This is a genomic window from Bacillus cereus (assembly GCF_015071065.1).
Lineage (GTDB): Bacteria > Bacillota > Bacilli > Bacillales > Bacillaceae_G > Bacillus_A > Bacillus_A cereus_BA.
In genome coordinates this window covers 461369-576711 of the sequence record NZ_VOVA01000002.1, presented here as the reverse complement: position 1 = coordinate 576711, position 115343 = coordinate 461369, and the positions used below count along the sequence as shown (strand labels likewise).

The window sequence follows — 115343 nt, the reverse complement described above, 5'->3', positions numbered from 1 at the left end:
TTTAAAAGTTCTTCTAAATTACGAAACTCTACAATACATCTTTCATAAATAAAAATTGTATTTTTAATCGGATTACTCGTCATAATATCATTTTGCATATAACGTTGCCATGCTTGCATACAATCACTTCCTTAACTTTCATTAATCATCACTTTTTTGTTTTGTCATTGCTTTAATAGTTTTCAATTGGCTATCAAGCTCCGCTAGTGTGCTTTCTAGTTTTTGATACTTCTTCACAATTTCATCTTGTTTTTGCAGATTTTGTGTTTCAATATCTTTAATCTTTTTATCTAAATCACTTACACGTGAATCAATGTTTTTTACACGCTCTCCGACTACACCTTTATCACCAAATAGTTTATCAAGTGGTTCTTCCATCATCTTCCCTAAACCGTTAGAACCAAAGAAAAATTGCTTCGCTGCATCCGGCTTGTCTTTTAACGCTTGTGTTAATTGTTCATCATTAACTTCCATCGTCCCATCTTGCTTTAATTGAATTCCAAATGAAAACAAATAATTACCATCTTGAGAAAATGTTACGACATTATTCATCGCTTGACGTACACTTTGCATAATAGCTTGACCTTGGAAAGCTCCACCTTTTCCAGCAAAAATATCTATTGTAGAAACAGCTTTATTATAATCAGCCACCATTTTTTTAATAATATTTGATGCATCTGTCACGTTGGAATCACTTACCGTAAATTTCAATTCTACACCTTTTGCTTTTGAATCTGTTGTTGTACCTGCATCTGGTGCTCCTTCTACTTTCGGCTCAGTTACTTTTAACAATTCAATTTTCACGCCCGGAAGAGCTTCAATTGTATTGGTAAAACTTTCAGCTTCAATACCATTAATACTATATTTGGCATTTTGCGCTTCATTAATTGTATTGACTGCTGTGCCATCCGCCTTAGCTAAACCAATATCTTGAAACAGTGTAGAAGTGTTCTCCGAAAAATCAATTTTCCCATCTGTTCCTTCTTTTTTCGAGGACATAAAAATTTTATCTCCAAGTGTATAAGCCGATACGCCATAATCTCCATCATTAATTTTATTTATTAAATCTTTATATGTCATATCAGTTGTTACTTTTAGATCTTTACCGCCTAGTTTTAATGTTTCATCTTTAGGAAGTTTTGCATTTATATCAGTAATAGGATTAGAAGCTATTTGATGACGCTGCGCAAGCTGTGTAATCGTCATATTAAAAGTTCCTGCAATCGCTCCACCATCAGCTTTTACATTAATATAACCGTCTTGTGTTGTTGTAACTTTTTTCTCATTCCCTTTAAAAGCCGCTAAGTTTTTAAAAGTTTGTGTGAAAGAACTAAATTCTGATTTTAAGCTTGTATATAATAGTTTATCTTGTGAAAGTTGGTTTTTTTCATTAGTATATGGTGTTTTTCTCATATCTAACGCTTGCATTTCTAATTCTACAAAGTTAGAAGTATCGATCATATTATTTCCGAGGTTCCAAATCTGTTGTCTACCGCCAATACCTGTTAACGTCCCTGCCATATTTCTCACTCCTTATTGTTTACATGTAATCTAAAATGCTCGTTTTACTCATCGTACTAACTGCTTTAAGCGTTGCTTCATAAGTTGCATTAATATACGCTAGGTCAGAAATTGCTACCGCTAAATCAACATCTTCAATTTCTTTACGGTTTTCTTGAAGTGCTAAATTTTGCTCGCTTAAAATCGTTTTAAACGTCTCCATTGTGTTCATTGTTGAACCAACTTCAGTTGTGCGGTTAATGATGCTATCTAAGTTTTTCTTATTTTCTCCTAATAATGGTTGCAAAGCTTTTTGATCACCGTTATTCAGCGCTTCACTCATCTGTTTTAACGTTTTTATAACTGGTGATAATAATTCTTCTCCGTTACGAAATGCTTTTAATTCATAGCCATCATTTAGTTGCCAGTTCACATCATTTTTTCCACCTTGATACGTACCATCTTCTGTGAATGGAACTTGTTCAGCGCTATCACCACCGAAAATATAACGGCCTTGCTCTTTCGTATTCGCTAAATATACAACTTGTTTTAAAATTTGATCAATCTCTGCACCGATTGCCTTCAATTCTTTTTCACTATTCGTCCCATTTAGCGCTTGTACTGTTAATTGATCCGCTCTTGTTAAAGATTTAAAAACACCTTGTAAAGTATTTTCAGTTTGTGTTAGTACATTTTTCGAATCCGCTAAATCTTTTTGCATTTGTTCAATATTTGCTAGCGAATGTTGAATCGCAAATGATTTACTTGCCGCAAGTGGGTCTTCGCTCATAAGAAGATTTTTCTTCCCAGAAGTTACTTGATTTCGATGATATTGCTGTTGCACATTCAAATCCATCATCTGATTCTTTGCCCAATTTGCATTTTGAAATGTAGATACTCTCATCTCTATCTTCTCCTTTATCTATATTTGAATTGGCGCGAAGAAGAAACCGCAACTATGTACGGCTATTCCCTTCCACCATCTCATATCTCTGGTCTTACACGGCTTGGTCCACTTAAAGGCTTGGTCCGCTTCTACCCTTCGGCGGATACTCTCTTCCATCATAAAAGAAAGAGCTTTTCCTTTTCTATTACGTGTTATCTAATAATCGAAAACAAACTATCAAACACTTCATTCATCGTCGTAATAGCTTTAGAGTTTGCGACAAAATATTTTTGGAAGGCCATTAAATTAACCATTTCCTCTTCCATATTAACGCCTTCTATACTCATCTTTTCTTCCTGAATACCTTCTAATAAATCTTTATGAATGTTTTGATAAGCATTCACTGCACTTTTATCAGAAGCTACACCAACTATAAATTGGTCTAATGCTTGTTTATAAGAAAGACCTTCTTTATAATCTCCCTCTGTAATTCCTGCTAGTTTATTTGCTGTTTCAGCAGAGATTTTCATTTTCGAAACATCTTTTGCGAATTCAGGGTTTAACTGAATATCTTTCGCATGATCTCCAACGAAGAAATCTTTTCCCATCACTGTATTCACTTGACCTTTTACAGAACTCATTAATTCTTCAAGGTTTTTCTTATAACTAGCAATCTTCGCTTTCGTATCTATCGCTGATTGAATTGCTCCACCATTTAAAGGAATATCCGATCCATAAATCGCAACAGACATTGGTTCTTTTTCTTTATTTAATTGAAGTGGATATGTATCTTGTCCATTTACTGTTAAAACACCATTCATTCTAACACTCGCGATATTAGGATTCATAGATTCATAAGATACTTCAATATTGGCATACTTAGACATCTCTGTAACGATGCGATCACGTTCGTCTAATAGTTGATTAGGTACTTGTGTCCCTGCTTGTCCAATTTTTTTATTCGCCTCTGCTAAACTAGCACCAAGACGATTAAATTCATTCACATGTGCTTCAATATCTTCTGTCGTCTGTGCTTCTGCTGTATCTAAGTTTTTCGCAAGACGATTTATCTGACTTGTGAACTTCCCAGTTTCAGAAACTAATGTATCGTAGTAGTTTGGTTGTTCTGGATTTTTTGCAACTTCACGAAAAGCATTGAAGAATCCATCCATTAAACTAGATAATGAATTTTTCCCTGTCGTTCCTACCATAGACTCTACTCGTGATAAAGTAGAATTCATATATGCGTAGTAAGAGAACTGTGACAACTGATCATTAAATTGCTTCGTTTTCACTTCATCTGTAATACGGTCAACTCCTAATGTTTGTACACCATAACCGATTCTCTGTTCAGGCGTATGACCGTTACTTGCTCCAACAGATCCGTAATTTACCATTTGACGAACATAACCCGGCGTATGAATGTTAGATAAGTTTTGTTTTGTCGTTTGTAATCCCATTTGGGCCGCTAGCATACCAGATAACGGCGTATTATAATCAGATAATCTCATAATGCTTCACTTCTCCTTTACAATAGTTCATTCATAAAGATTTGCGAATTATTGTTTTTCTCCAAATTGTATTCAGAAACGGAATCCACAATACTTTCTGTAGTTTTTAATAGTACGTTTAAGTAATATTGATTTTTCAAAAGAATCATTTTTACATTTCCTTCTAATTCACTTAAATTTTTTTGTAATTCTTCCATTTTTTCAATTTCTTCCTGAGAAAAATACAAAAATAGTGAACGCATACGCAAAGGTTCGATTTTCTTTTCCTTACAAAGCTGAACAACCATTTCCTCAAAAGAGCGAGATAATCCTTTTACACCTTCTATGTATTGCAATTGCTCTACTTGCAGCTTTTGAACTGCATTTACATTTTTATGTTTTAAATTCTCATATATTTGTTCGCCAAGCGTTTGAATATTTTCATATGCCTTTTGAATAATAACGAGCTTTTCATATAATTGTATGTACATATAGCTTCCTTCCTTCTTACAAGACTAAATTTACAATCAAACCATGAATTTCTCCAATTTGATTTAACATTTCTAAATGCCCTGTTTTCGTATTAATTAAATTCATAACATCTTCTAACTCAGTTAATCCCATTTCAGCTTGTTTTACAATCGTCATTTTCTGCGAATATCCGTAACGCGGATGACGAGACATAACATCTTTATACTGCAATACATTATCAACGTAAAAATTCAAAAATGATTTTACAGTATTTTTGTATTCCATAACATTATCGAGCGTTAACTCTAATTCGATTTTCTCTTTAATTTCTCCAATGTTATCAACAAGTGCTTCCATTTTTTCTAACAATTTATCTTTTTTCGGATCTGCATGCAAATTATCCGAAAAAGCAAGTCCTGTCCTGACATTTGCTTCTTTCGGCATTTGAGTAGCAGGCGGTATATGCGATAAAATTGGATTATGCGAGATAGAACGCAGCATATATATCACCTATTTATTTTTTTATTTCCTTCCAAACTTAATCGTAAAATCCAGTTATTTATAATTATACTCTGTACAATGATATTTTGCAGTTATTTTTTATAGAAGATATGTTACAATTTAGCATGAGGTGGCACAAATCTATGAATATTTTTCTTTGTGGTTCAAATCAATTAACAGCATTAGATCAGGAAGAAATAAAAAAATTTTTAATTGACTATGCTCACAAACATAAAATTTACATATTATGTTATAAATCTATTGAAAATGAAGTTCTTCGTTTTTTCATTGAAAATGAAAGGCTCGCTCAAAATTTATGCCTTTACACACTGCAACCGTTACATGTATTAACAGACGAATTTCAAGAAGTCGTTGATTATTTAAAAAAACACGGAGCAGAGTATGTTGCTTTTGATCATCCTTCCGACTCCATTTATCGATCAGATTATATGTTTTTTGTAAAGCAAATTATCGAAGATACCGATTTAGTTCTCTGTTTTTATAACGGAGATAAACATACGTCTGTCATTCCCGTTGACATTGCAAAAGAAGCAGGAATTGATGCTGTTATTTATGATTTACCAGGCTTACATGAAAAGCAGATGAAAAAAAGCTTTGAACAAAAAATTCGTATGATGTAAAGGGGGAGGCACAATATCGTTATTGTGCCTATTGTAAATATGAAAACTGAACAAGATTATGATTATTTTATCACGAGTTTTAAACAACAATTTAATATGGATCTTGCTTCCTATAAGCAAGATAGAATGCGCCGAAGAATCGACGCTTTCATTTCGAGAAAAGGTTTTGAAAATTACACAAACTTTTCAAATCATTTACGTACTGATCAAACGTTATTTTTAAGTTTTATTGACTATATTACAATTAACGTATCAGAATTTTTCAGAAATAAAGATCGCTGGCAAACGTTAGAGACGAAAGCTCTACCAAAGCTACTTGAACAAAATAATGGTAAATTAAAAGTGTGGAGTGCCGCTTGTGCTGCTGGTGAAGAGCCGTATACACTTTCTTTAATCTTATCGAAGCATCTAGCTCCATTTCGCTTTGAAATCCAAGCAACAGATCTCGATTACCATATTTTAGAAACTGCAAAACGCGGTCAATATACAGAACGCTCTTTAAAAGAATTACCTAATGATTTGAAACAGCGTCATTTCACAAAAGAAGATGATACATATATATTGCACCAAAACATTAAACAACAAGTCACATTCAAACAACATGATTTATTAATGCAGTCATTCGATACAAATTACGATTTAATCATTTGTCGTAATGTAATGATTTACTTTACAGAAGAAGCAAGAGTAAAGCTCTATGAAAAGTTTAGTCGTTCATTACGAAAGGGCGGCGTACTATTCGTTGGTAGCACTGAACAAATTTTAACACCTGAACGCTACAATCTTCAGCGCTTTGATACATTCTTTTACGAAAAAGTATAAAAAAAGGTCGTCATAATTGAAATGACGACCTTTTTTTATTATATAATACGAATCAATATGATACCTATAACCCATATGAAGAGAAATAGAGCCGTAACAGACCATTTATGCTCTTGAATCGTATGTTCCAACGCATGAGATAATTGCGTCATATTCATTTCTGCAAGTGCTCTCCACACGCTCACATCACGTTCTTTAGAAATACGATCTGTACCGCTAATTAAAATTGTTTCATTAGACAATTTCGTCATGTAAGCTGTAATAACCGTTATCATTAAATTTATATTTCCTTCTGAAGAATCACTTTCCACTCTAGAAATAAGAGCACTTACGTCAAGTAAAGGAATATGTACTTTTCGCCCGAATGAAAGCTGTACTTCAGCGAAATCATACGTCCCATCGAGTAACGGAATATCTTTTATATACGCTTGCTTAATAATCCCTTGTAAACTTCTAACAATTTGTTCATATATTTTTTCCGATTGCTTTCCTTCCTCGGACAACATATGTAACTTTGAAAACAACTGCAACACCGTATCCATTTCCTTAGAAAGCATTTCTTTTACAATCTTTCCATCACCTAAACTTGCAAGCAAAATCCCTATTTCATTGTTTTTCGAAATGATTTTGGGCTGCCCAGTAAACACAAGGTTACTCCGCTTTCGTTCTTTCTGAATTTCATGTTCTGAAATAGCTGCAGGCTGTTTTAATGGGTGTAGCGTCTTATTTTCAATTGTCGTACGTTTAATTTCCATTTAAGCGCCTCCACTACTATCAAATTATTAGCCCCATTCTTTATTACTCTTTAAAACTAAAAACAGTACAAATAATCCTGACATAACAGCAAACACATTAGAAGCTTGTACTCCCTGCTCACTTTTTTCCTCTTTCTTTTCTTGTTGTTCTTCTATTTTCTCTTTCTTTTTAGAAACGACTTGATTGTCATTTTCGCTTTTTTTCTCTTTATGAACCTTCACATTATTTACTTCCTTGTTGTCTGTTAACGACTCTTTTATAACGTAGTTGATTTCCTCTTTTTCTTTCAACGGCTCTTTTATATAAGAGTTCACTTTCTCTTCTTGCTTTGGAATTTGAACAACTGGAAGTTTTTCTTCTGGAAGCGAAATCTCTATTTTCGGATCTTCCTGCTTCTCAATTTCTTTCTTATCTTCTACTTCAATTTGATTCTCTTGCTCTTCTATCTTTTCATCATCTTTCACTTTTTGTTCGATGATAGAAACGATATATTCACTCTCTGTCACAAGCTTGTTACCTGCCGCATCTGTTACTTCCACAATAAGTTGGTGCGGACCAATAGGTAACGCTTCTGTTATTTCAATTATTTTCTGCCAATCCATGTCGTGTTTATTATAGTCTAATAAAAAAGTAATATCGTTACCGTCTTCTTTTCTTTTTAATATAACGCGCACTTCTTTAACAACCGATTCTATATCTACCGTTTGTACTCGTATATGAACGGATTCTCCCTTTTTCCGTTCAATTAAGTTCCCTTTTGCCTCATCAATACTAACTTTCTCTAACTTTGGCAATTCTTTATCTATAGTTGGTGCTTCATTGTTTATACGAATGAGCAGGACATTTAATTCGTTCTCTATTACTTCTTCCTTCTCATCTTCTTTATAGCTTTCAACGAGCCTAAGGTTCCAATCACCTTGTAAATCATATATTCCGGCCTTATAATTAGCGATCCATCGCTTCGTTTCTTCTTCATACTCAAAAGATATTATTCTCTCTTGTCTGTACTGCTCACCATTTTTTTGTAATTGTAATATGCCTTTTACACTTTGAATGTTTTTTTCATTTGGTTCTACAGCAATCCACACTTCTTCGCCAACCTTTAGCTCCTGCTTATTAACTGTAATAACCCCTCGGTCTGTTTCTATCGTTCTTTCTTCTTTTTGTTCTTTCCCTTGCTCATTTTCTACTGCTTTTTTTTCATCTTCAACCGAGGGCATTTCCACTTGTTCCGGCTGTTCCTGAACTTCTTTATTTTTTCCCTCTTGGTCATTCACTTCGCTTATATTTTGATCTTGTACACTTTTTTCTTCTGCCTGCCCTTGTGATGGTAAAGATATACATATATGTAAGAATAGCCAACTAACTAGAAAAAACTTTACGTTTTTCATCTATTTGTTCAAACTCCTATTTTGACGCCTTATAGCGATTTCGTCACTTTTACTCCGAAAAATCCATCTACATTTACAAGTTCTCCATACGCCACTAATACATCGTTCACATAAATTTGAATCGGTTCATCAATATCTTCATCAAGTACGACCGCTTCATTTTCTTGTAGACTTAAAATATCTTGAATTGTTCTCACTGTACTTCCAAATACAAATTTAACATTCATTTCTACATTTTGTAGAATAGATGCATCCATATATACTGGCTCAACTTGCTTGACTTCTTTATATTCAATTGGCTGTACGACTGGTGCAGGAATTTCTTCCTCTTCAACAACTACCTCAACTATTTCTTCTTGCTCTTCCACCATCGGATATAGAAGTCTTCTAACCATTTCTTTCGCTTCTGATATCGGTAGTATTTGATACATCTTTGATTGAAGGAGATCACCAATTTCAAGATTAAAAGTAATTTGAACGAGTTCGTCAACTTCCATCGACTCTCCCAAATATTCCATTTCTTCTTTTAAAGAAACAAATTTAACGTCTGGTGGTGTCATATCCATTTTTTCTTTAAACATTTCTGACATTGCTGTTGCAGCATGCCCCATCATTTGGTTCATAATTTCTTTAATGCCACTTAACTCTAATTCACTTAGCTCTTTCTCCGGATCAATTTCACCCGTTCCCATCATCATTAAATCTACCATTGTTAAAGCAACATCTTTCGTAAATACGAATACATTCTCATTTTTTAGTCCTTCAACAAAATCGACATTTAAAATAACAAACGGAACCGGTACTCCTTCATAATGACGAACATTAATCGCCTCTACATTTGGTGTACTAATAGTGACAGGCTGATTTAAAAGCGTCGATAGTACTGTTGAAGCCGAACCGATTGAAATATTCGCAATTTCACCAAGCACATCTTTCTCTTCTTGTGTTAATTGCTCTTTTTCTACATGCTCTTCTACAATCTCAGTTTCCTGCACTTCCGCCTGCTCATCTATTTCTTCTTCCACACCACCAGATAATTGTAACAATTTATTTATCATTCGCTTCGCATGTTCAACTGAAACAATTTGTACAAGTTTAGAGTTTATAAGATTATCTATTTTTAATTCAAACGATACTTTAACAATTATGTTACTCCCATTAATACTAGAGATTTTCTCCATCTCTTCCTTAAGTTTCACAATTTTAATTGTAGGTGGGGACATATCCACTGTATCCTGGAAGAATTCCGACATAGACGTTGCTGCAAATCCCATCATTTGATTCATAGCTTCTTGTACTGCACTTAGCTCTAATTCACCAAGCTCTTTTCCCTCTTCAACTTCACCTGTTCCCATCATCATTAAATCAGCAATAGATAAAGCAACATCTTGTTGAAGAACAAGAAGATTTTCCATATCTAATCCTTTTGTGAAATGGATATTTAATACAACATGTGGAATTTCAACATCACTTGTATCATATAAATCTACCAATTCTACTTGAGGAGCAGTAATACTTACTTGCCTATTTAAAATTGTTGATAATACAGTCGAAGCTGAACCAAATGATATATTAGCAATCTCACCAAGAATATCGCATTCTTGAGGCGTTAAATGTTCATTTTCTTTTTCTAGCACAATTGTGCCAGTATCCCCTTTTGTGTGTTGCTCAGGCATTTTTCCTGCCTCCTCATTTTTGTTTTTCTATCAAATGATTTAAACTCTCTATTACACTCGTTATATTTTACCAAACTTATCATCCGAATTGTGAACATGTATTTATTTCCACAATATGTGTAAACGACGGTTTTCATATACTTATATTATTAGTTCTACCCAAAAAGCTCCCCAATTGTATACAAGTGGGGAGCTTCCTTCATTCCTATTATAAACCTTCTGGGTTTAAAATGAGGACCACTCGTCCATCACCGAGAATTGTCGCACCAGAGAAATAGTTAGAGCTCTCTGCAAAGAAATCACCTAATGACTTTAAAACTATTTCTCTTTGACCGATAATTGTGTTTACAATAAGTCCATAGCTACGATGTGTATTACGAACAATTAACACAGGAACCATTTGACTATCATATGATGCGAACGCCTCATCTACTGTTTTTTCACCAAATACAGTACTTAAATGTTTCACTTCAATAATTTGATTGCGATAGTTTAAAACGTCTTTCCCTTGTAACGATTGTATGTCTTCTTTCTTAATTCGAATGGCTTCAACAATATTGCCAAGAGGCAAGGCATAACGCTTATCATTTGTTTGAACAAGCATTGATTGAATAATAGACAATGTTAAAGGAAGTTCAATTCTGAATGTACTTCCTTTTCCTTCTTCAGAATCAATAATTAAATGCCCACCTAAACTATGAATCGTATGTTTAACAACATCTAATCCAACCCCACGTCCAGAAAGGTCAGATACAACTTCCGCTGTACTAAATCCCGGTTGGAAGATAAGATCAAACACTTCACGATCCGTTAATTTATTTGCCTCTGATTCCGTTACAACACCATTTTTTATCGCTTTTTCTAATACTTTTCCTTTATGAATACCATTTCCATCATCAGTAATTTGAATTACGACATGATTTCCACTATGAAACGCCTCTAATTTAATAGTACCTGTCTCATTTTTCCCGGCATCACGTCGGTTTTCGACAGTTTCAATACCATGATCAATTGCATTACGAATTAAATGAACGAGTGGATCACCAATTTCGTCAATAACAATTTTATCAACTTCAGTATCTTCACCTTTAATTTGTAAATCGATTTTTTTACCTAAATCTTTCGCTAACATACGTACCATACGCGGAAAACGATTGAAGACCGTTTCAATCGGTACCATACGCATATTTAACAATACATTTTGGATATCTTTTGAAATATCCCCTAATCGATTTAAATGCTCGATTAACTCTTTATTTTGAATCGTTTCTGCTAATTCATCAATTCGTCCACGCTCAATTACACTTTCTTCAAACATATTCATTAATCTTTCGATTTTTTCTAACTGAACACGAATAGAACGATTCTCTACTTTAGCATTTTTCGTTTTTGTAGTACTTTTAGCCGGTGTAGTACTAGCTGTTGGAGTTCGTGCCTCTAGAGATGGATCCAGCTGCGTTGCTGCAATAGATTGTACGATTCCTTCTTCAGCTATATTTCCTTGCTTCACTTCTACTTTCTCAATTTCAGAAACGTGAAGCACCACCTGTTTCAATTCTTCAACACTACGATCAGTATCCATATATACTGTAAACTCAAATCCAAAAGCATCCGCTTCGATTTCTTCAATGCTTGGAACCGTTTTTTGTATATCCCCTACATTTTGTAATGCTTCAATACACATAATGGCACGTACTGCTTTTAAAATGGCTTGTTGTTCGACGGTTATATATACTTCATGTGAAACTGTATCATCATTGTTTATACTACTTTGCTCTACTTGTTCCATAGAAGCTTCTACATTCCCATTTAATAACGCTTCTAATTTATGCTTTGTAGATACAACATCAATATTACCCATTCCGCCCTGCTGCACATCTGCTACCATCTTTTCTAAATTATCAATGCACTCAAAAATGACATCAATAATATTAGCATTCACCATCATATTTCCATGACGGATTTCGTCTAAAACATTTTCCATCTTATGAGTTAAATCTGCCATTTCCGCAAATTCCATACTCGCAGACATACCTTTAAATGTATGAGCTGAGCGGAATATTTCCCCTACAACACCCATATCGGCAGGATTCTGTTCTAAATTTAGCACATTTTCATTTAGCGACTGTAAATGTTCTTCTGCTTCTTCAAAAAATATATTTAATAGATCTGTTTGCATTTTAATCCCCTACCTGTCTAACAAACATTTCATTTATGTATAACAATTTAGTGTTTTATAACGAGAAAAAAGGGGGCCACACGTCTATCCGCTATCATTGATTTGATTCTTTGTGGCACCCCTTCTATATTAGCTATTTGCTACTTTTGTTAAAGCTTCGATAACACGATCGGCTTGGAATGGCTTTACAATAAAGTCTTTTGCCCCGCCTTTAATTGCATCTAATACCATACCTTGTTGTCCCATTGCAGAACAAATAACAACCTTTGCACTCGAATCAATTTTCATAATTTCTTTTAATGCTTCAAGTCCGTCCATTTCTGGCATAGTAATATCTAGTGTTACAATATCAGGTTGAAGTTCTTTATACTTTTGAATCGCTTCTACCCCATTCTCTGCTTCACCGATAACTTCAAATTCAGAATTACTTTTTAATAAGTTTTTAATCATTGTTCGCATAAACATCGCATCGTCTACAACTAAAATTTTATGTGCCATTCTTTTCGGTTCTCTCCTTTTATGTATAAATATATCTTAATATTTCACCTTATCATTCTCACTCATTATACAAAATAAAACGAGAAAATTTAATATTTTTTTAAAAGAATTTCTGTATTTTTATTATTTTATTAATAAAATAGAAATATATTATTCTTTAATATATATTACAACGCGCCGGTTTTTCTCCCAATTTTGCGGTGAATCATTTGATGCCACTGGTTTTGTGTCCGCATACCCTACCGCTGCTAATCGTTTATCATCTACATTATACACTTCAATTAAGTGGTGAATCATATTAGCTGCTCGCGCTGAAGATAATTCCCAGTTGGAAGGAAATTTTTCATTATGAATCGGTCTACTATCTGTATGTCCTTCTACAACAATTGGGTTTGGTACCGATTGAAAGAACCCTACTAATTGACTCATTACTTCTTTTGCTTCCGGCTTAACATTCGCATCACCTGTATCGAATATTAAGTTATCTACTATAACGATGCTAACACCTGTATCTTCTCGATATACATTCACTTGACTAACACCATTATTATCTACATATGCTTTTAACTTTTTATACAATTCATCCATTCGTTTTTTTGAAACTGCTTTTTCATCATTTTTTTCATGTGAAATATCTGGTATTGTACCTTCCATTACTTTCGCATCCACTTGTTCTGCATCACTAAACTTTTCAAGCATCTTCGATAATTTTACTGTATCTTGCTTTGAAGTCGCAACTAGTAATACAAAGAAAGTTAGCAATAACATCGTTAAATCAGTAAAAGTCGTCATCCAACGAGGCGATCCTTTTTGCGGTCGCTTGCTCATCATACCACCCCTTGAAATATTAGGCTGCTCGTTTTTCTTTTTTTATCTTCGTTTCATATACGTATGTATCAAGTTTTAACTTTAATTTAGAAGGAATTTGTCCTCGGTACAGCTCTGAAATTGCTTCTATTACAAACTTCTTCTCTGTATACAAATCCTCAATGCCACGATACACTTTTTCAGATAGCGGTATTGCAATCATGTTTGCAATAATAGATCCATATAATGTCGTCAACATTGCAATGGCCATCCCTGTACCAATTTGCGATGTATCTTGCAGGTTTTGCAACATAATAATAAGACCTATTAACGTTCCTATCATGCCCCATGCTGGAGCAAAATCACCAATCTTATCTAATAATGTCGCTCCTTTTCTTAACTCATACACCTCTGTTTCAACATCTTTCATTAACACTTCTTTTAATTCATCTTCATCATAGCCACTTAGCATTAAACGAATCCCCTTTTGAATAAAAGGATTGTCTACTTGCTCTCCATCAACTTCTAATGAAAGTAAACCATGTTTTTTAGATTTTTTCGAAAAATCAACGAATAAATCCGTTAACTGTTCTAAATCTTCCTCTCTTCTATGTAAAACAGTAAAAATACTTTTCGTATATTTTTTTATTTCTCCAAATCTATATGCCACAATTATTGTCGCTGTTGTTCCCCCTATAACAATTAAAAGAGATGAAACATCTAAAAAATTTTTAAAAGCTTTTATTCCACCACCGCCAAGCATGATCGCCGCTATTACAATGGCGAAACCTACTATAATGCCCACTGGGCTAGAAATATCAAACTTCCTTCTTTTTCTTTCTGGTCTAGCAAATACTTGATTTTCGTCTCCCATATTCCTGCCCTGCCCTTCCCTTTTCATTTTTATAAAACATTTTTTTATTTTAATAATGCGTTTTCACATATAATGCTCATTATACGCTTATCATCTATTTATCGCAATATACTCATAAAATTGACACATTTCATTTCCATATTAGAATTATAGTATAGAAATATGAGGAGGATCACGATGGAACATAACATTTTGCAAGTCATTGCATTAGCAGAAAAACTAAAATATGAAATGCGACATAGTTGGCTTTCTAACGGACGTCAAGAAAGTGTTGCTGAACATACGTGGCGTATGTCCCTAATGGCTATCTTAGTTGAGCCTTATTTGGATCAAAAAGTAAATATAGAAAAATTACTTAAAATGGTTATTATTCATGATCTTGTCGAAGCAGAAGCTGGTGATATTCCTGCCTTTGATACAATGAATAGCCGTGAATTACAATTACAAAAACAAAAAAATGAGCAAAAGGCTATTTCAAATATTAAACATACACTAGAAGGTTCTCTTGGTGAAGAATTATACGATTTATGGATGGAGTTCGAAGCGAAAGAAACGTATGAAGCAAAAGTTGCTAACGCACTTGATAAACTTGAAGTGAAAATTCAGCATAACGAAGCTGACATTGATACGTGGCTACCAATTGAGCATAAAATGACTTTCCAAGTTGGTAAACATACAGATTTTGACTCTTTCTTATCTAAATTACAAAAAATCATTGAACAAGACGGAGAAAAAAAGTTACTCGCTGCTGGCATTGACGTTGAAGCATGCAAACAGTAACGATTTAATTATGAAATAAGACACTCATTTTGAGTGTCTTATTTCATAATTGTTGATATTGCCTGCTTATAAATAAGTTGTTGTTTTCCATCTACTAACATTAATACTGTAAATCTATCTACTCCAACTACTTCCCCCACTATTCTTACTCCGCTCTTTAAGAATATAGTAACTGCACCTTTTTCTTCTTTTATTTGTTTATACAACTCTTCTTGTAAGTGTTCCATAACTGTTCTCTCCTTCACAAATAAATAATCCTAATATTAAAAAATAAAGATTATTCACTTATATACTTTGTCTTTTATATTCATAAACTTATTAATTAGTATATCTAAATCTCGACTAAATAACAAAACTTTATCATGATCTAATCCATGCCTAGCAACAAGTTGAATTAACTCTTTCTTTTTATGTTCTATTTTATTGTGTAGTTGTCCCATCTCCATCTCTATACTAAAACTCCCTTTTCCCATAATATTACTTGTAAAATTATAGTACATTTTCACTCATAAAAAAATAAAAAAATGGTTTTTTTTACAAATTTTAATGCAATTGTAAGTTACATACCCCTTTCATTTACAATACATTCACCTATTACTTACATATTTTTTTACCATTTTCAAAAAAGCACTCTGAAACAAAGTGAATATCATATCTAAATCAGATCACAGGCTCTTGTCTAATTAAAAGTAAGACTTGCTCCTTTTCTAAATAAAAACATATCTTATAAAGTAATCCATTGGTTATATAGATTAATTTACTAAAAAGGAGGAAAAAACATGAGCTTTGGTGGTAGTTGCGCTGGTTTCGGCGGTGGATTTGCTTTACTCATCGTGCTATTCATCCTTCTAATCATTATCGGATGTAGCTGTTGGGGTGGAGGCGGAGGGTTTTAAATATAATACGTATCCTTTTCGCTAAACCCTAAATGAATAAAATATGTTAACTAAAAACTATACGAAAAACAGCTCATCTTTGAGCTGTTTTTTCATACTTTCGTATGAATTTATATCCTTCTTTTTAGTGATTTCAATAAACAAAACATCGTTTACCATGGAATAAGCAACATTTTTATTAAGGAGGATTATAATGATTACAGGTCTTTATGAAGCACATTTACCTGTCTATAATTTAGAAATTTCGATACCTTTTTATGAATCACTGGGACTAAAATTATATAAAAGAGACAAAGATATCGCCTTCTTTTGGATTGTAGAAAATGAAAGTTGGATTGGCCTTTGGGAAGGAAACGAATACAAAGTTACTTATCATCCAGCCTTACGACATATCGCTTTCCAAGTAAGCTTACACGATTTAGAAAACGCGATACACTGGCTCAAACAGAAAGGAATTCCAGCACGAAAAGACTTTGGAATGGAGCCAATTGAGCCAATCGTTTTTCCAGAATTAGCACACGCCTCCGTATATTTTAACGATCCTGATGGAAATAGTTTAGAATTCATTGCACAATTACCTGTTGGACTACCTAAAGCAGAGAAAATGTATTTAAGTGAATGGAAAAAACAAGTACAGGCATCACTTATAGATAAGGTTTAATTTTTCATGTCAATTTCTTATTACAGGCTTCTTAAAACAAATAAAAACTTCAAAAGACTATTTTATGGTCAAACGTTAAGTGTACTTGGAGATTGGTTTCATACTGTAGCTTTATTAACATTCGTCTATAGCATAACAGAATCTCCGTTTATGATAGCGCTCACTTTTATGAGTAAAGGATTACCTCAACTCCTTCTCAGCCCTTTCATAGGCGGAATTGTAGACCGTTTTTCGAAAAAAAAGATTATGGTTTTTACCGATATTTTACGAGGAATTATCGTCCTCACTTATTTATTAGCGATCTATAAAATTGAAATTATTTTCATTTCTAATATATGTTTATCAGTACTTTCTTGCTTATTTGAGCCCGCTAAGCAATCAACTCTAAAGAATATCGTAAACCAAAATCATTTAGTAACCGCTAACTCTCTTTCTAGTACAATTAATGGTTTTATGTCTATTATGGGGGCTTCTTTAGGTGGGATTATTACACAATCTTTAAGTATTGAGATCGCTTTTTTAATGAACAGCCTATCATACTTTATTTCAGCCTTTATTATTCATAAAATTAATGTCCCTTCTCGTAGTACTTTTAACATGAAAAAAGCATTTATTACTGATATAAAAGATGGTTATACATACATATTACAAAGAAAAATTATTTTAACATTAATTCTTGTCGGAATTTCATGGGGCATTATTGGAGGCGCTTATCAGCTACTTCTAACAATCTATGCCGAAAGAATTTTCCACACTAACATCGGAATTTTATATACAGTTCAAGGGGCTGGACTTATGATTGGCAGTCTCCTCGTTAACTTATATATATCTAAAAATGAAGAAAAAATGAAAAGAGCATTTGGTTGGGCTTATTTACTACAAGGGATTTTCTTTCTCGGATTCATTCTATCCGATCAACTTATTATCGGTATCATTACATTACTCTGTATGCGTATAGCAGGAGGAATCATCATTCCACTAGATACAACACTACTCCAAACTTATACGCACGAAAATATGATTGGTAAAGTTTTCTCTTTTCATTACTCTATTTATGGTTCGCTTATACAATTGTCCATGTTCTTTACAGGCTGGCTTTTAGAAATATTTTCTCCTCAAATTATTGGTAGCCTGTTAGCTATATGCTGTATTTTCGTTAGTTTCATATGGCTTTTCTTATTTTATCACGGGAAACTTAGTGAAGAATCTACTATCACTTAATAGCATGTTTATGTACATGCTATTTTTATTTTTGTCGAAATTCAGAGGAAAAAGGCGATTTATTTCTCTTACGTTCTAATTTTTTAGAATGTACAATAAATTTAGATTATAAGAAAGGAGCTAACATAATGTTTGACGATCGACTTACCATTTCAGCAGAACAACAAAAATTAATTTCCAATGCAACTCGCATTCAAATTCTTCACCTTTTAAAAGACGAAACACTCACTGCAAAACAAGTATCTACTAAACTAAATAAATCTGCTGGTAGCGTTCACTATCACATCCAAATTTTATTTGACGGAGGCTTACTTGAATTAGTGGATACAAAGGAAAAACGGGGGATTATTGAAAAGTACTATAAAGCAAAATCTGCTCACTTCTATATTGAAGAAGCGGGCACTGAAGGAACAAATACAGGGAGCCATATTGTATCTCATTTATTTTTAACTCCAGAGGAATTACAACAACTCACTTGGGAGATCTCACAAGTGTTATTACGCTGGGAAAACAAAACCGCTCGTCAATCAGCCTCAGAAGAGGAATACGCTATTTCCTGCCGGATAAAGTGAAACTTTAATTAGTGGGGGTTTTTTCCATCCCCACTGATTATTAGCCTTCACCAATCGGGCTTTTACGGGCAGTCCGACTCACACCTAACTTCCTCGTATTCACCGAATTTCGAGGTGGGAGTCTTACTGCCCGTTAATGCGGGATAAAAAAACAATGAAAGAAAGGTCCATATACCCATGAAAAATAAACTATTATTATTGTCGGGCACAGGCATTTCTCGTTTAGGTGATTTTATGTACCTCATAGCTCTAAACTTAATGGTGTTAAATAGCACAAACTCTCCCGCTGCTGTAGCAGGCATATGGATTGTCGGGCCAATTGCCACCGTTGTTACAAAAATATGGTCTGGTAGTATAGTAGATCGATTAAATAAACGGTCAATGATGCTCATCACAGATATTATTCGAGCTGTTCTCATCGGCTGTATTCCACTATTTGATTCTATTTGGGCAATTTATATTTTTATCTTTTTGACTCGTATTGCTACATCATTTTTCGATCCAGCTTCATTCACTTATAAAACAATGCTCATACCAGCTGAAGAGCGTGCTCAATTTAATGCTTGGAATAGCCTATGTACAAATGGGGCTTTTATTATCGGTCCGGCTCTTGCTGGAATACTTCTCACTACATACTCGGCCGATTTTGTTATTTACTGCAACTCAATTTCCTTTCTACTTTCTACCATTCTCATTTACTTCTTGCCAAACATCACATTACAAACAAAGCAAAACGAAGAGGTTGCAAATACTTTCGTACAAACGTTACGAAGTGATTGGAAACAAGTTTTTTCATTCGCACGTACTGAAACTTACATTATTCTCGTATTCGTTTTATTTCAAGCTACAATGCTTGTCTCAATGGCATTGGATTCACAAGAAGTTGTTTTTGCAAGACAAGTACTATTTTTATCCGATGTAGAATATAGCATGCTTGTTAGTATAACCGGAGCAGCTTACGTTTGTGGTTCATTTCTTGTCTCTCTCTTTACAAAACGATTACCAATTCAATATTGTATCGGCTTAGGTATGATTTTTACAGCAATAGGCTATGTGATTTTCGCCTTTTCAAATTCATTTACGGTCGCAGCAAGTGGTTTCATTTTACTTGGGATCGCTTCATCATTTGCTGGTACTGGATTTATAACATTTTATCAAAATAACATCCCAGTACATATGATAGGACGTATCGATAGCGTATTTGATTCAATAAAAAATTTCATCCAAATCTTTTTCATTTTAGCAGTTGGAGCATCCGCACAATTTATTTCAATTCAAATTGCTGTAATAAGCAGTTCATTATTAATTCTTGCCCTTTCCTGTTTATTAGCAATCCGGGTAATGACTCCTTCACGAGAAAAGTATTTTAAAACTACAGGCTCATCATTAGAGTATTAACTAAACGATAAAAAGCGGCTACTACGCCGCTTTTTCACATTAAATATTTTATAAATAAAAGACCTGATGTTACTATAACGAAAATATTAAAAAATAGTAAAAGTCCTTTTTCAAAATCCTTATATTTCTCTTCTTTTACTCCACGTTGTTTTAACTTCATAATAATCTTAGTGAGTTCTTGTTCGTACTCTACACTTCCGAATTGTATATAGTTATTATTATATTTAATACCATATACATTTTTCATTTTTTTGTGTTGCGAGATTGCTTGAATATCTTCTATTAACACACTGTATTCATTTACCTTTTTAAAGTAACAATCTAACCCTTTAATCAATAATCTTTTATTTGTTAAAACGATATAATAGTAAAAAGTTGCACCTACAGTATAAATATTCGGTATTACTTTTGTATTTACCATACATCCCTCTTCTACTAACAGTTCATTCTCAATTTCTTCATTTTCTTGTAACTCTTCGCGAATTGACTCTTCAAGCATTTGTAAAGTTAATTTTTTTAGCAGTTCACCATTTCTCACATAGTACTTATCTATATTTATAGAAGCATCCGCTTCTTGCTCTAAACGTTTAATTTCTTCATCTGAATATTGGAGTTCGTTTAACATCGATAATAGTCTTTTATCCATATTACACACTCTCCTTCCACAGTTTTTGAAGTTTTTTCTTCCCTCGAGAAATTCGATTGTATATATAATCCGCCGTTACTTTTAATTCTTTTGCAATATCGTCAATAGAATACCTATCAATATACCTCTTTAAAAAGATATATCGATCCTTCTTATTTAAATCTTGCACTATTTCCATAATCTCTTCTTCTTGTTCTATTTCATAACTATCATGGATACCTTTATCTACTTCTACGTCTTTATCCATTTTGTTCTCTTTATATACTTTCTTTTTATATTCCAATGTCTTTAATTTAGTAATACCAATCATCCAAGATTTTAAGTTTCCCTTTTCTATATCAAATTGGTCGATATTAAACCAAATGACAGTAAATACATCGTTATAACAATCATCCACATATTGTTTCTCAATAGGGGTACTTAATGATTTATGAATAATGTACAAAATTAATTTTCCATATTGATCAATCACTTCTTTCAAAGCATCTTGATCACGTTTTTTCATAGCTATAATTAAATCCTCTTCAGAATCGAAAATCATATGCATCTTCCTTCCTCAGTTCCCCTTTAGCAGCTGCTTTTACTTACTATTGGCATTTCATTCTCATTTTCTATCACTTTTGTAAAAATTTATTAATTTTTATTTTCATTTTATATAATAACAAATAAAAAACCGAAGTCGAGAAAGCGGGGCCCACTTTCTTAGCTTCGGTTTTGCAAGTGATGTTATAACTTAAACTAACGTCTCAGGTTTGTCCTTTTTACCTATTTCTTATTTAATCCTTTCTCACTTAAAAACTCTTTCATATGCATTCTCTTCTCTTTGGACATAAATGTGCTCATTGATTCTGTCCATGTTACGTTTTTTTGATTTGACGATCTTTCTTTGTAATACGCGCTCATCGTTTCATCGTATTCGTTTAACAATTCATCATATTTCTTTTCATCATACCCGTTTTCATGAAGAATGGCTGCTACTGGTAAACGTGGTTTAACCCCATGATCTTCACTTGGCACGCCAACCGTCATTCCAAACACAGGATATACTTTATCCGGTAAATGAAGCAATTCACTCACTTCTTTCGGGTTATTACGAATTCCGCCAATATAACAAATGCCGTATCCTAAAGATTCAGCTGCAAGTGCTAAGTTTTGCGCAAAAAGTGACGCATCTACCGTCGCCACGATAAAGTCTTCCACTCCTTCATGTTTTATCTCTGTACCATGTTTTTCACATGCTATTTCAAGTCGCTTTAAGTCTGCACAACAAACAAAGAGTGCTGCGCAGTCTTTCACGTGACGATTCCCGGATAATTCTGCTAGTTTAGCCTTTAGTTCCTGATCTGTTACATATATAACAGAATACGCCTGCACAAAATGTGAGGAAGCCGCATGTTGTGCAGCTTGCACCATTCTTTCTACTATCTCTTTTGAAATTGGTTCTTCTTTATATTTACGAACTGAAACGTGTTGCTCCATTTTATGTATCATCTCATTCATAAAAACCACTCCTTTTTTCTCTTCATAATGAAAAATTAACATATCTTTTTCAAGATTCACAACTTATAAGTACAAAAATGAACAATTCTTTGTGAATTGCTCATTTTTTACTCTCTATTAATACGGTATATGAAATTATATTAACGGTAATTTAAATATATCGACTTACCGATAAATAACGGCACATTCACATTCCATTCTTGCCCGTTATGCAATTTTTCTTACGCCGTTTTCAAAACCTTAACACCTTTTACGATATTCCAAATGAAGTAGTAAATCCCTACAAGAATAAACACTGCATACGTTATAACCATCCCAATTCCAACGCTCTCAGACTGATTGAAACTTAAACCGTATACTCCTGATAGTGCTAATCCTCCAAATAAAATTGCGTATGGGAAAATATGTGACCAAAATGCTTTTTTTGCATGATATTTCACTTCATCTTCCGCAATAAAGTAAACGATAATTGGCAGTAAAAATGGTGCAAAAAAGATACTAAAGTAACAAAGCGAAGATAATATATTATTCCCTTTCATACGATTCACCTCTAAAGTTTTTTGTTACCTTCATTATGTCAGGAAACCACTTTAGAAACTATCGCTTTACCTTTCATTAAGATGACATATTTGTAAGATTTACCTTAATGGAAATCCCACCTGAAATTTCAGGTGGGATTTAAGTTGATTATATTCGATTTAATAACCAATATTGTGTAATCGCTAAATATTCTCGAACGTTCGATTGAATAATAATTGGCTTCGGTGTTTTCGCCGGAAGACCTTCTAATGTCAATCCTTGTTTTTCTGCAATCTTTTTTGCTCGGAACATATGAAAATCGTTCGTTACGATCATCCCTTTTTTCATATGTTCAGGGATAAGAGGCTTTGAAAATTTAATATTTTCATCTGTGCTCGTCGAACGATCTTCCATTATAATGCGGTCTTCTGCAATATTTTGTTTCATTAATCCTTGTTTCATCGCTAATGCTTCTGTAATATCTTCACCTTTTCCTTGGCCTCCAGATACAATAGCAATTGTTTTATCATGTGATTTTAAATACTCAGCTGCTTTATCAATACGATATTGCAATGAATAAGACGGTTTCGTTCCATTTACTTTCGATCCGAGTACAATAATGTAATCAGCATCATCAGGCGCTTTCATATGTCCATACTTATAAATATTATATTGTAAAAAACCTGCATAAACAGCACCAATCATCAAGATTACTAAACTATACTTTATAATTTTTTTCTTTAACATTCATATATACTCCTATTTTTTCTATTTATTTATCATAATATCCACTGATTCATTTGTATACAGATAAATTCCAATTCAGCATAAATTCTCCTCTAAAGTAATATTAATCATATCTTTGGGAATAGTAAGTACAACTTCGCACGAAGGAGTGTACATATTGCTTGTTTTTTTATGTAATGTATCGTTCTTTTTTATTTTATTTTTAATGTCGCTTAAGTTATTAGGGAAATCCGCGCTAGCACAACTAACTCCTCATGATTTTGGCGCTATTATCTTTTTATCTTATTTAGCCTTTCAAGCCATACCAGTCGCTGGTGCTTTGCAAGCCTTTTTCGGTATGGTCGTTATTACTTGTTTGCATTTACTTCTTACAAAATTAAGCTTACTAAACAAACTAAATCGTTTCATTCTTGGACACCCCATTATTTTAATTAAACATGGGGATATTATTTTTGAGAACTTAAAGAAAAGTAGATACCCGATTGCCGAATTACTCTCAAACCTCCGAGTAGCAGGATATCCAAGTGTTCATGAAATTGAATATGCAATTTTAGAATCAAATGGATCTATAAGTATTTTGCCAAAGAGAGAACTCGTACCATTGACTCCAAAAGATATGAATATAGATGTTAAGTATGCAGGGTTACCAATTGCTCTTATCGTCGATTCACAAATTCAATACGATAACTTAAAGTTAATCCATAAAAACGAAAAGTGGTTACATGCAGAGTTAAAGGAGAAAGGCGTTACAAATATTAAAAACGTTGCTTTCGCTTCTGTGCAGGAGACAGATGGATCTTTTGCGATTAGTTTAAAAGAATGAAAAAATCCCCTTACTTGTAAGGGGATTTTCTTCACTATATTGCTTCTTTCTTTCCCGCCACCATGTTTAACGGAACAGGATGTTTCATACGATTCATCGTAAATACAATGATTGCTGTCAATATTTCCGCTACTGGCATAACGAGCCAGATTCCATTTATACCAAATACTTTTGGCATAATCCATAGCAATGGAATAATAAATAGTAAACCACGGCTCAAAATAATAAGAACTGATTTTGTCGTTTGTCGCACTGATTGGAAATACTCTCCATACACAATGTTATAGCCTAAAAATACATATTGGATAAAGAATAAACTAATACCTGTTAACGTTAACTCCAATAGTTCTGGGGATTGAACATCAAACAAACCAATTATATATTTCCCGAAGAATAAACCGACAACAATTGCTACGCCTCCGAGTACAACTGCAATTTTTACAGCTAACCGTAATCCTTCACGCAGTCTTTCTGGTAAATTTGCACCATAATGGAAACTAGCAATAGGTTGTAATGCTGCTCCAACACCGAAGAATAATAGTAATGTCATTGCATGAATACTATTGACCATCGCATAAGAAGCGACACCTACTTCTCCTGCATATTGAACAAAAGCTATATTAAAACCAACCGTTACAATCGCTACTGTAATCTCAGTTGTAAAACTTGGGAAACCAATCACCATAATTTGTTTAACCGTATCCCATTCAAAATGGAATTTCGTCCACTTTAAAACACTACTTTTTCTAAAGAAGTGAGTTAATAACACTAGGAAACCAATTGCTGCTGAAAGAATAGTTGCTGACGCAGCACCTGTTACGCCCCATCCAAAGATGAAAATAAAGATATAATCAAAGATAATGTTCAATACAGCTGTTACGACAAGACCTGCCATTGCTAAATTAGGATTTCCATCGTTACGTATAAATGTACTTAAAATATTTTCTAAAACATATATCATTCCAAATGTTAATAACACGTGTAAATAATCTAACGCATATGGTAAAATCACTTCATTTGCACCGAACAGATATGCTAAATCTTCTATTCTCCATAAGCAAATAGCCGCTAAAACACCTACGATAATAACTGCCACTGTCATAGATTGAGTAAAAATAGATCTTGCTCTTTCTAATTTATTTTCACCTAGTGCAATAGAATATAGCGTTGCTCCGCCCATTCCAATCCATAATGAAATGGAGAAGAAAATTGAAAACGCTGGAACAGCCACGTTTACTCCTGCTAAACCGTTCGCTCCAACTCCTCTACTAATCATGACCGCATCAATCATAATATTCACTGACATTAATACCATCCCAAGAACTGCTGGTATTAAATACGAAATAAATAAACTTTTTATCGGTTTCTCTCTTAACTTTTCTGTTGTTTCCATCATTATAAATGCTCCTTTTTCAATGCTCTGTTCACAGTTTAAACCTTCAAGTTACTTGAAGGTCAATAGAGAATCGAAAAATATATAAGCCTATTTTTTATTTATTTTTTTAACAACAGGTATTTGAATTTCCGTTACTTGCTCCTTCGGATTTTCTGTTACAGACCAATCAATTAACGCAAGCTCAAGCGCATCTCCGCACACTTCGTATCCTTCGTTATCAATGTGCTTTAATAATTTCGTATACGTTTCATCTGTTTCTTCATATGGTCCATGGTGATAAGAACAAGCAAATATCCCTTCTTTTATTTCATCTGAAGTATGCACTTGAAAAGGCATGTAATCCAATAAAATAAACACACTATTATATGCTTGAAACTCATTTTGAAATAATGCTTTTTTAGAAACTGTTACACCGATATCTCCTGAAAATAAACTATTATCAATTTGCTTCATATTTTTTTGTAGCGCATGGATATAATATTCAAACATATCATCCGTTGTATTAGGTGCAACTGCAATTGCTGTTATTTTTCGCTTCGGTATCTTTTTATAAATAATTTGATTCGCTTCTGATTTCGTCGCTTTCTTCATTAAATGGATTTTATGTTCCATTTTTGCCAAAGCATACTCGATTTCTCTTTGCTTTTTCAGCATCATTTCTTGTTGTTTTTCAAGTAAATTCAGCGCATAAGACGGATTTCGTTCATCAATATATTTCTTTATTTCCTTTAACGGGATATTCAATTGGCGTAAAAATTTAATCGTGTCTAATAGTGAAAACTGATCAATTGTGTAATAGCGATAATTCGTTTTCGGGTCCACAATGGACGGATGAAAAATTCCTTTTTCATCATAGTAGCGTAATGTAGATTCCGCTATATTATGCATTTTTGCCATTTCTCCAATTGTAAAACGTTTATTTAATAACATATGCCCTTCTCCACTTCATTAAAAATGTAGCCTTATTTCTTCTTATTATATAGTGATTCCCTCCATCCCTAAATCGAATCCTATCATGAAAATCTGCTATTTTTTCATTGATTTTTAGTGAATTTTATTATATATTAATTACAGGTTCAAATTACGAGTTCAAAAGAACTTGTAATCAGACCCTTTGTTTAATGGGTTTTTACATATTTTCATTAGGCAAATTCCGAGAAATCGTATGATAAAACTAAAAATGATGAGGAGAGGATCAGATGGAATTCGAATTTTTCTTTCAAATTGCACTTATTTTATTAAGTACAAAGCTCGCTGGTGACCTTAGTGTTAGATTAGGTCAACCTTCTGTACTCGGTAAATTAATTGTCGGTATCGTTATCGGTCCAGCTGTATTTGGTTGGATTGAGAATTCAGAACTTCTAACGCAATTAAGTAATGTCGGGGTTATTCTTTTAATGTTTATGGCTGGACTTGAAACAGACTTAGAGGAGCTAAATGCAAATCGTAATTCTTCTTTAGCAGTCGCACTCGGAGGTATCATTCTTCCATTCGTAGGTGGTTACGTTTCTGGACTTGTTATGGGAATGGAACAAGGGAACGCTGTATTCTTAGGATTACTTCTATGTGCGACAAGTGTTAGTATTTCCGTTCAAACACTTCGTGATTTAGGTAAAATGAAAACACGTGAAAGTACGACGATGCTTGGAGCCGCTGTATTTGATGACATTCTTGTTGTTATTTTATTAGCATTCGCAATGAGCTTCTTAGGTACAGATGATGTTAATCTAACAATGGTTATCTTAAAGAAAGTAGTATTCTTTGCTTCTATTATTTTAATCGGATGGAAAGGTGTTCCAGCAATTATGCGTTGGTTATCACCACTACGCGTATCTGAGTCTATCGTTAGCGCAGCACTTATCATCTGTTTCTCATTCGCATATTTCGGCGAACTATTAGGAATTGCTGGTATTATCGGTGCTTTCGCAGCTGGTATCGCTATTTCTCAAACGAACTACAAACATGAAGTAGAAAAGAAAGTAGAACCAATCGCTTATGCTATGTTCGTGCCAGTATTCTTCGTTAGCATCGGTATGAATATTACATTTGACGGTATTGGCGATCAAATTTGGTTCATCTTAGCATTAACAGTAATCGCTGTCTTCACAAAACTAATCGGTTGTGGATTCGGTGCACGAATGACTGGATTTGATGCAAAGTCTTCTGCAATTATCGGTGCTGGTATGGTTTCTCGTGGTGAAGTTGCACTTATCATCGCAGGAACAGGACTTTCTTCTGGCCTATTAGCACAAGATTACTTTACAGCAATCGTTATTGTCGTTATTTTAACTACGATGATTACACCACCAATGTTAAAATACACTTTTGGTGCAAAGGATAAAGCACTTAAAGCAAGTAAATAAGTTTCATATAAAAACGAGATTATTATCTTATAAGATAGTAATCTCGTTTTTCGTTTCATCTTTAAATAATTATCATATTTCATCTAATAAACAAAAGCGAGCTTTCTTCAGTAGCTCGCTTTTGTTCTTTTTTTTATTAAATACGTTCCATCGCTGTCTTCAACGTTCCAACAATAAAGGCAATTTCTTCACTTGAAATAATAAGCGGTGGTGCTAATGTTAAAACGTTATTATAACCTGCTGTTGTCATACCATTACGCCCAATAATAAGCCCTTTTTCTTTACAAGCATTTATAACACTTGCAATTTTATCGTTATCAATTGGTTCTTTCGTCGCTTTATCATTTACTAGTTCGATTCCAACTAATAACCCTTTCCCTCTAATATTTCCAACAAGCGGATGTTCCCCAATTTCTTCTTTTAATTGCTTTAATAAAAGTGAACCCATTTGTGCAGAGCGCTCAATTAAATTTTCATTTTCCATAATCTCTAAGTTTTTAAGCGCTAATGCACAAGCCGCTGGATTTCCACCAAATGTATTAATATGGCGGAAGAATTCATATTCTCCTGTTCCTTTAAATGCCTCATAAATTTCTTTTTTCACAGCTGTTGCAGATAATGGTAAGTATGCGCTCGTAATACCTTTTGCCATTGTAATAATATCGGGTTTTACATCATAATTCATAAATCCAAATGCTTTTCCTGTACGCCCAAAACCGCAAATCACTTCATCGCTAATGAGTAGTGCCCCGTGTTTTTGACATGTTTCGTGAACAGCTTTCATATAGTCTTGTGGCGGCATTAAAATACCTCCACCTGTAATGATTGGCTCCATAATAAATGCTGCTATCGTTTCACTTAATTCCCATGTCATAACACGATCGACTTCTTTTACACACTCTACATCATAAATATTTTGTGATTCCATTTCTGGCATACGGTAACAATCTGGAGGCGTTACGTGTAAAAATCCTGAAGCAAACGGCTCATATTGATATCTACGCTGCGCTTGTCCTGTCGCTGCCATTGTCGCCATTGTGTTTCCGTGATAACCACGATAACGTGACATAAATTTATAACGATGCGGTTCACCTTTTTGAGCATAATATTGTCTTGCTATTTTAAAAGCTGTTTCATTCGCTTCTGATCCACTATTAGAGAAGAATATAACATACTCTCCACCAAGCCACTCGTTTAACTTTTCAGCAAGCTTTATAGCTGGCTCATGTGATTGTGACATCGGAAAGTACGATAATGTTTGCAATTGCTTATAAGCTGCCTCTGCGAGCTCTTTTCTTCCGTATCCACTATTCACACACCAAAGACCACTCATACCGTCTAAATATCTTTTCCCTTGTATATCTTCAACCCAGCACCCTTCTGCTTTTGCCCCTACCATTGTACTACTTGGACTAAAGGGACGCATTCCATGCCAAACATATTGCTCGTCTTTTGCTAATAATTCGTCAGTTTGCTTCGTTTTCATCATTTCTTCCACCTTCCATAACAACTTATTTTTCACAAAAGCTGCGCTGGTGCCATGATGATTTAAATTTCTCCCTGCTTATTTTCATTCCACAAAATTAAGATAAATCCTACTTACAAAGCAGTAATATTTACAAGAAAATGACAAAAGAAAAAGGAGCTTTTCTTATATTTCGAAAAGCCCCTCTTTTTTAATGTGAAGAAGCATCACTAATACCGTGACCAGTATTAGATTTCACAAGAATTTCATCAAACTTCGCTGCATCTTCTTTCTTACTAGAGAAAACAGTTCCTAAATATGCTGCAAGGAATCCAAGCGGAATAGAAACAATTCCAGGTGTCGTATATGGGAATATCGCCTCTCCAACAAATATAGCTTTCCCTGCTACAGGATTCCAAACATTAGGACTTAATACTACAAGAACAATTGCTGATACAAGACCAACGATCATTCCACAAATTGCACCCGTTGTATTAAAGCGCTTCCAATATATTGTAAATAATATAACGGGTAAATTTGCACTCGCTGCAACTGCAAATGCTAGTGATACTAAAAATGCTACGTTTAATGTTTGCGCAAATAAAGCAAGTATAATAGATACTATCGCTACTCCAATAGACGCATAACGAGCCATTGAAACTTGTTCTTTTTCCGTTGATTTTCCTTTTCGAATAATCTCGTTATAAAAATCATGAGCAAATGCGGAAGCCGCTGTTAATACAAGACCTGCTACTACAGCTAAAATTGTTGCAAAAGCAATCGCCGATACGAATGCGAATAAGAAATCGCCACCTAACGCTTTAGCTAATAAAGGTGCTGCCATATTACCAGCAGGATTTGCTTTAATAATTGCCTCATTCCCTACAAACGCCGCCGCACCAAATCCTAAGAAAATCGTCATAATATAAAATGCTCCAATTAACCACGTAGCGTACACTACTGATTGACGTGCAGTTTTTGCATCACGTACTGTGAAAAAGCGGACAAGAATATGCGGTAATCCTGCCGTACCAAGAACTAGTCCTAAATTTAAAGAAAGTGTATCAAGACCATCTTTATACTTTACTCCTGGATTTAAAAACGATTCCTTCAATGGAGTAGCTGTTTTCATTTGAGCGAACATTTCTGTCACACTAAAATTAAATTTTGCGAAAACGATAACAGAAATAATAAATGTACCTGCCATAAGTAATACAGCCTTTACAATTTGTACCCAACTTGTAGCAGTCATACCTCCAAAAATAACGTAAACTGTCATAAGTGTACCAACGATTAAAACGGATGTCGTATATTCAATTCCTAATAATAATTTAATAAGTGCACCCGCACCAACCAATTGTGCAATCATATAAAAAATCGAAATCGTCATCGTATTAAGCGCTGCAATACCGCGAACCTTTTTCGCATCAAAACGCGCCGCGATCATGTCCGCTAACGTATACTTCCCTAAATTTCTAAGCGGTTCTGCAACTAGGTATAATACAACTAAGTAAGCAACTAAGAAACCTATACTATAAAAGAACCCATCAAACCCTGTTAAAGCTATCGCTCCGGCGATGCCAAGAAATGACGCAGCAGACATGTAATCCCCGGCAATAGCCAGACCATTTTGCCAACCAGTTAATCCCCCTCCAGCCGTATAAAATTCACTCGCATTTTTCGTTTTTTTCGATGCGAAATAAGTTATAACAAGTGTACCGAGTACGATAATTAAAAATAGTGCAAAAGCGGTTGTATTCAAATTCAGCCCCTCCCTTTTTGCATATCTTGCAGAATTTTTTGCGAGATTTCATCAAAGGATTTTGCTTTTTTGCTATAAATCATACATAATGCCCATGTCATTATAAATTGCGCAAAAGCAAATACCCACGCCCATGTAACATCACCAAATACCGGTGTATTGAGCACCTTTGAATACGATGTTAAAATAGGTAATGTAATAAAAAAACTTAAAAAGAAAATACTCATCGGAATGATAAACTTCTTTTTCGTATTTAATAACAATTGAAACTCTTCAGACTGAACAACTTCTGTATAATTCACCTCATTTTGTAACTTACGTGCTGACGTATCATCTCGTTTCATTCTCTGGTCCCCTCTCTTACTTAAACTACAATTCCCCCTTGCATACCTAAAGACTTAATTTTGTAAATATTCAGAAACTTATTTCCATTTTAGACAATCCATACATTCCTGCAAAGATTTTTCGATAGACATTTTTCGTCATTTTCCCCTAATTTTGTAATATACTTTTTCAAAATAAAGTGAAGCCCCAAAATTCTTTTCCTCATTAAGACAGAAGTAGTGCTTATCGCACCACTTCTGTCTTTTTCTCTTTTTCTAAATTACGAGCTGTTTCACTTAATTCAACGTCTTTTCCATCTTTAAGCGTTCCAAATATAAAATCGAATACTGGATTTGAAACTCCGAACCAAAACTTTTCATTTTTATAATGGTGTAATATGTGCTGTTTTTTTAACCATCTTCCAAACTTAGTGAAGGGGCGAATCGGTTTATGTGCAATATAATGTTTCCATTCATAAACGAGGAGCATGATAATCATTCCGACTCCAAATGAAAGTGTAACAGTAACACTTTTTGTAATACCATACGATATAAGTAAATATATAGTAAAGCTAGGTATACTAAACCATGCAGGCAAAAATAAAAGTTTTAAATCATCTGGATATACGTGATGATCATAATGTAATCTTCTTAACATTTTTAATACAAGTGCGTTTTTAGGCGGCTTTAAATGGAATAAAAAACGGTGTGTCATATATTCGTTAAACGTATAAAAAACAATCCCAAACACACACGCTAACATACCGATCCATGTAAAAAATTGCATTTTTAAAATAATAATAAAAATTAATAGAACACTATACATAATAACAATATCATGTTGCAAAAAGAACTCCTTTACCACTCTCTTCATCTTTCTTCCCCCTTTTCCAAAAAAACAGCCGTAACATATCGTTACGACTATTTCTTTTCTATTTTATTCTTATTCTATTCACTTTACAAATTTGCCTGCTGTTCTATTGTCGAGAAAAAAGTGTTCGGACCAAATATATTTTGCTTCGGAATAATGTGTTCTACTGCAAACACTGTTACTTCTCCTCTTTGTACTTCTCCAATAATGAGACCAAATACTTCATGATTTACCGCAAACGTTGGTTGTTTCGTTTGCAGTAACCTTGCTGCATTTTTAAATACCGCTTCATATAGTGGATTCCTATCAGTAATTTCTTTTCGGATTTTTGGTGCTAAAGTGATGATAATTTCTTTTCCGTCAATAGTGGTTCGATACATAAAAATCTCCCCTTCAATCTTATATGAACAACTGTAAAGCTTTGTATGCAAAATGGATAGAATATCCTACTAAAATAATACCTGCTCCGGCTGTAATATAGCCAAGTGCTTTTTTCTTTAATAAAGTTCTTCCAAAATGTACAGAAAAAGCAATATTTAAATTCCACAAAATAATGCCAACAATAATGCAAAGACTGTACAAAAAAGCTTCTTGTTTCGTTACCTTTGTAAGCAACGAGCTAAGTGTACTTCCATATATACCAAACCAAAAAACGAGATTTAATGGATTGGATATCGCAATTAGAAATCCTGCCATAAAAGATTGTTTAAGTCCACCTATCTCTTCTTGTTTATATTCCATATTAGAGTGAGAAATTCCTTGTTTTACACTTTGAAACCCTAAATAAAACAACAAGAAAAACCCAGCGCAATACATAAAAGCTTGTACATATGTATACATAAACACAGAAGATAAACCGAAATAAATAAGAAGCATAAACAAAATATCAGCAGTCATTCCTCCGATTCCAACAATCCACGCATGCCAAAATCCACGTTCAATTCCCCGTTTTAACATTTCAATATTAATCGGACCTACAGGCGCAGCTAATGAAATACCTAATACTATTTGTTGTATGATTGCTCCAAACATCGCTCGATCCTTTCTACTTCTTTTACTATTAAGTAATGATGCAAATATAGAAAATAGACTAGCTTTCATAAAAATTATTCACTAATACAATACCCTTTTTTATCCAAAATATGCAAAAGAGCCATCCAGTTGATGGCTCTTATTTCTCTACTCTATGATGAAAAGGACATTTACCTTTAATCGGCTCAATATCATCCCCTATGAAATATTGTTTCCATTCACGATGATTAGGATCGCCGTAGTGACTAATGTTAGGGTGCTTCGGCAACTGATCCCACTTTTCAACTCGTTCACGGACCATTTGTCTTGAATACGATCCTTTAGGACGATCCCCTTCTAATCCATCGAAAATAGTTCGTGGCTGGAATCCAATAACGAGAGAATTTCCTAAATGCCTAGTCTTTCGCTGTTTATAAGCTGGCGCATTCCCAAATGCAAATATTGGTTCACCACCAAATGAAAATTCCCATAAATGATGGTCAGGGTCTGCTGGAATTCGCTTCGGCCATGTTTAGTTATCATTTTCATGTAAATACTGTAGTACTTTCCAAAAGTAATCACGGTAATATTCCAATGATTGTTCTTCACATTCTGGTTCCACAAAAAGAAAAAAGCCCCTTCTTACAATCGGCCGCTCTTTCATTAGCTCCAAAAAAGTTAACATTGTATTGGGTAAATGACTCCAATCATTATGAGAGAGAAATGAATAACGAAGTTCATTCTTCTTCAAAGCTGTTAAACCGAAATAACACGGGAAGGTTGGTTCTAACACGACACTCGAAAAATCATGAAATTCTTTTGCAACCCAATTCGGTATGTCGACTCTATTTTTCATCCCTTCATTATCTAATAAATAAGACTCATCCATTCTTTCACCTCATTATGTACAGCATTCACTTAAGAATATTACATACTCGGCTTGTCCTATACCTTTTTAAAATTCGAGAAAAAATTAATTCAAAATACAAAATTTTCAAAACTCTCACTTGACTAAATTCTACCAATTCATGTATATTTAAATTAATCATTTGGCAGAATATTCGAGAATATAGCATTTTTTATTTATATTATTTTTTAATGAATTTCACTAAATGAAAAAAGGAATCGTTTTTAGGAGGAATTGTGACATGCAAGGAAAAGTAAAATGGTTTAACAATGAAAAAGGTTTTGGATTTATCGAAATGGAAGGCTCTGAAGATGTATTCGTACATTTCTCTGCTATTCAAAGCGACGGCTACAAAGCTTTAGAGGAAGGTCAAGAAGTATCTTTCGACATTACTGAAGGAAATCGTGGACCTCAAGCTGCTAACGTAGCAAAACTTTAATCCCGCATATGACAGGAGGTTACCTTACTTGGTAACCTCCTTTGTTATTCCTTTGTATATTTCCGTTTTACAGAGCAAAAACTATGTGAAATGCGCAAAATACAAAGGAGGCAATAACAATGGGATCACATGTAAATGATTTTGAAGAAGTAAAATTCCGTGTAGAAACTGCACAAAAAATGGTAGGTTCTGCAACGATTTCAATGGATCCAGACACATTAGAGCATGCCACTACTGCAGTAGAATCGGCTCGTTCTCAGCTTGAAATCATGAAATCCGTTGCAACGGATTTAGATGAGCCATTTCTAATGAATGAAGAAAAAAAATTAAGTAAATGTGAGCATCAATTACACGAAGCGAAGCACTAAAAAACATCCAGAGAATTTTCTCTGGATGTTTTTTTATGACAATTGCTCCCCATACTTTTTCAACTTCTCTCCAACCGTACATTGCCGTATACAAAAAGAATGGGCATAGTATTTACTATGGTTTTTCCGATTATGTTCCTGCAAGAAACACCCTTCGCAATACGTTTCTAATAAGTCATTTACCTCTGTAATGAGTTGCTTCTTCTTCACCTGTGCACCTCTCTATTCGGTTATTTCTTTATGACTATCAATTGCCGTCCCTTCTAATGCTTGCGTTGCTAATTGATGTGCCTCTTTATTTTGTTTTCTAGATATCGGTTCACAAACAAGCTTTAATTTCATTTGCTTCGCTTTTTGTTCTATTTGATCTAAGTAATGATTTAAATGTTCATCATAGCAAGGCCATTCACCAGCTAATTGCTGCAGTACAACTTGAGAATCTCCACGAAGTGTAACTGCTTCATATTTAATTCCTAATTCTTCGAGTGTATTCATCCCGTATAATAATGCGGCATACTCCGCTTCGTTATTATCATATATGCCTTCTATGTATGCATTGCGACGAATTCGATAATTTGTATTTCCTTTTTTATAGTATACACATATGCCAGCACCCGCTTCTTTCGTCTGTACATCATAACCACCATCAAAATAAACTTGAATTTCTTGAGGATCTTCCTCCACTTGCTTACTCAGTTTTTTCATTTCTTTTAATGACCATTCAGCGTCCATTTCATCGTAAAATAAAAGTTCTTTCATCCTACCTGTTTTCTCAAAATCCTCCGCAAATTGAAGCACTTCTTCTATGTTCATATAATCTGTTGTTAATTCAGTTTGTAAACCACGCTTCGTTTTATACAACCAATGTATTTTATATTTCATACTAGATTCCCCTTTTATAAGACTTCTTATATTTATTTTATTATATTTTATCAAGAGTCACAGCATTATATTCAATATAATCACATACAAAAAGAGCCATCCTATATAAGGACGGCTCTTTCATCTATTACATAAATCTTTCAAACTGTACTCGCTTATTAATCCAGTACATTACAGGCATACCAATCGCCATTACAATAAATTCACCAACTGCACATGTTAGCCATGTCAATAAAAATGGCAGATCAAATGCAAGATGAAGTTCAATTGCTATCATAAACATTGTAATTGTAAAAATAACTGTATTAAAAATCATACGAGCCCAAACACCTTTAATGAAGCGCATAGAAATAATAGTTGCAAGTAGTGCAAGAATTGATTGCCCTACTCCAAATACTAAATCATAAGCGATCATGGGTGAGAAAAAGAGATTCGTTAAAAATACACCTAATACAATCCCGTAAATTGCTTTCTTATTGAATACAACGAGATGATTAAACATCTCTGAAATACGAAACTGTACACTCGTAAAGCCAAATGGCTGAATAAGCATAGAAACAGCAATATATAATGCCGCTAAAATACCATTACCGACTAATGTTCTTATATTCATGACAAAATCTCCTTAGTTTTTTTTACGTGGGATGGTTTCGAACCACGTTATTCGTTTTTAAGCAACAAGATTATATTTTACGCAATAGGTGCTCTTTCGTCAATAGATTCCTATCATTATCTACCCTTTTTCTTATAGAAGACGTATAATATAACATATGAAAGATTTAGGAGGTTTCACTTCATGACAGCAACAATTCAAAATGAAAAAGTGATCGTTTCCATTTCTGACAAAGGTGCAGAATTGCAAAGCGTTCGCTTAAAAGAAGACAACACAGAATATTTATGGCAAGGTGATTCTACTTATTGGGGACGTCGTGCACCAATTTTGTTCCCAATCGTCGGTCGACTAGTAGAAAATACATACTACGTAGAAGGTAAACCTTATTCATTAACACAACACGGTTTTGCTCGCGATCTTTCGTTCTCTGTAAAAGAACAAAGTGAAACGAAAATTACTTATATCGTTACTAGTAATGAAGAGACGTTACAAAAATATCCATACGAATTTGAATTACTCGTTTCTTATGAAGTAGACGAACAAAATATACATATTACATATGAAGTAAACAACCCTTCTTCAAAAGAGATGTTCTTTTCAATCGGGGCACACCCTGGATTCAACTGTCCTTTATTAGAAGGTGAATCATTTGCAGATTATCATCTATCATTTAACGGATCTGAACGTTTAGAAACTAGCATATTAGAAGGTCCTTTCCTTTCAAATGAAAAAAAACTAATCGCTGAAAATACGAAAGAATTGCCACTTACATATGATTTGTTCAAAAATGACGCGCTTATTTTTGAACATATGAATACGAATGAAATTTCTATTCGCTCACATAAACATAATAAATTTGTAAAAGTAGCATTTGATGGGTTCCCATTTGTCGGCGTATGGACACCAGGAGATAACGCACCTTTCTTATGTATTGAACCTTGGTACGGAATTGCTGATGAAGTAAGTCAAGCAAAAGATTTTAAAGAAAAAAAAGGAATTCAATCTTTACAAGCGAATGAAACATTTACATGTCGTTATAGCATTACAATTGGATAAAGTGAAACTTTAATCAGTGGGGTGTTTATCCCCCACTGATTATTAGCCCACACCAATCGGGCGTTTACGGGCAGCCCGACTCCCACCTAACTTCTTTGCTTCAGCCGAATTTTGAGGTGGGAGTCTTACTGCCCGGCAAATAGCGGGATAAGTACTCTATCCCCTACTTCTAAAAAAATTTTCAAGTAGGGGATAACCTTATAAATGGAGGTTTCTCATTTTGATTGAAGTATATATCGATGGTGCATCAAAAGGAAATCCTGGACCTTCTGGTGCCGGGATTTTTATTAAAGGGGTACAGCCACCCGTACAATTGTCATTACCACTTGGGACAATGTCCAACCATGAAGCAGAATACCACGCTTTACTTGCGGCATTAAAGTATTGCGCAGCGCATAATTATAGCATTGTATCTTTTCGTACAGATTCCCAACTTGTTGAGCGGGCTGTTGAAAAAGAATACGCAAAAAATAAAATGTTTGCACCGCTTCTAGAAGAAGCACTGCAGTACATAAAAAATTTCGATCTCTTTTTTATTAAGTGGATTCCAAGTAGTCAAAATAAAGTCGCTGATGAATTAGCTAGAAAAGCTATTTCACAAAATTAACGGGGGTATGAGTGTGAAAAAAGGGTGGATTGCTCCTCTCGCATTATTATTCGTCTCTTTTATTTGGGGAGCTACGTTTGTTGTCGTTCAAAATGCTATGTCTTTTGTTGGACCATTTACTTTTAATGCTATTCGCTTTTTATTCGCTGGAATTATTTTATTATTCGTTCAAATGATTTTCTCACAAAAAACTTCAAAACAAGATATAAAACAGAGTAGTCTCGCTGGATTGATTGTTGGATTCTTTTTATGTGTTGGCTATTTATTACAAACATTCGGTTTACTTTATACAACCTCTTCAAAAGCTGGTTTCTTAACAGGGCTTAGTATCATTATGGTCCCAATCTTGTCTTTTATCTTTTTAAAACAGCGAGCTACAATTTTCATTGCACTTGGTATTACTGTAGCAACAGCAGGTTTATATTTATTAACGGCTGGTGATTCTTTTCAATTAAACATTGGAGATATACTCGTTCTCGGCTGCGCTGTCGCTTTCGCTGCCCATATTCTTGTTAACGGTTTCTTTTCTAAGAAAATACCACCTTTATTACTTAGCACCTCTCAAATATTAGCTGTCGGTATATTTTCTTCTATTTGCGCTTTTTTGTTTGAAGATTGGGAAAAATTATTCTCAGTATCACTATGGACGAACCATTCCTTTTTATTCGCTCTCTTTCTAACTTCTCTGTTTGCGACATCCATTGCTTTTTTCATTCAAACATCTGCACAAAAACACACTTCTCCAACGAGAGTAGCCATTATTTTCGCAATGGAGCCCGTTTTTGCAGCATTAACAGGCGTTCTAGTTGCAAATGAACAGCTTTCTATTTCTGCTGTTATTGGGTGTCTATGTATTTTCCTAGGTATGATTTTTGTTGAATTACCTTCAAAAACAAAAAAAGAAGCGCAGGCTGCGTGAAGTTACGCTTGTAACTTCCGCATAAAAGCCTTAGCGCTTTTTTTATCTTTAATATCTTCTTCTTTCAATCGCTCTAACAAAGCAACAAAATAACTACCATCAAACTGTAATTGATGTTTAATCGTCGCTTCTATTGCTGCATTCACAATTCCATCAGATGCGCCAGTATACCCTTGTCCAAACATAATAAACCCTTGCGCTTCCTCTGATAACTTAAATCCTTTCGTATGTAAGAATGAAAGGTACTCTTGTACTGTTTGCATGATATTCCCACCTACTCAAAAATTATCCACTTCCTATCATACATGTTTTTACACGCTATGAGAATGAAATTTCTTTGACAACTTTGTAAATCGCTCGTCTACTTCACTAACGATAGAGGATTCTCACACACTATTACGGAATATATAAAGTGAAAATTATTCTGTATTAAAGGGGAGAAACAATGAAACAAGCTCTATTAATTATTGATGCTCAACAAGAACTAATTGATGGAAATGAACAAGAAAATGAAGTGTTCCGTAAAACCGAACTATTGGCTACACTAAATACAGCTGTACAGAAAGCAATTGATTCAAATGCCCTTATTGTTTTCGTACGAGATACTGATGTTGCTTCTGGTAGCGGCGTGGGCTTTGAAGTACATAATCAAATTAAAGTACCTCAGTCTGCAATCCTTATTAATAAAGCAGCAACAAATTCATTCTATGGCACTTCTTTACTTGAACTTTTAAAAGAAGAGAAGATTAATCATCTCGTTATAGGTGGATGTAAAACAGAACATTGCATTGACACAGCTGTTAGGACAGCAACTGTACAAGGATTCGATGTTACATTAATTAAAAATGGCCATTCAACAACTGATTCTAACGTATTGTCTGCAGAGCAAATTATCGAGCATCATAATAAAACTCTACACGGTCATTATAATGTTGATCATTTTTCTATAGTGAGAGATATCGAGGAAAACCTCTTTCAACCAGCTCATGACCAATATCGTGAATAGTACAATATACGAAAAAGAATCCTTGATGAACAAGGATTCTTTTTTATCCAAAAATTTGAGCTGCAATGCTATATAGCTCACTATTCCTTTTTAATAATTGATCGCGATTTTTCATCATTATTGGCGGTTTATTAACCTTTTGAAAACCAGTAATCTCTAATTCTTTCATGAAATCTTTTTTTCCTTCTGGTACATCCATTCTTAATTTCCCATTATGCCCTTTTGCTAAAGAATGAACAATTTCCATTGCCATTGTGTCATTTTTAGCAACGATTGGTCCTATTATTTTATTTTCTGGCGTTTGTATACTCGTTCCATATCCTAGTACATTTTGTTCTTTATCCTTCACAACGATACACTGTTCACTTTGCACAATTCTTTTCTTTAAAAACTCTTTTCTATTTGCTCCAAATGCGGCTTTATCTATTTTTATAATCTCAATTGAATCCTTTTCTTCATAATTGAAAATATACTCTTTGTCCTCTTCATCCTTACAGGCTGAATTATACTCAATACATATGTATTTAGAAACATGACTCACAACTTGAAATCCTAATTTCTCATATAAAGGCTTTCCTTCTTCCGTAGCAATAAGCATAATAGGTGTCTTTTCTGAAACACTTCCTATACACGCCTCCGTTATCATTTTGCCAATTCCTCTCCCTTTATACTTAGGATGAACAATAACCATACCAATAGATGCTAATGTCTCCCCATATAATATACTTGCCGCGCTAGCAATAACTTCTCCTTTTTCATTCCGCACGCCATATATAATACCTGAATTTAATATAGTTTCAATTTCTTCTAAACTATAATCCCATCCTATCACTTCAGATAGGCCAATAAGACATGGTATATCGTTTGCTCCAAGCCTCTCCACTACATTCATATAACAGCCCCCTTTTTTAAAATCCTAATCTTTCAATTACAATATAACACCCCTCACAACTTGGAGGGGTGTTACAACTCACTCTTCATTCAATTACTAGATCCACTATACGACACATGACGTTTCTCAATCCGTTCTTCTATTTCTTTCATATTTTCTTTATTACTTAATAGTGATTGTTTATTTTCTATTAATAATTGTTTAAAAGATTTTCTCACTTTTTTTCGCATTTTCAGTTTCCTCCTTAACGATTACAAGTAACTTATCAAAGGATGGTTTATTTAAAAGATAAGTAATAATCTGTGTAGACTTATAATAATTGATTGTTGTGAAATCCATTTGAACTTCGTATGAAAACTTAGTTTATTTTCTGACAACTTTGTGAACAAAAAAGAAAGACCGATTAAATCTACCTTTAATCAGTCTTTCTACTTCTTACAACATGTTTATTAATATTTCAGGTCTTCCCCAATTCATTTCGTCGCAAACGAATCGTAGTTTTTCTTCGTTCATTGTGTGTAACCCTTCTTCAAGCAAACATGAAATCGGAACTTCACAATGAATTTGCGCTAATTGTAAAGAGATATTTAAGTTCTCTAAATCACTTTCAATTTTTGTACGCTGCGCTTTCGTTAATGACTCTATATTTTCTAGTACTGCTGATACTGTTCCGTGCTCTTGAATAAGCTTATATGCTGTTTTTTCACCAATACCTTTTACACCTGGATAATTATCGCTTGTATCTCCCATGAAAGCTTTCGCATGAACAATTTGCCATGGTTCTACACCTTTCTCTTCCATGATTTTTTCCGGTGTGTAATACTCGTAATTTCCAATTCCTTTACGAAGAAGCATAACTGTAACATTCGTATCAACAAGTTGAAGTAAATCTGTATCACCTGTCAAAATATAAACTTCCGCTTCATTGCAATATTGTTTTGCAAGCGTACCGATACAATCATCCGCTTCATAACCTTTCATACCGATTACAGGCATAGATAATTTCGCAGTCATTTCTTGTACTAAATCAAATTGTGGAATTAATTCTTCCGGCGGTGCTGCACGATTTGCTTTATAATTCGAGAAAGATTCCGTTCTAAATGTCGTACTTCCCATATCCCAGCACGTTACAATGTGCGTTGGTTCGATTGCTTGTGTTGCTGTTAATAAATGCTTCATATAACCATGAATCCCATTCGTCGGGGTACCATCTTGTCGTTTCATAAATTGTCCATGTACACTTGTTGCGTAAAAAGCACGAAATAATAGTGCCATACCATCAACTAATAATACTTTTTTCATAATTCCTCTCCTACTAACAAAAAATAATAACCTCACGTTATCACGTAAGGTTATATATAGATTACCATTCTACGTTTTTGTTCAACTTTGTCTATTATACATTGTTTTTGTATATTTAGCATCATTAACACATTAAGACATTCTACCGCAACAAGTATGAAGTATTCCTGAATACGTATTTTTACCTGTCGAAACAACTACAGCCTTTGCATTTCCGCCAACAATATACGTACCTTTGAAACATACATTTTCAAGTTCAAGTGGATTATAGTCTTTCATCCGTTTTAATGGAATAAATCGTTTACGTTCAAGATGATAGCAACTTTCAAATTTCTCAATACTAGCATCGTTTCCTGTCAGCATAGATTCATTTACTAATAAATCATTTGCATAAATAATACGTACATCTGCTGGTACTGTATCACCTTCTGCAAGAAAGATCATATCTCCAGGTACAAGCTCTTGTACTGGTAGCTTCATCATTTTCAATTCATTGTTTAGCCCAGTTACGCTAGAGGCTTCTACTCTAGAAACAGTAACTGTTTCACATTTTAATTCATCACGTACATTTTGTTTTGAAAGACCTGGAATCATTCCACTTAGCTTTATCATCACTTCTGCAATACGCACTCTTTTTGAAATTAATTCATTTCGGCCGTATACTTGAATACGTTTTTGTGCTTCTTTCACAGATAGTCCGTCTCTTGTTGTTTTAAAATACGCAAATACAGATTTTACATCTCTCGTTGCAATTTCAATTAATAAATCTTTATTTTTTTGGAGCATTGTTTGTTCTTTTATTGATTTTTTACTTAGTTTATATGACGTGTTACCCACAGTTTTGTTTGCATATAACATATTATCGTCTCCTCCTTTATAACATAGGAAGAAACGCTTTGTTTCTCGATTTATCCACTTTACCGTGAAAGTGTCTAGCGCTCTAATACTCGAATGAACGCTACATTATGATAAATATAGAGGGAGGAACAAGTCGTTTCCTGCCTACATCATATATTTTTGATTTGAAGCATATGGGTAACGGAACCGAGTCAGAATTTGACATGCTCCTCACCTCCTCGTTTATTTTTTAGTTATAATCTATACTATGAAATTACTCATAGCTTTGTAACAAAAAAGACCCTTACTCATAAGAGAGCAAAGGTCATTGCATACACAAATAAGCGATCCCTAATATAATACAATTAGAAATCTACGGACCTCTCCCTCGTCGAGTTTTAGCACTGTATAGCATAGGTTCATTACCAGCTACGTTAAGAAAAACCTTAATTCGATCATTCCTGTTGACCCATTGGCGTCTCTCGACATTTTTGGGCAGTAGCATTTCTCTATACAGGAGCCTCACCTAACAGAGACTTATTTTAATTACATAGAAAATGTTACTCTTATTTAAAATAGATGTCAACACTTTGTATGGAAACTTTTCCTTATTACAACAACTACCTCTAGTGTAGTACAGTAATATACATCCCGTTCATCCTTCGATTATTTAAATTAATCGAACATATTTTTCAAGAATTAGCGAAAAATAAAAGCATTACGTTTAAAACGTAATGCTTTTAATATGTTACACAACCGGCAATTACAATTCCGATTGAAAGTGATAAAAACATAAGGAAAAGACCAACTGCCTGATTATCTTCTTCCAGACTCTTACTAATATTAAAACGTGGTGTAAGCCATTCTGCTAAATAATAGACAACAATTTGTGCTAAAATCCCAACTGCTCCCCATGACACCATATCAAAAAGCGAAATAGAATTAGCAGCCGTTGAATATAAAACGATAGCAAGACCAAGTAGTCTTCCTCCAAGTACATAGCTTACCGCTTTATTCCCTTGAGCCATTAACTTAAATTCCTTAACTTTCGTTGTCACTTCCATAAGAAAAAGACCGATACACAAAAGCGCAAGTGATACTGCTAAATATAGTAAAAAATTAATCATTTATTTTCCTCCTTCTTAATACCTACCGGTAAATAATACGATTCATTTCCCGTAATTTGTTCTCCGGCACGTATACCGATGCTGCTCGCTTTTCCAGCAATTAAAAACGCCCCAAACACGTACGACAGCTTCTCAATTCCTTTTTCAGTTTCTAAAAATACAACTGGAAGCTCTGTATATTTCTGAAATATAGGAAGTGACGTTTTATACGTTTCATGTGCATTTCGAATCATAATGTTTGTATCCTTATCACGAATCGTAATCGTATCACCTTCTCTACCGAACGAAGGTTTTTGAACGAAAGGACTTTTCCTCAAAAATAAATCTGGTTCTAAATATGTAGGAAGCATATATTCTTTAATCCACTTTTGTTCCTCACGTGTGTAAAAAGCAGCTTCTTCTGCTAATCCCCAAATAAGACATTGAATTGATTTTGGCTGAAGTAAAAAGGACGACAAAGGATTTATAATAAAAAGCTTTCCTTCTTTTACAAGTTGCAAGAGTTCCACTCCCACCAAATCCCCCGTTTCGGGATCTTGATCTTCAATCAAGTCTTCAATTGGATATGTTTGGCGATACAAAATATCAATTGGTACACCATCTCTATCTACTAAAGCATCGGCTGTAATTCTAAGTTCTGTCATTGGCATCACTTTATTTTCAACATGACATATCCCACTCAAATACATAGTCGTATTCCAATCTTCTATATGTTCATGATGAGCTGTGAAAACAACATTTGGATCTTCCATTCCTTTTGCAAACTCCATTACGGCTTTGGTAATACCAGAAGAAAGTAAGCGCTCTTGATTTGCATTTGGATCATCATAGTCAAGTTCTTCACAAACTTTTCCATTCATTTGAAAGCATTCCACAATAAAAGTTGGCGTGTCACTATTAAACTCAAGCATTTTAATACGATTATCATCTGTTAAAGCGAAATCAAATCGTGAAATAACAGATTCAGGATACATTCCTTTCAGTCTAATAAAAGGCAAACTTGCAGTTGGAAAACCGAGTTCAAGAAGCTGTTCATTAGATAAATCCCGAAGAAGTCTAGCAGTCTTAAAAAATATTTTCCCCATTCGTTCAGTTGCTAATTGCAATTGTTTCATCATTTGCTCTGTTATTGGGAAAACATGAAATAAACTATACTCACATTCATATAAATCCGACCAAAAATGCGGATAATTCGAATAAAATTCTTTTCGTTTCTTTATGTATTGCGACATATTTTAACCTCCAAATCCACCTTTTGAACCGCTTCCAATCCCACCTTTAAATTCGGCCGAAGATTGGTAAGTTTTAAACTCTGATGAATTTTTGAAGGTGGATTTATTTTGATAGTATTTACCACCATAAAAGTAATGTCCACGATAACCTGAACTACTATCATCACACTGCCAAACACCAAGTTCATCATCCCAATCCCAATCAGAACAACTAGTATCATTCGGTTCGGGGGGAATATCTTGCGCGCAGCCAAATAAAGTGCCCGTCATTAAAGATGTCAGGACACCACCTACTAGCCATTTCGTTTTTGTCACCTTTGCACTCCCCTTTTTAATTATATTTCTATTATATAAGATGTCATGATAAAGTAGAAGAAAAAGGAAGAAGAGGGATAAAATGCGATTGGAATATCGGTTCAATGATGAAACTAACGGGTATCCGGCTTTATGGAACTACGCAAATATTTCTAATTCTGAAATTGTCGCGCGCATGACTTGTGAATATTTTATAAAAGATGGAAATACATATGTCGTTACTGCAACTTCAGTAGATCCAGACGGGACAGTAGTGTTATATATACAAAAAGAAGTTTTTTTCAACGACCCTTCAGACCCTACATACTCGCACATAGGTTTTGAAATTAGAGAACTCAAGGAAGCAAGCTCAATTATGATAGAAAGTAAAGATGTGTGGAATTACGAGGACATCTTACCCTCTCTCCATTCAGATATTATATATATTCAACGGGATGGATTACATTTGGAATTCACCCTAGATTCAAGAGAAATTGATGAAGACCGCAAGTGCTATATTTATTATGGGAACTTTACAGGTAAATCGAGATAACATGAGCATATTTATTCAACAAAAAAACCTTACGTATAAAACGTAAGGTTTTTTATATAATCCCACATATGCCGTTATCTATAGATGTCCATAAACCTGCTCTCACAGGTGGATGTTCTCACAAATGTTTGTAACTTCCTTCTTAAAAAGATGGCCTGCTATCTACATTTAAATATTGAACTTCCATATTATACTTATTGGTTTAAGACATACACAAGCTACGTACACCGTCGGAATTTTATATACTGTTAGTTGAAATAAGACCCCCGCAAGTGCCGTCCCTCGTAAATGTCCAAAAACCCGCTACTCGCAGGTGGATGCCCTCACAGTTACCGTATATCTTCCTCCACAAGGAAGGCTTGATAATGGTCACTAAATATTGAGCTTCCGTAAAACTAACATCGGTTTTAGACATAAATAAGTTACGCACACCGCAGGATGTATTATTTACTTGTCGTTATATTATCACATTGTTTCCAATGTGTAAAATATAATATTTTTGAAGCAATCTCTTGCTTGTGACCTTATTTTAATACAAATTATTTTTGCATGCAAGTGATTATTCTTCTTCTTTTGCAATTTGGTTTTCTGGATAGGAAATCCAATCACTCCAGCTACCTGTATACAATTTAACATTTTGAAAACCAGCTAATTTTAATGCAACTATGTTCGGACACGCTGTAACACCAGAACCACAATATACGATTGTTTCCTTCTCTTTATCAAGATTTTGGAAACGCCCTTGCTGTTCCACTTCGTTTTTAAAGTGTCCCGATTCTAAAATTCCATCTTTCCAAAAATAGTTTACTGCCGTCGGAATATGCCCTGCCTTCGAATCAACGAGCTCTTCCGTACCAGCATAACGTTTTGGTTCCCTAGAATCAATTAATGTCATATTTGCATCTTCACGAATTTTCCCTCTCACATCTTCCATCGTTACAAGCATAGTTTCTTGTATTTCCGGTATAAAAGGTTTTCGTGCAATAACTGGGATATTCGACGTTGTGTGTGATCCATTCTCTTTCCAAGCTGGAAATCCACCGTCTAATATATACACTTTCTCATGTCCTACATAGTTTAATAACCACCATAAACGAGAAGCCATTGCACCAGCTTGACTGTCATACGCAATCACTGTCGTATGTTCATCAATTCCAGCTTGTGAAAGCGTGTCTGCAAACTGCTCTATACTTGGTAATGGATGGCGACCACCATGCTCTATTACAGAACTTGATAAATCTAAATTTAAATCAAAATATAACGCATGAGGAATATGTTCTTCCTCATACTTCTCTTTACCCCAATTTGGATTCGCTAAATCAAAACGACAATCGACTATACGGACATGTTCATCTTCTAAATGCTCACGCAACCATTCGACTGTAACAATCATCCTTAACGCCCTTCTTTCTCGTGCACACGACCTACATACTCCATAACCATATCTGTTGTAACAAGTTTACGCTGCGGTGCAACGCCGCGTTTTGCAAGGTCATTAATTTGCTTTGTTACCATATTAATTGCATCAACTGAGAAATGTTTTCCATTCGATGCAAGTGCTATCGCAGCCTCAATTGCTGCTTCACGCTGCGCATCTAATTGCAGAAATATTTTTACAATTTCATGTTGTTTACGAGAATGTGCTGTAATTGCTTTATGTACTTCCATCTTCTCTTCCCCCTAAATAATTTATACTTATTTGTTTAATTTCATTGCAAGCCGAATCATATCACGACATACAATTCCATTTTCAATAATCTCTTCTTCATAATGCTTCGAAAAGTAATCAAAATCAATAGAAAAAATACGAAATCCACATTTTTGATATAAGGCAAGTTGTGAAACGCTAGAATTACCTGTACCAATTTCAAGCTTGTACATATCATACTCTTTGGCTGTTTCTATCGCATGCAACAATAACCTCTTTCCAATACCTTTTCCTTGCATATGCTCTACAACCGCAATATTCATAATTTCCATTGTCTTTGGTCTTGTTTCCAAAAGCACATATACACCGATAATTCTTTCTTCTTGTTTAGCTATATACGTAAACCCACTCTGTACATATGCAGCAATTTGGCGTTCACTTGGATCAGCAAGGAGCAATAAAGATTTCGGTATAGCTTCTTTCGAAATACGCTCTATTACAACAGACATAAAAATTCCCCCTTCTCTATTGTTCTAAACCCCCCTTGTCTACCATAGATAATAGAAAGGAGGGATTCACCATGGACAACAATGAGAAAAAATGCAACGTCATCTCTATTGATGGAAAGAAAAAGAAGAGCGACACATATTCCTATCCAAAATTAGTAGTAGAAAACAAAACGTATGAGTTTTCTTCATTCGTCTTATGCGGTGAAACACCAGACGGCAGACGCTTAGTTCTTACCCATATGATTTCTACTGATGAGTTTGCAGGGTTTGTAAAATCTTTAGATACTGTACTACAAAAGAAAATTGAACGGATCTTTTTTTCATAACAGCTATTTAATATAAATTTCTTTTTCAATTTCTACTAACTGCTTTTGTAGCTCTTCTTTACTCTGTTCGTATAGTGATACATCAATTGTTTCAGCTAAAGCGAATAATATACTTTCATAATAATTCTCAACATCTTGCTGCATCACTTTTTGGAATAGGTTCCATTTTGCATCCCACTCTTGCTTATAATGATGAACGAATAAATCTTCTTCATCAACTACATAGTTTGATACGAAAGGTTCTAACACTCCTTTAGCGTCTTCTTGCATAAAAGCTTTATCATTTTTTTCAAAAAAGCTTTTCTCATTTTTAAAATGTGCTAGTGCCTTTTTAAAATCTTTTATTTCTACCGAAGGAAACGGCTCTTTATGTGTAATAACTTTATATTCATAATCCACTGTTCCACCCATAGAAATCGATTCATTTTCCACTTTGCAATTCACAACAATTTCATCCTTTGCACACTTCATCGCTTCATCTATCCATTTTTCAAGACGTAATGATGTCGCACGCATTTCTTGTAATAAATCATGTTGAATAAATGAAACTAATTCCATTACACATTGTTGCAACTGCATTTTCACATTTCCATCTGTTCGTAACGAAGCCGGATTAATAAATTCAGTAAACACATCGTTATAGCGTAAAAATAGACGTTGGTGTACATAATAAAGCAATTCTTTCACTTCATTTTGCATTGCTTGCTCTTCAGCAAGTACACTATATGATGAAATAATATGAAGTAGCTGATCACGCTCTGCTTCATATTTTTTTGTTTGCTTCTCTTTCTCATCATTTCCCTGCTTCGCGCCATTTATCATATTTACAAGAAGCTGATTCGCCCCTTGCAATGCACCATATAAAGCATGCACAGATACAAGCATTAAATCCCTCATCATAAAGGACGTAAATGATTCTTCAAACTTAGCAATCCCAGAGTTTTGTAAAATACCATACTTTTCTTTATCAATACTTTTCCCTTGCTTTTCTTCAAGCGCACATAAACTTGAAATGGCAAATAAACGTGGATTTCTAATACCGTATTGCAAGAGCTGATCCGCAATATAACCTTTTACCATTTCAAGTTCTTCTTCGGATTGTGCTAAATCGGCAGCATTTATTAAGAAGAACATTTTATCAAGTGCAAATGTATCCTTTACACGACCGAGCTGAATTAAAAACTCACGATCTGCACGAGAGAAAACATGATTATAGTATGTTACGAATAAAATAGCATCTGCGTTTTTAATATACTGGAATGCAACATCCGTATGGCGCGCGTTAATAGAATCCGCCCCTGGTGTATCTACAAGAGCTACTCCTTGCCTTGTTAGAGCACAATCATAATAAAGCTCCATATACTCAACAAAGCATGATTTTTCTTCATTAGCTACATAACCAGAGAACTCCTCTAACGTAACTTGTACTTGTTCACCTAAATGAGCAGCAACTGCCTCATATCCTTTTTGTACCGCTCGTAAAAAGCTAAATGTTGTTTTTTGCTTCCCGCTTGGTGAAGGATATTTCATAATTTTATCAATTTGCGTTAACGCTTCTTCCAACGTAGCAATTTCATAGTGAAACATTTTATAAACGGCTTTCATATCTTCAAATAGTGCTTGCTCTGACTTAAACTGAACAATTACCGTTCCATGTGGTTTCTCTTCTGTAACTGGTAAAATTTGATTTATTGTTGCTGTCGTTGGGTTTGGCGATACAGGAAGTACCTTTTCACCGAGCAATGCGTTAGCAAATGATGATTTCCCTGCACTAAAAGCCCCAAATAATGCCACTGTAAATTGCTTTGTTTCCACGCGCTGTCTTTTACTAACTACTTCTTGCTGTAAATGTTTAAGTGTAGGCAATGGATCTAATATTGTTTCAGCTTTCTTCACTTTTTCTAATATACGCTGAATATTTAATATTGCCGTTCCTTTAACATCTTCCTCACTAGCCATTACGTTATCACTTACGATTTCTTGCTCTTGTAGTGTGAATTTCTCACTAACAACTTGTTTTTCACTTTGTAATATTTCGTCTATTCGTAATCCATCTGGCGTAGAAACACGATCATACCAAACATCTTGTAAATAGCCCTCATATTCCTCATACGTCTTAATGTATTGTAATTTCGTTTCTTTCGCTGTTTGTAACATCGTATATTTTTCAATTTCTTCTTCAATACGTGCAATCTCTATCTTTACTTTCTTCTGCAATATACCCGTACTTTTTTCAAAAATTTGCTGAGATTTCATAAAGTATCTTTTCTTCAACTCATTTGCAACATCAGCAGTATACAGAAGTAAGTAATCACCGGTAAATCCAGCCCCTTGTTTAATTGTTTCAGCCAACAACTCCGGTCCGAAAGCAATCTCTAACGCATATATGTCCTTTCCGATTTCCTCTGTAAATAACCCCTCTTCTTTTAAGAAGGCTACAATGAATTCTTTTACATGAAAATCAAGTTGCGTTTCAACAGTCTTTTGAAGAGTAGAATAAAAAGCATCTACACGTCTTTGCTTTTCTTGCTCCGTCTTTCCTTTCGCGAATAACAAACCAACTTTAAACTTCGTTAATTTCGTTTCTAAATATTTATTTGCCAATTCTCTCATTTCAAATGGCATTAAATACGCGTTATCTAATATGGCTTGCAAACCTTTTATAAACTCATTTCTCACATCGGATTCTTTACTAGCCACGCGATTTTTATTTTCAGTTAACTCTTCCTTTTTTTCAACTATCTCTGAAAATGACAGTGGTGATGTTAATTCTTCTTCATATTTCATGAGATGTTTTTCATTTTCAGAAAGAATAAACGAACAATGTTCTTGCAGTAAATATTCTGTTTCTCGCTCCATTCCCTTTCTTACATACTGCTCTTTTTCTTTCATGATAGAAAAGATTAATGCTTCTAAACTTTGAATTTCATTGTATGGATGATTCATCATTCGCAATGATGTATAAAAAATACCATCTACTTCAATATCCCAGTTAGAAAAAGACTGTTTTACACTATCTCTATACTCTTCAAACGATAGTTCATTTTCTTTATGTTTATCTATTTGGTTTACAACGAGGTAAACCGTTTTATTACGTTGTTTCAATTCTTTAACAAATTGTAAGTTAACCTCCGATTGGACATGGTTATAATCCATCATATAGAAAATAACATCTGCAAGATGGAGTGTTGATTCTGTTGCTAATTGGTGAGCATCATCCGTAGAATCAATTCCTGGCGTATCAACTAACATAACTCCGTCAGGAATTGGTGCATCATTTCGATAAATATGAACACCAATTACTTCATCACCGTCTTTACATATTTGTTTTAATTCTTCTGCAGAATATGCGCCGTCATATTCATACTGTTCTCCAGACTTAATCGTTACAACAACGCGATCAGATCCTCTTTCAATTTTAACAACGTTAGCACTCGTTGGAATCGGACTTGTCGGTAATAATTGCGCTTTATATAGGTGATTCATCATTGTCGATTTCCCCGCAGAAAAATGACCACAAAAAGTTAGCATAAGCTGCTCTTGTTTATATTTTTGAATCACTTCAAACAACTTCAAACTATTCTCTGCATCGCCGTGTTTTTGCCACTCTTCATAAAAACAAACAAGTTTTTTCATACCGTTTGTCTGTACTATGTTTGTCATCCCCTTGTTCCCCTTTATCCCAGATGTATATGCTTTATCCCGCAAAAGCCCAATTGGTGCGGGATAATAATCAGTGGGGGATGCCCCCCACTGATTAAAGTTTCACTTTATTATCATACTAAATTTTCAGCATATTCACATCAAAAATAAAAAATCCCCTTCATTCTTTTTACAAATGAAAGGGATTTTATGTCATATCGTTCATTTTGTTGTTCCTACTCCATTTAATACATACTTTGTAACACCAAAATATATAGCAATCGTTCCAGCAACAAGTGCATACACCATATTCACACACCAACCTTTTTGATAATGATTATCACTTTTAAGTATATTTTATCATTAAAGAGAATCATTATCAACAAATTTCTAAAAAAGAAAGCTCCTTCGGGAAAAGGAGCTTTACTGCCTGTTTTAAAGAAGTTTAAAACTTGTTGTGCACTCTTATTATATCTCATAACACACATCTTAACAGTTTTAAAAATTGGAAATAACCTATATACCCTTCCCTTTACATTTTGTATAATAAAAGGGAATTACTTAACAAGGAGGAAAATAATGACACAAAATATTTCACAAGGCGAGAGGATACACTCCATCGATATTATTAGAGGAATAGCTGTACTTGGTATTTTTCTTGTTAACTGGCCCGTTATCGCCGGGGTTGACTCACGTGACATTTCAGGAATTTACGAAGGGATAGACAGCTACATCCGCCTATTTTACGATATGTTTATTCAAACGAAATTTTATACAATTTTTTCGTTTTTATTCGGATTAGGTTTTTATATTTTTATGAATCGTGCTGAGGCGAAAACAGATCGTCCAAAAACTTTGTTTGTTCGCCGTCTTCTCATTTTATTATTATTCGGTTTCTTGCATTACGTCCTTTTATGGGACGGGGATATTTTACATACTTATGCAATCACTGGGTTTTTTTTATTTCTATTTTATAAGAGAGAGCCACGTACTATTTTAATATGGGCAATTGTACTATTAAGTTTCATGCAATTGTTCACATTATTAGGTTCTCTTCTAATGGCACTAGTGCCGTTAAATGAATTAGACCTTTCCTCAGCAATTATACCGTTAGAAAACTGGGGCTTACAAATCGAAGACAGATTCCATTCTTTCTATTCTGAAGCAATAGGAAACAGTTTCATTATGCTTCCTGAAACACTAGGATTGTTTTTACTCGGATTATACGCTGGTAAAAAAGATATTTTCCGTCGCGCAAAAGAATTAGATCCAAAACTAAAAAAATGGCAAATTATTATGTTCATTTTAACATTGCCGATGTGGTTTATTATGATTCACTTCTTTATTAACAACCAACCTTATATACCATTTACCCTTATGGGCATTACGATGATAAGCGGAAAAACATTATTCATCTTCTACATTTTCACACTGATGCGTTTATTACAAAAAGAAAGATGGCAAAAATTATTACGACCATTCCAATATGTCGGACGAATGGCGTTAACAAATTACATCACGCATACGATTATTACGTTACTTGTATTCGGTCTATTTTTCAAAAATTATTATCCCGCTCCATTATGGGTCGGGCCACTATTTTGCATCGGTTTCTATACGTTACAAATCTTTATTAGTCGCTGGTGGCTTTCTCGCTATCAATACGGGCCACTTGAATATATTTGGCGCCTTGGTACGTACGGAAAGATGATGCCACTTAAAAAGAAAAGCAAGGTCTCTTGATGAGACCTTGCTTTTCTATGCTTCTCTTACTGCACTTTGCATCGGAACTGGCTCTTCTTTTACTTTACGCTGCGGCACCATATTAAATACAATATTTAAAAGTACTGCTGATGCACTTCCAAGTACAATTCCGTTATCTGTTAAAATACGAATATTTTCCGGAAGTTGTGAGAATAACGTTGGAACGACTGTAACACCAAGTCCAATTCCGACAGAACATGCAACAATTAATAAATTTTCTTGTTTTCCAAAATCAACACTGCTTAACATTTTAATGCCATACGCCATTACCATGCCGAACATTGCTAACATCGCACCGCCAAGTACTGATTTCGGAATAATTGTTGTAATGGCTGCAATTTTAGGAATAAACCCAAGAGCAATTAACATACCACCACAAGTATAGATAATAACGCGATTTCTTACTCCAGTTAATTGAACAAGGCCTACGTTTTGAGAATATGTTGTGTATGGAAATGCGTTAAAAATACCACCTAGAACCATTGCTAATCCTTCTGCGCGATAACCTTTTGTTAATTCTTTTTCACCGATCTTTTTATTGCAAATATCAGATAATGCAAAATATACACCTGTTGCTTCCACAATTCCTACGCAAGCAACGAGAATCATCGTAATAATTGGCGTTAGTTCAAATGTTGGTGTACCGAAGTAAAAAGGCTGAATACCGTGGAACCAATCTGCCTCTCCAACCGCTTGCAAGCTTACTTTCCCCATAAATGCTGCAACGATTGTACCGAACAAAAGACCAAGTAATATAGAGATTGAACGGATAAATCCGTCAAAGAAACGATACATAATAATGATAAATAATAAAACACCAAATGCTAAAGCTAAATTTTCTAAACTTCCAAAATCTTTGCTTCCAACTCCTCCAGCCATATCATTAATAGCTGCCGGAACAAGTGTAACCCCAATGACTGTAACGACAGATCCTGTTACAACAGGAGGAAACAGTTTTACAAGTTTCCCAAATAATTTCGCGAAAATAACAACAAATAATCCCGCTGCAATAATTGCTCCATATATAGAGGACACGCCGTATTGTTTACCAATTGCAATCATCGGTCCCACCGCTGTAAATGTACAACCAAGTACAACCGGAAGCCCAATACCGAAAAAGCGATTTGATAATGCTTGTAAAATCGTTGCTACGCCGCACATTAATAAGTCAATCGATACTAAATACGTTAATTCTTGTTGATTTAAACCAAGTCCCCCGCCAACAATAAGCGGAACAATAATTGCGCCAGCATACATGGCAAGCATGTGCTGAATGCCAAGCGATGCAATTTTAAATGGGTGCTGCTTCATCGTTAGTTCACCTCCGCAGTTTCTTGCTGTACAAATGTAACGGTGCCGTTATCAAGTGATGCAATTTCTGCTAGTGATTCAACACGAACTCCCTGTTCACGCAGTTTCTTTCCTCCATCTTGAAATGCTTTTTCAATAACAATGCCAATTCCCGCAATACTTGCCTCGGCTTGCTCTACTAAACTCATTAAACCTAAAGCAGCCTGACCATTTGCTAAAAAGTCATCAATAATTAATACATGATCATTTTCATCAATATGATTTCGAGATAATGAAATCTCGTTCGTTTCTTGTTTTGTAAATGAGTATACTTTCGCAACATACATATTATCTTGTAACGTTAACGATTTACGCTTTCTTGCAAAAACTACTTTTACACCAAGCTCTAAAGCAGCCATAACCGCTGGCGCAATGCCTGAAGATTCAATCGTCACGATTTTTGTAATGTTCTCTTCTTTAAAACGCTTAGCAAATTCTTTTCCGATTTCTTGCATAAGTACTGGATCAATTTGATGATTTAAAAATGCATCTACCTTTAATACATCACCAGATAAAACCTTTCCTTCGTTCAAAATCTTTTCTTGTAATACTTTCATGTTAGTTCCTCCTCTTATGCAAATAAAAAACTCCAAAAGCCGCCACCACTCGTTACAAGTGAGAGACGTGCTTTTGGAGTTTCGCAAAAAAGAATGCTAAACAAGCAAATATATTCGTCCTCACTCATAGTCAAAGTATTTACGGTACTTCGGTAGAAACTTGCAGGCCATATCCCCGCGATTATATGAGTGTAGCTAACTTATTTATTTATTTATAGAAGGATTATAACGCACTTTTTTCACTTTGAAAAGCATTTATCGTAAAAACACGTACAAATTTTATAAAAACACCATTTTCGTTCGAGTTTTCCGAACTCTTCCCTATCATATTACAACGTCGTTAATATGATAGGCCCATCCTTCGTAATCGCAATTGTATGCTCATATTGTGCAGATAATTTCCCATCCATCGTCCGTGCAGTCCATCCGTTTAAATCTACTTTAGAATATCGCATACCGGCATTTACAATAGGTTCAATTGTAATTACCATTCCTTCTTGTAATTCCGGTCCTTGCCTTGGCTTACCAAAATGAAAAATTGCTGGTTCCTCATGAATTTCTTTACCAATTCCGTGTCCAGTAAAGTCTCTTGCAACAGAAAACCCTTCAGAGGCTACATAACTTTCAATTGCGTATCCAATATCTCCAACATGGTTACCACTTATTGCTTGCTCAATCCCTTTATATAAAGCACTCTCTGCTACTAACAATAACCTTTTTGCTTCATCAGAAATATCTCCAACTATATACGTCCATGCAGAATCCGAAAGCGCACCATTTAAGTTTACTACCATGTCAATTGTCACAATATCTCCTTCACTTAAAGGAACATCTGTTGGAAACCCATGACACATTTCATTGTTCACAGATGCACATATTGCGTATGGATAATCGTTATACCCTTTCTGTTCGGATCTGGCACCATGCTCTTCTAAATATGCTTCAACAAACGTATCAATTTCTTGTGTAGTGATACCTGGTTTCATCATTTTTGCGATTTCTCTATGACAAGAAGCTAGTAACTTCCCCGATTCATGCATCAAATCTATTTCATTTTTCGTTTTAATTGTAATCATACTACCTCTACCTCTCCTTACTAAACTTGCTATTTGCTACTAAACTTCAATCATACACATCCTCTTCCAAAATTTCAAAACTTCTAACTACATCAAAATAAAAAAACAGAAGCCCCCTTCTGTTTCTTAATCATTTTTACATATATAGTTCATTTTCAAAAACTCAAAACAACTGCCATTCGTTTTTTGAATAAATGTCCCAACTGCTTCGAATCCTGCTTTTTTATATACTTTGATTGCCCTTTCATTAAATACCGCTACCGATAATGTTATATAGTCACAGTTATATTTTTCTTTACTAAAATCTAATCCAGCTTTTACGAACTGTAAACCTAATCCATTGCCTGTTATATCAGGTCTCATTCCAAGTCCTATATCAATCGTTTGATTATTTGTTTTACAAAAGCTAAAGAACCCAATGAGAGTACCACGCTCCTTCACAGCAAATGTATCGGCCCCTCTACTCTCATCATTTAAAAACTCATCTAAATCTTCTTGATCTGCCTCTATATCATAAAAAGAATACTTCCCTTCATAATGCCAGTTGTATGCAATTTCCTCTGCTTCTTCTTGCGTCATTACTGTATATGTATAATCCATTCTCCCATCCCCTTTAAAAAAAGAGCTGCAATTAAGCAGCTCCTGTTTTATAACTCATAAATCTCTTTATATTTAGCTTCTAAATAATCAGCTAAGTAGTTTGCATTTAAACCTTCGCCTGTCACATCTTTTAAAATTTCAAGTGGCTTTTTCATTTTGCCGTATTGGTGAATATTCTCTGTTAACCATTCACGAATTGGCGTCACGTTTCCTTCTTCTAATAATGCATCAAAGTTTGGAATATCTTTTAGCATCCTATGTTTAAATTGCGCTGCATACATATACCCAAGCGCATAAGATGGAAAGTATCCAAATGAACCGCCAGCCCAGTGAACGTCTTGTAATACACCTTGCGCATCATTCTCTGGACGAATACCTAAATACGTTTCCATCTTATCATTCCATGCCGCTGGTAAGTCCTTTACTTGCAGTGTGCCATCGAATAATTCTTTCTCTAGCTCATAACGAACCATAACATGAAGCGGATATGTAAGCTCATCTGCTTCTATACGGATAAAGGATGGTTTTGACTCATTAATCGCATCATAAAACTCGTCTACTGATACGCCGTCAAATTGACCGTCGCTATATCGCTTTAACAAATCATAGTTTTTCTTCCAGAACGACTTATTACGGCCAATGAAGTTTTCAAAGAATAACGATTGTGACTCATGAATCCCCATTGATGTTCCACTGCAAAGCGGTGTTCCTTCTAGTTCCTCTGCAACATTTTGCTCATATACAGCATGACCACATTCATGAATCGTGCCGAAAACAGCCATACGGAAGTCTTTCTCATCGTAACGAGTCGTAATACGAACATCCCCTCTATTTAATGTAATTTCAAAAGGATGTACCGTTTCATCAAGACGACCCGCTTCAAAGCTATAGTTCAATTGCTTTAATAACTCTAAAGTAAAATTCTTTTGTTTTTCTTTTGAAAAATGTTCGGATAAAGCATTTGTTTTTAATTCTTTTTTAGACTCAGAAATTTCTTTTACAAGCGGAACGATACGTTCACGTAGTTGACCAAATACATGATCTAACACTTCTACTGTGATTCCCGGCTCATACATATCTAATAGCGTGTTATATTTGTACGTTTCGTAACCCCAATATGTAATAAACTTCTTTTTGAATTCAACAATTTTTTCTAAATACGGACGGAACATTTCGAAGTCAGATTTTTCGCGAGCTTCTTCCCATACACTTTCCGCTTTCGCTTCTAATTTCACATACGCTTCATATTCCGCTTGTGGAATTTTCTTATTTCTATCATATTCTTTGCGACACTCTTCAACCATTTTCTTTGTCGTTTCAGAAAGTTTATTTTCAACAATTAAAGATTCTAGTTCAGTTAAATAGTTCCCCATCTCATCTGAAGTCGACATCGCAAACACTTCGGATGAAAGCATTCCAATTACTTCTGAACGCTGGTCTACTCCTTGCTTTGGTGCACCTGTTCTTAAATCCCAAAACATTAAGCTTAATGCTTCTCCATAATTTTCTATCTTTTTCACATATGCTAAAAATTGTTTTTCTACTTCATATGTAGCAACTGTCATAGTATAAAAAACCTCCTTTTTCTACCTCAACCTTATTTCGACATTAACACATAAATTCCTTTTCTAATAGAAAAAAAGCTTGGCAAATGCCAAACTTTTCCCTACAACATTTTTCGCTTAAAGTACTTTTCCTTCTACCGGAAGCACTTTCTTCACTGCTTCTATCACTTTTTCATCTTCATTATCTGATAAGAATAATGATATAGCACCTTTATCTTCACTTGTACGAATTAAACGTCCAATTCCTTGGCGAAGACGTAAAATCATATAAGGCACATCTACGTCCCAGAATGGATCATTCACATGTTTACGCTTCGCCTCAAACACAGGATCGTTTGGAGGGAATGGTAATGACCAAATAATAACATGTGATAATGATGAACCTGGAATGTCTAAACCTTCCCATAAATGAACGGCACAAAGTACAGTCTCTTCTTCATTTTGGAAACGAGAAACGAGCTGACTAATTTCTTGATCTCCTTCATATAGGAACGGAACTGACATTTGCTCTTTACTTACATATTCTTTAAACGCTGCAAGTTCTTGCGTTGTACGGAATAATACGAGTGTACGTCCATTTGTTTTTTGTATATTTTCAAGTGTATATTGACACTTTCTTTCCCATTCATTTTCTTTCGTATACGGAAGTAAGTTAACTGTCATTTGCTCTTCATAATCAAACGGCGAAGCAACTGAGAATGATAAGTAATCTTTTACCCCTAGACTATTTGCAGTAAATGCAAACGAATCATTGTCAGATAATGTCGCAGAAGAGAAAATATACGGAATTTTCTTCGAGAATACTTTTTCTTGTAACACTTCTTCAACTGCACGCGGCATAATAACTAACGTGAAGGCACCATCACCTTCTTCACCCCACGTAATTACATTTTTTTCGTGCATGAAAAGACGAAGTGAATGCTCTAACACATCTAAATGCTCATCAACGATATTTAAATCGTATGTGTTTACTGTATACATTTCGCTTTCAAATACTAATGCGTCACCAACTTCACCGATTTTTGCGTAAAGTCTATTCGCTTCAGCAGTTACCTTTTCTGTTACAGTAATTTTTAAACGATCAGAACCTTCAATTTCCTTTTTATTTTCTTGTAGTACCTCAAAGAATCGTTCAGTTTGCCAAATTGTTTCTTCTACTAAATGTGCAAACTCTTCACGAATATCGTTTTGTAACAATCTCGTTAAAAGTTGTTCCATCATCGTTTGCTTTAAACGATATGTTAAAGCTTTTTGCGCTGCATACTCTACAAGATGCCCTTCATCAAATACAACACAGCTACTTTCAGGTAACAATGGAATTTGCCCTTCACGTTTACGTGCATCATATGTCCAAATATGATCCATATAGAAGTCTTGAGAACAAATAATTAAATCTGCAGCTTTACGATAATGTTCACGAGAAAGTGTTTGACCACAACGATGACGAGAATCACAAGTGAAGCAATCTTGGAAGTAATCCCAGTTTACCTTTGACCATTCCTCGTCATTTAACAGTGGAAATTCTTTTCGATCACCATAGTGAGTAAAGTTCTGCATCGTACCATGATCGAATACGAACTGAGGTAATTCGTAATATACATCTTCAATTACTTCTGGAGCTCGTCCACTCATAACATCTTCAAGTTTACGCAAACATAAATAATTATCCATTGATTTCGCAAGTCTAACATCAACAGATAGCCCTAATGCTTCAGATAACTTAGCAATGTCTCCTTCTTCTTTCACAAGCTGCTCAATTAACGTTTCATCTGCACAAGCGATAATAGCGGGCTTCCCTGTATAACGTGCATAACAAATTGCATATAGAAGATATACAATTGTTTTCCCTGTTCCTACACCTGCTTCTGCAAACATAACTTTCTTCTCTTGGAAAGCGCGCTCTAACTGAAACGCCATAAAAATCTGTTCATCACGCTCTTCAAAGCCTTTTTCCGGAAGAATGTCGTAAAACACATCTCCAATCCACTCATTCAACTTATCATAAAAATTATCTTGTTTTCCTACTTCAAATGGTAACCTATTCTCAGTAAACATCCTTAGCCTCCAACCAAACAGTTTTTCTATAAAAAGATATAGCAACTGCTACTCACATGTGTGCAGCCACTTTCCCCTGTTGCAATACATAGAAATACACGAAAAAAAAATTCCCTTTCGAAAAAGGAAAATTTTTTTCTATATTAATGACCTTAAATAACGTTTATCAATTGCTGTTTCATGCGAAAGAGCTGACAAATATTCTTCCTGCGCTTTTTGTATTTCATCTACAATCGCACCTTGACTATCCACTTCTTTTCCGAGCTCATCATACGTACGGTGAATAGCTTTTTGAATCATTGATAATTGGAAACTATCCATATCACTTCCTCCTTTACGCATTACATAATAGCCAGTATATGCGCGCTGGAGGAGTTTTATACTATGAATTACGCGGTGGACGTTTTCCGAAGTATTGATAGTAATCTGTACGGATAAAGCCGTTAAACAACTTACGCTTCTTCGATGCATCTTTTCCGTAACACTTCTCAAATGCTTCATAACTTGTTAATAAATACATTGACCATGTATCTAATGGGCGGAATACCTCTCCCGTTTCTTTATATAATTTTTCAACAAGCGCTCTTTCACTTAAACGTTCTCCGTATGGAGGATTCGTTACAACATAGCCATATTCCTCTTTTGTCGTGAAATCTTTTACTTGCATTTGTTTAAATGATATAAGATCCCCTAATCCAACTTCTTCTGCGTTATCTTGGGCAACTCTTATCATACGGTGATCGATATCTGATCCAATGATTTGCAGTGGTTGATTATAATTTGCTAAATCTTCAGCTTCTTGACGAGCTTCGCGCCAATTTTGTTTACCAACCCAGCCCCATCCATCCGATGCAAAGCCTCGGTTAAATCCTGGTGCGATATTTTGTCCAATTAATGCAGCTTCAATTGGAATGGTACCAGATCCACAGAAAGGGTCAACGAAAGGACGATCCGGCTTCCAGTTTGTTAACTTAATTAAAGACGCAGCTAATGTTTCTTTTAAAGGTGCTTCACCTTGCTCGAGACGGTATCCACGTTTATGAAGACCTACACCACTCGCATCGATTGTTAACGTTGCAATATCTTTCAACATTGCAATTTCAATGCGGAATAACGGACCATCTTCTTCAAACCAAGTTGTGCGTCTATACGTTGTTTTTAATTTCTCAACAACAGCCTTTTTAACAATACGTTGGCAGTCTGAAACGCTAAATAATGTTGATTTTAAAGATTTCCCAATAACAGGGAATTCTCCGTTCTCTGGAATATAATCTCCCCAGTTTAACGCTTTTGTTTTTTCAAATAACTCATCGAATGTTGTTGCTTTAAATTCGCCGACTTTAATTTTCACACGGTCTGCAGTACGTAACCATAAATTCGTACGACAAATCGCTTTTTCATCCGCTTCAAACGTTACCTTTCCGTTTTCCACTTCACATTCATAACCAAGATCGCGAACTTCTCGGGCAACTAACGCTTCAATACCCATTGCCGCTGTTGCAATTAAAGTAACTTTTCCCATTTGCATTCACCTCTTATGTATAATCAAACAATAATTAATAACATGTTGTCCTATTAATTATTACATATTACGAAGAATATTCTCATTCACCATTTTAACTCAAAATTTATAACTTCATACAAATAAAAAGCCCTCCTCTAACAAAGGAGAGCTGAGTTATTTCATAGTTGGTTCATAACGTTCTGTAAGCCATGTTCTGTTCCTTTGTACTGCAAACGGCCCACGCCTCGTACTCCGGTGGTAATCATCTATCTACAGGTTATGAAAACCTGTCCTTTCCCATCGTTCATTTCCTTGGAAAAGATTCCCCTACCATTATTTGGGTTTCTCGCTCGTGGGGTTTACCTCGTTCCACTCCTATCATTTCTTCAAGGACTTCGTCACTGTGGCACTTTAAAGGTAGTCAAACCATATCCGAAAGGACTTAGGTTTTTTCCCTGCCGTTAAACCAGCCTTACAGCCAGAATACCCTAGCTTATGACTTGGCTAGGCACGAACACTACAACCATCTCAGGCTGTGCGAGCATGGACTTTCCTCTACAACGTTGGCGTTGCAGCGATTACCCAAACGTTATGACAAACATTAGTATAGTGGAAACAAAAAGATTTTGCAATGTTTTTTTCTATGTAAAATGCTTTAACCTTTTTATCACCTTACATTATTCGTATAACTTACTTCCAAATACAGCTTTTTCTAAATTAGATAGACGTTTTAAAATATCCGTATTCGTATTGTTATATACAGGCTGTGCAACTGGTGTTTGTACCGGTTGTTGCGGAACTTGTGTTGCCGCTACTTTTTGTTCTTCTAATTCACGTTTCAAACGAGCATTTTGTTGTTTTAATTGATCAAATTCCTTATGAAAAGCTTCATAATCTTTAATAATCATATCAAGAAACTTATCTACTTCTTCTTGTTGATAACCTCTCATACCTGTTTTAAATTCTTTTTCTAAAATATCTTTCGCCGTTAATTTAATTTTATCCGAAATCATTTTCTTCACCTCAAATTTTTGCCAAACTTTCATTAACTAAATTTTTTCAGAAACAATGCCTTTTGTCAATCAAATATACGAGCAATATATTACATATCACTCTGCATTATTCCACTGTTCCTCTTCCATTATATCTTGTAAATCAGAAAAAAGAATGAAATAACTGTGATAATTTTCTATTTCTCTTTTTTTCTTAGCTGCTTCTACAATATATTTAGGGCTCCCAGGCTTTTCTTCATCATATACAGCTAAAAGTGCATCGCTTTTTTCAATAAAAAATTGATTCTTTAATTTAAATTGCTCTGGGCTTTCGTACTTCCGTTTCGTAATACTATCAATATGATCTGCTTGCGAAAGAATAAATTCGTAATATTCACGATTATCTTCCTTCCAACTTTCCTCTTGTTCTAAAAAAGGAGTAAATATCGCTAATTTTAAATTTGGATATTCTACTTGAATCTCAAAAACAACTTCAGCAGCCCATAGCTCTACTCCTAACTGGCCGCTAATAATAACCCACTCCAAACCCTCTTCTACAAAAGCAGTTAATTTACGACGCAGCGCCTTTTTTATACATTCTACTCCCGGATGATCATTTTTAAATATTCCAAGTTCAAATGGCTTATATCCTGTTACAGCAACAACTTTCATATCAACACTCCAATTACAAAAAAAGAACTAGCATTTTGCTAGTTCTAACATATCATTTACTTTTTAAACATTCCACCAACGTTTGGTCCCATATTTGGTCCAAATGGTGATATATTCGGTCCCATATTTGGTCCAAATGGTGACACATTCGGTCCTGGTCCAAATGGTGATATTTGATGCCCATGGTGATGATGTCCATGGTGATGATGTCCATGACCACATGGACCACATCCGCCGCCAAATCCACCAACAAATCCTGGATCACCAGGATCTACAACGTTTACGTTCGAGTTTGTTTGCGGGAAGAAGCTTTGATTTTTAATTTGTTGAGTGTGTACATGCGTTGTATGAGTTGGAAAAATGTGTGGCACCACCGTTGTTGAAAAAGAATGTGTTACGCATTGTTTTGTCGGATGAATGACAGGTGCTGTCGTACAAATAGGTCCTACAGGCTTATGCCCTCCAAAGCAAGGATGACAATGATGCATAGTTTTTTCTCTCCTCTCTCATTAAAAAAAATCTGACTACACTTTACAATATGAGCGAGGGGGTAAAGCCGCTTGTTATATATACCCATTTATTTCATAGAAATTTGTCTAGTATCCAATTTCATACATAATACCTATTACAGACAACCCCTACTATTATTTACCAAAAAAGCCCCCGACTTGCTTAACAATCCCTGTCACTTGATTCATCGCGTTCATCATTTGTCCAGCTGTGTTCATCATTTTATTTACATCGTAGTTACCATCTGATGATTTAAATTGTGAAACAAAACTAGAAAACTGACTTGGTTGCTGTTGCTGTTGCTTTTGTTTATTCATCGTTGGATATGGTTGTTTTGGTGGATAAAACATAGCTTGTTGATTTACATATTGAGATGGCGACATGTAGTTTTGTGAATTCATATACGCTTGCTGTGGTTGATTCGTATACATTTGCTGCGGCTGACTCATATGCGGTTGCTGCGGTTGATTCATATGCTCTTGTTGCGATTGATTCATATATGGTTGTTGCGACTGATTCACGTGCACTTGCTGCGGTTGATTCATATATGGTTGTTGCGACTGATTCACGTGCGCTTGTTGCGGTTGATTCATATATGGTTGTTGCGACTGATTCACGTGCGCTTGTTGCGGTTGATTCATATATGGTTGTTGCGACTGATTCACGTGCGCTTGTTGCGATTGATTCATATGTGCTTGCTGCGGTTGATTCCCAAACGACACTTCAAATGGCTGATAATAACTTTGATTTCCATAATGAGGCTCGAAAGGATACATATTATATCGTAAATATGTATCCTCATTATATTGGTACATATTTTGCTGTGCATATGGGTTTGCTTGCTGATATACATTAGGTTGTTGAAACATGCATTCTCTCCCCCTTTACATAAGTTTCTACATATAGAATATGTACCTATAAAACAAAATGTGTGATGGAGTATCTGTCTGTTTTTGTCGGAAGTTTAAATTTTTAAAAAAATTAGAAAGTAAACCCTTCCATGCTATGATAATAGGGAGGAAGATTCTCATAGGGGAGGAATCAACATGGTAATAGGGGATTTAAAACAAGCGTTTTCTCAAAAAAAGGGGTACTGCACAGAAAATATGAATGAATTGTTAGACTTTGCAAGGCATTGTTATCTCGAAGGAAACATATGTATATCCGATTACAGAACATTAATACGCGAATTAGAAATAAATGGGGCAAAGAAGCCTACAACCATTACAGAAGCATAAAAAAACAAGAGGGTTTTCCCTCTTGTTACTTACATTGATCTACGATATTTTGCAAAGTATATGAAATAGCTTGATATGTTTCAAAGAAACGTTTACCTTTTCCTCTATTTACAAAACATTGTAGTGCATTGGTTTGTAAATTATCGTACACTTGATCAATTTGTTGTACATGTATATACTTCGGGCTTTCTTCCTTGATCCAACTATAAGCTAATTCTTTCCACACCTCTAATTCCTCATCCACCATATCAACAAATGGCTTCATATCCTTATAAAAATCATATTCATCAATTTCTCTTTTTTTCACATTCGCTTCATCATTATACTGCATTAACTTTTCCGAGGACTGGATTAATGCTTCATACTTCATTTTATTCCCACCTTACTATGCACTCACTACGACGTTTTGAAATGTCTTTACCCAGCTCCCTTTTTCTTCGTGATGCACTAATTTATTTTCCATATGCTCGATATGCATTTCTGTTATTTCTATCTTATTACATATTTTTTCACACTTATCCTTCAACGCATGATTCATTCTAATCCCAATATTCATTTCCAGCAAATCGAGAGAACTTAACATTTGATCCATTTTTTTCATAACATCTTCCTTCTGAACCATCGCCATATATAAAACGCCCCCTTCTTTGCCTTTCCTTTGTCATGTAATTTCGCCGATTTATCTAGCACTCCTGCACACATGACAAAACTAGTTGTTATTCGTCAAAGAAATCATTTTGTATGCCATTAATAGAACTGGTAACAATACAAAAAGGAGGTGTATTACAATGACAAAAAATAAAAACGAAAAAAAGAAAAAACAAAACAAGCAACAAAACAAACCTGAGACTGGTAATCCAAAGCTAGATGGTCCAAATTTCCCTGCTACATAAAGTTAAACTTTAATCAAAGGGCTTTTACAAACAACTGATTTCCAACCTAACCTTAACCTCTTTGCTTTCGCTAATTTTTGAGGTTAAAGTCATACTACCCGCAAATGGTGGGATTAAAAAGTAATTTATTGTAGAACATATTACTTTAAATTAAGAAGTCCCGCCTTCCTATAATGAAGGCGGGACTTCTTTTTAATTATATCATGAACTCATCTATTCTTTTAACAAAACTACTTAATATAGAAAGAGTATGTATTTGCTCCCTCTTCTTTCTATACCATTCTGTTATATTAATTTCCCCCTTAGGTTTTTCAAGTAAAAATAACGAATCTGTTTCCGCACCTTCACTAAACCAATCTTTTGCAATGAATTTTTCATGAGCTACAATAGAATACACATCTCTAAGGGCCGGCGTACCTGATTTTCTAATCTCCCTTATATTACATTCATAATCCATCCTCGACCCCGTATGCCTAGTTTGCAATGCAAATTTATAAAAAGAATCCTTATACTTTGAATGAAATAATAACCAAGCTAATTTCTTCCCAAGTTCTATACGTTTTTGCAACGTTTCGAATTGATAAACTGAAAATCCATACATTCTCCCTTCCACCGTTGGAAAAATAACTGCACTAACGTGAAATATTTCTTGAACTTTAAACAGAGCGGTATCAAATACTTGTTTTTGAAAATACGTATTCTCAATGACTGGTTTTTGAATTATATTTTGTTCATTTATTATAAGGGCCGTCATAAGCCTAATTAAATCTCTTTTCTCCCAAAAATATCTCCATTCTTTTTCCATAAAAATTGATATGTTGAAAAATTGTAACAAATGAAAGAGCGGCGCACATCTCTTTTTACTTTCCTCATACAGTAATAGTTGAGGAAATGCATCTAAGAAAATGAGCCAATTGGCTTTCTCATACAAATGAAATAATCGTCTCTTAACTGTTTGAGATAAAAGATTAGAATAATATTCTCCTTCTAAATCTGTCATGTTCCATCCCCCATTCCTTGAAACCATACTTGCTAAAAAAGACCACCTAATTTCTCTATTTCTCAAATAATATTCTTGGTAAGATTGTGTACGTGAAATATTATCTACGTTAGCTACATCAGTTCTCTCCTTAATATTAAGAACTATAGCTTTTTCCTCTTCTGTACAAAAAATATCATTACGGTTCTGTTTAATTTTTTCGTAATCATTCCATCGAAACATGAGTAAGTCACCATACCTTTCTTGAAAAAGGTCACATCTTTTTTCATTTTTTGATATAATCACCTTTGTAAGTAATTCTTATCAAGTTGGGAGTGGACAAAATATGACCATTCGTTACCCAAATGGAAAAAGGTACGATCAAGCTTCACAACCTCATAAAACACCAATAAAAAAACATACTTACAGTAATAGAGGTATGTCCCTTGAAGAGGAATTGAATGACACCAATCAATATTACTTAACCCATAATATTGCATGCGTACATAAAAAACCTACACCTCTTCAAATTGTAAAAGTAGATTACCCCGCTCGAAGTGCTGCAGTGGTAAAAGAAGCGTATTTCAAACAACCTTCTACAACAGATTACAACGGTGTATACAAAGGGAAATACATCGATTTTGAAGCGAAAGAAACTAAAAATAAAACCAGTTTTCCACTTCAAAACTTCCACCTTCATCAAATTGAACATATGAAGCAAGTAGTCGCTCATAATGGAATTGCATTTGTTATTATTAAATTTACACTTTTTGATGAATTTTATTTATTAGATGCAAAACATATTATTGCATTTTGGAATCGTCAAAATACCGGTGGACGTAAATCGATTACAAAACAAGAAATAGAAGAGCATGGGGCTTTATTATCATGCGGTTATCACCCTCGAATTGATTATATCCGCGTACTAGACACGGTTTATTTTTCGTGATAGAGTCATCACTAAGGCTCTTTTTTCGACTTTTGGGGGAGAGAATGAAAGGTAGGAGAAAGTATAATGTCAGATAATTATCGTTCTCGTACAGAACGAAATCATGTAAAAAATCAAACGAAAGAAACTCATAAAGAAGAAAAGCCAAAGAAAAAAGGTTCCTTTTTCAAGAAATTCCTTATAGGTTGTCTACTTCTTGGTATCGTCGGCCTCGTAGCTGGCGTTTCGGCTTTCTTTGTTATGGTAAAGGACGCTCCGAAATTAGACAAATCAAAACTTGTCAATCCTTTATCAACAAAATTCCTTGATAAAAACGGGAATTTCTTCTATGAATACGGTGCTGAAAAACGAACCCATGTTACTTACGATCAAATTCCCAAAGTAATTGAAAGTGCATTCCTTGCGACTGAGGATGCTCGCTTCTATGAGCATGATGGAATTGATTTTAGACGTACTGGAATGGCAATTATGGAAAATGTCACTGGTGGCTTTGGCTCACAAGGTGGTAGTACGATTACACAGCAAGTAGTTAAAAACTATTTTCTAACGATGGACAAAACTGCAAAGAGAAAAGTGCAGGAATGGTACTTATCTTATAAGTTAGAGCAACAGTACTCAAAACATGAAATTTTAGAAATGTACTTAAATAAGATTAACTTAGGTAATCGCTCTTATGGTATTTCAACAGCTGCCCAAAAATATTACGGCAAAGATTTAAAAGACATACAACTACACGAAGCTGCAATGCTCGCTGGTTTACCCCAAGGTCCTAACATTTATGATCCAACAAAACCAGATAACGTTGATAGAGCAACGAAACGTCGTAATATCGTATTAACATTAATGAACCGACACGGGTATATAACGAAACAAGAAATGAATGATGCAATGCAAATCCCTGTAACACAAGGACTTCTTCCATCTTCAGAAGTAACTGAAATGAAATACCAAGCATTTTTAGATGCAGTTGTAAAAGAAGTTGAAAAAGAAATTCCTGATATAAATATCGGTTCGGACGGTTTAACGATCCAAACGACTCTTGATCTTGATGCTCAAGACTATGCTGATAAAATAATGGATGGGAATCTCATCAAGTATCCAAACGATCAATTCCAAGGATCATTCGTATTTATGGATACTCAGTCTGGAGAAGTTCGAGCAATCGGCGCTGGTCGTAAAGAAAGTAAATCTACTTTCAAAGGTCATAATATGGCAATCGATTTAAAACGCCAAGTAGGTTCAACTATGAAGCCAATTTTCGACTATGGTCCAGCAATTGAGAACCTACAATGGTCTACGTATCATCAACTGAACGATTCAGAGTATACATATTCTGAAGGTAAAAAAATACGAAATGCAACAAATAGTTATAAAGGTGACGTTTCACTTCGTGAAGCATTGAAGAAATCTTTAAACATTCCTGCTCTAAAGACAGCTCAAGCAGTTGGTCTCAATAAGTCACAAGAATTTGCTGAAAATTTAGGAATGACATTTAAAGACGGCAAGGTATATGAATCTACTGCAATCGGTAGTAATGACAGCTCGCCACTAGAATTAGCAGGTGCATATGCAACATTTGGGAATGACGGTGTTTATAATAAACCCCACTTCGTAAAAGAAGTTATCTTCCCAGATGGAAAAAAGAAAAACTTTAAACCGAAAGAAAAACGTGCGATGCACGACTATACAGCATACATGATTACTGATGTTCTTCGTGACGTAGTAAAACCTGGTACTGGTGGTACGGGTCCGACAGCGTATGTTCCAGGAGTAGACGTAGCAGGTAAAACAGGAACACAAAACTTTGATGAATCTGTTATTAAAAAATACGGTATTCCAGCAGATGCAAACAGAGATAGTTGGTTCGCTGGATATACGCCTCAATATACAATGGCTGTATGGACTGGTTATGAAAAAGATAGTGCAGAAAATTACATTGGAGATCGTTCTACTAGAATTGCTCAGCAAATGTTCCAAGTAATGATGAGCAAATTCGCTACAGATAAATCTCGTTTCGAACGCCCTTCTTCTGTACAAGAATTAAATGAAGAATTGTACGTAAAAGGTGCGAAAAAAGATGCAGTTAAACAAATTAAAGTAGATCCGCCTAGTGGCCTTAATGTTGCTTTCGATGGCGCTAGCACAGTGACACTGAACTGGTCTGGACCATCATCAAATGTTGATGCATACGCAGCAAGTTATAAAGCTACTGACGGTTCTAGTGGTAGCTTATCAGTAAGCGGCACGACAGCTACTCTTGGTGGTATTAAACCAGGTGTTACTTACAGCTTCTCTGTAGTAGCGAAAAAGGGTACTGGAACAAGTCCTGCAGTTGGTGCATCCTTCACTGCGCCTGGTGGAACTCCAGATGCGCAAAAAACTGACGAAGAGGCTAAGAAGAAGGCTGACGAAGAAGCTAAGAAAAAAGCTGACGAAGAGGCCCAGAAAAAGGCCAATGAAGATACACTAAAACAAGAAGAAACTAAGAAAAAAGCTGAAGAAGATCAGCGTAAACAACAAGAACAACAACGTAAACAGCAAGAAGAAGCTCAAAAGAAAGCTGCTGACGAAGAGGCTAAGAAGAAGGCTGACGAAGAAGCCCAGAAAAAGGCCAATGAAGATAAACTAAAACAACAAGAAGAAGCTAAGAAAAAAGCTGAAGAAGAAGCTAAGAGAAAAGCTGAAGAAGAAGCTAGAAAAAAAGCTGAAGAAGAACAGCACCAACAGAATACCGGAGGAGATACACCTCACGCAGACGGAAATGTTGTTACAACAGAGTCTTAATAAACAAAAAAGAAGTCGGTTTTTCTTAACGAGAAACCGACTTCTTTTTTGTTATCATTTTCTTTACATATAGCTTTTCTATTTCGATATACAACTGTGCTAATTGAATATATGAATGGTAATTACTCGGTTTCTTTATAATAAATGAATATCGCTCCATAAAATTAACAGGCTGTACTTCCAATTTATTCATATTTACTTGCATCTCATTCAAACTATGAACAGGCTGCTCATTTAACCAATATATAACCGATAGAAAGTGTGCTGCAAAAAGAATCATTGGACTCTCAGCTTCTTGTTTTTTTCTGTTTCGAAATAGTGTCGCAATTTCTTCATGCTTGTTTTTCCATATATTTAACACCGCTGGAATACTTGTTTCAATTTCATTCCATGGCTCATATTGTCTTTCAATATCAAATATAAAGTAAGTATTTTGTATTATTTCTTCAAAAGATTGGTCTGTGTGATACGTAATCGAATTTGCACTCTCTTTAAAAAATGGTACGCACCGAAACTCTTTCGGTATTTCTATAACTCGCTCCATCCTTTATTTCCCCTTCATTCGTTTCTTTCCTTCGCGACATATTTCTAGTAATCGGCACTCTTCACATTGTGGTCGCTGCGCCTTACAGTGATAACGTCCGAAGAAAATCATACGGTGGTGTGTAACTCCCCACTCATCCATTGGAATTTTCTTCATCAATGTCTTTTCCACTTCTAACACTGAATCTTTCCATCGACAAATTGCTAACCGTTTACTCACTCTCTCTACATGCGTATCAACAGCAATTGCTGGAATCCCAAACGCTACCGAAACAACTACATTCGCTGTCTTTCTCCCTACTCCTGGTAATTTCGTCAGCTCGTCACGGTCTTCTGGAACTTCCCCATTATAATCATCTAGCAACATCTGGCACAATTTTTGAATGTTTTTCGCCTTATTTCTAAACAATCCAATGGAACGTATATCTTGTTGTAATTCTTCTAAAGACACACTTAAATAATCTTCTGGTGTTTTATACTTTTGGAATAAGTTTTTCGTCACTTTATTCACAAGTGCATCTGTACATTGCGCAGATAATGCCACTGCGATTACAAGTTCAAATGGATTATCATGAATTAATTCACAATGTGCTTCTGGATACATATCCGCCATTGTATCTAGACAGTGACGAATTTGCGTTTTGTTCAACATATCTTTCCTCCTACATTACTGCTCCAACCAGTTATAAAAAGGCACTTTCCCAGTAAATTTCGTCTCTTGTTTTGTCGTTTGTTGTGTACGTTGTTGATTCGCTCTAAATTTCTGGCCTTGATTTTGTGCTTGATCCACCGTTTTAATCCCATTCTTTTTCCACTCAAATAAGATGCGATCAATATACCTGAAATTAAGTTTACCACTCATAACAGCTTCCCGAAGAGCCGCTTGAATTAAATTCGGATGATGTTGATCTTGATCTTCCCACATTCCCAATGTTTCACATTCAAATGGCGAAAGTGGTCTTCCAAATTCTGTTTCAAATACTGTATATAAATTTACTTGAATTTGTTTTTTTTCTTGTTGCTCTTCTTCTATAGATTCATTCATTAAAAAGTGCAATATTTTTTCCCATAGTGGTTGTAAAGAATAACTTTCACACATCATTGCTTCAGATCTTTTTCCACCTTCTAGTGCTAAAAAACCTTTTTGAATTAATGTCTGAATCACTTCCATACATTTCATTTCTGTTATCGTCATCCGCTCTGAAATCTCTGGAGGAGTCGGGAACGAATTACCTGATTCTAAAAATGTGTGTACATGAAGTACCACCATAAATTCCGTTTCATTTAACCCTAGCTTTTTATAATGCATCATAAGCAATTTAGGAATCGCTATGCTTCCCTGTTCAAACCATTGTAACATCATTTTCTTTTTCATCACCAAACACCTCGCTCTCTAGTATAACACACCTTTAGCTATTTCTTTTTGCCACAATTCGTCAAAAAACCTCCCTACATGTAGGGAGGTTTTTTATGTTTATATAAAGAATAGCTGATTAAGCCTGCACTTTACTTTTCATAAATGTATGAATTCGTTCCAATGCTTTCTCTACTTGCTCAAGAGATGTTGCATACGAAAGTCGAACGTTATTTGGTGCACCAAATCCTGTACCTGGAACAAGAGCCACTTTTTCCTCTTCTAATAATGCTTTTGCCCACTCATCAACTGTGTCATATCCAGCTAAAGCTACAGCTTCTTTTACATTTGGGAATAAGTAAAATGCACCTTGTGGTTTGATGCAAGTGAAACCAGGAATTTGAATTAATTTATCATAAATAATGTTCAATCTTTCTTCAAACGCTTGACGCATCGTTTCTACAGGTTCTTGTGAGCCTGCATATGCAGCAATTGCACCGTATTGAGCAATTGAAGTAGGGTTTGACGTACTATGACTCGCTAAGTTCGTCATCGCTTTAATAAGCTGCTTATTTCCTGCTGCATATCCAATGCGCCATCCTGTCATAGAATGCGATTTAGATACACCATTAATGATAAGCGTTTGTTCTTTTAATACATTAGAAAGCTGGGCAATTGAAGTATATTCTGCATCACCATAAATTAATTTTTCATAAATTTCATCAGAAACGATTAAGATATCATGTTCTAAACATACTTCTCCAAGCTGTTGTAATTCCTCTTTGCTGTAAATCATTCCTGTTGGATTGCTCGGTGAATTAATAATAACTGCTTTCGTTTTCTCTGTAATTGCCTCACGCAGCTGCTTTGCTGTAATTTTGTACTCATTGTCTTCTAGGCCTTCTACATAAACTGGTTTACCACCAGCAAGCTTTACTTGTTCAGGATAACTTACCCAATAAGGAGTTGGGATGATAACTTCATCTCCTTCATCAAGTAACACTTGGAATAATGTATATAATGCATGCTTGGCACCATTACATACAATAATTTCAGATGGATCATACGCTATTCCTTGATCGCGAGTAAATTTCTTAACGATTTCTAGTTTTAACGCTTGTAATCCACCTGTTGGTGTATATTTCGTATGTCCTTCTAACATCGCTTTATGTGCGGCTTCCATAATATGTTCTGGCGTATTAAAGTCAGGTTCTCCTGCGCCTAATGCAATTACATCATGACCTTCTGCTTTTAATGCTTGTGCCTTTGCTGTAATTTCTAAAGTTGCAGATGGTGTTAAAGCAGCTACTCGCTTTGCTAATTTCATTTGTAGTTCCCCCTACATCTATTTTTCAATGCTGTATCGTCGTAAAAACTGGCCATCTTCAAATGCAAGATAGTAGTAACTATAACGATTGTCATCATCAATATATGTAACTTCCCATAATGGTACATCTTTTTCAAAGCCTAATTTCACTTTCAGAATTTCTTTCGGCTTTCTTTTTGATTCCTTACTTTCATTGCCGACTTGTTCTATTGTTCTTTGTGTAGCCTCTTTTTCAGAAATACCTTCGCTCTTTTTCCTTACTACAGTATCCCCTTTTTTCTCAGGCACCCAAACGATAAGTTGTTCTCCCTTTTCATCTGTACCTTGTACGATTGTATATGTAGCTTTTCCGTTGAAATAATCAACAGATTTCACTTTTGTAAGCTTAGCTTTTTCTTTTGCAATTTCTACAGATTTTGATTCTTTTGGAATTTTATTTTCCATCGCTTTATTATAAACATACGCCCCATATATTCCACTAGCAACGATAACGATAATGATTGCAAAGATCCACTTTTTCATTGAATCACTACGTTCTGTAAATCGTAAATACAGCTATTTCTTTATCTTTTTCGTCTAATGCTAATCCGAACATGAGGTCCTGTTCTTTTAACGTACGATTCAAACTATCAACAATTTTATACAAATCAGACGAATATTTAATACGCGTCGTTGATAGGACTTCGATTTTCTTATCCATGAAAAAACTCCTCCGTTACACAAAAATTTCTAATTATAGAAGAACGCAATGCGGTTACAATAAGAGTACATTCTTTACAACCCCTGCTTCATCACCCATCTATTATAGCAGGACATGTACAGCAAAAAAAGGTTTCAAATCGAAAAGCAATATATTTTGTATACAAGAAGTAAGAAAAATAAAATTCCTCCTACCCACATTTTTTACGCCTGAAGTTTAAATGTACTTCAGGCGTATTTTTCTTCCAATTTTATTTATTTGGCCGTTCCTTTAATTGCTCTAACAATTCTTCTAACGGTCCTTCATAGAGCGGAACAGTTGGGATTGATTGTAAAAACCGTTTTCCATAGGAAGAACTTGTCAAACGACGATCTAATACGAATACCGTTCCTGTATCTGTATTTGTTCTAATAAGACGACCAAATCCTTGTTTGAAACGTAATATCGCTTGCGGGAGCGCTAACTTAGCGAATACGTCTTCTCCTTGGTTTTTTAGCCACTCTCCTTTCGCTTCCATCATCGGTTGATGAGGAGGCGTAAAGGGAAGACGAACAATGACAAGGCAACTCAGAGCATCTCCAGGTATATCTATCCCTTCCCAAAAACTACTTGTTCCTAACAAAATCGATTTGTCGAACTCTTGAAATTTACGAATGAGGCGACTTCGGCTCTTATTATTCACACTTTGTGTTAATAATAAATATCCTTCTAATGCATCATCATTTTTCAAATTCGTATACGCTTCTTTCAACATTTCATACGAAGTGAATAAAACAAGCATTCTACCTTTTGTAGTTCTCGCTATTTTTGCAATATGTTCCGATACAGATTCAATATATTCCTCATTACTTGCTTGCTTAATAAAAGGTACATCCGTTGAAACCATTAATTTCATTTGTTCGTCAAAACGGAATGGTGATGGAACCTTTAATGTATTTGGAGCAAAATCATGTAACCCTAGCTCCTCTTTTATATAGTCGAATGAATCATTAACTGTTAACGTTGCTGATGTGAAAATAACACTCTTTTTCTGTGTTAAAAATTCATCAGCAAATCTTTCACTAATATGAACAGGCTGGGCATATAACACTGTTGAATGAATCGTTCCCTTCGTCTCAGTCTCCATCCATGTCACGTATGAATTTTTTTCTAAAATGAGTAATTGTAAAGATTGTACCATCTTTCTCATCAACTCAATTAAGTGCATAAATTCACCTGTAACAACATGCATCTCCCATTCTAATTTACTTTGCAATATATCAACTTGCTTCTCAAGTGTAGTTACTAATTTTCTTACATCATATACAAAACGATTTGTTAACTCGGTAATGCTATCCCATAACTTACCTTTCTCTACTTCCGTGTTATATCGATAAATGAGCGGCATATTGCTCATCCCTTGTTCCTGCTTTGTTTGTTTAAATATGAAAGCACGTAACATTTGGAATAGTTCATCCGCATCAAATTTCAATTCCTTCAAACTATGACTCACCATACGGAAAGTCGAACGAGAGGCTTGCTCTGATTTTTTCATCATTTTATATACTTTAGAAAGCACATCATCTGTTTCTAGCGTACCAAGACGAGATAAAGCTAATTGAAAATACATACATGAGAACTGTTCACCAAATGTTCTACTCGCCGCTTCTTCGATATGATGAGCTTCATCAAAAATAATATGTTCACATGAAGCAAACAATGGTTCTTCACTTGAAAAATCTTGAAATAATAACGCATGATTTGTAATAACAATATCTGCAAACAATGCTTTATTCTTCGCTCGTTGATAAAAACAACGACTAAACCAGTTACTTTGCATCCCGCCTGGACTATATGCATCACTACAAATACGGTTCCAAAGTAACTTTCCGCCCTCAGGAATATTTAATTCATCACGATCGCCGGTTTCCGTTTGCAATAACCACACTAAAATTTTTGCCTTTGTGAGCGCCATATCATAATTTTTCTCTTCCTCTTGCAAAGCATATTCAAATTTATGTAGACACAAATAATGCTTTCTTCCTTTCAAAAGAGCTACTTCAAATGAAAATGGCATTATTTTCTTTAATAAAGGAATTTCTTTTTCTAGTATTTGTTGTTGCAATTGTACAGTTTGTGTACTTATAATGACAGGTTCTTCTTTTTTCTTTGCGAAATAAATACTTGGAAGTAAATATGCAAGCGTCTTCCCCGTACCTGTTCCTGCTTCAATCAGTGAAAACCTAGAATCTCTTAGCGCTGTATATATTTCCTTCATCATAATCTGTTGGCTTTCTCTTTTTTCAAACTTTGGCATATTCAATTCAAGTTTATCCATTGTCTTATGTAAGAAAGCATCAAATTTAGATGAGCATGTTTCACTGAGGCTTAAAGAATAATTCCGCTTTCGAAGCGCAATATTTCGATACACTTCATACTCCTCCGCCCTATCTTTACCATGCATCATTTTCTTTAAAATATTTTCAGAAAGTACATCAGCTATATCACTTTGGAAAACATCACTTAATTCATAAAGCGATTGTAATGTGACAAGTGGTAACTTTTCAATTTCACTTAAAAATTGTAAAAACAACTCCGCTGTTGCAAGAGCATCACTATCCGCACGATGTGGTTGATCGTGCTCTAGTTCATGTTGCTTAGCTAAATCACGTAATTTATAACTATCAGCTGTCGGCAAAAGAATTTGCGCCAATTCAACTGTATCAATTTTAGGACAATGTACTTCTGTATATCCAGCCTGCCTTAATTCTTCATTTAAAAAATTCCAATCAAAGTGAACGTTATGTGCAACAAAAGCCGCACCTTGTAATAGCTCAACAATCATCGGGGCTACATCTCGAAATAACGGGGCTTGTTTTACAAGATCTTCATCAATCCCAGTTAATTCTGTAATAAATAGGGGAATCTCTCTCTTCGGATTAATAAAAGATGAAAAAATCTCTAATATCTCTCCATCTTCCACTACAACAGCTGCAATTTGGGTGATTTTATCCTTCCCATCCTTCCAGGAGTTCCCTGTCGTCTCTAAATCAACAACGACATAACGCTTACTCATATATGTAACACCTCAATTTCTTACCTATCAAACACAAAAATTATATAATGTTACTATACCACGTTTTACCTCATCTTAATGAAAAGATGCACAAAAAAGCTATCTCCTTAATTAGAGATAGCCTTCCTACTTATAATATCGTGCCAGCTTTTTCAGCACCTAACATTTCAATAATTTGATTATCATCGTCTAATACTGCAATTTTCGGCTCTTGTTTATGAATATTTTCTTCTGCCACTAAACCATAACAAATAATAATAACTTTATCACCTGGTTGTACAAGCCTTGCAGCTGCGCCATTTAAACAAACAACACCGCTACCGCGCTCTCCTTTAATAACATATGTCTCTAAGCGAGCCCCATTGTTGTTATTTACAATTTGTACTTTTTCATTTTCTACAATATTTACCGCATCCATTAAATCTTCATCAATTGTAATGCTACCTACATAATTTAAATTTGCTTCTGTTACAGTTGCGCGATGTAACTTCGCTCTCATCATTGTGCGAAACATAGATGCTCCCCCTTATTTCCCCATTAATGTTATATTGTCAATTAATCGTACATTTTCAAACTTAACTGCAATCGCTAAAATAATTCTTCCTTCAATTTTATTTATTGCTTTTAATGAAGGATATGCATATAAATCAGCATAATCTACAGTGCCTTTCGTATACTTCTCAATATGCTCTTTCACAAGATTCATAATGATTTCTGGATTACGTTCGCCTGCCTCAATTCGTTCTTTCGCTATACATAGACTGCGGTATAAATGAGGAGCCTCTTCGCGTTCTTCTAGTGATAAATACACATTGCGAGAACTTTTCGCTAATCCATCTTCTTCCCTTACAATATCAACTGGTACGATCGTAACTGGAATATTAAAATCAGTTACGAATCCTTCAATTACAGCTACTTGCTGTGCATCTTTCATACCGAAATAAGCACGCGTTGGCAATGTAATATTAAATAGTTTCATTAGTACAGTCGCAACACCAGCGAAATGACCAGGTCTTTGTTTGCCACATAATACGTCGGTACGCTTCACAACTTCTACTGTCGTCGTTTGTTCTGCTGGATACATCTCTTCTACACTCGGATAAAATAAATAATCAACACCATTTTCTTTTGCTACATTTTCATCTCTATCAATATCACGTGGGTATCGATCTAAATCTTCATTTGGTCCAAATTGTAGTGGATTTACAAATACACTTAAAACTACAATTTCATTTTCTTCCCTTGCCTTACGTAGTAACGTAGCATGCCCTTCGTGTAAATACCCCATCGTTGGAACAAAACCGATACTTTTTCCACTTGTACGAAGTTCGTTTGTAATTTGCTGCATCTCTTGCACTGTAGTTATGATTTTCATTATTGTTTTCCTCCGTATAACGCTAAGCACTCTTCCTCTTTCATTGTGAATGAATGTTTTTCTTCAGGAAATTGCCCTGTCTTTACTTCAGTAACGTATTGCGAAATCCCTCGCACAATCTCCTCTTGAACAGACGTATATTGCTTCACAAATTTCGGAACACGATTTACGCCGTACGAGATAAGATCATGGTATACAAGAACTTGCCCATCTACTTTTTGTCCTGCTCCAATTCCGATTGTAGGAATTGTTAACTGCTCTGAAATAAGTTCTGCTAATTGCATTGGCACACACTCTAACACAAGTGCTATCGCACCAGCTTCCTCACATTTTTTTGCATCTTCTATTAATTTTTTTGCACTTTTAGCATCTTTCCCTTGTACTTTATACCCACCTAGCACTCCTACAGATTGAGGAGTTAAACCTAAATGCGCCACAACGGGAATTCCCGCATTCGTTAAGTAGTGAATAGTTGATATAACTTCTCCAGCACCTTCTACCTTTAATGCATGTGCCCCGCTCTCTTGAACAATGCGACGTGCATTAACCATCGTATCTTGCAATGAGACATGATAAGACATAAATGGCATATCAGTTACAATAAACGTCTCTTTCGCTCCGCGGCGTACAGCTTTCGTATGATGAATCATATCCTCTACTGTTACTGGAACTGTTGAATCATACCCAAGTACAACCATTCCTAGAGAATCACCCACTAAAATCATATCGACTTTAGCTTCTTCTGCTAATTTAGCAGATGGATAATCATACGCCGTTAACATTGTAATCGGCTCACCTTGCTCTTTCATTTTCAAAAAATCTGTTTTTGTTTTCAAAAACTACTCCTCCTTTATGCAGGAGAGAGGAGATGGCCGCAATCATATAAAAAACCCCTCTAGCCATAAAAGGGCAGAAGGGTTGTGTGTTAGTCGGCATTATTCATCCCTCTGTCCCAGTCCATTATTGGATCAAGGCAGAATCCAAATTATTTTTTTCATACTGCGTATAATAATGGTGCAGTTCGCTTTGATACTGCCCATATTCGAACTAATTATAGCAAACTCTGAAAAGGAATTGCTACATTTTTTCGAAAAAATAATTTTCTATTCCTATTACGGTATGTGAAATTTATTAGTATCTAAATGACAAAAAGAAGCTCCAAAATAGGAACTTCTTTTACTTAATTTCTATATCAGCAGAATGAATGTGGTGCACTTGTCCTTGATGATCCTCAAGTAACAATACACCATCCTCCGTAATCCCTTTTGCTAGCCCATTAATAGTTTCCTTCATCGTTCGAGCTGTAATTTCTTTTCCGATACTTACTGCGTAACTTTCCCAAAGAATTTTAATAACAGAGAAGCCATTTTTTAAATACTCTTCATACAATTTCTCTAGTTGCAAGAAAATTTGTTGCATAAGTTCCGCACGAACAATCGGCTTATCCGATTCAATTGCTAATGAAGTTGCAATTTGCTGAATTTCCTCATCAAAATGTTCTTGTTTCTGATTTGCATTAATGCCAATTCCCATAATAACAGCATTAATTTTATCTGGATCAGCTTGCATCTCCGTTAATATACCGACAGCTTTTTTACCTTGAATTAAAATATCATTTGGCCATTTAATCCCTACGTTTACACCAGTACATTTTTCAATTGCTTGCGCTACGCTAACAGCTGCTAATAAAGTAAGCTGTGGTGCATGATGAACTGGAATAGATGGACGCAAAATAATACTCATCCAAATTCCTGTTCCTTTTGGAGAATACCATTTTCTACTTAAACGTCCTCTACCTGCTGTTTGTTCTTCAGCAACGACAATTGTTCCCTCTTCTGCGCCTTCATAAGCAAGTCTCGCTGCAATATGCTGAGTAGATTCAACCGATTCTTCAAAATAAACCGTTCTACCGATACGCTCTGTTTGTAATCCTAATTGAATCTCATTAGCAGTTACTTTATCTGGTTTACTAGCAATTCGATAACCTAAGCGGCGTACAGCTTCTAGTTCATACCCTTCATTACGAAGGTCCTCCATATGCTTCCATACAGCGGTTCTCGAACAACCAAGTTTGTCACTAAGTGTTTGACCAGATACAAATGCACCATCTGCTGCAGAAAAAACTTGTAATAACTGCTTTCTTATAGTAGATTGCATCTTTGTAGCCACTCCCTTATATTCTCTTTCTTATTAACTAAATCTCCTTGTACGATTGCTTCTTCAATGTTTTGAAGCATTTCTGCAACCCACGGACCTGGCTTTTTATCTGCCCAGCTTAATAAATCATTACCAGTCACATTCATTTCTTGACGGTTTTGTATCGGCAATGCATGAAATAATGACTGTACTTGCTTAACAGACGCACTATTATAACTTTCTATTATCGCTTCGTATACTCTTTCCGCCATCTCAGCGATGTGAATTCCAGTTTTATAAAGAAGGATTGTATCCCACTCCTTCTCCCTTCTAGAACGAATTGCTAATAAAACCGCTACAATATCTTTAATCTTTTTATTCGAGAACTTCCATTGACGTAAAAAGACAGATGGATGCTCTTCTCCGATACAATATAAGAAAAATGCCCACGCCTCAACATCTGTTTCGAAAGAATCCCATTTATACTGCGTAGCTTTCAAGAGTCTTTCTTCTGACATTTGTAAATATGGCAGATGAGAAAATAACTTCGTTTCTACTAACTCTTGAAGACCATTCACACAATATGTACCGGTCAACAATTTTTCAAATTCAACTGTAATTCTTTCAATCGCTATATGTTCGAGCAAATGCCCATACGTTTCAATTGCTTGTTTCGTCTTTATTTCCAAAGAGAAACCTAACGTACTTACGAACCGAATACCACGCATCATTCGCAGTGCATCTTCTTGAAAACGGTCTGCAGCATCTCCAACCGTTGTAATTTCCTTCAAACGAATCGCTTCTTGCCCAGCAAATAAATCAACCATTTCGCCTTCCTCTGTCATTGCAATTGCATTCATCGTGAAATCACGTCGTTTTAAATCCTCTTCTAATGAACGGACAAATTGAACACTACTAGGTCTCCGAAAATCTTCATATTCGCTTTCTGTTCGAAAAGTAGTTACCTCATACGGTTCACCATTTTCTACAACAATTACAGTTCCATGCTCAAGACCAACCGGAACATGTCTTGGGAAAATAGCCATTACTTCTTCTGGTAAAGCAGATGTTGCGATATCGATATCTCCAATCGGTCTATCGATAATAAGATCGCGTACACTTCCACCAACGAAGTAAGCCTCATGTCCCTGCTGTTTTAATATCTCAATAATTGAACTAGCTTTTTTAAATCTTTCCATTCTTGTCATCCCTTAGTATGTCATAATAAATCGCCTCATACTGTGAAACGATTTTTTCCGAACGAAACTGCTCATATACAGATTTCATCGCTCGCTCTCCCATATTACGGTGAAGTTCTTCATTTTCTAATAGTTGAATTGCTTGCTTAGCTATTCCGTCTGTATCTCCAACTTCACATATATATCCTGTTTCACCATGTTGAATGACCTCTGGAATGCCCCCAACCCTCGTTCCGATACTAGGCACACCACACGCCATCGCTTCTAATATAACGAGACCAAAACTTTCCTTTTCTGATAAAAGTAGCATTAAATCACTCATCGCAAGAAGCTCTGCAACATTATCTTGCTTTCCTAGGAATAAGACACGTTCCTCAATATGTAAACTTTTCACCAATTGTAAAATAGTACAGAACTCTGGTCCATCACCAACAAGAAGCAATTTCGCATCTACTTCCTTTACAATTTTGGCAAATGACTGCACAACATCCTGTACACGCTTAACCTTTCGGAAATTTGAAATATGAATCAATACTTTTTCATTTTCTCGTATACCATATTCTTTTTTTAATTGAGACATATCACGTTTGAAATAAACACGTTCGTCTACAAAATTGTATACCGTCTCAATTTCTTTATCTGGTTTTACAAGTTCATTCGTTTCTTCAATTAACGAATGTGACACAGCTGTAACAACATCAGATTGTTCAATACCAAAGCGAATTAAATTATTTAACGAAGGATCGGAACCTAGCACAGTAATATCCGTTCCATGTAAGGTTGTAACAATTTTAATACGCTCCCCAATCATTTGTTTTGCTAAATATGCACAAATAGCATGAGGGATTGCATAATGCACATGTAAAATATCAAGGTTTTCTCTTTGAGCAACCTCTGCCATTTTACTCGCTAATGCTAAATCGTAAGGTGGATATTGAAAAACAGAATATTGATTTACTGTTACTTCGTGAAAATAAATGTTCGGGTACACTTTATTCAACCGAAATGGTACACCCGATGTAATAAAATGAATTTCATGCCCGCGCTCCGCCAATTGCTTTCCTAACTCTGTCCCAACAACCCCAGAACCACCTACAGAAGGATAACATGTAATACCTATTTTCAATTTCATTTACATCCCCCTATTAAATCAGCATGTAATAAAACCGGTTTCTTACTCATAAATCCTTCGGCATACAGCACTCCAACTTCTTTCCCAAACATCTTCTCCCGAGCGATTACAGTTTCAACGTATCCTTCGGTTAATGGCGTCTTAACACCATCACTCCCTGTTGAAAACTGACTTTCATACGCTTCTAACGCTTCCACCTTTTTAGAAAGGTATTCACTAATATCTATACAAAAATTCGGTTTATGAAAACCATTAATCATATAATTATAAAAAGACTCTACACGGTGCGGCGGAAGTTCAGGCATATATTTACGAATTCCCGCTGAAAAGATAGCCTCTTCAACAAGCTTCGCGCAATTCGCATGGTCTGGATGACGATCTTCGTAATATGGTGCAAAAATTAGCGTTGGTTTATATGTACGAATAATCTTTACAATTTCACGTATATATTCTTCTTTCATATACAAACCACGGTCTGGCATTGCTAAATTAATTCTCGTTTTTACTCCCATAATACGAGCTGCCGCCTTTGCTTCTTCTTTTCTTAGTTCTACCGTTCCATTTGAAGAAAGATCAGCTTCTGTTAAATCGCAAATGCCTACTTCATATCCTTGCTTCGTATACTTTGCAATGGTACCTGCCATGCCGATTTCCACATCATCGGCATGAGCACCAAACGCTAATATATGTAATCCACTCATAATTGTTCCCCTCATTTTCTTAACTTTCGGTAATCTAAATCTCCCCGCTCTAATGCATGCATTAACATTTCAGCACTTGCCATATTCGTTGCGAGCGGAATTGCATACACATCGCATAAACGAAGTAACGCATTGACATCCGGTTCATGCGGCTGAGCTGTTAGTGGATCACGGAAAAAAATCACCATATCCATCTCATTTTTTGCAATCATTGCACCAATTTCTTGATCGCCACCAAGAGGACCAGATTGATATCTTGTTACAACTAAACCAGTTGCCTCCATAATACGAAGTCCTGTCGTTCCTGTTGCAAAAAGTTCATGTTTTTCAAAAATTGGTTTATATGCGTACGCGAACGAAACCATATCATCTTTCTTTTTGTCATGTGCGATTAAGGCAATTTTCATCCGTTGTCTCCCCTTTAGTCGATAATATTTTCTAAACCGTACACAAGATGATTAAGGTTCATTACTGTTTCAATTGATAGTTTTACACCTGACATAAATGATGCACGGTTAAATGAATCATGACGAACTGTTAACATTTGTCCATCTCCGCCGAACATTACTTCTTGGTGTGCAATAAGCCCTGGTAGACGTACGCTATGAATGTGAATACCGTCTACATTTGCACCACGTGCCCCTTCTAATTGTTCCGTTTCATTAGGGTGTCCTTGCTCTTTTGGTACACGATTTTGACGGATTAATTCTACTGTTTTTACAGCTGTACCAGATGGTGCATCTAACTTTTGATCGTGATGCAATTCAATTACTTCAACATCTTGGAAGTACTTCGCTGCCATTTGAGAGAACTTCATCATAAGTACTGCACCGATCGCAAAGTTTGGAGCAATGATTGTTCCCACTTCTTTTTCTTTCGCAGTTTCGGTTAAATGTTTAAGCTCTTCTTCTGTAAATCCAGTCGTACCAATAACAGATCGAAGTCCACGTTCAACTGCAAGTGTCACATGTTTCTTTCCAACTTCTGGTGTTGTTAAATCTAACAATACATCTGCTTCTACTTCATCTAAACAAGTATGTAAATCCGCGTAAATAGGCGCATCTAACGCTGGCATTCCCGGTATATCAGAAATTTTTTCTCCGCCATGCTTATAATCAATTGCTGCTACTAAATTGAAATGCGCTGTTCTTTCCATAAGAAGGACTGCTTCATGTCCCATACGTCCTCTTGGTCCAGCAATAATTACTTTAATTTCTTTCATGCTTCTTTCTCTCCCTCATCAATACGTGTCCAGCGATCTTTATCACGTGTATTAAATTTATTCATTACAATGTTATGCGCTGTTTCTAAATCAATATTTAAACTATTTGCCATACAAATCATAACAAATAACACATCTCCAAGCTCTTCCTCAATACTTTGTTCTATCTCAGTCGTTTTCTTCGGTTTCTCACCATAATAATGATTAACCTCTCTTGCAAGCTCTCCCATTTCTTCAGTTAAACGGGCCATCATTGCAAGCGGACTAAAATAACCTTCTTTAAATTGGCCGATATATGCATCTACTTCCTTCTGCATATCTTTCATCGTTTTTGCTTCCATACTAGTCACCTCTATTCCTTCCTCTCTCATGTTAGCCAATTCATCGCGATTTGACAAATATTATTCTCTCATATCACTATTTACGACTCCTTTTTTGATAGACTATAATAAAGTGAAACTTTCTTTTGTTTGATTTTTGCAAAAGATTAACCTGAACCAATTAGGCCCTTATACCGCTCTCTATTTTTACTAGCAACTAGAAATAACTTATTAGTATGTTTTACCGTTTAAGCGGAGCAATTCCAATTATTACATAACTAGGGGGATTTCTATATGAAAGCAAACTTGAAGATTCGAAATATCATTTTCATTTTAATCGGTTCCGCTATTTTTTCTTTCGGTATTGTGAATATCAATATTGAAAACCATCTTGCAGAGGGTGGATTTACCGGCATTACGCTATTATTATATTTTAAATTTTCACTTGATCCTTCCTATACAAACTTAATTTTAAACGTCCCTCTATTTTTCATTGGCTGGAAATTACTCGGCCGAACAACATTTTTATACACATTAATCGGTACATTTAGCGTCTCTTTATTCCTTTGGGTGTTTCAGCGCTACGAGGTTCTCAACTTACATTTAAACTTGCAAAATGATATGACACTGGCTGCTTTATTCGCTGGGGCATTTATCGGTATAGGACTTGGAATTATATTCAAATACGGCGGGACTACTGGCGGTGTTGATATTATCGCAAGGCTAGCTCATAAATATGTTGGCTGGAGTATGGGAAAAACGATGTTTATGTTTGATGCGGTCGTTATCATTATCTCTATTCTTACATATTTATCATACCGTGAAGGCATGTATACGTTAGTTGCTGTTTTTATCGGGGCTAAGGTTATTGATTTCATGCAAGAAGGAGCTTATGCAGCAAAAGGAGCAACTATTATTTCTGATAAAAACGATGAAATTGCTGCAAAAATTTTATCCGAAATGGAGCGCGGAGCAACCTTTTTAAAAGCAGTTGGATCCTATACAAAAATAGAACGTAATGTACTATATTGTGTTGTTGCTAAAAATGAAATCGTAAAATTAAAAAATATCATTATTTCAGTAGATCCACATGCCTTTGTCGCTGTAAGTGATGTACACGATGTTGTTGGTGAAGGATTTACATTAGATGAAAATAAAAAACCGTTACATAATTAAATTCAACTAGAAAAGCTCTTTAGCTTTTCTAGTTTTTTATTATAAATCTTTTAAGTTTCTCCAAATCCTCATAAATAAGCTCCAACAAACTCCGATTATAGAAAATAGAAGCTGGATGAAAGGTCGGAAAAATATGATATTCTTTTTCTGACCAAATAAATTCTGTACTGCCGCTATCTTTCAATCGCTGCACAGGTTGCTTTAACAATTCTCCATGCACATCCGTAATTTTATTGTTTTTACCAACTAAACGCTGTAATGCAATATTACCAAGTGTGACAATAACCGGCTGCTGTATAAATTCCAGTTCATAATCTAACAAAGGTGCATGGGCAAGTATCTCACCTTGATTCGGTGTTCTATTGTACTTCTTCTGTATTATTTCGCCATTTCGTTCCCTTTTCTCTCTCCACTTATACGGTCTACTCCGAACCGCACTCGTAATATATACTTCTTCCCTTGTAACGTGAATACGTTCTAAAAACTCCATTAAATGTTTTCCAGCTTTCCCGCTAAACGGGATACCATTATGAATTTCTGTTTCACCAGGTGCTTCTCCAACAAGCATTAATTTCGGATTTCTAGGGCCCTGTCCACTTAAAAAACCTTCTAATTGGTATGTAGCACTTCGCTCCCTCACTTGTTTAACTAAATGATCTGGATATTCTATGTCTGTCACCTTCTTTCATCATTCCATACTTATCTTTTTTTAACTAGTTCTATACCCCATATTCTCTCTATTATTTCCATTTGTAACATGTTATAAGATTCAATCCACAAAACAAAAAAAGACTATCATAATTGATAGTCTTTAATCGTCGCTACGCTGCATACCAGTATAAATTAATACGAGACGTAATAATTCAAATACCGCTACAGCAGCTGCTGCTACATATGTTAATGCTGCCGCATTTAATACTTTACGAGCTTGACCGTACTCATCTGTCGATACGATACCAAGTGCTTCAATTTGTTGCATTGCACGTTTTGATGCATCAAACTCAACTGGTAATGTAACAAGTTGGAAAATAACACCTGCTGCCATTAAAATAATTCCTAGTAACAACAAACCAGACATTTGTGCAAATACACCAATTAGGACAAAAACCCATGACATGTTTGAACCAAAATTAGCAACTGGCACTAACGAATGGCGTACACGCATAAAGTTATAATCTTTCGCATCTTGAATTGCGTGTCCTACTTCATGTGCTGCTACAGCTGTACCAGCAACTGAATGACCATAATAGTTATCTGTCGATAATCTAACCGTCTTTACACGCGGGTCATAATGATCTGACAAATGACCTGGCGTTTCTTCTACGGCTACATTGTACAATCCATTTTCATCTAAAATTTTTCGAGCCACTTCCGCTCCTGTCATACCTGATGTTGAATAAACTTGTGAATACTTGCTATAGGCACTACGTACTTTTGACTGTGCATACAACGGTATGATCAAAATGATCGCGAAGTAAATTAAATAAAACATCATAAACCTCCATTGAAGTTTTAATTATAGTACTTCTCATTCTATTTTTTTCTTCCACCGTTGTCAATAAATAAACCTTACAATCCGTATCTTTATTTATGCGCATTATCTATCTTTAGAATGCAAGTTACTTCTCCGCTTCTCTCTCTCCCCTTTATACTTTCTCCATCCAACATACGTTAAAGTGAACAAAATAAGTCCTCCAGTAATTGTCATAAACCAAATGAGCGAGGGAGCAATCTCATCTTTTTTTACTGTATGAAATATTTTTTGCAAATCACCTTTAATAATCCCTAGTTGCATTTGTCCACCTTTCGTTTTTAACATAACGTTACGAAATTCATCCAAATAAGATAAATGTGCATTTACACGCTGCGCTTCGTTTTCTGGCAGAGCAATCATTAAACTAGGATAAATAATATTAAATTCATTTAAAAATGTATTTAGCGTCTGTTGGAATTGCCCATCATCGTCTTTTTCCATCGCTTTTTCTACTTGAGAAAAAGCATTCATTATCTTTCTTTCTCTTTCCATCCAAAGTGGCTGATATTTAGATACTTGCGCATCAACAGCAAGTTGTAACGCTAACACATTATCAACTTTAACTTGCCTATCTAAATCTTCCGAGAGAGATTGTTTCGCCTTATCGTATGCTAAAGAAACCACTCTAATTTGTCCCGGAATTACTTTTGAATTATTTTCATTCTCCTTTGATAGAAACTGCTCTGAGAAATGGTGCAGTACTTGTATTGCCTTCTCATCTTCTTTTTTCTTCACTAACTGTAAAGAATCATCTAGTAATCCAGTTAGTTCACTCCACTCTTCAGCATATATACGTACTGGAAACATTATAATTAGAAATGCTATCAGTCCAATTAATGTTCTCTTCATCCCGGTCCCCCCTATAACTACTAGTACAAAATATGTGGAATTGGACAAGAATAGAACAGAACAAAACCAAAAAATATATTATCTCTATGAAAACAAAAAAATTCTCTTTAAACAGAGAATTTTTTCTTTGAAACCCTTTTCTTTTTCACTAAATATTTATACACACTGTAACAAAGTATGCTACCACCTAAAATCAATAATAAAATAACACATGCAGCATGCATAAAGAATTCTTCCGGTAACATTAAAATAACCGGATCTGTTTCAATATCAAACATCCAATAATCATTGCTAAATAAAAGCTTATGAAATAATACGAAACTCTTTTCAAAATTAATAGCAATTGGTAACGTAAGAGCTATTGGAAAAATAATTGTAAGAATCGCTCCGTGAAGTAAAAACTTTTCTTTTTTCTTTTTTAATAAATACGCTCCTCCTAATACAGCAATTACAATCGTCCCGTACATTATATATTGAATCTTTACTAAAACATTTTTAACATCTACAAAATGAATGCGTCCATTTGTGGACATATCTAATGTCGGCAATTGTAATGCACCTTCATAAAACGGCGATAAATATGTAATAAGCACATCATAGTTTCTCTTAATTTCATCTTTCGTCATATCCGCTAAATCTGGAATATTTAAAAAATCAATTTCAAAATAATACAACCATTTTCCATATACAACTACCGTTGTCGCGAGAGCGAAAACAGAAAATGCTATGCTATAGGAAACTACTAAAGTGATCAATCGATCCAATATGTTTATACCACTCTTATTTTTCTTCATTTTCTCCCCCTAAATGTCCTCACCATCATAAAGAAAACTGTTTTCGGTTCTCACGTAAGCAATAATAATATGTAATACACAGTACAGCAATACTTAACCAAAACGTAAAATAACCAATTTTCTCTACAAACAAATGCATAATCCCGTATCTCGGCATTTGCCAAAATAAATAATCAATTGCATCATTATGTAATGTCCATATGCCAGCTACAGTGAAGTGCCATTTTTTTATCCGATAAAACGGAGCATATAACATTCCCTGCACTGCCATCGCAAAATGAGATAACATTAACATATATCCCATAAGGCCAATAGGACCTTTTACATAAATCGTAATTGCATTTACAACAACAGCCCAAACACCATATTTTATTAAAGTAACTATCGCTAACGCTTCTATTAACCCCCAGTTCTTCTTCATCAAAAAAGCAATTAAAACAAAGACAAAAAAGAGAGTCGCCATAGGGCTATCTGGTACAAACGGCCAAAATATAGGTGAGGTTTCTTTTAATTGATTTCCATACCATATGAATCCGTAGATTGTACCTAATATGTTAACAACCAATAAAAATAATAGTACCGAACGTTGCCTTAACATTGCATACAAGTAAACCAAGCTGTATGTCCAACACCTTTCAAACAAAGTAATTCTTTCATCGAACTCTACTCTATTATATAGCAAACTTTCCGTCATCAAAATAAAAAGCTGACTACAGATTTTGTAGTCAGCTTTTCTATTATTTTTTATTATACTTTGCAACGAATTCCGAGAGCTTTTTCAGTTCTTCATCTGTACCTTTAAATACACCTTTCGGCATTGAACCTTTTCCCTCTTTCGCAATTTTAGCGATTTCTTCAGGTTTTAAAGTTAAGTTTTGCAAAGCTGGTGCTGCCGCCCCGCCTTGTAAATTATCACCATGACATGTTAAACAAGTATTTTTTTGCATTAACTTGTAGCCGTCATCATTTTTATCAACTGGTGCTGTTTTTACAATTGCACCTTGTTTTTTTGCAGCTTCCCAGTCGTGGTGTGCTACAGATTCCCAAGTTAAAAAAATAATCGATGCAATTGCTAAAAGCATAAACCCAGTTGCTACAGGACGCTTCAATGGCGCTCTTTCTGGGCCTCGATCTAGAAACGGAGCTAATAGTAACGCTCCAAACGCAATCCCCGGCATAATAAACGCACCAATTACAGTAAATGAGCCTGAAGCATATGAATACTTTAATAACTGATACAAGAATAAGAAATACCAATCTGGAAGTGGTATATATCCTGCATCTGTAGGATCCGCCATTCTCTCAAGCGGTGACGGATGCGCCACTGTTAAACATAAATAACCGACTAAAAAAACTGCACCAACCATCCATTCTTTTAACAAGAAATTCGGCCAAAACGCTTCTGTTTTCCCTGGATATTCAGAATAATCTTTTGGAATATTTGGTTTCCGGGCTACTGGTACCCGAGAATCTCCTACAAACTTCATCCCTTTGCCGCGATGCATAATCTCCCTCCTTTTGTTCTTTCCCCTTTAATTTAGCAATCTCTTATAGCGGACCGGAAATACCTTGTTTGCGAATCATGATGAAGTGGAAGGCCATTAAACCTAGAAGTGCTGCTGGTAAGAAGAAGACGTGAATAGCAAAGAAGCGAGTTAATGTTTGAGCGCCAACAATTTCAGAATGGCCAGCAAGTAATGTTTTAATATAAGGACCAATGAGCGGCGTTTGCTCTGCGATTTGAATCCCTACTTTCGTAGCAAATAACGCTTTCATATCCCACGGTAATAAATATCCGGTAAAACCAAGACCTAACATAACAAAGAAAATAAGAACACCAACAATCCAGTTTAACTCACGAGGCTTTTTATACGCACCTTGGAAGAAAACTCTGAGTGTATGTAAAAACATCATTACAATTACGAGACTGGCACCCCAGTGGTGCATACCACGAACAATTTGCCCGTAAGCTACTTCATTTTGTAAATAATAAACCGACTCCCAAGCATTTTTAATATCCGGCACATAATACATCGTCAAAAACATTCCGGACAAAATTTGAATTACAGTAACGAAAAAGGTAAGTCCTCCAAAGCAATAGACGAATGCAGAAAAGTGATGTGCCGGGTTAACATGCTCAGGTACTTCATGATCAGCGATATCACGCCATATCGGTGTAATATCTAAACGTTCGTCTACCCAATCATAAATTTTATTTAACATCTACTTTGCACCCCCTCTTGGCTTCGCTTTTCCTAAATACAGCGTTCCATCTTTCACTTTGGATTCGTATACGTCAAGCGGAGCAAGAGGCGGTGTGCCTTTAATGTTCATCCCATCTTTTGTGTAACGTCCCCCGTGACACGGGCAAAAGAATTGATTAGGATGTGCTTTGTCCGAATTCCAGTTCACTGTGCAACCTAAATGTTTACACACTGGAGAAAACGCAACAATGTCTCCGCTTTCATCTTTATGCACCCAAGCAGATTTTGGCTCTTCAGACTTGTACCATCCGTCAACCTGCTTCACCTTAAAATCGAAGCGCTTCGGCTCTGTTGTAATATCCTTTACTTGTCCAACAGCAACCATATCTGTTCCCGCTTCTTTTCTTAACACCGGATCAAGCGCAAACCGCGTCATCGGCATTAAAATACCCGCCGCCATAAAGCCTCCTACCCCTGTAAGTGTGTAATTTAAAAACTGTCTTCTTGACACACGATGTTCTTTCTCGCTCACGAAAATTTCCCCCCTCTATCAGAAATTGTCCCCTCGTGAAAAAATTATATAAAAAATAAAAACTAGGACACTATCATGATATAATACCCTCTTGTATAGGTCAATATCATACTACTCATAATAATAAGAACTTTCTGTTTATTATTGTTTTATCCATCCTTCTTCCAACATTTCCATAATATTTTTTATGTGAGCACGAATAACTTCCCTTTTTGCTTGGTCACTAAATTGTTCTAATGATAACGACGGAAACCAAAATAAATCACCCTGCAACTCTTGCATATCTTCTTTCCATGAAAAATCACTTGTCACATAGGCAATATGCTTAAAACCTTGCCTTTGCAAATGATCTGTCCATTCTTGCAAACGGTCTTTTTCATTCTTTTGGCTCTCTACCAAATACGTAAATGCGGGCAGTAAAAGCACTCTTCCTTTATACTCCCTTTCCAACTCCATACTCAAAGCCTCAATAAATTCACCTTGCTCTACAACCATTTTCATTTCTTTTGCTGCCGAAATTGACAAAAGGGGTATAATCCCTGTATCTACATATTCCCTTGCTTGCTCAAACTGTTCCACATCTTTTACAATCCATTTCATCCTTTCTCCCTCCTTCACTTTAAATAACAGAACTTTCACTTTATATATATTAAACCATACTAAAAGAGGTAAAAAAAGAAAAACTACCTAATAATAAGTAGTTTTTCTTAAAAAATCTGAAATTTGTAAAAAATAAATAATTAAAATAAATTCTATAAAGTTTTTAACTCCGCTGTTAACTTATGAAATGCTTCCTTATCTTGCTTATCCAGCGCTTCATCAATTTGTTTCAAAAGACGTTCTCTTCTAAATGAGAATACACTTTCTTCTAAAAATCGTTCTGCAAGTAAACGATCCTTTTCATTTACTTCAATATGCTTTGGTAAATATGGATTGTCTTCTAATACAGCTACATAATTTGCATTTTGGAACGAAGATTTAAAATTAAGCTGAATATAAATATCCTCATCTCGATTCAAACGAATATCATGAAACGATTTTTCAGCATCTGTTGTCATAACATTTTGTTTAAAAAAGTGAAACGGTGTGTCCTTCACGCAATTTGCTGACATTACTAAGCCACGCGGACAATATTTTGCATGCTCTACGAAGTGGACTTTATGCATTAATTGATCGTGACTCATTAAATAATTCAAAATCCATACACATTCACGCTGTTTCAGTTGGTAATTATTCAAAAACCATTTTACAAAATCCTTCTTCTCGTTTACAGAAACAGGGGTATTCATAGCGATTAAGTCCCTCCTCTGTCTTTCTCTTTTCTTTTTAGATTCAAGAAGCGGCATTCAGTTTCCTTCCAACTTATGAAAAATCCTCTAAATTATATAACAATTCTTCAATATGAATTTGTGTCGGGTCTAGTTGTATTAACTGCGTAAATACTTCTTTCGCCTCTTTTCGCATTCCTTCTTCTAATAAGAAATAACCGTACTCTTCCAAGAAATCTGGATGATTCTTAAAAGAAGTATATGCACTTTCATAGTGTTTTAATGCATCCGAATACATTTCTAATTGTTTTTTTGCAAATGCAAGATCCCAAAGTAGTTGTGTATCTGGTTCCCCACTGTCAATTGTACGCTCTATAACTGCAATTAGCTCTTCGTATTTCTCTTGTTCTTTTAAGATATACGCATATTTTAATGTCGCACCTAAATGTCCCGGATCTAGCTCCAGCGCTTTTTGCAGCACTTCTTCTGCCTCCGCTATTTTACCTAATTTCGCTGCAATATTCGCTAATTCTACATAGAAAGGAACAGAAAGCTCATCTACCTTAATTCCTTCTTGAAGTGTTTCATAGCTTTCTTGAAGCATGCCTTCTTTTTCATAGCTTTTCGCTAAATACATGTATAACGATGCATACTCAGGATCTAATTCTTTTAATTCTTGCCAAGCACCAATTGCTCTTTGATATTCTTCCCCTTGGTATAATGTGAAGGCATATCCAAATAGTGAATGAATATCTTTTTGCTCTTCTAACCCCGCTTCATAGTAAGAGATTGCCTCTTCCCAGTTTCCAATAGCACTTAAAGTTTCTGCTAGACGAAGCGCAATGACGACACCACCCATAACTTTATGTTCTGCTAGTAACGATTCATAATAAGTGATCGCCTTTTGCTCTTCACCTTTACTACTATATAATTCTGCTAACCCAAACGTAATAACAGATTCGTCTGGCATCATTTCTTTCGCCTTTAATAGTTTTTGTTCTGCTACATCATCAAAACCTTGCATTTGGAATAAATCCGCAACAAGTAATAGCGATTGAACATATAAATCATCGTTTTCTGGAATATCATGAAGCACTTCAATCGCTTCATCTTCTTTATCTAGATCAATATATAATTCTGCTAAAAATACCGTAAATTCACTTTCTTCTGGATATAGCAAGCGTAAATCATCAATAATTGCTAACGCCTCGTCCATAAACCCAAGTGTATGATAGTAACGAGCGATATCATACTTCTCTTCATCATTAGCAACTCGTAGTTGTTCTTTTAATAATTGTAATCCTTTTTCTGCTTCACCGTTTTCAATATAAGAAACAGCTTGTTCAAACTTTTGCATAAACGTCTCCTTTAATTCAAAAAATATTCTCTTCTGTTCATTTATCATAAGCAACTAGGTGTAAGAACGCAACCTTTTGAGTAAACTGCCTCTTCCTATACTTTCTCTTATAGCGCAGCTAATTGTTCAAAAAATTCCGGATACGATACAGCGACCGCATCACTATTCTCTATTTTCACTTCTCCATCTATAATACACGATGCGATTGCAAGCATCATTCCAATACGATGATCGCCGTGACTATTAACAGTATTTCCTTTTAAACTTTGTTTACCATATATAATCATACCATCTGGTGTAGCTTCAATCTTCGCACCTAATTTGCCTAATTCATCTACAACCGTATCGATACGATTTGTTTCTTTTACTTTTAACTCCTCAGCGTTTTTAATAACAGTAATTCCTTCTGCCTGCGTTGCCAATAAAGCAATTACAGGAATTTCATCAATTAATCTTGGAATAAGAGTTCCACCAATTTCTATTCCTTTTAGTTTAGATGTTTCAATCGTAATATCCCCGCACGGTTCAAACTCTTCATTTCTAATATGATCGATAGAAATAAGTGCACCCATCTTTGTTAATACATCTAAAATCCCTGTTCTCGTCGGATTTAAACCAACGTTTTCCAATACAAGCTTACTATTTTGGACAATTGCACCAGCTACTAAGAAAAATGCCGCCGAAGAAATATCTCCTGGAACTTCTATGTCTGCACCTTTAAGTTGTTGTCCACCTTGTAATGAAACGGTCCGTCCATTAACATCTACGGTACAACCGAATGCACGTAACATTCTTTCCGTATGATCACGAGATTGCATAGGCTCTGTTACCGTAGTTACACCTTCCCCTTGCAAGCCCGCAAGTAAAACTGCTGACTTCACTTGTGCACTTGCTACTGGTGAATGATAATGTATACCTTTCACTTCTCCGCCGCGAATAGATAAAGGGGTGTATTGTCCATCTTCTCTACCATCGATTTGAGCATTCATCTTCCTAAGCGGGTCTGTAACACGTTTCATAGGACGTTTTCCAATTGATGCATCACCAATTATCGTACTATGGAACGGCGTATTTGCTAAAATCCCAAGCATAAGACGAATAGTCGTCCCTGAATTCCCCACATCTAATACTTCTTTCGGTTCTTGTAAATTATGTAATCCTTTACCGTAAATCGTGACATCGTTACCACTCTGTTCAATCTGGATACCTAGTTTTTGAAAACATGCAATTGTACTTAAACAATCTTCTCCTAATAAAAAATTTGATACTTTCGTCGTCCCTTCCGCTATCGCTCCAAACATAACAGAGCGATGCGAAATAGATTTATCTCCTGGAACAACAATTTTCCCATTCAAACTATTTTTTCGTCCTACTAGTTTCAAACCGTATCCTCCTCACATTTTAAATAAGTTATATGTACAATAATTCTTCTTATACGTCTACTTCTATTGTAACGTTTTCTTTCTTGAACGTGCAAACAACTCCCCTTATTGCAGTGCAAATGAAAAAGGCTCCTGTAACAGGAGCCTTTTTCATTTCTTAAGAATACGTTTCTTCTTTCTTCACTTGTTCTTTTACAAGTTCCGTAAGCAATTCAATAATCTCATCATTTTCTTCTTTTAATCCAACAGTAATACGAATACCATCATGTATACCAAATGCTGCACCAGAACGAACGATATATCCTTTTTTCATTAATCGTTCGAAAGCTTCATTACCAGGTATACCGAGTTTCAAGAAAATGAAATTCGTTTGAGATGGATAGTAGAATACGTTATATTCCTTACAAAATGCATAATATTGATTTAATCCTTCGGCATTTTTCTTCACACACTCTTGTAAAAACTGTTGATCCTCTATTGCCGCTAATGCTACCGCTTGGGCGATCGTTGATGTGTTAAATGGTAGTCTCGCTACCTCTAGCTGCCCAATAAGCTTTGCATCCCCAATCGCATATCCAATACGAAAAGCAGCTAATCCATATGCTTTTGAGAATGTGCGTAGCACCATAAGATTTTCGTACTTTTCAAGAAGAGGCAATGTTTGCGGATAATCTTCTGCCCCAGCATATTCATAATATGCTTCGTCCATAATAACGAGCGCTGACTTTGGAACTGATTCTAAAAATGAAAGTAATTTTTGTTTTTCTACATATGTACCTGTCGGATTATTCGGATTACAAATCCATACAATCTTCGTTTTCTCATCTACTTGCTGTAACATTGCATCTAAATTGTGAATACCATTTTCTAGTGGTACTTCCCGAACTTCCGCGCTTTCAATAACAGCATGGTGATAATATTGTGAGAACGTAGGATTCGCCATTACAACATTTGTTCCGTTATGTAGCAAAGCGCGACTAATCATTTGAATGACTTCATCTAATCCACTACCAAATAAAAGTTGTTCTGCTTTTACACCTAAATGCTCTGCTACTTTCTCACGAAGCTCAAAAGCCGCCCCGTCCGGGTAGAGTGCATGTTGATTGGCTAACGAAGTTAATGCTTCTGTCACACGCGCAGAGCAGCCAAACGGATTTTCATTCGATGCTAACTTCACAATTTTTGACAATCCATATTCTCTTTTTACTTCCTCAATATTTTTCCCAGGTACATATGCTCTCAAAGTTAACAATTGCTCTTTTACTCTCACTTTTCTTCCCCCAGTCATTGATATGATTTATAATTCCTTACTATCATCTTTAATCATAACCGTCACCATTACGAGAATACCTTTAAATATACATTTCATACCTGTTCTACAACTTTTTTAGACCATATCCTTTTGAAATGCTTCTAACGCAATATGAACAGTCTCATCTGAAATAGATACGACATTCACTCCCCCATATTCCTGCATAAGCACCATATGAATTGTTCCAGCATTTGCTTTTTTATCTTGTTTCATCAACTGAACGAGACGTTCTACATTCAAGTCACTTGGCATTTTTGGATAACCGTATTTCAAGAACCACTGCTTCATTTCTTCATAAGAAAGATCAATTTTGTACACTTGCTCACTTAAAAACATGGCAAATAGCATGCCAACCGCTACTCCATCACCGTGAGTGATATTTCCATATCCTAACTCTTTTTCAAGAGCATGTCCTAACGTATGCCCAAAATTCAAATGGGCACGTACACCTTTTTCTGTTTCGTCTTGCGACACAATATTCGCTTTCACAGGAATCGCCTTCGTTAATATATGAATTAACTTTTCATCACGAAGATCCGTTAATGTTTGCACCTCTTCTTTTAACCAATGATATAGCTCTACATCACCAATAAGAGCATGCTTTATCACTTCTGCATAACCTGATCGCCACTCTTTTTCAGGAAGTGAATGTAAAAATGGCGTATGATATACAACAGCTTCTGGCTGATGAAACGCTCCAATCATATTTTTTCCTAGTGGATGGTTAATTGCTACTTTCCCGCCTACTGCGCTATCGTGAGCTAATAAAGTCGTTGGAACTTGGACAAAGCGAATACCACGCATAAACGACGCGGCAACAAATCCCGCCAAATCTCCAATCATTCCGCCTCCAAGTGCGATGATTAAAGAATTTCTATCTAATTTATTTTCAAGAGCCGAAGTGTGAGCCTCATAGAAATTTTCAAAAGACTTTTCTTTTTCGCCACTCGGTACAACAAACGAAAACACTTTTCGCTCTACTTGCAATGCATCAACAACTGTCTGTAAATGCAGTGATGCAACAGCTTCATCAGAAATGATCATTATGTTAGACACCGTAGGATCCATTTTTTGAATAAGCGTTGTTAAATGTAACAACGCCTCCCTTCCAACATGTACATCATATTCTTTTGATTTCGTTTGAATATGTATGTTCTCCATTAAAATCCCCTCGCATATTCATTATGTTTCTCAATATTTTCACGTATAAGATCGATACGATCTAATCCGAATTGTTCAATTAAAGCTGTTGCGAGCTCCCAAGCCACAACAGCTTCAGCCACAACGCTAGCTGCCGGTACTGCACAACTATCTGAACGTTCAATACTCGCTGTAAAAGGTTCTTTCGTATCAATATCAACACTTTGAAGCGGTTTATATAATGTCGGTATCGGTTTCATAACACCGCGCACAACAACCGGCATACCAGTTGTCATGCCACCTTCTAATCCACCTGCATTGTTCGTTTTTCTTCTGTACCCTTGCACTTCATCCCAAAGGATTTCATCATGCACTTCACTTCCAGGTCTATGTGCTGCTTCAAAACCAATTCCAATTTCAACACCTTTAAAAGCGTTAATACTCATAATTGCCGCTGCTAATTTTGCATCTAATTTTCTATCATAATGTACATAGCTACCTACTCCGATTGGCATTCCTTCTACAACTACTTCAACAATACCGCCAATAGAATCACCATTTGCCTTCGCATCATCAATTGCTTGCATCATCTTTTTACCTGCTTCTTTATCTAAACAACGTACAGGAGATGCTTCTGTAGTACTTTGTAATTCCGCAATAGAGTTATATTTAATATTTTCTACCTGTATACCACCAATCTCGACAACATGTCCCGCTACTTGTATACCTAATTCCGCTAATATTTTTTTTGCAACTGCACCAGCTGCAACACGAACTGTCGTTTCACGTGCGGAAGAACGCTCTAATACATTCCTCATATCTCTATGACCATATTTAATCGCACCATTTAAATCTGCGTGTCCAGGTCTAGGTTTCGTAACTTGCCTTTTCATTTCTTTCTCTTCCTGCTCAGTTAACGGCTCTGCACCCATAACCTTTGTCCAATGTGTAAAATCACGATTTTCAACAATAAGTGCAATCGGGGACCCCATCGTCTTCCCATGCCTAACACCACTTACAATTTGCACTTGGTCTTTCTCAATTTGCATGCGTCTACCGCGTCCATATCCTTTTTGTCTTCTAGCTAATTCTTCATTTATATCATTCGCTACTAAAGATAATCCTGCCGGAACACCTTCTAAAATTGTCGTAAGTTGCGGACCGTGGGATTCACCAGCTGTAATATATCGCATACGTTATTCCTCATTTCGCATATGTATTTATCCAGCTACATAAAGTAGCTATATTATCTTCCATCACTCTTTAAAATACAAAGAAAATATATAGTAAATCGAGTGTTTGCTTTCCCTACTTGTAATTATTTTATTATTTTCATAACAATAGATCTTTTACTTTACATACCAATATATCATAACAGTCCTAACTTCGTAACTGATCGAAATAAAAAAAAGTGCAAGAAGAATACCCCTATTCTTCCTGCACTTTTTACTATTATCACAGTTATTAAAGCGTTTACAAATTATTTCAAAATAATTAGTAAATCCATTGATTCATTAATTTTGAGTAGTCTACTAATTCTTCTTCCTTAAAGAAAATAGCAATCTCGCGCTCTGCACTTTCTAAAGAGTCCGAACCGTGGATTATGTTTTTCGCAACAGTTACACCGAAATCTCCGCGAATTGTTCCCATATCAGCTTCATGTGGTCGTGTTTTACCCATCATATTGCGTGCTGTATCTACTACATTTTCACCTTGCCATACCATTGCGAATACAGGGCCAGATGTAATAAAGTCTACTAATTCACCAAAGAAAGGTCTTTCTTTATGCTCACCGTAGTGTTGTTCAGCAATTTCCGGCGTAACTTGCATTAATTTTGCACCAACTAATTGAAAGCCCTTTTTCTCAAAACGAGCTACGATTTCCCCAATGAAGGCACGTTGTACACCGTCTGGTTTTACCATTAGAAATGTTTTTTCCATAAAAAATCTCTCCACTTCTGAATTATGTATGTAATTGTATATCCCCACACACATATTAACACCCTTATCACAATTGTGCAATAGTTTTGAAATAGAGAGATTATTTTATTTTTTAGAAAAATCACTAAAATTTTCGTTTCCCAATATACTTTGCAACATTTTGCAACGCGTACTTCGCCTGTCCACGAGGGAGTGGTTTTATTATTTCTAATGCTTTATGTAAATAACGTTCACTAAACGAAAATGCTTTATCAATAGCTTCGCTCGCTTTAATATCATCAATAATTTCTTTCATTTCACTTGCTGTTGTATTTTCATGCACAGATGTAATTTTCTGACGAAGGACTGGGTCTTCCATGGCATACAAAACAGGTAATGTAATGTTACCTTGTAATAAATCACCACCAGCAGGCTTTCCAAGCTTCTCTTCTGTCGATACGAAATCTAAAATATCATCAATAATTTGATAAGACATACCAACAAAATATCCATACCAAAATAGACGATTTACAGTATCACGATTAGCACCAGCAGCAATCGCTCCCAACTGACAACTCGCGGCGATTAACAATGCTGTTTTTCGTTTTATCCTTCGTAAATACGTTCTTAAATTTTGATCATAGTTATACTTATCTTTAATTTGTTCGATTTCACCTTTACAAACTTCTAAAATTGTATGAGACAATGCTTGATGTGCATCTGGAATTTCTATATTTGTTATACATTCAAGAGACTTCGCAAACAAGTAGTCTCCTGTATACATTGCAATACGATCTCCCCACTTCGCATTCACTGTTGCGCTACCGCGTCGTAAAAACGCAGCATCAATGACATCATCGTGAACAAGCGAAGCCATATGAATAAGTTCTAATGCAACCGCAACATGCTTAATTGCATCTAACTTATAATCCCCAAATTTCCCTGCAAGCAAAACAAAAACAGGGCGAATCCGCTTCCCACCTGCTTCAATAAGCTGTAATGCCGCTTCTTCTACTAACGGCTGCTCAGAAGCAACTGTCTTCTTCAATTCTTTTTCTATAACATTAATATCCGATCGTAAAAAAGAGTACATAAGTTGTAACTTCATATTGTTCACCTTAACCTAAAACGTCTTTTTTCTTTTTTCTATTTTGATTCTGGTTTAATACCTAAATGCATAGCTGCTACACCAAAAGTAAATGGTTTCACTTGCACATTCTTAAGCCCAGCTTCTTCAAACATATTTGCTAACTCTTTCATCCCTGGGAATGTACTAGCAGATTCCTGAAGCCATGAATATTCTTTATAACTTTTCGCAAACATCTTTCCAAATAACGGCATGATATATTTAAAGTATAAGACATAGCCTTGACGAAAACCTATCATCGTTGGTTGGGATGTTTCCAGGCAAATTACTTTTCCACCAGGCTTTACTACACGCGTCATTTCTTTTAATACTTGCATGTAATCCGGAACGTTACGTAACCCAAAACCAATCGTTACATAATCAAACGTATTATCTTCATAAGGAAGTTCCATTGCATTTCCATGCATAAGTTCCACTTGCTTTAATTCTAAAGCCTCTACCTTTTGTTTACCGACAGCTAGCATATTTTCGCTAAAGTCTAAACCGTAAACCTTCCCATCTTCACCTACAGCTCCCGCTAGTGCAATTGTCCAATCTGCCGTCCCGCAGCATACATCAAGTGCCTTACTCCCAGGCTTCACATCCATAATTCGCATCGTTTCTTTGCGCCATGCCTTATGCCTTTGAAAACTAATTACAGAATTCATCACATCGTATTTATCAGAAATTTTCTCAAATACGTCATGTACTCTTTCTTCTTTTGATTGTTGCATGCTCGTACCTTCTTCCAATGTAAAGTTGCTTATGTCCTTGATTTATCTCTTAACATAGAAATTATCTCATTAACTTCTGTATGATTCTCTAAAAAATTTTCTTCCTGCTTTCTCATTTCCATAAGCCATTCATTAATAACTGTTTCTAGATTTTTATCGTCATCCAATGAGATTTGTTGGACCGCTTGAAAAACAGGTGAATTTTGTTTATCAGCATACAATTGACACTCTTTTTGAAGACGATTTTTCCCTAACACATAAGTTATATATAGTTTCCAATTAGATAAATGAAAATGATCACATGTTTTTTGTAAAAGCGCAGATTCAATTATTACTACACTTTCCATTATGTCTTGAATCGTCACATGTGCTTTTTGATATAGCATAATTTTATGTTCATTAATCTCCTTAATTCCTTCAGCAAGTGCACGAATTAAGATAATATCACAATTCATTGACAATAAGTAATAGTATAGACCACTATAATAATCCCCTGCAAGAACTGTCAATTGACGACGCTTATGGAATCCACTCGTCTCTTCGTTTGCTTTATTTGATACTTTTTCATGTGTATCAAGAGCGATTTGTACAAGCATAATCGTTACTACATAATGATCAATTTGTTCTTTATGTATATTTGCACTTTTTAATGCGCCATATAACAGCGCTATTTTTTCTTCATCAATAAATGGTTCTTCAATATAGTTTATAAAATAAGGATGGCGTAATTTCTCCATCAATTTCTCTTTAATACCCGCATACCCTCCGTAGATGTCACACACAAAAAATCACCCTTGTTTTCTAATTCATAAAATTTATTATAACACATACATTCTATTTTCTATAATCAAAACTTGGCTACTTCTGCCAAACTGCCACCGAATAAAGCCTCAACTTTCATTCATACGAGTCATCTTCGTCTCTAACAACTACAAACATTCATTTCCACAAAAGGCAGAAGTAATTTTCAACATTTATATTCTTGCTCTTTAACACTAAAACTATATCATTTTTTTGTATAAAAAAAAAGAAAAGCAGTTTCCCGCTTTTCCTTACTTCGTCTTAATAAACGATAAAATTTCACTACGTGCTGCTGCATCATTTTCTAACACGCCGCGCACCGCAGTCGTTACTGTTTTCGCACCAGGCTTTTTCACACCACGCATCGTCATACACATATGCTCTGCTTCTACTACTACCATTACACCATGCGGCTCTAGTACTTCCATAATAGAGTTAGCTACTGTTGATGTAATTCGTTCCTGTAGTTGTGGACGACGTGCAATTGTGTCTACAGTACGAGCTAATTTACTTAGTCCTGTTACTTTTCCACCTTGCGGAATATATGCAACGTGAGCAACTCCATAAAACGGAACAAGATGATGCTCACACATCGAATAGAATGGTATATCTTTTACTAGCACAAGCTCTTCGTGGTCTTCTCCGAATACTTTGTGTAAATGCTCTTTTGGATCCTCATGCATTCCTGAGAATACTTCTGCGTACATTTTCGCAACACGTTTTGGTGTATCAAGTACTCCCTCGCGATTTGGGTCATCTCCGATTGCCTCTAAAATAAGACGTACTGCATGTTCAATTTGTTCTAAATTAACTTTTGCCATCCGCTAGCCCTCCCGAAAAACCTAAAAGTGATACGAACACATTCTAGCATATTTATGTTTTTAAAAGCAAAAAGAAGAGTTTCCAAAAAGGAAACTCTTCTTCCCTGTTAATATGTAAGGATTATTTAACCGCATCTTTTAACGCTTTACCAGGTTTGAATGCAGGTACTTTACTTGCAGCGATTTCAATCTCCTCACCTGTTTGTGGGTTACGACCTTTACGAGCCGCACGCTCACGAACTTCGAAGTTACCGAATCCGATTAGTTGTACTTTATCACCTTGTTTTAAAGCTTCTAAGATAGAATCAAAAACAGCGTCCACTGCTTTTGTTGCGTCCTTTTTAGAAAGGGAACTTGCTTCTGCAACAGCATTGATTAAATCTGTCTTGTTCATGCCATTCACCTCCTCCCAAAGATAAGACTGTATAATGATCATAAAATGAGTCTTACTTTCATTTGTAGGCAATTTTTACAAATTCTATACTACAAAGATGTAGATAAATCATTATCAACGCCTATATTATACGATTCTCCTTTATAATTCAATATTTTTAAGGAAATTCTTACTCTTAAAATGTGAAAATCTGATGAAACTTGACAATTTACAACAAAGTATTAGATAATGACTGTTTATTTTTCTATTTCATGCTCAAAAAGAAAAAAATCCCTCTGCAATTAGAGGGATTTTTTTCTTATAATATAATCGCGATTAATCCACCAGATCCTTCATTAATAATTCTTTCTAACGTTTCTTTTAACTTATAACGAGCGTTTTCTGGCATCAGAGATAACTTAGCTTGAATTCCTTCTCTAACAATCGAGCTAAGAGAGCGCCCAAATATATCAGAATTCCAAATTGATAGCGGATCATCTTCAAAATCTTGCATCAAGTAACGAACTAGTTCTTCACTTTGTTTTTCAGTACCGATAATTGGTTCAAATGTTGATTCTACATCCACTTTAATCATATGAATAGATGGCGCAACCGCTTTTAATTTAACACCGAACCTTGAACCGTGACGAATAATTTCCGGTTCATCTAAGCTCATATCAGCTAATGCAGGCGCTGCTACTCCATATCCGGTTTGTTTTACCATACGCAGGGCATCCGCCACTTGGTCATACTCTGTTTTCGCATAAGATAAATCGAGCATAAGCTTCAATAAATGATCTTTCCCTCGAATCTCTACTCCTACTACTTCTTTTAAAATTTGATCATACAATTCATCTGGCGCATATAAATCAATCTCCGCCACACCTTGCCCCATATCGATGCCAGCTAGACTTGCTCGATCAATAAATTCATATTGACTAAACTGCCAAACGACACGGTCCACATCACGGAGACGTTTTATATCCTTTACAGTCTCTTGAACCGCTTCCTGATAACTTTGGCGTAACCAATGCCTTTCATTTAGCACCATTACCCAGCTCGGAAGGTTTACATTCACTTCTAAAACCGGGAACTCGAATAACGCTTCTCGAAGTACGTTATACACATCTGTTTCTCTTAAACTCTCTACACTCATCGCAATGACTGGGATATCATATTCTTCTGATAAACTTTGACGTAACTGCTCCGTATCTGGATGATATGGCTGTACAGTATTGATAATCATAATGAAAGGCTTTCCTACTTCTTTTAACTCATTTACAACGCGTTCTTCTGCCTCTATATAATCTCTTCTTGGAATTTCACCAATTGTTCCATCTGTTGTAATAACGACACCTATTGTTGAATGCTCTTGAATTACTTTACGTGTTCCGATTTCTGCAGCTTCATGGAATGGAATAGGCTCTTCATACCAAGGAGTATTAATCATGCGCGGACCATTCTCATCTTCATAGCCTTTTGCTCCTGGAACCGTATATCCAACACAATCTACTAATCGAATATTCACTTCAAGACCTTCATCTACTTCGATAGAAACCGCTTGGTTTGGAACAAACTTCGGTTCCGTCGTCATTATTGTACGACCAGCAGCACTTTGAGGCAGTTCATCCTGCGCTCTTTGACGGTCTGACTCATTTTCAATATTGGGAATAACAACAAGCTCCATAAATTTTTTAATAAATGTTGATTTCCCTGTTCGAACAGCTCCTACAACTCCAAAATAAATATCACCGCCTGTGCGTTCCGCAATATCTTTAAAAATATCTACCTTTTCCAAGTGATTCCCTCCCTCAATATTTTTGGGAATAATTCCACGTTTATAGTCGACTAATACCTTCTCTAACGTTGCCTATAATATCTGATATAATATAATGGTATTCTAGAAGTTCGGACAATATATCATATAATTTTGTCCAATTTCATATGACTATTTAAAAATACCTTTTGTTTGCATCGCAAGTTGTATAACATAAAAAACCTTTCTTCTAGAACTTATTCACTAAAAGAAAGGTTCATGACTTATGATTTTAAAAAAATTGGTTCTCCATTTTTTACTGTGTACGGCAAAGAATATGCAGGAACAAACGGGGAATCCTTCGATAGTATACTCCGGATATCTTCACCTTCTTTAAATTGCCCTTCATTTTTTTTCAACGCTTCATATAAGTCGATTCTATAATCAACAAACAATTCTCCTTTTTCATTGATTACAAGAGGGAGACCTTTTCCTGAGTACGGACTTGTCACTTGTAGTACATCTTTATATCCTAGTTTTTTGAAGTCTAATTCATAAACACCATCTGTAATCACTTTTTTAAAAGGTGGATATTGATGTTCATCACGATACATCCTTAACTTCAATGCCACTTCTTGAATTTGTTCCGCCATTCTCACATCAATTAACTTCACTGTCGGATTTTTTTCAACATCTATTAATACATATTGATATACTCCACCACTTTCATACGCATTCCCTGGTGCCTCTTGTATGTACCTTGGAGCAATTTTTTGAAAATCAATTGGATACTTCTGATAAATCGGCGTACTCATATCACGTGTCTTAATTGGTAATAAACCATCCGTTTGCTCCTTATATGTATTAATAGCTTTTTGTACAACCTGCAACTGGTCTTCATAAGGAATAGCACTTTGTTTCATATTTTCTTTTGGATACATACACCCTGTTAAAATGCTCATGCAACAAAATATTAAAATAATATGGATTTTTTTCACTGACAATCACCTTTTCATGCGAGTATAGGTTGTTTCCTATAACGTCCTTTATTGTTCCACAGGTCCACTAAATACAACAAGAAAAATAACAATACCCGACACAATCATGAGGGTGTACGCTACTAACGCTGTAATCCCCTTCAGAAATTTATTCTTCATTTTATGTCTACTTAATAAAATAAAAGCTACTGCAACAAACATAAATCCCATTGCCCCTAAGGAAAACCACATTTTTATAAGCCCTTCCGACATATATACACCCCTTTACTTTTTAATCTATTTTTATACTATTTTAACAAATTAAAATCTTTAAACAAATAAAAATCATCATTTTTCCGTTAATTGATGATTTTTATTTAAAATAATAAAACCGAAGCACGAAATGATGCGCTTCGGTTGACCAAATATGCCCTTAACAGCTCTATTCCCATTCTTTCATAACTATCCTATGCATTCGCTAAACTCTTTGTTTCTCATAATTTATTTTTTAAACATTTTACTTAACGAACCAAAATCCGCCGGCATATTATTGTTAATAATCGCTTTTACAATTTGATCCTCTTGCTCTTTTGGCACTTCACGTCCTGCCATTAGAGCAACTTGATGAATCAATTGACGAAGCACTGTCTCATCACGTAAGTTCGCATTTTGAACAGACGACGCTAATTTAAAAATATCTTCTTTGTTCACTTTAGCTTCTTTTTCAATGTTATTAAAAATGTTGTTATCCATTCTTTTCACCCTCTCCTCAAGTTACTCTTCATCCTATGCATAAATGAAAAATTGGTGAAAAGACCCAGAAAATAAAAAAACGGTAGAAGTACGAAATGTACTTCTACCGCTTTCTTTATAACAAATCAGGTATCGCTTCAACTTCATGTTTTCGAACACGTCCCATCAATGAGCCTACTGTATCTTTTACATTTTTCTCATTGAACAACACGTCATATAAAGCGGCTGTAATTGGCATCTCAACTTCCATTTTCTCTGCCAATTCATGAGCAGCTTTCGTTGTTCTTACACCTTCAACAACCATACCCATGCTTTCTAATACTTCTTCTAAGGAATGTCCTTTTCCAAGCATATTTCCAGCGCGCCAATTTCGGCTATGCACACTTGTACAAGTTACAATTAAGTCCCCCATACCAGTTAGGCCGGCAAATGTCAGTGGATTTCCGCCCATTTTTCTTCCTAAACGAGCAATTTCCGTTAAACCACGTGTCATTAATGCCGCTTTCGCATTATCTCCTAATCCAAGTCCATCCGTTATCCCCGCAGCTAGTGCAATAATATTTTTTAAAGCACCACCAAGTTCCACTCCAACGATATCTGGGTTTGTATATACACGGAAATAGCTATTCATAAACAGATCCTGTACGTCCTCAGCCGCTTCCATACGTTTAGCTGCAGACGTAACAGTCGTCGCTTGGCGCAAACCTACTTCTTCAGCATGGCTCGGTCCAGACAGTACAACAACATCTTTAATCAAGTTCTCTGGAATTTCTTCCTCAATCACTTCCGAAATACGTTTTGACGTACCTGGTTCGATTCCTTTACTTGCATGAATCCAAGTAATTGGCTCTGTAACAATTTCTTTCATCTCTTGCAATACGTCTCTGTACGCTTTCGTCGGTACTACTAGCAGTACTGTATTTACATCTACTAATGCTTCTTCTAAAGAAGAATAGGCTACGATTGTGCTTGGCAATGTAATCCCTGGAAGATATCTACTGTTCTCATGCTTCGTATTAATTTCATTCATGAGTTCAGGACGGTTTCCCCAAATACGTACATCATGCCCATTGTCAGCTAATACCATCGCTAACGCTGTTCCCCAGCTACCTGCTCCTATTACTGTGATTTTTGTCATAAAATCACATCCTCTCCATTAGTCTCTTGCTCTAGCGATAATGTGAATCGGCGTTCCTACAAAACCAAACGCTTCACGTAAACGGTTCTTTAAGAAGCGCTCATATGAAAAGTGCATTAATTCTGTATCGTTTACAAATATAACAAATGTTGGTGGTTTTACCGCAACCTGTGTCGCATAGAAGATTTTCAGACGGCTACCATTATGAGTTGGCGTTGGATTCATCGCTACCGCATCCATAATTACATCATTTAATACGTTCGTTTGTACGCGGATGCTATGACTTTCATTTACTTCATTAATAACTGGTAATAATGTTTGTGTACGTTTTTTCGTTTTCGCAGATAAGAATACAATCGGCGCATACTCTAAAAATTGGAAATGAGCGCGAATGTTTTCTTCAAATGCTTTCATTGTTTTTTCATCTTTTTTCACTGCATCCCATTTGTTTACGACGATAATAACAGCACGTCCTGAATCATGAGCATATCCAGCGATTTTTTTATCCTGTTCAATAATTCCTTCTTCTCCGTCTAAAACGACTAAAACAACGTCAGAACGTTCAATCGCTCTAAGTGCACGAAGTACACTATATTTTTCTGTGCTTTCGTATACTTTCCCTTTTTTACGCATACCAGCTGTATCGATGATTACATAATCTTGATCATCTTTACTATATGGTGTATCAACAGCATCACGTGTCGTTCCCGCTATATTACTTACAATTACACGTTCTTGACCAAGAAGTGCATTTACAAGTGATGATTTCCCTACGTTTGGACGTCCAATTAAAGAGAAACGGATTGTTTCATCGTCATACGCTTCTTCTTCAATCTTTGGAAAATGATTTGCAGCTTCATCTAACAAATCACCAAGTCCTAAACCGTGTGTACCTGAAATCGGGAATGGCTCGCCAAATCCTAATGCATAAAAATCATAAATATCACTGCGCATGTCTGGATTATCAACCTTATTTACCGCAAGTACAATTGGTTTTTTAGAACGGTATAAAATTTTAGCAACTTCTTCATCTGCTGCAGTTACACCATCGCGACCATTCGTCATAAAAATGATAACATCAGCTTCATCAATCGCTACTTCCGCCTGTTGACGAATTTGTGTCAAGAACGGCTCGTCTCCAATATCAATTCCACCTGTATCAATAATGTTAAACTCATGATTTAACCATTCTCCCGCACTATAAATACGGTCTCGCGTTATACCTGGTATATCTTCTACGATTGAAACTCTTTCTCCAACAATTCTATTGAAAATAGTAGATTTCCCTACGTTCGGGCGGCCTACTATTGCTATTACTGGTTTCGGCATATACTTTCATCCTTTCAACTTGCTTCTGTTTATTATGTAAAAAACCCTTCTTTGTGCAAGAAGGGATTTGCATTCCAGAATAATTCTCAACGTATCAAAACACCTCACATTATACCACACGTTGCTAATGTTTCACAATAATATATACATTCTCTTGTAAGCGATGAGCAATACCATCTAAAATGGCTTCTAAATTATTTGCAACAAATTCCATTTCCTCTTTCGATTCACAAACAAATAAAGGAGCCCCCCCTGCAAATTTTTCGGGTGTGGTTGTAATGACTGCGAGAATAACACTTTCTAACATCATCTCTTATCTCCCCTTCCTTTCGGAGCTTCCGATGACATATGAACAGCACTCTCTAATGTTGGGACATTTCCAATTACCCCTATCGCTTTCTCTGCATTTTGATCTTGCGGAAGAACAAAAATCCCGACTCTCCCATCCTCTAAATCACGCTTCGCTAACGGCACAAGTGCTGGTGTACCAGAATCTCTATATATCCCTAAAGCAACAGAAACATCATGTAAAATGGCTTGACGTTGTCCTAAATTCGCAATTGTGACCATCGCATCGATCGATTTCGGCTTTAAAATAAAGCCCATTCCATATTTCATAATTTCTTCTTGTCTTGCTGGCAATCCAATATTCATAATGTAAATATTATCAATATAAAGTCCCGCTCCTTCAAAACGAAGTGGAACGTGCTCTATTTCTACAAGGTCATGAAGTCTTTTACCTGACATTAATTTTTTCGCAATGAAAAAACTTACTATACCAGTAATTACCCCGGCAATCCATGAATGGAATCCTATATACGCAAACGTTGTTACAAACGACGTTAACATCGCCAAATAGTTACGACTTTCAAATACTAATGCAATTCCTTCAATGTATGTATTGCCACGTGGTACGAGCTCGTATCCATCTAATTGTTGAAGCGTATTTCTTTCCATATTGCGCACATCACGAAATTGCGTCGCTGCTAACGTAAGAAATGTAATTGCAGAGAAATCTTTTTTCAAAACAGACGGAATCGCAATTGCTCCTAAGGCAGCCGCAATTAATCCCATCGCGATATGAATAATTTTCCCGTGGAGCCTCGTCGGATATTGCCTCGTATCGGTACGAAGCATTAACAACCTAGTTATTGTACCTGCAATTACGCCACATAAAATAGCTGGTGTATATTCAGTCATGTATTACCCTCGCCTTTCTTTTACGTGTTCTCCTCTTAAATTGTTCCATATATACTGATGCTTTTGTAATCCAAAGTAAAATCGCCATAAATAAAGTGGAAACAGCAGCAACATCTAAAAAAGCTAAACTGCCATATTCATAAGGAAAATGTAATTTATGAAAAACAAGCGTCACCAACAATTCTCCTTGTAACATCCCTATATATAAGGAGCATAATCGTAATATGCGATCCCCGTGCAATAAAACCGATGCATACACAAGTGCACCACTTAACAGCAACAACCTATCAACCACAATCCAAATTGGATCATATACTTCTAACAAATGAAAGCTTGTATATAACATTGCAATAATAAGTGCCGAAAGTAAGGTATATAATTTTTTCCAAATAGAATATAACGCGATACCTACAAAAGAAATAATACAAAGCAAAAGGGCATTTACCGATATCGTGAAAGAAGCAATCGTCACATTTAACGGAGAACAAATAATAAAAATTAATATACAAGCACTTATCTTCCAACGAATAGATTCCTTTTTCATAAAAAAGGTCACGACAACCCACCCTATCCAAGCAACAAAATAAAAAGTACTCCCATCCATCATTTCACCTCCTATGATTTCCATTATGGGAACTTTTTATGAAAGTTAATCCTCCTTTTCTTTGTGCATAGTTTTTCCCATAACAGCAAAACTTTTAATAAGGAGGTGTAACTCACAATGGGTAAAGATCGCCAAGAACGAAAGCTAAGAGAATCACGCCGCGTTGAATCTGATCGCGACCAATCACTTCAATATCCCGGTGCAACAAGTCTTGATACACCGGAGCAAGCTCGAAAGCAAAATCAGCATTAAATAAAGCAAAACTTCAGTGAGTGGGATCCATCCCCACTGATTATTAGCCCGCACCAATCGGGCTTTTACGGACAGCTCGACTCCGCCGCCTTTTGAGGCGGGGCCTTACTGCCCTCAAATAGGCAATACAAAAAGACGGTTTCGATAATGTACGAAACCGTCTTTTTACACAATTATTTTATTTCTACTCATAATATAATTCTTTTGTTTTCGCATTATAAACCCTGTCACTTAACGAGGCATCAATTCACAATGATATTTCCTTGATCAGAAAGTAATACTACTTCAGCATGACTTAAACTCACTTCATTTAATATATTAAAATAATATTTTAAATACGAATCTTCCGATAGATTTTTGTCTTCTCCTAATTCCCTTGGCAAAATTAGTGCTTCTATTCCACTTCCTGCATTCTTATACAATTTATTCCCGACTGCGATTGCAATATTCGCCGTTTTAATTGTTGATTGTACTGTTGTTGAACTAGAACTCCCTTCTCTTACATTTGAAGTTAATGAAATTTCAACCTTTTTATTATATCCAGAAATCACTGTATCTTCTCTTATATTTCGTGCATGAATATTAACATCTTCATTATTATATGTAATGCGTCCTATCGTATTTTTACTATTTTAAGATACATTATCTCCTTTTTTATTAACATCCTCATCCCCTAAATTATCGTAAATTTTCTCTTGTTTCTTTTGACTCTTAACTAACAATCTCTTATCTTGTTTTATCGCTAGCCAGCTATATTGAAAAGTTTGCATACGTTCTGCTTACGAAAATAAAACGCAAAAAAATCAACCGGACAGTTGATTTTTTATCGCCTACTATAATGCGCAGTATCAATA

At 35.3% G+C, this 115343-nt stretch carries 134 protein-coding genes, 3 other RNA genes, 1 pseudogene and 3 riboswitches (2 of these 141 running past the window's edge); of the genes and pseudogenes, 26 read left to right on the top strand and 112 right to left on the bottom strand.

The features are described 5' to 3' along the window. From fliS to FT637_RS09020, 6 genes are all read right to left on the bottom strand, one after another. On the bottom strand, nucleotides 1–119 hold the beginning of the coding sequence (fliS, locus tag FT637_RS09045) for a flagellar export chaperone FliS (RefSeq protein WP_193645970.1). Its footprint begins 250 nt before the window's first position; 119 of the gene's 369 nt are visible here — the first part of the coding sequence; the start codon lies at nucleotides 117–119; the stop codon falls past the left edge of the window. A gap of 22 nt (nucleotides 120–141) precedes the next feature. Continuing rightward, complete coding sequence (locus FT637_RS09040) at nucleotides 142–1521, bottom strand: flagellar hook-associated protein 2 (protein ID WP_193645969.1); 1380 nt, start codon at nucleotides 1519–1521, stop codon at nucleotides 142–144. A gap of 19 nt (nucleotides 1522–1540) precedes the next feature. Continuing rightward, nucleotides 1541–2404 carry a flagellar hook-associated protein 3 gene (locus FT637_RS09035; RefSeq protein ID WP_002149158.1) on the bottom strand — a complete coding sequence of 288 codons (864 nt, stop codon included), beginning with the start codon at nucleotides 2402–2404 and terminating at the stop codon, nucleotides 1541–1543. 194 nt (nucleotides 2405–2598) lie between these two features. Then, nucleotides 2599–3897, bottom strand: a complete 1299-nt coding sequence (gene flgK / locus FT637_RS09030; RefSeq protein WP_002168744.1) for a flagellar hook-associated protein FlgK — start codon at nucleotides 3895–3897, stop codon at nucleotides 2599–2601. Nucleotides 3898–3914: 17 nt separating this feature from the next. Further along, nucleotides 3915–4367 carry a hypothetical protein gene (locus FT637_RS09025; RefSeq protein WP_113770054.1) on the bottom strand — a complete coding sequence of 151 codons (453 nt, stop codon included), beginning with the start codon at nucleotides 4365–4367 and terminating at the stop codon, nucleotides 3915–3917. A gap of 16 nt (nucleotides 4368–4383) precedes the next feature. Further along, nucleotides 4384–4848, bottom strand: a complete 465-nt coding sequence (locus tag FT637_RS09020) for a YaaR family protein (protein ID WP_193645968.1) — start codon at nucleotides 4846–4848, stop codon at nucleotides 4384–4386. A 143-nt stretch (nucleotides 4849–4991) separates the two neighbouring features. Here FT637_RS09020 and FT637_RS09015 point away from each other — a divergent pair, with 143 nt between their 5' ends. After that, nucleotides 4992–5489 (top strand): flagellar motor switch protein FliG, encoded by a 498-nt coding sequence (locus FT637_RS09015; RefSeq protein WP_193645967.1) that lies wholly within the window; start codon nucleotides 4992–4994, stop codon nucleotides 5487–5489. Nucleotides 5490–5528: 39 nt separating this feature from the next. Then, a complete protein-coding gene (locus tag FT637_RS09010) occupies nucleotides 5529–6311 on the top strand; it encodes a CheR family methyltransferase (protein WP_193645966.1) in 783 nt (260 codons plus the stop codon). A 38-nt stretch (nucleotides 6312–6349) separates the two neighbouring features. Here the strand turns inward: FT637_RS09010 and FT637_RS09005 are convergent, their stop codons facing one another. From FT637_RS09005 to FT637_RS08975, 7 genes are all read right to left on the bottom strand, one after another. After that, on the bottom strand, nucleotides 6350–7066 hold the full coding sequence (locus FT637_RS09005) for a hypothetical protein (RefSeq protein WP_193645965.1): 717 nt from the start codon (nucleotides 7064–7066) through the stop codon (nucleotides 6350–6352). 27 nt (nucleotides 7067–7093) lie between these two features. Beyond that, nucleotides 7094–8458 carry a transglycosylase gene (locus FT637_RS09000; RefSeq protein WP_193645964.1) on the bottom strand — a complete coding sequence of 455 codons (1365 nt, stop codon included), beginning with the start codon at nucleotides 8456–8458 and terminating at the stop codon, nucleotides 7094–7096. A gap of 29 nt (nucleotides 8459–8487) precedes the next feature. Beyond that, entirely contained in the window at nucleotides 8488–10134 is a 1647-nt protein-coding gene (locus FT637_RS08995; RefSeq protein WP_193645963.1) for a flagellar motor switch protein, read from the bottom strand. Between the two features lie 208 nt (nucleotides 10135–10342). Continuing rightward, a complete protein-coding gene (locus FT637_RS08990) occupies nucleotides 10343–12313 on the bottom strand; it encodes a chemotaxis protein CheW (protein WP_193645962.1) in 1971 nt (656 codons plus the stop codon). A gap of 129 nt (nucleotides 12314–12442) precedes the next feature. After that, on the bottom strand, nucleotides 12443–12811 hold the full coding sequence (locus tag FT637_RS08985) for a response regulator (RefSeq protein ID WP_000940577.1): 369 nt from the start codon (nucleotides 12809–12811) through the stop codon (nucleotides 12443–12445). Between the two features lie 150 nt (nucleotides 12812–12961). Continuing rightward, complete coding sequence (locus tag FT637_RS08980) at nucleotides 12962–13639, bottom strand: OmpA family protein (protein WP_193645961.1); 678 nt, start codon at nucleotides 13637–13639, stop codon at nucleotides 12962–12964. 19 nt (nucleotides 13640–13658) lie between these two features. Further along, the gene (locus FT637_RS08975; protein WP_193645960.1) at nucleotides 13659–14492 is read right to left on the bottom strand and encodes a flagellar motor protein MotP; all 834 of its coding nucleotides are present in this window, start codon (nucleotides 14490–14492) and stop codon (nucleotides 13659–13661) included. A gap of 177 nt (nucleotides 14493–14669) precedes the next feature. Here FT637_RS08975 and FT637_RS08970 point away from each other — a divergent pair, with 177 nt between their 5' ends. Then, complete coding sequence (locus FT637_RS08970; protein WP_193645959.1) at nucleotides 14670–15272, top strand: HD domain-containing protein; 603 nt, start codon at nucleotides 14670–14672, stop codon at nucleotides 15270–15272. A 38-nt stretch (nucleotides 15273–15310) separates the two neighbouring features. Here the strand turns inward: FT637_RS08970 and hfq are convergent, their stop codons facing one another. Beyond that, nucleotides 15311–15499 (bottom strand): RNA chaperone Hfq, encoded by a 189-nt coding sequence (gene hfq, locus FT637_RS08965; RefSeq protein ID WP_000400656.1) that lies wholly within the window; start codon nucleotides 15497–15499, stop codon nucleotides 15311–15313. A gap of 54 nt (nucleotides 15500–15553) precedes the next feature. Beyond that, nucleotides 15554–15772 (bottom strand): aspartyl-phosphate phosphatase Spo0E family protein, encoded by a 219-nt coding sequence (locus FT637_RS08960; protein WP_033658168.1) that lies wholly within the window; start codon nucleotides 15770–15772, stop codon nucleotides 15554–15556. A gap of 279 nt (nucleotides 15773–16051) precedes the next feature. On the opposite strand from FT637_RS08960, the gene FT637_RS08955 reads away from it, so the two are divergent. The 5 genes from FT637_RS08955 (at nucleotide 16052) to FT637_RS08935 (ending at nucleotide 20020) form a co-directional block, all read left to right on the top strand. After that, entirely contained in the window at nucleotides 16052–16168 is a 117-nt protein-coding gene (locus FT637_RS08955) for a YjcZ family sporulation protein (RefSeq protein ID WP_000007805.1), read from the top strand. Between the two features lie 193 nt (nucleotides 16169–16361). Then, nucleotides 16362–16829, top strand: a complete 468-nt coding sequence (locus FT637_RS08950) for a VOC family protein (RefSeq protein ID WP_193645958.1) — start codon at nucleotides 16362–16364, stop codon at nucleotides 16827–16829. A gap of 6 nt (nucleotides 16830–16835) precedes the next feature. Further along, complete coding sequence (locus FT637_RS08945; protein ID WP_193645957.1) at nucleotides 16836–18050, top strand: MFS transporter; 1215 nt, start codon at nucleotides 16836–16838, stop codon at nucleotides 18048–18050. A 128-nt stretch (nucleotides 18051–18178) separates the two neighbouring features. Continuing rightward, nucleotides 18179–18622 carry an ArsR/SmtB family transcription factor gene (locus FT637_RS08940; protein ID WP_193645956.1) on the top strand — a complete coding sequence of 148 codons (444 nt, stop codon included), beginning with the start codon at nucleotides 18179–18181 and terminating at the stop codon, nucleotides 18620–18622. A 177-nt stretch (nucleotides 18623–18799) separates the two neighbouring features. Beyond that, nucleotides 18800–20020, top strand: coding sequence for an MFS transporter (locus FT637_RS08935; RefSeq protein ID WP_193645955.1), 1221 nt, complete (start codon nucleotides 18800–18802; stop codon nucleotides 20018–20020). A 34-nt stretch (nucleotides 20021–20054) separates the two neighbouring features. Here FT637_RS08935 and FT637_RS08930 read toward each other — a convergent pair whose 3' ends face one another. The 5 genes from FT637_RS08930 to FT637_RS08910 form a co-directional block, all read right to left on the bottom strand. Continuing rightward, on the bottom strand, nucleotides 20055–20666 hold the full coding sequence (locus tag FT637_RS08930; RefSeq protein WP_193645954.1) for a flagellar motor switch protein FliG: 612 nt from the start codon (nucleotides 20664–20666) through the stop codon (nucleotides 20055–20057). 1 nt (nucleotide 20667) lies between these two features. Next, complete coding sequence (locus FT637_RS08925; protein WP_193645953.1) at nucleotides 20668–21213, bottom strand: sigma-70 family RNA polymerase sigma factor; 546 nt, start codon at nucleotides 21211–21213, stop codon at nucleotides 20668–20670. A gap of 218 nt (nucleotides 21214–21431) precedes the next feature. Next, nucleotides 21432–22166 carry an oxygen-insensitive NADPH nitroreductase gene (gene nfsA / locus FT637_RS08920; RefSeq protein ID WP_193645952.1) on the bottom strand — a complete coding sequence of 245 codons (735 nt, stop codon included), beginning with the start codon at nucleotides 22164–22166 and terminating at the stop codon, nucleotides 21432–21434. A gap of 221 nt (nucleotides 22167–22387) precedes the next feature. Then, nucleotides 22388–22705, bottom strand: a complete 318-nt coding sequence (locus FT637_RS08915; protein WP_193645951.1) for a DUF4870 domain-containing protein — start codon at nucleotides 22703–22705, stop codon at nucleotides 22388–22390. Between the two features lie 148 nt (nucleotides 22706–22853). Continuing rightward, complete coding sequence (locus tag FT637_RS08910; protein WP_128281572.1) at nucleotides 22854–23432, bottom strand: YdcF family protein; 579 nt, start codon at nucleotides 23430–23432, stop codon at nucleotides 22854–22856. Between the two features lie 157 nt (nucleotides 23433–23589). On the opposite strand from FT637_RS08910, the gene FT637_RS08905 reads away from it, so the two are divergent. Continuing rightward, nucleotides 23590–24255: a DUF421 domain-containing protein gene (locus FT637_RS08905; protein ID WP_193645950.1), complete on the top strand. Its 666-nt coding sequence runs from the start codon at nucleotides 23590–23592 to the stop codon at nucleotides 24253–24255. A gap of 34 nt (nucleotides 24256–24289) precedes the next feature. Here the strand turns inward: FT637_RS08905 and FT637_RS08900 are convergent, their stop codons facing one another. Next, nucleotides 24290–25648, bottom strand: coding sequence for an MATE family efflux transporter (locus FT637_RS08900; protein WP_193646245.1), 1359 nt, complete (start codon nucleotides 25646–25648; stop codon nucleotides 24290–24292). A gap of 90 nt (nucleotides 25649–25738) precedes the next feature. Then, entirely contained in the window at nucleotides 25739–26581 is an 843-nt protein-coding gene (locus FT637_RS08895; protein ID WP_193645949.1) for a MerR family transcriptional regulator, read from the bottom strand. A 269-nt stretch (nucleotides 26582–26850) separates the two neighbouring features. Here FT637_RS08895 and FT637_RS08890 point away from each other — a divergent pair, with 269 nt between their 5' ends. After that, a complete protein-coding gene (locus FT637_RS08890; RefSeq protein WP_193645948.1) occupies nucleotides 26851–28014 on the top strand; it encodes a cation:proton antiporter in 1164 nt (387 codons plus the stop codon). A gap of 136 nt (nucleotides 28015–28150) precedes the next feature. Here FT637_RS08890 and FT637_RS08885 read toward each other — a convergent pair whose 3' ends face one another. The 7 genes and pseudogenes from FT637_RS08885 to FT637_RS08855 form a co-directional block, all read right to left on the bottom strand. Next, the gene (locus tag FT637_RS08885; RefSeq protein ID WP_193645947.1) at nucleotides 28151–29500 is read right to left on the bottom strand and encodes an aspartate aminotransferase family protein; all 1350 of its coding nucleotides are present in this window, start codon (nucleotides 29498–29500) and stop codon (nucleotides 28151–28153) included. 190 nt (nucleotides 29501–29690) lie between these two features. Continuing rightward, nucleotides 29691–31241 (bottom strand): cation acetate symporter, encoded by a 1551-nt coding sequence (locus FT637_RS08880; protein ID WP_227493734.1) that lies wholly within the window; start codon nucleotides 31239–31241, stop codon nucleotides 29691–29693. Nucleotides 31242–31243: 2 nt separating this feature from the next. Continuing rightward, nucleotides 31244–31585, bottom strand: coding sequence for a DUF485 domain-containing protein (locus tag FT637_RS08875; RefSeq protein ID WP_193645946.1), 342 nt, complete (start codon nucleotides 31583–31585; stop codon nucleotides 31244–31246). Between the two features lie 223 nt (nucleotides 31586–31808). After that, complete coding sequence (locus tag FT637_RS08870; protein ID WP_193645945.1) at nucleotides 31809–32438, bottom strand: sterol desaturase family protein; 630 nt, start codon at nucleotides 32436–32438, stop codon at nucleotides 31809–31811. Nucleotides 32439–32521: 83 nt separating this feature from the next. After that, nucleotides 32522–32815, bottom strand: coding sequence for a hypothetical protein (locus FT637_RS08865; RefSeq protein WP_002011898.1), 294 nt, complete (start codon nucleotides 32813–32815; stop codon nucleotides 32522–32524). A gap of 19 nt (nucleotides 32816–32834) precedes the next feature. Then, nucleotides 32835–33467 (bottom strand): LysE family transporter, encoded by a 633-nt coding sequence (locus tag FT637_RS08860; protein ID WP_002030886.1) that lies wholly within the window; start codon nucleotides 33465–33467, stop codon nucleotides 32835–32837. Nucleotides 33468–33606: 139 nt separating this feature from the next. After that, nucleotides 33607–34335, bottom strand: a pseudogene (locus FT637_RS08855) (YqcI/YcgG family protein). Between the two features lie 259 nt (nucleotides 34336–34594). Here FT637_RS08855 and cspB point away from each other — a divergent pair. Both cspB and FT637_RS08845 read left to right on the top strand, forming a co-directional pair. Then, the gene (gene cspB / locus FT637_RS08850; protein ID WP_002011904.1) at nucleotides 34595–34792 is read left to right on the top strand and encodes a cold shock-like protein CspB; all 198 of its coding nucleotides are present in this window, start codon (nucleotides 34595–34597) and stop codon (nucleotides 34790–34792) included. 119 nt (nucleotides 34793–34911) lie between these two features. Continuing rightward, nucleotides 34912–35160, top strand: a complete 249-nt coding sequence (locus FT637_RS08845; protein WP_002011905.1) for a DUF2564 family protein — start codon at nucleotides 34912–34914, stop codon at nucleotides 35158–35160. Between the two features lie 33 nt (nucleotides 35161–35193). Here FT637_RS08845 and FT637_RS08840 read toward each other — a convergent pair whose 3' ends face one another. From FT637_RS08840 to FT637_RS08830, 3 genes are all read right to left on the bottom strand, one after another. After that, a complete protein-coding gene (locus FT637_RS08840; RefSeq protein WP_071744973.1) occupies nucleotides 35194–35370 on the bottom strand; it encodes a zinc-finger domain-containing protein in 177 nt (58 codons plus the stop codon). A gap of 12 nt (nucleotides 35371–35382) precedes the next feature. Next, on the bottom strand, nucleotides 35383–36042 hold the full coding sequence (locus tag FT637_RS08835; protein WP_193645944.1) for a ribonuclease H family protein: 660 nt from the start codon (nucleotides 36040–36042) through the stop codon (nucleotides 35383–35385). Between the two features lie 127 nt (nucleotides 36043–36169). Next, on the bottom strand, nucleotides 36170–36655 hold the full coding sequence (locus tag FT637_RS08830) for a QueT transporter family protein (RefSeq protein WP_193645943.1): 486 nt from the start codon (nucleotides 36653–36655) through the stop codon (nucleotides 36170–36172). A gap of 6 nt (nucleotides 36656–36661) precedes the next feature. Continuing rightward, nucleotides 36662–36707, bottom strand: a riboswitch (PreQ1 riboswitch). A 131-nt stretch (nucleotides 36708–36838) separates the two neighbouring features. Between FT637_RS08830 and FT637_RS08825 the strand changes: the two genes are divergently transcribed. The 3 genes from FT637_RS08825 to FT637_RS08815 all read left to right on the top strand — a co-directional run bounded on the left by FT637_RS08825 (nucleotide 36839) and on the right by FT637_RS08815 (nucleotide 39237). Continuing rightward, nucleotides 36839–37711: an aldose 1-epimerase family protein gene (locus FT637_RS08825; protein WP_193645942.1), complete on the top strand. Its 873-nt coding sequence runs from the start codon at nucleotides 36839–36841 to the stop codon at nucleotides 37709–37711. A gap of 220 nt (nucleotides 37712–37931) precedes the next feature. Then, entirely contained in the window at nucleotides 37932–38318 is a 387-nt protein-coding gene (locus FT637_RS08820; protein WP_193645941.1) for a reverse transcriptase-like protein, read from the top strand. A gap of 13 nt (nucleotides 38319–38331) precedes the next feature. Further along, on the top strand, nucleotides 38332–39237 hold the full coding sequence (locus FT637_RS08815) for a DMT family transporter (protein WP_193645940.1): 906 nt from the start codon (nucleotides 38332–38334) through the stop codon (nucleotides 39235–39237). A gap of 2 nt (nucleotides 39238–39239) precedes the next feature. On the opposite strand, the gene FT637_RS08810 is transcribed toward FT637_RS08815, so the two are convergent. Further along, the gene (locus tag FT637_RS08810; protein WP_193645939.1) at nucleotides 39240–39500 is read right to left on the bottom strand and encodes a DUF6123 family protein; all 261 of its coding nucleotides are present in this window, start codon (nucleotides 39498–39500) and stop codon (nucleotides 39240–39242) included. A 182-nt stretch (nucleotides 39501–39682) separates the two neighbouring features. Here FT637_RS08810 and FT637_RS08805 point away from each other — a divergent pair, with 182 nt between their 5' ends. Continuing rightward, nucleotides 39683–40243 carry a cysteine hydrolase family protein gene (locus tag FT637_RS08805; protein WP_193645938.1) on the top strand — a complete coding sequence of 187 codons (561 nt, stop codon included), beginning with the start codon at nucleotides 39683–39685 and terminating at the stop codon, nucleotides 40241–40243. Nucleotides 40244–40286: 43 nt separating this feature from the next. On the opposite strand, the gene FT637_RS08800 is transcribed toward FT637_RS08805, so the two are convergent. The 7 genes from FT637_RS08800 to FT637_RS08770 all read right to left on the bottom strand — a co-directional run bounded on the left by FT637_RS08800 (nucleotide 40287) and on the right by FT637_RS08770 (nucleotide 45948). After that, nucleotides 40287–41135, bottom strand: a complete 849-nt coding sequence (locus FT637_RS08800; RefSeq protein ID WP_193645937.1) for a GNAT family N-acetyltransferase — start codon at nucleotides 41133–41135, stop codon at nucleotides 40287–40289. A gap of 89 nt (nucleotides 41136–41224) precedes the next feature. Next, complete coding sequence (locus FT637_RS08795; RefSeq protein ID WP_193645936.1) at nucleotides 41225–41365, bottom strand: FbpB family small basic protein; 141 nt, start codon at nucleotides 41363–41365, stop codon at nucleotides 41225–41227. A 205-nt stretch (nucleotides 41366–41570) separates the two neighbouring features. Next, entirely contained in the window at nucleotides 41571–42437 is an 867-nt protein-coding gene (locus tag FT637_RS08790) for a 5'-3' exonuclease (RefSeq protein WP_193645935.1), read from the bottom strand. Nucleotides 42438–42569: 132 nt separating this feature from the next. After that, a complete protein-coding gene (locus tag FT637_RS08785) occupies nucleotides 42570–43295 on the bottom strand; it encodes a cation-transporting P-type ATPase (protein ID WP_193645934.1) in 726 nt (241 codons plus the stop codon). A 356-nt stretch (nucleotides 43296–43651) separates the two neighbouring features. Beyond that, a riboswitch (M-box (ykoK) riboswitch) is annotated at nucleotides 43652–43815 on the bottom strand. Nucleotides 43816–44014: 199 nt separating this feature from the next. Beyond that, on the bottom strand, nucleotides 44015–44401 hold the full coding sequence (locus FT637_RS08780; RefSeq protein WP_193645933.1) for a DUF350 domain-containing protein: 387 nt from the start codon (nucleotides 44399–44401) through the stop codon (nucleotides 44015–44017). Beyond that, on the bottom strand, nucleotides 44398–45633 hold the full coding sequence (locus FT637_RS08775; protein WP_193645932.1) for a glutathionylspermidine synthase family protein: 1236 nt from the start codon (nucleotides 45631–45633) through the stop codon (nucleotides 44398–44400). Before FT637_RS08775 ends, FT637_RS08780 begins: the two co-directional genes overlap by 4 nt. Nucleotides 45634–45636: 3 nt before the next feature. Further along, complete coding sequence (locus FT637_RS08770; RefSeq protein WP_105583966.1) at nucleotides 45637–45948, bottom strand: hypothetical protein; 312 nt, start codon at nucleotides 45946–45948, stop codon at nucleotides 45637–45639. Nucleotides 45949–46030: 82 nt separating this feature from the next. On the opposite strand from FT637_RS08770, the gene FT637_RS08765 reads away from it, so the two are divergent. Further along, nucleotides 46031–46480 (top strand): hypothetical protein, encoded by a 450-nt coding sequence (locus FT637_RS08765; protein WP_193645931.1) that lies wholly within the window; start codon nucleotides 46031–46033, stop codon nucleotides 46478–46480. Nucleotides 46481–46535: 55 nt separating this feature from the next. Here the strand turns inward: FT637_RS08765 and ssrS (FT637_RS08760) are convergent. The 5 genes from ssrS (FT637_RS08760) to FT637_RS08740 form a co-directional block, all read right to left on the bottom strand. Further along, nucleotides 46536–46719, bottom strand: a non-coding RNA gene (gene ssrS, locus FT637_RS08760) — 6S RNA. A gap of 21 nt (nucleotides 46720–46740) precedes the next feature. After that, a non-coding RNA gene (gene ssrS / locus FT637_RS08755) (6S RNA) lies at nucleotides 46741–46923 on the bottom strand. Nucleotides 46924–47039: 116 nt separating this feature from the next. Further along, nucleotides 47040–47873 (bottom strand): sulfurtransferase, encoded by an 834-nt coding sequence (locus tag FT637_RS08750; RefSeq protein WP_193645930.1) that lies wholly within the window; start codon nucleotides 47871–47873, stop codon nucleotides 47040–47042. 2 nt (nucleotides 47874–47875) lie between these two features. Next, nucleotides 47876–48148 (bottom strand): DUF2533 family protein, encoded by a 273-nt coding sequence (locus tag FT637_RS08745; protein ID WP_193645929.1) that lies wholly within the window; start codon nucleotides 48146–48148, stop codon nucleotides 47876–47878. Between the two features lie 27 nt (nucleotides 48149–48175). Continuing rightward, the gene (locus tag FT637_RS08740; RefSeq protein WP_193645928.1) at nucleotides 48176–48637 is read right to left on the bottom strand and encodes a GNAT family N-acetyltransferase; all 462 of its coding nucleotides are present in this window, start codon (nucleotides 48635–48637) and stop codon (nucleotides 48176–48178) included. Nucleotides 48638–48708: 71 nt separating this feature from the next. Between FT637_RS08740 and FT637_RS08735 the strand changes: the two genes are divergently transcribed. Beyond that, a complete protein-coding gene (locus tag FT637_RS08735) occupies nucleotides 48709–48963 on the top strand; it encodes a DUF3931 domain-containing protein (protein ID WP_000369740.1) in 255 nt (84 codons plus the stop codon). A gap of 3 nt (nucleotides 48964–48966) precedes the next feature. Here FT637_RS08735 and FT637_RS08730 read toward each other — a convergent pair whose 3' ends face one another. After that, on the bottom strand, nucleotides 48967–52626 hold the full coding sequence (locus FT637_RS08730; RefSeq protein ID WP_193645927.1) for a dynamin family protein: 3660 nt from the start codon (nucleotides 52624–52626) through the stop codon (nucleotides 48967–48969). A gap of 558 nt (nucleotides 52627–53184) precedes the next feature. On the opposite strand from FT637_RS08730, the gene FT637_RS08725 reads away from it, so the two are divergent. Then, nucleotides 53185–54348: a DUF418 domain-containing protein gene (locus FT637_RS08725; protein WP_193645926.1), complete on the top strand. Its 1164-nt coding sequence runs from the start codon at nucleotides 53185–53187 to the stop codon at nucleotides 54346–54348. 15 nt (nucleotides 54349–54363) lie between these two features. Here the strand turns inward: FT637_RS08725 and pbuX are convergent, their stop codons facing one another. From pbuX to FT637_RS08660, 13 genes are all read right to left on the bottom strand, one after another. Next, entirely contained in the window at nucleotides 54364–55680 is a 1317-nt protein-coding gene (pbuX, locus tag FT637_RS08720) for a xanthine permease PbuX (protein ID WP_002126498.1), read from the bottom strand. A gap of 2 nt (nucleotides 55681–55682) precedes the next feature. After that, a complete protein-coding gene (locus FT637_RS08715; protein ID WP_070141561.1) occupies nucleotides 55683–56276 on the bottom strand; it encodes a xanthine phosphoribosyltransferase in 594 nt (197 codons plus the stop codon). A 107-nt stretch (nucleotides 56277–56383) separates the two neighbouring features. After that, nucleotides 56384–56485, bottom strand: a riboswitch (purine riboswitch). A gap of 120 nt (nucleotides 56486–56605) precedes the next feature. Further along, nucleotides 56606–57352: a type I methionyl aminopeptidase gene (locus FT637_RS08710; RefSeq protein ID WP_044438057.1), complete on the bottom strand. Its 747-nt coding sequence runs from the start codon at nucleotides 57350–57352 to the stop codon at nucleotides 56606–56608. Nucleotides 57353–57478: 126 nt separating this feature from the next. Continuing rightward, a complete protein-coding gene (locus tag FT637_RS08705) occupies nucleotides 57479–57952 on the bottom strand; it encodes a GNAT family N-acetyltransferase (protein ID WP_193645925.1) in 474 nt (157 codons plus the stop codon). Nucleotides 57953–57999: 47 nt separating this feature from the next. Further along, the gene (ypwA, locus tag FT637_RS08700; RefSeq protein ID WP_193645924.1) at nucleotides 58000–59517 is read right to left on the bottom strand and encodes a carboxypeptidase; all 1518 of its coding nucleotides are present in this window, start codon (nucleotides 59515–59517) and stop codon (nucleotides 58000–58002) included. A 117-nt stretch (nucleotides 59518–59634) separates the two neighbouring features. After that, a complete protein-coding gene (locus FT637_RS08695) occupies nucleotides 59635–61572 on the bottom strand; it encodes an ATP-dependent DNA helicase (RefSeq protein ID WP_193645923.1) in 1938 nt (645 codons plus the stop codon). Between the two features lie 138 nt (nucleotides 61573–61710). Next, complete coding sequence (locus FT637_RS08690; protein ID WP_002168776.1) at nucleotides 61711–61893, bottom strand: DUF3921 domain-containing protein; 183 nt, start codon at nucleotides 61891–61893, stop codon at nucleotides 61711–61713. A 61-nt stretch (nucleotides 61894–61954) separates the two neighbouring features. After that, nucleotides 61955–63094, bottom strand: coding sequence for a THUMP domain-containing class I SAM-dependent RNA methyltransferase (locus FT637_RS08685; protein ID WP_193645922.1), 1140 nt, complete (start codon nucleotides 63092–63094; stop codon nucleotides 61955–61957). A gap of 180 nt (nucleotides 63095–63274) precedes the next feature. Further along, nucleotides 63275–63666, bottom strand: an RNA gene (rnpB, locus tag FT637_RS08680) — RNase P RNA component class B. A gap of 87 nt (nucleotides 63667–63753) precedes the next feature. Next, a complete protein-coding gene (gene gpsB / locus FT637_RS08675) occupies nucleotides 63754–64089 on the bottom strand; it encodes a cell division regulator GpsB (RefSeq protein ID WP_000622426.1) in 336 nt (111 codons plus the stop codon). 96 nt (nucleotides 64090–64185) lie between these two features. Beyond that, on the bottom strand, nucleotides 64186–64740 hold the full coding sequence (locus FT637_RS08670; RefSeq protein WP_193645921.1) for a DUF1273 domain-containing protein: 555 nt from the start codon (nucleotides 64738–64740) through the stop codon (nucleotides 64186–64188). A gap of 56 nt (nucleotides 64741–64796) precedes the next feature. Beyond that, nucleotides 64797–65228: a CotD family spore coat protein gene (locus tag FT637_RS08665; protein WP_193645920.1), complete on the bottom strand. Its 432-nt coding sequence runs from the start codon at nucleotides 65226–65228 to the stop codon at nucleotides 64797–64799. Nucleotides 65229–65384: 156 nt separating this feature from the next. Further along, entirely contained in the window at nucleotides 65385–65939 is a 555-nt protein-coding gene (locus FT637_RS08660; RefSeq protein WP_413773224.1) for a YppG family protein, read from the bottom strand. Between FT637_RS08660 and FT637_RS30565 the strand changes: the two genes are divergently transcribed. Next, the gene (locus tag FT637_RS30565) at nucleotides 65846–66106 is read left to right on the top strand and encodes a spore coat protein (RefSeq protein WP_413773223.1); all 261 of its coding nucleotides are present in this window, start codon (nucleotides 65846–65848) and stop codon (nucleotides 66104–66106) included. The genes FT637_RS08660 and FT637_RS30565 overlap by 94 nt on opposite strands. Before the next feature lie 190 nt (nucleotides 66107–66296). Continuing rightward, complete coding sequence (locus FT637_RS08655) at nucleotides 66297–66488, top strand: YppF family protein (RefSeq protein ID WP_193645918.1); 192 nt, start codon at nucleotides 66297–66299, stop codon at nucleotides 66486–66488. 25 nt (nucleotides 66489–66513) lie between these two features. On the opposite strand, the gene FT637_RS08650 is transcribed toward FT637_RS08655, so the two are convergent. Both FT637_RS08650 and FT637_RS08645 read right to left on the bottom strand, forming a co-directional pair. Beyond that, on the bottom strand, nucleotides 66514–66858 hold the full coding sequence (locus tag FT637_RS08650; RefSeq protein WP_193645917.1) for a YppE family protein: 345 nt from the start codon (nucleotides 66856–66858) through the stop codon (nucleotides 66514–66516). 15 nt (nucleotides 66859–66873) lie between these two features. After that, complete coding sequence (locus tag FT637_RS08645; RefSeq protein WP_193645916.1) at nucleotides 66874–67116, bottom strand: hypothetical protein; 243 nt, start codon at nucleotides 67114–67116, stop codon at nucleotides 66874–66876. Nucleotides 67117–67201: 85 nt separating this feature from the next. On the opposite strand from FT637_RS08645, the gene FT637_RS30450 reads away from it, so the two are divergent. Then, on the top strand, nucleotides 67202–67381 hold the full coding sequence (locus FT637_RS30450; RefSeq protein ID WP_319805943.1) for a phage portal protein: 180 nt from the start codon (nucleotides 67202–67204) through the stop codon (nucleotides 67379–67381). A gap of 196 nt (nucleotides 67382–67577) precedes the next feature. Here the strand turns inward: FT637_RS30450 and FT637_RS08640 are convergent, their stop codons facing one another. Further along, nucleotides 67578–68603 (bottom strand): DUF2515 domain-containing protein, encoded by a 1026-nt coding sequence (locus FT637_RS08640; RefSeq protein WP_193645915.1) that lies wholly within the window; start codon nucleotides 68601–68603, stop codon nucleotides 67578–67580. A gap of 103 nt (nucleotides 68604–68706) precedes the next feature. On the opposite strand from FT637_RS08640, the gene recU reads away from it, so the two are divergent. Both recU and FT637_RS08630 read left to right on the top strand, forming a co-directional pair. Further along, the gene (recU, locus tag FT637_RS08635; protein WP_105583987.1) at nucleotides 68707–69309 is read left to right on the top strand and encodes a Holliday junction resolvase RecU; all 603 of its coding nucleotides are present in this window, start codon (nucleotides 68707–68709) and stop codon (nucleotides 69307–69309) included. 66 nt (nucleotides 69310–69375) lie between these two features. Continuing rightward, a complete protein-coding gene (locus FT637_RS08630) occupies nucleotides 69376–72093 on the top strand; it encodes a PBP1A family penicillin-binding protein (RefSeq protein WP_193645914.1) in 2718 nt (905 codons plus the stop codon). 25 nt (nucleotides 72094–72118) lie between these two features. On the opposite strand, the gene FT637_RS08625 is transcribed toward FT637_RS08630, so the two are convergent. The 17 genes from FT637_RS08625 to FT637_RS08545 all read right to left on the bottom strand — a co-directional run bounded on the left by FT637_RS08625 (nucleotide 72119) and on the right by FT637_RS08545 (nucleotide 87178). Continuing rightward, complete coding sequence (locus tag FT637_RS08625; RefSeq protein WP_193645913.1) at nucleotides 72119–72637, bottom strand: YpoC family protein; 519 nt, start codon at nucleotides 72635–72637, stop codon at nucleotides 72119–72121. Nucleotides 72638–72640: 3 nt separating this feature from the next. Further along, a complete protein-coding gene (nth, locus tag FT637_RS08620) occupies nucleotides 72641–73288 on the bottom strand; it encodes an endonuclease III (RefSeq protein ID WP_193645912.1) in 648 nt (215 codons plus the stop codon). 15 nt (nucleotides 73289–73303) lie between these two features. Beyond that, complete coding sequence (gene dnaD, locus FT637_RS08615; RefSeq protein ID WP_193645911.1) at nucleotides 73304–74011, bottom strand: DNA replication protein DnaD; 708 nt, start codon at nucleotides 74009–74011, stop codon at nucleotides 73304–73306. 118 nt (nucleotides 74012–74129) lie between these two features. After that, nucleotides 74130–75317 carry an aspartate transaminase AspB gene (gene aspB, locus FT637_RS08610; protein ID WP_193645910.1) on the bottom strand — a complete coding sequence of 396 codons (1188 nt, stop codon included), beginning with the start codon at nucleotides 75315–75317 and terminating at the stop codon, nucleotides 74130–74132. Nucleotides 75318–75335: 18 nt separating this feature from the next. Beyond that, nucleotides 75336–75839, bottom strand: coding sequence for a DUF5590 domain-containing protein (locus FT637_RS08605; protein ID WP_193645909.1), 504 nt, complete (start codon nucleotides 75837–75839; stop codon nucleotides 75336–75338). A gap of 7 nt (nucleotides 75840–75846) precedes the next feature. Beyond that, a complete protein-coding gene (locus FT637_RS08600) occupies nucleotides 75847–76017 on the bottom strand; it encodes a YpmA family protein (RefSeq protein WP_000358351.1) in 171 nt (56 codons plus the stop codon). A 250-nt stretch (nucleotides 76018–76267) separates the two neighbouring features. Further along, nucleotides 76268–79072: an ATP-dependent DNA helicase DinG gene (gene dinG / locus FT637_RS08595; RefSeq protein ID WP_193645908.1), complete on the bottom strand. Its 2805-nt coding sequence runs from the start codon at nucleotides 79070–79072 to the stop codon at nucleotides 76268–76270. A 130-nt stretch (nucleotides 79073–79202) separates the two neighbouring features. Continuing rightward, entirely contained in the window at nucleotides 79203–79586 is a 384-nt protein-coding gene (gene panD, locus FT637_RS08590; RefSeq protein ID WP_000490176.1) for an aspartate 1-decarboxylase, read from the bottom strand. A gap of 12 nt (nucleotides 79587–79598) precedes the next feature. Further along, nucleotides 79599–80447 carry a pantoate--beta-alanine ligase gene (panC, locus tag FT637_RS08585; RefSeq protein WP_193645907.1) on the bottom strand — a complete coding sequence of 283 codons (849 nt, stop codon included), beginning with the start codon at nucleotides 80445–80447 and terminating at the stop codon, nucleotides 79599–79601. Next, on the bottom strand, nucleotides 80447–81283 hold the full coding sequence (gene panB, locus FT637_RS08580; RefSeq protein WP_193645906.1) for a 3-methyl-2-oxobutanoate hydroxymethyltransferase: 837 nt from the start codon (nucleotides 81281–81283) through the stop codon (nucleotides 80447–80449). Before panB ends, panC begins: the two co-directional genes overlap by 1 nt. Nucleotides 81284–81623: 340 nt before the next feature. Continuing rightward, nucleotides 81624–82604 carry a biotin--[acetyl-CoA-carboxylase] ligase gene (locus FT637_RS08575; protein ID WP_193645905.1) on the bottom strand — a complete coding sequence of 327 codons (981 nt, stop codon included), beginning with the start codon at nucleotides 82602–82604 and terminating at the stop codon, nucleotides 81624–81626. Further along, nucleotides 82589–83782 (bottom strand): CCA tRNA nucleotidyltransferase, encoded by a 1194-nt coding sequence (locus FT637_RS08570; RefSeq protein ID WP_193645904.1) that lies wholly within the window; start codon nucleotides 83780–83782, stop codon nucleotides 82589–82591. Before FT637_RS08570 ends, FT637_RS08575 begins: the two co-directional genes overlap by 16 nt. Continuing rightward, on the bottom strand, nucleotides 83769–84914 hold the full coding sequence (gene bshA, locus FT637_RS08565; RefSeq protein ID WP_002086596.1) for an N-acetyl-alpha-D-glucosaminyl L-malate synthase BshA: 1146 nt from the start codon (nucleotides 84912–84914) through the stop codon (nucleotides 83769–83771). The genes FT637_RS08570 and bshA overlap by 14 nt, the downstream gene beginning before the upstream one ends. Continuing rightward, nucleotides 84911–85615 (bottom strand): bacillithiol biosynthesis deacetylase BshB1, encoded by a 705-nt coding sequence (gene bshB1, locus FT637_RS08560; protein ID WP_002011848.1) that lies wholly within the window; start codon nucleotides 85613–85615, stop codon nucleotides 84911–84913. The genes bshA and bshB1 overlap by 4 nt, the downstream gene beginning before the upstream one ends. An 11-nt stretch (nucleotides 85616–85626) precedes the next feature. Then, nucleotides 85627–86022 (bottom strand): methylglyoxal synthase, encoded by a 396-nt coding sequence (gene mgsA / locus FT637_RS08555; protein WP_000684753.1) that lies wholly within the window; start codon nucleotides 86020–86022, stop codon nucleotides 85627–85629. Between the two features lie 14 nt (nucleotides 86023–86036). Continuing rightward, nucleotides 86037–86837, bottom strand: coding sequence for a dihydrodipicolinate reductase (gene dapB, locus FT637_RS08550; protein ID WP_193645903.1), 801 nt, complete (start codon nucleotides 86835–86837; stop codon nucleotides 86037–86039). Continuing rightward, nucleotides 86834–87178 carry a nucleotide pyrophosphohydrolase gene (locus FT637_RS08545; RefSeq protein ID WP_193646243.1) on the bottom strand — a complete coding sequence of 115 codons (345 nt, stop codon included), beginning with the start codon at nucleotides 87176–87178 and terminating at the stop codon, nucleotides 86834–86836. Before FT637_RS08545 ends, dapB begins: the two co-directional genes overlap by 4 nt. Nucleotides 87179–87451: 273 nt before the next feature. Here FT637_RS08545 and FT637_RS08540 point away from each other — a divergent pair, with 273 nt between their 5' ends. Continuing rightward, nucleotides 87452–88333: a YitT family protein gene (locus FT637_RS08540; RefSeq protein ID WP_193645902.1), complete on the top strand. Its 882-nt coding sequence runs from the start codon at nucleotides 87452–87454 to the stop codon at nucleotides 88331–88333. Between the two features lie 28 nt (nucleotides 88334–88361). On the opposite strand, the gene FT637_RS08535 is transcribed toward FT637_RS08540, so the two are convergent. The 30 genes from FT637_RS08535 to FT637_RS08390 all read right to left on the bottom strand — a co-directional run bounded on the left by FT637_RS08535 (nucleotide 88362) and on the right by FT637_RS08390 (nucleotide 114237). Then, nucleotides 88362–89012, bottom strand: coding sequence for a uracil-DNA glycosylase (locus tag FT637_RS08535; protein ID WP_319805942.1), 651 nt, complete (start codon nucleotides 89010–89012; stop codon nucleotides 88362–88364). 132 nt (nucleotides 89013–89144) lie between these two features. Further along, entirely contained in the window at nucleotides 89145–89825 is a 681-nt protein-coding gene (locus FT637_RS08530) for a zinc metallopeptidase (RefSeq protein WP_002086606.1), read from the bottom strand. A 105-nt stretch (nucleotides 89826–89930) separates the two neighbouring features. Beyond that, nucleotides 89931–90716 carry a sporulation protein YpjB gene (gene ypjB, locus FT637_RS08525; protein WP_193645901.1) on the bottom strand — a complete coding sequence of 262 codons (786 nt, stop codon included), beginning with the start codon at nucleotides 90714–90716 and terminating at the stop codon, nucleotides 89931–89933. A 107-nt stretch (nucleotides 90717–90823) separates the two neighbouring features. After that, nucleotides 90824–91510 (bottom strand): TIGR01906 family membrane protein, encoded by a 687-nt coding sequence (locus FT637_RS08520; protein ID WP_193645900.1) that lies wholly within the window; start codon nucleotides 91508–91510, stop codon nucleotides 90824–90826. Nucleotides 91511–91535: 25 nt separating this feature from the next. After that, complete coding sequence (locus FT637_RS08515; RefSeq protein WP_193645899.1) at nucleotides 91536–92126, bottom strand: DUF1405 domain-containing protein; 591 nt, start codon at nucleotides 92124–92126, stop codon at nucleotides 91536–91538. A gap of 121 nt (nucleotides 92127–92247) precedes the next feature. Further along, nucleotides 92248–93015: a menaquinol-cytochrome c reductase cytochrome b/c subunit gene (gene qcrC, locus FT637_RS08510; protein WP_193645898.1), complete on the bottom strand. Its 768-nt coding sequence runs from the start codon at nucleotides 93013–93015 to the stop codon at nucleotides 92248–92250. A gap of 43 nt (nucleotides 93016–93058) precedes the next feature. After that, the gene (qcrB, locus tag FT637_RS08505; RefSeq protein WP_000932700.1) at nucleotides 93059–93733 is read right to left on the bottom strand and encodes a menaquinol-cytochrome c reductase cytochrome b subunit; all 675 of its coding nucleotides are present in this window, start codon (nucleotides 93731–93733) and stop codon (nucleotides 93059–93061) included. Beyond that, nucleotides 93734–94246, bottom strand: coding sequence for a menaquinol-cytochrome c reductase iron-sulfur subunit (gene qcrA, locus FT637_RS08500; RefSeq protein WP_085310093.1), 513 nt, complete (start codon nucleotides 94244–94246; stop codon nucleotides 93734–93736). A 141-nt stretch (nucleotides 94247–94387) separates the two neighbouring features. Continuing rightward, on the bottom strand, nucleotides 94388–94846 hold the full coding sequence (locus tag FT637_RS08495; RefSeq protein ID WP_193645897.1) for a YpiF family protein: 459 nt from the start codon (nucleotides 94844–94846) through the stop codon (nucleotides 94388–94390). A gap of 152 nt (nucleotides 94847–94998) precedes the next feature. After that, nucleotides 94999–95535, bottom strand: a complete 537-nt coding sequence (locus FT637_RS08490) for a ReoY family proteolytic degradation factor (protein ID WP_193645896.1) — start codon at nucleotides 95533–95535, stop codon at nucleotides 94999–95001. A gap of 73 nt (nucleotides 95536–95608) precedes the next feature. Next, entirely contained in the window at nucleotides 95609–96871 is a 1263-nt protein-coding gene (locus FT637_RS08485; RefSeq protein ID WP_193645895.1) for a tetratricopeptide repeat protein, read from the bottom strand. A 107-nt stretch (nucleotides 96872–96978) separates the two neighbouring features. Then, entirely contained in the window at nucleotides 96979–98253 is a 1275-nt protein-coding gene (gene aroA / locus FT637_RS08480) for a 3-phosphoshikimate 1-carboxyvinyltransferase (RefSeq protein ID WP_193645894.1), read from the bottom strand. Nucleotides 98254–98410: 157 nt separating this feature from the next. Beyond that, the gene (hisC, locus tag FT637_RS08475) at nucleotides 98411–99523 is read right to left on the bottom strand and encodes a histidinol-phosphate transaminase (protein ID WP_193645893.1); all 1113 of its coding nucleotides are present in this window, start codon (nucleotides 99521–99523) and stop codon (nucleotides 98411–98413) included. A gap of 117 nt (nucleotides 99524–99640) precedes the next feature. Next, nucleotides 99641–100726: a 3-dehydroquinate synthase gene (gene aroB / locus FT637_RS08470; protein WP_193645892.1), complete on the bottom strand. Its 1086-nt coding sequence runs from the start codon at nucleotides 100724–100726 to the stop codon at nucleotides 99641–99643. Then, nucleotides 100726–101898: a chorismate synthase gene (gene aroC, locus FT637_RS08465; protein WP_193645891.1), complete on the bottom strand. Its 1173-nt coding sequence runs from the start codon at nucleotides 101896–101898 to the stop codon at nucleotides 100726–100728. Before aroC ends, aroB begins: the two co-directional genes overlap by 1 nt. Nucleotides 101899–102199: 301 nt before the next feature. Continuing rightward, complete coding sequence (gene ndk, locus FT637_RS08460) at nucleotides 102200–102646, bottom strand: nucleoside-diphosphate kinase (protein ID WP_002064527.1); 447 nt, start codon at nucleotides 102644–102646, stop codon at nucleotides 102200–102202. Nucleotides 102647–102770: 124 nt separating this feature from the next. Beyond that, a complete protein-coding gene (gene hepT, locus FT637_RS08455) occupies nucleotides 102771–103733 on the bottom strand; it encodes a heptaprenyl diphosphate synthase component II (protein WP_002011823.1) in 963 nt (320 codons plus the stop codon). Between the two features lie 38 nt (nucleotides 103734–103771). Continuing rightward, on the bottom strand, nucleotides 103772–104485 hold the full coding sequence (gene menG, locus FT637_RS08450) for a 2-heptaprenyl-1,4-naphthoquinone methyltransferase (protein ID WP_002158591.1): 714 nt from the start codon (nucleotides 104483–104485) through the stop codon (nucleotides 103772–103774). A 29-nt stretch (nucleotides 104486–104514) separates the two neighbouring features. Next, nucleotides 104515–105267, bottom strand: a complete 753-nt coding sequence (locus FT637_RS08445) for a heptaprenyl diphosphate synthase component 1 (protein ID WP_193645890.1) — start codon at nucleotides 105265–105267, stop codon at nucleotides 104515–104517. A gap of 270 nt (nucleotides 105268–105537) precedes the next feature. Continuing rightward, the gene (gene folE / locus FT637_RS08440) at nucleotides 105538–106107 is read right to left on the bottom strand and encodes a GTP cyclohydrolase I FolE (RefSeq protein WP_001151482.1); all 570 of its coding nucleotides are present in this window, start codon (nucleotides 106105–106107) and stop codon (nucleotides 105538–105540) included. 121 nt (nucleotides 106108–106228) lie between these two features. Then, nucleotides 106229–106501, bottom strand: coding sequence for an HU family DNA-binding protein (locus tag FT637_RS08435; protein ID WP_001043860.1), 273 nt, complete (start codon nucleotides 106499–106501; stop codon nucleotides 106229–106231). Nucleotides 106502–106799: 298 nt separating this feature from the next. Beyond that, entirely contained in the window at nucleotides 106800–108278 is a 1479-nt protein-coding gene (spoIVA, locus tag FT637_RS08430) for a stage IV sporulation protein A (protein ID WP_193645889.1), read from the bottom strand. Between the two features lie 242 nt (nucleotides 108279–108520). Continuing rightward, nucleotides 108521–109234, bottom strand: coding sequence for a hypothetical protein (locus tag FT637_RS08425; RefSeq protein WP_193645888.1), 714 nt, complete (start codon nucleotides 109232–109234; stop codon nucleotides 108521–108523). Between the two features lie 48 nt (nucleotides 109235–109282). Further along, nucleotides 109283–109486, bottom strand: coding sequence for a DUF2768 domain-containing protein (locus tag FT637_RS08420; RefSeq protein ID WP_002117663.1), 204 nt, complete (start codon nucleotides 109484–109486; stop codon nucleotides 109283–109285). A gap of 228 nt (nucleotides 109487–109714) precedes the next feature. Further along, complete coding sequence (locus tag FT637_RS08415) at nucleotides 109715–109966, bottom strand: stage VI sporulation protein F (protein ID WP_000369753.1); 252 nt, start codon at nucleotides 109964–109966, stop codon at nucleotides 109715–109717. A 115-nt stretch (nucleotides 109967–110081) separates the two neighbouring features. Next, the gene (locus FT637_RS08410) at nucleotides 110082–111104 is read right to left on the bottom strand and encodes an NAD(P)H-dependent glycerol-3-phosphate dehydrogenase (RefSeq protein ID WP_193645887.1); all 1023 of its coding nucleotides are present in this window, start codon (nucleotides 111102–111104) and stop codon (nucleotides 110082–110084) included. A gap of 18 nt (nucleotides 111105–111122) precedes the next feature. After that, nucleotides 111123–112433, bottom strand: a complete 1311-nt coding sequence (gene der / locus FT637_RS08405) for a ribosome biogenesis GTPase Der (protein ID WP_002011811.1) — start codon at nucleotides 112431–112433, stop codon at nucleotides 111123–111125. Nucleotides 112434–112557: 124 nt separating this feature from the next. Continuing rightward, complete coding sequence (locus FT637_RS08400; protein WP_193645886.1) at nucleotides 112558–112743, bottom strand: capping complex subunit for YIEGIA; 186 nt, start codon at nucleotides 112741–112743, stop codon at nucleotides 112558–112560. Beyond that, a complete protein-coding gene (locus FT637_RS08395) occupies nucleotides 112740–113633 on the bottom strand; it encodes a YIEGIA family protein (protein ID WP_193645885.1) in 894 nt (297 codons plus the stop codon). Before FT637_RS08395 ends, FT637_RS08400 begins: the two co-directional genes overlap by 4 nt. Beyond that, nucleotides 113626–114237, bottom strand: a complete 612-nt coding sequence (locus FT637_RS08390) for a hypothetical protein (RefSeq protein WP_193646241.1) — start codon at nucleotides 114235–114237, stop codon at nucleotides 113626–113628. Before FT637_RS08390 ends, FT637_RS08395 begins: the two co-directional genes overlap by 8 nt. 117 nt (nucleotides 114238–114354) lie before the next feature. Between FT637_RS08390 and FT637_RS08385 the strand changes: the two genes are divergently transcribed. Further along, the gene (locus FT637_RS08385; RefSeq protein WP_000513901.1) at nucleotides 114355–114489 is read left to right on the top strand and encodes a YpzI family protein; all 135 of its coding nucleotides are present in this window, start codon (nucleotides 114355–114357) and stop codon (nucleotides 114487–114489) included. Nucleotides 114490–114731: 242 nt separating this feature from the next. Here the strand turns inward: FT637_RS08385 and FT637_RS08380 are convergent, their stop codons facing one another. From FT637_RS08380 to fni, 3 genes are all read right to left on the bottom strand, one after another. Continuing rightward, complete coding sequence (locus FT637_RS08380; RefSeq protein ID WP_227493730.1) at nucleotides 114732–115040, bottom strand: hypothetical protein; 309 nt, start codon at nucleotides 115038–115040, stop codon at nucleotides 114732–114734. 81 nt (nucleotides 115041–115121) lie between these two features. Then, the gene (locus FT637_RS08375; RefSeq protein WP_193645884.1) at nucleotides 115122–115259 is read right to left on the bottom strand and encodes a hypothetical protein; all 138 of its coding nucleotides are present in this window, start codon (nucleotides 115257–115259) and stop codon (nucleotides 115122–115124) included. Between the two features lie 53 nt (nucleotides 115260–115312). Beyond that, a protein-coding gene (gene fni, locus FT637_RS08370) for a type 2 isopentenyl-diphosphate Delta-isomerase (RefSeq protein WP_193645883.1) crosses the window boundary here: on the bottom strand, nucleotides 115313–115343 show its end. It continues 1019 nt past the right edge of the window; 31 of the gene's 1050 nt are visible here — the last part of the coding sequence; its start codon lies beyond the right edge, outside the window — the gene reads right to left on this strand; the stop codon is at nucleotides 115313–115315.

Coding starts and splice junctions, on each gene's coding strand:
- FT637_RS08485 (WP_193645895.1), bottom strand. CDS start 96,871: ATGCAAAAGTTTGAACAAGCTGTTTCTTATATTGAAAACGGTGAAGCA.
- FT637_RS08925 (WP_193645953.1), bottom strand. CDS start 21,213: ATGCATATGATTTTCGATTCTGAAGAGGATTTAATTATAGCTATGAAA.
- FT637_RS08870 (WP_193645945.1), bottom strand. CDS start 32,438: ATGAAGAGAGTGGTAAAGGAGTTCTTTTTGCAACATGATATTGTTATT.
- FT637_RS08790 (WP_193645935.1), bottom strand. CDS start 42,437: ATGAAAAAAGTATTATTAGTTGATGGTATGGCACTATTATTTCGTGCT.
- qcrC (WP_193645898.1), bottom strand. CDS start 93,015: ATGCATCGCGGCAAAGGGATGAAGTTTGTAGGAGATTCTCGGGTACCA.
- dinG (WP_193645908.1), bottom strand. CDS start 79,072: ATGAGTAAGCGTTATGTCGTTGTTGATTTAGAGACGACAGGGAACTCC.
- nfsA (WP_193645952.1), bottom strand. CDS start 22,166: ATGAATGAGATGATACATAAAATGGAGCAACACGTTTCAGTTCGTAAA.
- FT637_RS09000 (WP_193645964.1), bottom strand. CDS start 8,458: ATGAAAAACGTAAAGTTTTTTCTAGTTAGTTGGCTATTCTTACATATA.
- mgsA (WP_000684753.1), bottom strand. CDS start 86,022: ATGAAAATTGCCTTAATCGCACATGACAAAAAGAAAGATGATATGGTT.
- FT637_RS09025 (WP_113770054.1), bottom strand. CDS start 4,367: ATGTACATACAATTATATGAAAAGCTCGTTATTATTCAAAAGGCATAT.
- FT637_RS08780 (WP_193645933.1), bottom strand. CDS start 44,401: ATGATTAATTTTTTACTATATTTAGCAGTATCACTTGCGCTTTTGTGT.
- folE (WP_001151482.1), bottom strand. CDS start 106,107: ATGGCAAAAGTTAATTTAGAACAAATTGAACATGCAGTACGTCTTATT.
- FT637_RS08730 (WP_193645927.1), bottom strand. CDS start 52,626: ATGACAAACATAGTACAGACAAACGGTATGAAAAAACTTGTTTGTTTT.
- FT637_RS08640 (WP_193645915.1), bottom strand. CDS start 68,603: ATGTTTCGATGGAATGATTACGAAAAAATTAAACAGAACCGTAATGAT.
- FT637_RS08825 (WP_193645942.1), top strand. CDS start 36,839: ATGACAGCAACAATTCAAAATGAAAAAGTGATCGTTTCCATTTCTGAC.
- FT637_RS08705 (WP_193645925.1), bottom strand. CDS start 57,952: ATGGATTATACATATACAGTAATGACGCAAGAAGAAGCAGAGGAAATT.
- FT637_RS08670 (WP_193645921.1), bottom strand. CDS start 64,740: ATGAAAGTTGTTGCTGTAACAGGATATAAGCCATTTGAACTTGGAATA.
- recU (WP_105583987.1), top strand. CDS start 68,707: ATGACCATTCGTTACCCAAATGGAAAAAGGTACGATCAAGCTTCACAA.
- FT637_RS08805 (WP_193645938.1), top strand. CDS start 39,683: ATGAAACAAGCTCTATTAATTATTGATGCTCAACAAGAACTAATTGAT.
- FT637_RS08420 (WP_002117663.1), bottom strand. CDS start 109,486: ATGTCGGAAGGGCTTATAAAAATGTGGTTTTCCTTAGGGGCAATGGGA.
- FT637_RS08540 (WP_193645902.1), top strand. CDS start 87,452: ATGAAAGCAAACTTGAAGATTCGAAATATCATTTTCATTTTAATCGGT.
- FT637_RS09015 (WP_193645967.1), top strand. CDS start 4,992: ATGAATATTTTTCTTTGTGGTTCAAATCAATTAACAGCATTAGATCAG.
- FT637_RS08660 (WP_413773224.1), bottom strand. CDS start 65,939: ATGAATCAATCGCAACAAGCGCACGTGAATCAGTCGCAACAACCATAT.
- FT637_RS08600 (WP_000358351.1), bottom strand. CDS start 76,017: ATGGATAAGAAAATCGAAGTCCTATCAACGACGCGTATTAAATATTCG.
- pbuX (WP_002126498.1), bottom strand. CDS start 55,680: ATGAAGCAGCACCCATTTAAAATTGCATCGCTTGGCATTCAGCACATG.
- hfq (WP_000400656.1), bottom strand. CDS start 15,499: ATGGAACACTTACAAGAAGAGTTGTATAAACAAATAAAAGAAGAAAAA.
- FT637_RS08950 (WP_193645958.1), top strand. CDS start 16,362: ATGATTACAGGTCTTTATGAAGCACATTTACCTGTCTATAATTTAGAA.
- FT637_RS08650 (WP_193645917.1), bottom strand. CDS start 66,858: ATGAAGTATGAAGCATTAATCCAGTCCTCGGAAAAGTTAATGCAGTAT.
- FT637_RS09035 (WP_002149158.1), bottom strand. CDS start 2,404: ATGAGAGTATCTACATTTCAAAATGCAAATTGGGCAAAGAATCAGATG.
- panC (WP_193645907.1), bottom strand. CDS start 80,447: ATGAAAATCATAACTACAGTGCAAGAGATGCAGCAAATTACAAACGAA.
- nth (WP_193645912.1), bottom strand. CDS start 73,288: ATGTTGAACAAAACGCAAATTCGTCACTGTCTAGATACAATGGCGGAT.
- FT637_RS08655 (WP_193645918.1), top strand. CDS start 66,297: ATGGTAATAGGGGATTTAAAACAAGCGTTTTCTCAAAAAAAGGGGTAC.
- FT637_RS08715 (WP_070141561.1), bottom strand. CDS start 56,276: ATGAAAGTATTACAAGAAAAGATTTTGAACGAAGGAAAGGTTTTATCT.
- menG (WP_002158591.1), bottom strand. CDS start 104,485: ATGCAACAATCAAAAGAAGAAAGAGTACATGACGTATTTGAGAAAATT.
- FT637_RS08890 (WP_193645948.1), top strand. CDS start 26,851: ATGGAATTCGAATTTTTCTTTCAAATTGCACTTATTTTATTAAGTACA.
- FT637_RS08995 (WP_193645963.1), bottom strand. CDS start 10,134: ATGCCTGAGCAACACACAAAAGGGGATACTGGCACAATTGTGCTAGAA.
- FT637_RS08740 (WP_193645928.1), bottom strand. CDS start 48,637: ATGTCTGTTGTAATAGAGCGTATTTCGAAAGAAGCTATACCGAAATCT.
- FT637_RS08935 (WP_193645955.1), top strand. CDS start 18,800: ATGAAAAATAAACTATTATTATTGTCGGGCACAGGCATTTCTCGTTTA.
- FT637_RS08695 (WP_193645923.1), bottom strand. CDS start 61,572: ATGTTTACTGAGAATAGGTTACCATTTGAAGTAGGAAAACAAGATAAT.
- bshB1 (WP_002011848.1), bottom strand. CDS start 85,615: ATGAGTGGATTACATATATTAGCGTTTGGTGCTCATGCCGATGATGTG.
- FT637_RS08490 (WP_193645896.1), bottom strand. CDS start 95,535: ATGAATACCCCTGTTTCTGTAAACGAGAAGAAGGATTTTGTAAAATGG.
- dapB (WP_193645903.1), bottom strand. CDS start 86,837: ATGAAAGAAATTAAAGTAATTATTGCTGGACCAAGAGGACGTATGGGA.
- FT637_RS08685 (WP_193645922.1), bottom strand. CDS start 63,094: ATGGGAAAAGTTACTTTAATTGCAACAGCGGCAATGGGTATTGAAGCG.
- FT637_RS08735 (WP_000369740.1), top strand. CDS start 48,709: ATGGACAACAATGAGAAAAAATGCAACGTCATCTCTATTGATGGAAAG.
- FT637_RS08435 (WP_001043860.1), bottom strand. CDS start 106,501: ATGAACAAGACAGATTTAATCAATGCTGTTGCAGAAGCAAGTTCCCTT.
- FT637_RS08395 (WP_193645885.1), bottom strand. CDS start 113,633: ATGACTGAATATACACCAGCTATTTTATGTGGCGTAATTGCAGGTACA.
- FT637_RS08990 (WP_193645962.1), bottom strand. CDS start 12,313: ATGCAAACAGATCTATTAAATATATTTTTTGAAGAAGCAGAAGAACAT.
- FT637_RS08390 (WP_193646241.1), bottom strand. CDS start 114,237: ATGGATGGGAGTACTTTTTATTTTGTTGCTTGGATAGGGTGGGTTGTC.
- FT637_RS08930 (WP_193645954.1), bottom strand. CDS start 20,666: ATGGATAAAAGACTATTATCGATGTTAAACGAACTCCAATATTCAGAT.
- FT637_RS08830 (WP_193645943.1), bottom strand. CDS start 36,655: ATGAATATAAGAACATTAGTCGGTAATGGTATTTTAGCGGCATTATAT.
- panD (WP_000490176.1), bottom strand. CDS start 79,586: ATGTTTCGCACAATGATGAGAGCGAAGTTACATCGCGCAACTGTAACA.
- FT637_RS08725 (WP_193645926.1), top strand. CDS start 53,185: ATGACACAAAATATTTCACAAGGCGAGAGGATACACTCCATCGATATT.
- FT637_RS08415 (WP_000369753.1), bottom strand. CDS start 109,966: ATGGATAACAACATTTTTAATAACATTGAAAAAGAAGCTAAAGTGAAC.
- FT637_RS08530 (WP_002086606.1), bottom strand. CDS start 89,825: ATGTTTTATTTAATTTACTTCGCGATCATTTTGATCATACCGTTGTAT.
- FT637_RS08980 (WP_193645961.1), bottom strand. CDS start 13,639: ATGAGCAAGCGACCGCAAAAAGGATCGCCTCGTTGGATGACGACTTTT.
- FT637_RS08885 (WP_193645947.1), bottom strand. CDS start 29,500: ATGAAAACGAAGCAAACTGACGAATTATTAGCAAAAGACGAGCAATAT.
- FT637_RS08900 (WP_193646245.1), bottom strand. CDS start 25,648: ATGGAAACAACAGAAAAGTTAAGAGAGAAACCGATAAAAAGTTTATTT.
- bshA (WP_002086596.1), bottom strand. CDS start 84,914: ATGAAATTGAAAATAGGTATTACATGTTATCCTTCTGTAGGTGGTTCT.
- FT637_RS08775 (WP_193645932.1), bottom strand. CDS start 45,633: ATGTCGCAATACATAAAGAAACGAAAAGAATTTTATTCGAATTATCCG.
- FT637_RS09020 (WP_193645968.1), bottom strand. CDS start 4,848: ATGCTGCGTTCTATCTCGCATAATCCAATTTTATCGCATATACCGCCT.
- FT637_RS08975 (WP_193645960.1), bottom strand. CDS start 14,492: ATGGGAGACGAAAATCAAGTATTTGCTAGACCAGAAAGAAAAAGAAGG.
- aroC (WP_193645891.1), bottom strand. CDS start 101,898: ATGCGATATATTACAGCTGGTGAATCCCACGGTCCGCAACTTACGACA.
- FT637_RS08385 (WP_000513901.1), top strand. CDS start 114,355: ATGGGTAAAGATCGCCAAGAACGAAAGCTAAGAGAATCACGCCGCGTT.
- FT637_RS08570 (WP_193645904.1), bottom strand. CDS start 83,782: ATGGAAAGATTTAAAAAAGCTAGTTCAATTATTGAGATATTAAAACAG.
- FT637_RS08605 (WP_193645909.1), bottom strand. CDS start 75,839: ATGAAAAAGTGGATCTTTGCAATCATTATCGTTATCGTTGCTAGTGGA.
- FT637_RS30565 (WP_413773223.1), top strand. CDS start 65,846: ATGGTTGTTGCGACTGATTCACGTGCGCTTGTTGCGGTTGATTCATAT.
- FT637_RS08835 (WP_193645944.1), bottom strand. CDS start 36,042: ATGAAATATAAAATACATTGGTTGTATAAAACGAAGCGTGGTTTACAA.
- FT637_RS08985 (WP_000940577.1), bottom strand. CDS start 12,811: ATGGCACATAAAATTTTAGTTGTAGACGATGCGATGTTTATGCGAACA.
- FT637_RS08575 (WP_193645905.1), bottom strand. CDS start 82,604: ATGCAATCTACTATAAGAAAGCAGTTATTACAAGTTTTTTCTGCAGCA.
- FT637_RS08860 (WP_002030886.1), bottom strand. CDS start 33,467: ATGTTTGGAGCAATCATACAACAAATAGTATTAGGTATTTCATTAGCT.
- aspB (WP_193645910.1), bottom strand. CDS start 75,317: ATGAAATTAGCAAAGCGAGTAGCTGCTTTAACACCATCTGCAACTTTA.
- FT637_RS08645 (WP_193645916.1), bottom strand. CDS start 67,116: ATGGCGATGGTTCAGAAGGAAGATGTTATGAAAAAAATGGATCAAATG.
- der (WP_002011811.1), bottom strand. CDS start 112,433: ATGCCGAAACCAGTAATAGCAATAGTAGGCCGCCCGAACGTAGGGAAA.
- FT637_RS08910 (WP_128281572.1), bottom strand. CDS start 23,432: ATGTTAAAGAAAAAAATTATAAAGTATAGTTTAGTAATCTTGATGATT.
- FT637_RS08945 (WP_193645957.1), top strand. CDS start 16,836: ATGTCAATTTCTTATTACAGGCTTCTTAAAACAAATAAAAACTTCAAA.
- FT637_RS08520 (WP_193645900.1), bottom strand. CDS start 91,510: ATGAAGAAAAATAAGAGTGGTATAAACATATTGGATCGATTGATCACT.
- FT637_RS08765 (WP_193645931.1), top strand. CDS start 46,031: ATGCGATTGGAATATCGGTTCAATGATGAAACTAACGGGTATCCGGCT.
- FT637_RS08410 (WP_193645887.1), bottom strand. CDS start 111,104: ATGACAAAAATCACAGTAATAGGAGCAGGTAGCTGGGGAACAGCGTTA.
- FT637_RS09010 (WP_193645966.1), top strand. CDS start 5,529: ATGAAAACTGAACAAGATTATGATTATTTTATCACGAGTTTTAAACAA.
- gpsB (WP_000622426.1), bottom strand. CDS start 64,089: ATGATTTCGGATAAAATTAAATTAACGGCGAAAGATATTTTAGAAAAA.
- hepT (WP_002011823.1), bottom strand. CDS start 103,733: ATGAAGTTACAACTTATGTACTCTTTTTTACGATCGGATATTAATGTT.
- FT637_RS08710 (WP_044438057.1), bottom strand. CDS start 57,352: ATGATTACAATTAAAACGAAAAATGAAATAGATTTGATGCATGAATCG.
- aroB (WP_193645892.1), bottom strand. CDS start 100,726: ATGGAGAACATACATATTCAAACGAAATCAAAAGAATATGATGTACAT.
- FT637_RS08630 (WP_193645914.1), top strand. CDS start 69,376: ATGTCAGATAATTATCGTTCTCGTACAGAACGAAATCATGTAAAAAAT.
- FT637_RS08745 (WP_193645929.1), bottom strand. CDS start 48,148: ATGGAAGTACATAAAGCAATTACAGCACATTCTCGTAAACAACATGAA.
- cspB (WP_002011904.1), top strand. CDS start 34,595: ATGCAAGGAAAAGTAAAATGGTTTAACAATGAAAAAGGTTTTGGATTT.
- FT637_RS08845 (WP_002011905.1), top strand. CDS start 34,912: ATGGGATCACATGTAAATGATTTTGAAGAAGTAAAATTCCGTGTAGAA.
- FT637_RS08915 (WP_193645951.1), bottom strand. CDS start 22,705: ATGAAAGGGAATAATATATTATCTTCGCTTTGTTACTTTAGTATCTTT.
- FT637_RS08545 (WP_193646243.1), bottom strand. CDS start 87,178: ATGGAAGCAAAAACGATGAAAGATATGCAGAAGGAAGTAGATGCATAT.
- FT637_RS08625 (WP_193645913.1), bottom strand. CDS start 72,637: ATGGAGCGAGTTATAGAAATACCGAAAGAGTTTCGGTGCGTACCATTT.
- FT637_RS08940 (WP_193645956.1), top strand. CDS start 18,179: ATGTTTGACGATCGACTTACCATTTCAGCAGAACAACAAAAATTAATT.
- FT637_RS08865 (WP_002011898.1), bottom strand. CDS start 32,815: ATGTATCGAACCACTATTGACGGAAAAGAAATTATCATCACTTTAGCA.
- FT637_RS08875 (WP_193645946.1), bottom strand. CDS start 31,585: ATGAAACGAGATGATACGTCAGCACGTAAGTTACAAAATGAGGTGAAT.
- dnaD (WP_193645911.1), bottom strand. CDS start 74,011: ATGAAAAAGAAAATGATGTTACAATGGTTTGAACAGGGAAGCATAGCG.
- qcrB (WP_000932700.1), bottom strand. CDS start 93,733: ATGTTAAATAAAATTTATGATTGGGTAGACGAACGTTTAGATATTACA.
- FT637_RS08375 (WP_193645884.1), bottom strand. CDS start 115,259: ATGCAAACTTTTCAATATAGCTGGCTAGCGATAAAACAAGATAAGAGA.
- FT637_RS08960 (WP_033658168.1), bottom strand. CDS start 15,772: ATGTACTATAATTTTACAAGTAATATTATGGGAAAAGGGAGTTTTAGT.
- FT637_RS08800 (WP_193645937.1), bottom strand. CDS start 41,135: ATGAATGTAGTGGAGAGGCTTGGAGCAAACGATATACCATGTCTTATT.
- FT637_RS09005 (WP_193645965.1), bottom strand. CDS start 7,066: ATGGAAATTAAACGTACGACAATTGAAAATAAGACGCTACACCCATTA.
- FT637_RS08895 (WP_193645949.1), bottom strand. CDS start 26,581: ATGTTATTAAATAAACGTTTTACAATTGGAGAAATGGCAAAAATGCAT.
- FT637_RS08400 (WP_193645886.1), bottom strand. CDS start 112,743: ATGATGTTAGAAAGTGTTATTCTCGCAGTCATTACAACCACACCCGAA.
- ypwA (WP_193645924.1), bottom strand. CDS start 59,517: ATGACAGTTGCTACATATGAAGTAGAAAAACAATTTTTAGCATATGTG.
- FT637_RS08750 (WP_193645930.1), bottom strand. CDS start 47,873: ATGATTGTTACAGTCGAATGGTTGCGTGAGCATTTAGAAGATGAACAT.
- FT637_RS08690 (WP_002168776.1), bottom strand. CDS start 61,893: ATGGATAGTTTCCAATTATCAATGATTCAAAAAGCTATTCACCGTACG.
- ypjB (WP_193645901.1), bottom strand. CDS start 90,716: ATGAAGAGAACATTAATTGGACTGATAGCATTTCTAATTATAATGTTT.
- FT637_RS08955 (WP_000007805.1), top strand. CDS start 16,052: ATGAGCTTTGGTGGTAGTTGCGCTGGTTTCGGCGGTGGATTTGCTTTA.
- flgK (WP_002168744.1), bottom strand. CDS start 3,897: ATGAGATTATCTGATTATAATACGCCGTTATCTGGTATGCTAGCGGCC.
- FT637_RS09040 (WP_193645969.1), bottom strand. CDS start 1,521: ATGGCAGGGACGTTAACAGGTATTGGCGGTAGACAACAGATTTGGAAC.
- FT637_RS08785 (WP_193645934.1), bottom strand. CDS start 43,295: ATGTTATATGCAAACAAAACTGTGGGTAACACGTCATATAAACTAAGT.
- FT637_RS08665 (WP_193645920.1), bottom strand. CDS start 65,228: ATGCATCATTGTCATCCTTGCTTTGGAGGGCATAAGCCTGTAGGACCT.
- FT637_RS08970 (WP_193645959.1), top strand. CDS start 14,670: ATGGAACATAACATTTTGCAAGTCATTGCATTAGCAGAAAAACTAAAA.
- FT637_RS08795 (WP_193645936.1), bottom strand. CDS start 41,365: ATGCGAAAAAAAGTGAGAAAATCTTTTAAACAATTATTAATAGAAAAT.
- ndk (WP_002064527.1), bottom strand. CDS start 102,646: ATGGAAAAAACATTTCTAATGGTAAAACCAGACGGTGTACAACGTGCC.
- FT637_RS08810 (WP_193645939.1), bottom strand. CDS start 39,500: ATGCAAACAGTACAAGAGTACCTTTCATTCTTACATACGAAAGGATTT.
- FT637_RS08495 (WP_193645897.1), bottom strand. CDS start 94,846: ATGAAATGGATTGTAAAAGATGTGGAACAGTTTGAGCAAGCAAGGGAA.